This window comes from Amycolatopsis sp. NPDC043889, assembly GCF_056435645.1.
Genome location: NZ_JBWKEC010000019.1, coordinates 1 through 113,598, shown reverse-complemented (window position 1 = coordinate 113,598; position 113,598 = coordinate 1). Strand labels below are relative to the sequence as shown.

The window sequence follows — 113,598 nt, the reverse complement described above, 5'->3', positions numbered from 1 at the left end:
GCCGCCGCCCCAGTCGCCGGAGATCTTGCCCAGCGCGGGAAACCGGTGCTCACGTCCGTCGGCGCTGACGCCGGCGCCGTTGATCCCGGCGCCGCACACCACCGCCACCCCTGTCCCGTCGGAACTCCCCGCGCGCAGCAGCGCGAGCGTGTCGTTGCCGACGATCAGCGTGTCGCTCCAGCCGCGCGCCGCCAGCGCGGCGTGCAGGATCGCTTCCTCCTGCGGGAAATCCAGCCCCGCGAGATAGGCGGACGTATGTGTCGCGAAAGGACGTTCGCCGGGAAGCCCTGCCCCGCGAAGGGCTTCCAGGACCAGCTTCTCCAGCGCCTGGACGCTGCCGTCGACCCCGATGTTCTGCGGGGACGCGCCAGGCCCTCGCGACTGTCCGAGCACCCGTCCGTCCCGGGAGACGATCAGGACGTCGGTCTTGCTGTTGCCGCCGTCGATCGCGACGACGACGTCCTGTGAGCCGGCCGTCATGCCCCCGCCCACGGCAGGAACTCACGGTTGGTCCGCACCAGCGTGTCGGCGAGCTGATCCGCCTTGGTGTACTGGCCGACCAGCGGATGCGCGAGCAGCGCGTCGGCCACCCGATCGCGGCCGCCCTTGATCGCCGCCTCCAGCGCGAGGTGCTCGTACGCGGTCACCCCGGCGATGAGCCCGGCGAACCGCTGCTCGACCGGCGGCTGCGGGATCGGACGCGGCCCATTACCGTCCACAAGGGACGGTACCTCGATGACGGCGTCGTCCGGCAGGAAGTCGAAAGTGCCTTCGTTGCGGACGTTGACGACGTGCTCCTCCGCCGGGCCACCCGAGGTGAGCGCGTGCACGAGCTGCACCGCGGCCTCGGAATAGTAGGCACCGCCCCGCTTTTCCAGCTGCTCCGGTTTGGTCACCACCTCCGGGTCGAGGTAGACCTTCAGCAGTTCCTCCTCGACATCGCTGACGACGTCCGCGCGCGGCCGCTCGGTGCGCTGCTTCGTGACCTGCTCGTCGTGCCCGTAGTAGTACTTCAGGTAGTACGACGGCACGACGTTCATCCGCCGCATCCACTCGACCGGCGCGGTCACGTGCTCGCCGAGGAATTCCGCGTGTTCCGCGAGCAATTCGGGCAGCCGGTCCTCGCCGTTGACGAGCACCTTCCGTTCCCAGCTCAGGTGGTTCAGTCCGGTGTGGACGAGTTTGACGTCGTCGACGCCGGCACCGAGCAGATGCGCGAACGTGCGCTGGAGGTGGATCGCGACGTTGCACAGCCCGACGGCACGGTGGCCCTCGTTCAGCAGCGCCCGGGTGACGATGCCGACCGGGTTGGTGAAGTTGACGATCCAGGTGTCGTCCCCGGCGATCTTCCTTACCCTGTCGGCGATGTCGAGCACCACCGGAACGGTGCGCAGCGCCTTCGCGAGGCCGCCCGCGCCCGTGGTCTCCTGTCCGACACAGCCACAGGCGTGCGGGAACGTCTCGTCCCCGCGCCGCGCGCGCTGCCCACCGACCCGCAGCTGGATCAGCACCGCCGACGCCCCGTCGACGCCCTCTTCGAGACTCGACGTGGTGCGCACCCGCGCCGGATGCCCGGCGTGGCTCAGCAAGCGGTTGCTGAAGTCCCCGACCGCCTCCACCCGGTACGCGTCCGGATCGATCAGCACGATCTCGTCGACGTCCAAAGTGGACCGCCGTCCGGCGATCCCGTCGATCAGCTCGGGCGTGTACGTGGACCCACCACCGACGACTGCCAGTTTCATCCCTTGACCCCTGTGAATGTGATGCCCTTGACGAAGGACTTCTGCGCGAACACGAACAACACGATCACCGGCAGCATGATCAGCGCGGTGGCCGCCATGGTGAGGTTCCATTCCACGTGGTGCATGCCGCGGAACGACGCGATCGCCAGCGAAAGCGGCCAGCTGTCCCGGGTCTCACCCGTGTAGAGCAGCGGACCGAAATAGTCGTTCCAGGTGAACAGGAAGCAGAACATCGCGGTGGCCGCGATCCCCGGCTTCGCCATCGGGATCAGCACCTTGACCATCGCCTTGAATTCGTTGCAGCCGTCGATCTTCGCCGCTTCGAGGTAGTCCTTCGGAATGGTGAGGAAGAACTGCCTCAGCAGGAAGATCGAGAACGCGTCGAAGAAGAAGTACGGCGCGATCAACGGGATCAGTGTCCCGGTGAACCCGAGCCGCACCCACAGGTCGTACAACGGCACGACGGTGACCTGCGGGGGCAGCATCATCGCGGCGACGGTCAGCATGAAGAACAGGTTCTGCCCGCGGAACTTCAGCTTCGAAAGCGCGTACGCGGCCGGGATCGCCGAGACGAGCGCACCGACGGTGGCCAGCGTCGAATACAGCATGCTGTTGCCGAAGTACCGCAGCAGCGGCGCCTTTTCGAAGACCTCGACGAAGTTCTCGAAATGCCATTCCGTCGGCCAGAAGTTCGACGAAAGCGCCTGGTCGCTGGACATCACCGCGGTGAGGAACACGAACAGGATGGGCAGCATGAAGATCACGCCCATCGCGATGCCCACGCTGTGCGTCGCGATCCAGTAGAGCTTCTTGTCCCATTGGCGCCGCATCCGCACCTTCGGCGGTTCGGAAGCCGGGGCGGTGGGCCGCCGTTCGGCGAGTGTCGTCATGCCCCCTCCTCCTGATGCTGGGACTTACGAAGCTGCCGCACGAGAATCCAGGTGAACCCGGCCGAGACGATGAACAGCAGGACCGCCATCGCCGCCGCGTAACCCATGTTGAAGTACCGGAACCCCTGGACGTACAGCCAAACCGGATAGGTCAGCGTCGAGTTCTGTGGTGCGCCGATGAACTTCGTGTTGCCCGCGACGTCGGCCGCGCCCGCCGCGGCCGATCCCGCGACGATCGCCTGCGTGAAGAACTGCAACGCGAAGATGATCGAGTTGACGATGCCGAACAGCAGCACCGGCGAGATCGACGGCAGCGTGACATGCCAGAACCGGCGGATCGGCCCGGCGCCGTCGAGTTCGGCGGCCTCGTACTGCTCCTGCGGCACATCGAGCAACGCCGCCAGGATGATGATCATCAGCTCGCCCGAACCCCACATCACCAGCAGGGTCAGCGCCGGCTTCGACATCGCCGGGTCGTTGAACCACAGCCCGCCGTCGATGCCGACGAAGTCCAGGAACGCGTTGACCGGGCCGTATTCCGGGTTGAACAGGAACACGAAGGCCAAGGTCGCCGCGGCGGGCGGGGCCAGCGAAGGCAGGTAGCACAGCGTCCGGACCAGGCCGACACCCGACTTCAGGCGGGAGATGACCGAGGCCACGCCGAGCGCGAACACCACGCGGCAGACGGTCAGGACGATCACCAGCCACAACGTGTTGTACGCGGCGGTGCCGACCAGCGGCTCGCTGGTGAACATCCGGACGTAGTTGTCGAAGCCGATGAACTCCGGCGCGTTGATCAGGTCGTACCGGGTGAACGAGTAGTACACCGTGGCGATCAGCGGGTAGCCGAAGAAGATCAGGAAACCGAGCATCGCCGGGGCGATGAAGTAGAAGACGGTGCGACGGCGGCGCGCCGTGTTCCCCTTCCGCGTCCGGGTGGACGCGGAAGGGGAGGCGACCGCCCTGGAATCCAGGGTCGAAGTCATGCGATCAGCCGCCGGCGCGCTTCTGGGCCAGCTCGTCGTTGATCTGAGCGTCGACCTGCTTCAGACCCGCGACCATGTCCGGGACGTTGCCCGCCTGCCACTTCTCGGCGAAGTCGTTGACCGCCTTGAGGTGCGCGTCGCCGATCGGGGTCGACGGGTTCGGCGTCAGCTTGCCGCCGTTGTACAGGTCGAGGAACGTCTTGAACTCCGGCGTGACCTCGAGCTTCGGGTCGGTCAGCGCGGCCTTGGTGCTCGGGACGTTCTTCAGGCCGTTCGACAGCTCGACCAGCGTCGACGTGTCGAGGGTGACCTGCTTGATCAGTTCCCAGGCCGCACCGGGGTTCTTGGCGCCCTTGGGGATCGCGATGATCGTGCCCGTGGTGAACGCGCCGCCGTAGCGGTCGGGCTTGCTGTCGAGCACCGGCGGGGCCGCCGTGCCGAACTTGAGCTGCGGCGCCTGGTCCTTGATGAACGCGGTGCGGTACTCGCCGTCGATCATCATCGCGAGCTTGCCGCGCTGGAAACCGTGGTCCGCCGAGTACTCCTCACCGAGACCGGCCTTGAACTGCTCGACCTTGGCGTGGCCGCCGTAGAAGTCCACCAGTTGCTTCTGGAAGTCGAACATCGCCTTCCACTCGGGGCTGTCGGCGAGGTGCGACTGGCCGTCGGGGCCGAGGTAGGTGGCGCCGAAGTTCGGGGCCCAGTACTGCGCCATGTTGGCGTAGAACGGCATCGACGGCAGGAAGCCGGCGACCTTGATGGAGCCGTCCGCGTTGAACTCGGTCAGCTTCTTGGTGGCCTCGAACAGTTCCGAGGTCGTCTTCGGCGGCGACGTGACGCCCTTCGCCGCGAACATGTCCTTGTTGTAGTAGAAGCCGTAGACGTCGGCGAGCAACGGCATGGCGCAGCGCTTGCCCTGGTATTCGGTGTAGCTGCGGACCGCGTCCGGGATCTGGGTCAGGTCGATCTTGTCGCGGTCGATGTAGGGCTTGAGATCCTGGAAGCTGCCCGTCGAGCACCACGCGCCGAGATTGTCGGTGAAGAACGAGATCGCCACGTCCGGCGGGTTGCCACCGCGGATGGACTGGGTGATCTTGTCGTCGTCCTGCTGGCCCTCGTGCTTGATCTCGATGTTCGGGAACTTCGCCTTGAGCTTGTTGAGCCCGGCGGTGACCACGTTGTATTCGCGGTCGGTGAACTTGCTGTAGACGGTCAGCGTGAGCTTCGCGTCCGCGGCGGGGGCGGCCGCCGCGTCGCCCGCCCCACCGCTCGGGCCGCTTGCGGCGCCCGAACAAGCGGACACCAGTGCGGCGACGGTGACCGCGCCGAGCACTATCGAGCCGCGCCGACGGCGGCCACTTCTCCGAACCTGGGTCGTGGAACTCATGACCCTCCTCCTAGTTGGTTGGGGCGGGAGACGGTGGTTCTGTTCGTGAATCCGGGATCGCCACGATCGGATTTGGCTCTCCCGCCCCGGACCGCCCGGGCCCGAGGAGCGAAGGGGTGTTGACGCCGAAGACGTCCCGTCGGACGGTGGCGAGCGCCGATTGGAGCGCGCCCGCGCGGACCGCGTTGCCCTGCACCGAAGCGACCCCGACGGGGGTGCGGGGCAGGACCAGTTCGTGCAGCCTTCGCGCGACCAGTGCGGCGAATTCGTCGCCACCGGCCCGGCTGGTGTCGCCGGAAAGCAGCACGAGTTCGGGGTCGACGACCGCGATCAGGCCTGCCGCTCCGCCCGCGACACGGCGGGCGAGGTCGTCGAGGAAGGCTTCGTTGTGGCTTTCCCGAGCCTTGGCGACGGCGTCCGCGCCGGTTTCGGCCACGATGCCGTGTGCGGTGGCCAGCTCGACGACGGCCGGAGAGGCGACGAGATCACCGAAACGATCTCCCGCACGAGGCTTCTCCCTCGGCGTGGCAACGGAAACCGGATCGGGAACGCGCATCCAGTCGATCTCGCCGCCACCGCCGGTCGCGCCGCGCAACAGTCTGCGGCCGACCACCACCGCGCCGCCGACGCCGTCGCTGAGCCAGATCATCACGAAGTCGTCGAGCCCGACGGCCTGGCCGACGGTCATCTCGACGATCGCGACGAGGTTGACGTCGTTCTCGATGGTGACCTCGACGCCGAGCTCGCGGCTGAGCCTGCGCGGCACGTCGAAACCGAGCCAGCCGGGGATGTGGGGCGCCGAGGAGAGCAAGCCGGTGCGGGGATCGAAGGCACCTTGGGCGCCGATGACGACGTGGCGGAGATCGGTGGCGGCGAGACCGGCGCTGTTCGCGACGTGGGTGAGCGCCGCGCCGAACGTGCCGACGACGTCCGCGCCCTCGTGGACCGGCAGCGGGACCTGGTACTCGGCGAGCACCGCGCCTGAGACGTCGGCGACCACGAAGTCGGCCTGCCGCGGAGTCAGGTCCACCGCCGCGACGTAGGCGACACCACCGTTGACCTGCCAAAGCTGCGCCCTCGGGCCGCGGCCCCCGCCGCGGACGCCCGCCTTGGTGACGACGTCGTCCTGTTCGAGCCGAGTGAGCAGCTGCGCCGTCGCGGGCTTCGACAGGCCGATGGCGACCTCGAGCTCGGAGCGCGTCAGAGGACCGTCCCTGAGGAGGACCTCGATGGCCGCGCGATCGTTGATCTCGCGCAGCATTCGCGGACTGCCGGCTCGCACTTGGCTCGCTCCCGACTTCGTTAGGAAACTTTACAGACGGTTTCCGGGGACTGTAGTGAGCCGAGCCACAGCCGTCAACGGCGCGGGGAAACGGGGAGGTAACGCTTGGCGTGTTCCGCACAGTGGGTACGCGTACCGACGCGGAGGGTGTTCGCGCGGCGGACTTGCCTGGTAAGTAACGACAAAGGGCCGCTCAGGAGGTTCAAAGCCTCCCGAGCGGCCCTTCGGCGACGCGGTGGTGGATCAGAAGTTGGGCTGCACGTACAGATCCCACTCCCAGGGAAGCGAGGTGGGGTAGCACATCCACCCGTCCCAGTCCCCGGCGATCTGGCCATGGTGGCCGGTGATCCCGCAGTCCTCTTTGCTGTACGTACCGAAATACTCGTAGTCCGAGGCCTGCGCCGCTCCCGCGGTCACGGCGCTGATCGAGGCGAAGGCCGCGACAGCGGCTCCGGCGACGGCAAGCCGCCGCAAGGTGTTCTTCATGTTTTCCCCAGTGTCCTAACTCGATGGTCCTGAAACGGACAGCAAGAGAATAGCGGACACGTCACCGCCTTGAGGGCGAATCACCAACCTTCGCCGGGGCTCGACGTCTGCCCCTGCGGCCTGCGAACCGGCGGCGGTCGCCTTGCGGCCTCATGAGGTGTTGCGAAAGCGGCTTTCGCAACACCGCGCCCACGGCGAAGGTGACTTCGGTCCTCCCGAAATCGTCAGGAGGTAACGCTTGCCGTGTTTCGCACAGTGAGTGTACGTACCGGCACGGAGGGTGGCCGATACGAAGTTCTTGACCAGTCATTCTTGAATGACTATTCTCAAACCCATGGCCCGACCACGCCAGTTCGATGAGACGACAGCGATCGAAGCCGCGGCGGCGGTCTTCCGGCAGCGGGGATACAACGCGACTTCGGTCGATCACCTCGTCGAGGCGACGGGTGTCCACCGGGGAAGCCTCTACGGCGCGTTCGGCAGCAAGCACGGCTTGTTCGCCCGTGTGCTGGAACACGTCGCCGCGGACCGCGACGAGCAGCTCGACATCCTGCTGGTCGCGCTGCTCGAACTGGCACCCACCGACCAGCGGCTGCGCGTCCGGGCGCGGGCCGTCATCCAGAACCTCGGGGCGACCCCCGACCAGCTGGGACGACGGCTGCTGGCCCGCGCCCGCGTCCAGGACTTCGACGACGAAGGAAAAAAGGCATGAGCAACAACCGTGTCACCATCAGCGGAGACCGGCTCGTGGTCGAACCCGTGGGGATCGACAAGGTCTGGTCATTCACCCGGCGGCTCGAATTCCCGCTCGCCCACGTACGCGGCGCGACACACGACCCAGGGATGCGCGACGAGCCGAAGGGCTGGCGCGGACCGGGTCTCCGGATCCCCGGCAAGCTCGCCGGCACCTTTCACGCCGACGGCGACCGGCAGTTCTGGAACGTCTCCGGGTTCGACCGCACGGTCGTCATCACCCTCGACGAGGCCGAGGACTTCAACCGCCTCGTGCTCACGGTCGACGATCCCGCCGAGACCGTCACCGCGGTCAACAACGCGATCGCGGTCGCCTGACCGACCTGCCTGAGTACAGCAAGGTGTGAAGGTCGAGTTTCCTCGGCTGAGCCGAGGGAAGGGGGCCTTCACGCGCAGCCGTTGTGACTGCTGGTGCGAGTGGGGCGAACGCGGCGACCCACCGCGCGACCAGATCTGCGGTTCATACCTACATAGGCAGTTCCGCATGGAGGCAGGAGCGATAGGGCTCAGTGTCCCCAATGTGACATTGGGGACAGTCCGTGGGATCAACCGCAACCGGATTCCAAGGAGCTACCTACACACGCTGGCTCACCGCGGCCCGGCACCCAGCGGTAGCAAGGTCCCTTGCTACCCGCCAGACGTCAGACCCCGGCCCAGGCCGCCAGCATCACGCGCGCGATCGACGAGTTCCCCGGCAGCACCAGCTGCCGCGTACCGCCGGCGATCGGCGTCGGCACGGCGCCCGCGTTCCGCAGCTGACTGTTCGCGAAAGCGGCCCGCACCTCCTCGCGCGAAACCCAGAACGCCTCTTCGATCTCGCCCTCCGCGGGCACGATCGTCGAAGAGATGTCGGCCCTGGCGGTGAAACCGAGCATGATCGACCGCGGGAACGGCCACGGCTGGCTGCCGAGATAGCGCACATCGCGCACCTCGACGCCGACCTCTTCGCGGATCTCCCGCTCGACACACCCTTCGAGCGACTCCCCCGCCTCGACGAAACCGGCGAGGATCGAGTACCGGTCCGGCGGCCAGATCGGCTGCCGCGCCAGCAGGACGTGCTCGCCGTTGACGCCGGCGTCGTCGTGCACGAGGCAGATCACCGCCGGGTCGGTGCGCGGGTACTCCTCACTGCCGCAGCCGGTGCACTTGCTCGCCCAGCCCAGCTGGATCAGCTCGGTCGGGCTGCCGCAGCGCGTGCAGAACTTCGCCTGCCGCCGCCACGCCTGCAGCGCCTGCGCGGTGGTGAACAGCCCGGCCGACGTGTCGTCGAGCAGGTCACCGTAGCCGCGCAGGTCGACCCAGATCTCGCCGTCGCGGCGCTGGACTTGTTCCACGACGCCCCAGCTGCCCGCCATTTCGACGGTCTCGGTCTCCCCGGCGGGGCGGCCGGGCATCGACCAGTAGTCGGTGCCCTGCCACTCCCCCAGGAAGACCGCGTCCGCGGGCGGCTCGGTGCCGAAGTCCTGCGACTTGCGGGTCGCGAGCACGCCGGAACCCTCCACCACCGGGGTGCGCGCGTGCTCGTCGAGCAACACGATCCTGGCGTTCGACCAGCGCTCGGCGAGCCTGTCCGGGTTGGTGCGCAAGGATTCCTGACGGTCCGCCGTGGAGCGCGAAAGCGTCGGGAGCGCCCCCAACCCGAACGGTGTCTCCATCAGGCGGGCTCCCCGATGGCCACGTCGCCCAGCGCCGTCAGCTTCGGCGCGAGGACATCGGCGTCGCCGACGACGACACCGGTGAACCGCTTGGGCGCGAAGAACTTCAGCGCCGCGTTCGCCACTTCTTCGGCGGTGACCGCGGCGAGGCGCTCCGGATGCCCGGCGAGCCATTCGACGCCCAGCCCCGTCGCGGCGAGCGCGGACAGCTGCGCGGCCAGGCCTCCTTGCGACGACGCCGCCGTGACCAGCGAGCCGATCGCGTACTGCCGCACCGACTCGACCTCGTCGGCGGTCGGCGGCACGAGACCGAGCCTGGCCAGCTCGTACCGCGTCTCCATGAGCGCGGCCGCGGTCGCGTCGGTCGCGGTGTCCGCGTCGACGTTCACCACGGCGGTCTGGTCGGTGAACTCGAATCCGGAGTGCGCGCTGTAGGTGTAACCCTTGTCCTCACGGATGTTCTCGACCAGCCGCGACGAGAAGTACCCGCCGTACACGAGGTTCGCCAGCTGCAGCGCCGGGTACCGCGGGTCCGTGCGCGACACGCTCTGCGCGGACAGCCGGATCTGCGACTGCACGGCACCGGCGCGCGGCACCAGCAGGACGTTGCCGCCGGCGAGTTCGGGCAGCGCGGGCAGGCGGACGGCGGAGCGGTCCGAAGCCCAGCCGCCGAACGCCTTCTCCAGGTCGCCGATGACGGTCTCCGGGTCGATGTCGCCGACGATCACCAGCACGGATCCCCGCGGCAGCACCGAAGCCCGGTGCAGCGCGCGAACCTGTTCCGGCGTCACGACGGCCACGTCTTCGGCCTGCGGGACCTCGCGCACCGCGGGGTGGTCACCGTAACGGTGCTTCTGCAGCGCCTCGCGGGCGATCGTCCTCGGCTGGGTGCGGGAGACGGCGATCCGCTCGATGAGCCGCTCGCGTTCCCGCTCGACCTCGGCGTCCGCGTACGAGGCGCCGGTGAGCGCGTCGGCGAGGACGTCGAGCATCGTCGGCAGGCCGTCGGCCAGCGAGGTACCGGTGATGACCAGGCGCTCCGGGTCGACGCCGGACGCGAGGTCACCGCCGATCAGCGCCAGATCCGCGTCGATCTCGATGCGGTCGCGGCGGGCGGTGCCGGTCAGCAGGGTTTCGGCCAGCACCTCGGCGGTGGCCGGGTGCAACTTGTCGTCACCGGCGAACGGGATCCAGACGCGCAGCTCGACCAGCGGCACGGTGGGCTTGCGGACGGCGAGCACCCGCAACCCGTTGCTCAGCGTGGCGTCCACATGGGACAGATCGGCGACGGCGCGCTGTGTCCCCAGCGGCGGGACCGGACGAGGCCCGGTGGCCGTGCGGCCGATCTCCTCGGCGGTGCGGTGCGGTGCGCTCACTGCTCGGTACCTTCCTGGTCTGAAGATCCACTGCCGGGGCGGATGACGAGGACGGCGCGCGAGTCCGGCCGCAGTGCCTTCGCCGCCGCCGAAACGGCTTCCGCGGTGACCGCCGACATCTTCTCGGCGAGCCGGTACACCAGCGACGCGTCGCCGTACAGGAGCTCGAACGAGCCGAGGGCCAGCGTGCGGGACACCAGCTTGTCGTGCTCGGAGTGCAGGCTCGCGGCCCAGCGCGCGGTGACCTTCTTCAGTTCGTGGTCCTCCGGCGGCGTGGCCGCCAGCTTCTCCAGCTCCTCGTCCAGCGCGGCGAGGACCTGATCGGTGTTCACCTCGTGCGGGTGGATCGCGGTGATGGTGAACGTGTCCGGGTCGCGGGCCTCGAACGGCCCGAACAGCCCGGCACCCGCGCCGATGTCGACGACCAGCGGCTCGCGGTGCACCAGGCGCTGCTGCAGGCGGGAGCCGTCGCCGTCGGTCAGCACGCCGGCGAGCACGAGGTTCGCCAGGTAGCCGTCGAGGTCGTTGATCGGATCCGGCATGCGGTAGCCGACGCCGACCGCGGGCAGCGGGGCGTGCGGGTCCACGTGCTCGCCGCGCAGCTCGCCCTCGGGGGCGGGCTCGGCGAACGACGGACGCTCCGGCGCGGGCCGGTGCGGCACGTCGCCGAAGTGCTTCTCGATCAGCTCGCGGGCCTCCTCGACGGCGAAGTCACCGGCGACGGTCAGCACCGCGTTGGCGGGCGAGTAGTAGGTGTCGAAGAAGGCCGCGCAGTCGTCGAGGGTGGCCTGTTCGAGATCCTCGAAACCGCCGTAACCGTTGTGCGCGTTGGGGAACGTGGAGTACAGCACCGGCGGGAGCAGGATCCACGGGAACCCGCCGTACGGCCGGTTCAGCACGTTGAGGCGGATCTCCTCCTTGACCACGTCGATCTGGTTGGCCAGGTTCTCCCGCGTCAGCTTCGGCGCCCGCATCCTGTCCGCTTCGAGGAACAGGGCGCGCTCGAGAGCCGCGGCGGGGAGGACCTCGAAGTAGTCCGTGTAGTCCGGATGGGTGGAGCCGTTGAAGCTGCCACCACTCGACTGGACGTACCGGAAGTGCGCGAGCTTCTCCAGGCTCTCGCTCCCCTGGAACATCAAATGCTCGAAGAGGTGCGCGAAACCGGTGCGCCCTTCGGGCTCGGAACGGAAGCCCACGTCGTAGTGGACGCTGACACCCACCACCGGAGCGGTCGCGTCGGGCGCGAGCACCACGCGCAGACCGTTGTCGAGGGTGAATCGGACAAGCTCGGGATCGGCCATGCGCACCACCCTACGGGCTACTCAGGCCTCCAGGCGACGACCCTGGCGGGTCGCGGCGAAGGTTCCCACTAGCGCGGCCGTGAAGTCGCTCACCCGCTCGATCGGGACTTCATCGCCGTCTTCCTTGCCGTACCAGTAGATCTTGGGCGGCCCCTTGAGCGCGGCGAATCCGGAGACCCACTGTGCTTGTTCGCCGAGAGCGAGCGCGTACGGCAGCGCCCGGGAAAGCAGCACCTCGCGTTCGAGCTTCGGAACGGCCGTCGCCTCGGTCGCCAGCAGCGCGTCACGGACGCCGAGCAGCCGCCGGTGCAGCGCGACACCGGCGCCGGTGCGCACCGGCAGCCACCGGGCGGCGACGGCGAGTACCGCGCCCGCGGCGATGACGATCACCCCGAGCTGGGCGTAGCCGACGGTCAAGGCCAGCAGGACGGTGAGGAACAGACCGTAGAAGCAGATCCGCAGGCCGGCGCGGGTCAGCCTGCCGGGCAGCCGCGTGTACCAGCGGCGTTCGACGACGCTGTCGTCCAGCGCGTCCCGCACCGTTTCGATCCCGATCCGCGCCGACTGGATCTCCGACAGCAGCACGGACTCGCGTTCGCCGGGCAGCAGCGCGTCGAAGACGGCGCGTTCGTAGGCGGTCAGCTGGTCGTCCGGCGGGTTGCGGCGGACGAGCCGCCAGCCGGTCAGTTCACCGGGCTCCTCGCTCACCCAGAGGTAGTTCCGGACGGCGAGGTCGACGACCGTCGCGGCCAGGTCGACGGCGTCCGCGCGACCCGTGAGCACGGTCCCGACCTGTCCGGGCAGCACGCCGTCGGGTGAGGCGAACGCGGCCTGGTCGTCCTTCCCGGTGAGCAGCCGGACCGGGAGCGCGTCGCCAGGGTGCTCGTCCCGCCTCCTCAGCAGGGTCAACGCCACCGCGGCCGCGATCAGCGCGAGCACGAAGCCGAACCAAGCCCAGCCGACCGGAGCGGTGAGCACGAACGCGCCGGCGAAGGTCTTCGACGGCTCCAGGCGCGCGTTCGCCGGGACGGTCCCGCCGGGCAGTTCGACCGAGATCTCCATCCGCTGCCCGGCCGCGAGGTTCTGCTGGCTGAACCTGGTCAGCCCGGAATGCGCGATCTGGGCGGTGCCGCAGCGCGCGCGAGACCCCTCGGGCCCGGCGTGACAGGTGACCGCGTTCGGGACAGACGGCGCGGCGAAGCTCGCTCGCACGAGTTCGAGCCGGGAGTCCCAGCCGCCCGCGAGCTGCCAGCTCACCCGGGTCAGGCCGTCGGCTTCGGAGACCGCACCGTCCACTGTGTACCGGACGACCGAGGTTCCGCCCTTGAGCTTGACGGTGAACTCGTCGTCGGCCAGCTCGGCGTTGCCCGCGCCCTCGATGACGACGTCACGGATGCCGATGATCCGGTCACGGTCGTGCGGTGCCGCCGTGCGGAGCGGGATCCGGCGGGTCATCGTCGCCTCGCTCGGCACGGACACCGCCTCGACGACCGAGAGAGCGCCGTCGCGTTCCACCTTGAGCGAGATCTCCGCGCTGTTCGGCAGCGAGGGCAGCTGCGGTTCGCCTTGTGCTCCCGCCGGTGCCGCGCCCAGCACGACCAGAAGCACCGCCAACCCCACGCATTTCGTCCTCTGAATGCGGTAGTTGCGCGTGCAAGGACCGCATTCAGAGGACGAAATGCGAGTCTTCACGTCAGGCGGGGACCGGTTCGGGGCGGAGCGAGCGCAGGTGCCCGGATTCGGCGAGCAGACCGTCCAAAGCGGACAGGAACGACGGAAGGTGCGCGGCGAACCGGCGCAGATCCCGATCGCCTTCGAGGCCGCCGAACCAGTACAGCCCGGCCGAACCGTCCGCCGACGGGTCCAGCCCCTCGAACGTCCGGAGCCAGCGCTCGACGTCACCGAGCACGATGGCGTACGGCAACGACCGGGAGAACACCATTTCCCGGTCCCCCACCGGAATGTCGGCGACCTTGACGGTGTGCAGGTATTCGAGCAGCCCGCGCACCTGGCCGATCAGGCGCCTGCCGCGCGAGGTCCGCGGCGGCACCCACGAAGCGCCCAGCAGCGCGGCGACCCCGGCGAGCACGGCCGCGACGCCGAGCAGCGCGTGCCCGATGGTGAAGGTCAGGACGGCGGTGCCCACGAGGCCGAGGGCGATCAGGCCGATGCCCGCCCACGTGAGTTTGCTCTTGCCCTTGTCCGGGCGGCGCGAGAACCAGCCCCTGCGCACCACGTCGGCGTACATCGCCTCGCCCGCGACACGGAGATCGACGGTGCCGCGGCCGCGGAGTTCCGACAGCAGCACGGAATCGGTGCCCTCGGGCAGGATCGCGGTGTAGATCTCGCGTTCGAAGGCGGCGAGGTGCTCGTCCGGCGCGTTGCGGCGCGCGATCCGCCAGTCGACCGTGCCCGCGCCGCGGACCTCGGCGATCCACAGGTAGTTGCGGACCGCGAGGTCGACCACCGTGCCGCTGACGTCCACGACGTCGACCGTCTCGTCGACGACCGTGCCGACCTGTCCCGGCAGGACACCGTCCGGCGAGACGAACGAGACCCGATCGCCTTCTCGCATGAGGACGTCGACCGGACCGGTGCCCGCGGTGAGCGCGCCCTTGTCGCGGCGGCGCAGCAGCCAGATGGCGAGCGCGCCGAGCACCAGGATCAGTGCCAGCGCCCCGAAACCGAGGCCGGCGAGGGCGGTGAGGGCGAACGCGCCGCCGACCGTGGCGATCTGCTCGAACCGCGCGTTCGCGGGCACCGTGCCCGCCGGGAGCTGGACGGCGAGGTCGACCCGTTCACCCGCCGGGAGTTTGTCCTGTTCGATGCGGACGACGCCGCTGTGGTCGGTCTCCGCGAGCGAACACTGCCTGTCCGAACCGAGCGGACCGGCGAAACAGTCCACTGTGGGCATTTCACGCGTCGGCGCGCTGAACGATGCGGACACCCGGGACAGCTCGCCGTCCCAGCCGCTCGCGACCTGCCAGCGGACCTGCTGCGCGCCGTTGACGTCCGCGACCGCCCCGTCCACTTTGTACTTGAAGGTGGCCACGCCGCCGTCGAAGGTGGCGACCAGCTGTTCGCCGTTCGGCTCCGCCTTGCCCGCGCCCTCGACCGAGACGTCACGGACGACGTACACGCGGTCTTGCTCTTCACCGGCGGGAACCTTCAAGGGAATCCGGCGTACGAGGTGCTGTCCACCCGGGACGGTCACCTGCTCGGTGATCGACAACGAACCGTCGCGTTCCACCTTCACCGCGACGTTCGCGGCCGCGCCGCTCGGCGGCTGGAGCAGCCCGAGCTGACCGCGCGCGCCGATCGGCGGCGGCTTCGGCAATTGTGGCGCGTTCGTCAGCGAAGGGCCCGCCGCGGGCGCCTCCGGAACGTTCGTATCCGACGGCGGGGCCATCAAGGCCGAGCTCGCCGCGACGGCCACGACCGCCGTCCCCCATTTCGTCAACACAGCCACACACTCTAGGGCAGCCGATCTATGCTGACCGCCGAAACGCCGAATCCGCCACCTGGGCGAACGGCGTTGCCGAATCGCATGGGGGATCCACTCGATGAACCAGCAGCCGCCCGGCCCGCCTGATCCGCGACGCCGGCCGACTCCGCCACCGTCACCACCCGGGCAGCCGCCGCGGGGTGGCCGTCCGCTCCCGCCGCCGGGAGCGCGTCCGCTGCCGCCGCGCGGTGGCCCGCCGATGCCTCCGCCGAACCGGCCGGGTCCCGTCCCGCCCGGTCACCCTCGGCCGCCGATTTCGCAGCCGACGCCGATCCGGCCTGGGCCGCAGAGTGGCGGCATGCCGCTGCCCCCGCCGGGCGCGGCCCCGCTGCCGCCGCCGCGGATCGGCGCGCCGGTCCCGTTCCGGCCCGGCGCCGTCGGCCCGCCGCAGCTTCCGTACGGTCCGCGTTTCGCGCAGCCCGGGTTCGCGCCCTACGGGGGATACCAAGCCAAGAAGTCGAACGGCGGGGTCATCGCGGCGGTCGCGATCGTGGCGTTGATGGCGTTGATGGGCGGGCTGCTCATGGTGGTCACCATCGCCAACGGCGGCTCGAAGCACGTCGCTGACGTCGGATACTCGAGCTATCCGACGACCTCCTCTTCGGACTACACGACGACCACCACGTCCAGCGACACGTCGACGACGAGCACCCGTTCGCGCGATTCGACCGCTTCACGCGAGACGTCGGCGGGCTCGACCCGCGAGACGTCGGCCAGCCGCGCGCCGTCCGGTCCGCGGCCGCACCACAAGCTGGCGGACAACCCGCTGTGGCTCGATTCCCAAGTCGGCCTGCCGAACCAGCCGTGCAACCTCGCGCGCTGGGCGAACAACCCGGACGCGGCATCGGCCTTCTTCGACAGCGCGCGGCCCTGTCTGGACAACGTTTGGCAGCAGGTCATGAACTACACGAAACTGCCGTTCCGGGTCCCGACCGTGAAGTACCCGTCCGGCAAGAACTGGTCGAGCCCGTGCGGCGACGCCAGCGGCGGCTCGGTGGCGGCGTTCTACTGCTCGCAGAACGAGACTCTGTACATGCCGTACGAAGGCCTTCAGGTGCCTCAGTACGGCAACCGGCCCGGGGTCTACCTGGCGGTCTTCGCCCACGAGTACGCGCATCACATTCAGGCGCTTTCGGGGATCTCGGAGGCCTATTGGACCGCACGCTACGAAGCGGGCACCGACTCGGCGGCCGGCCTGGAGATGTCGCGGCGGAACGAGCTTTCGGCGCAGTGTCTGTCCGGGACGTTCCTGGGTTCGACGGTGGGGCGCGGTGGCTCGGTCGATCAGGCGATGTACCGCGACGCCTGGCAGACCCAGGACCGCGGCGACCACAACGGCGGCCCGCGCGACCACGGCTCCGACGCGCACGCGGCCTCGTGGTGGCAGCACGGCGCGCAGAAGAACCGGATGTTCCAGTGCAACACCTGGGCGGCGAAGTCGGCCGACGTTTCCTGACCGCGCCGGGGTTTCCGTCAAGTCCGTGAAGGCCTCCTTCCCTACCTTGAGGGTAGGCAAGGAGGCCTTCACGGACTCTGGGTCCCGGCGAAGTCGTGTTCACGCGGCTCAGAGGCGCTTGGCGCGAGCCTCCCGGTTCGTTCGGTGTCCCCAATGTGGCATTGGAGACGCTGAGCGTCTCCAATGCCACATTGGGGACACCAGGACCGAGTGCCGGACTACGCCCCATTCCGCGTTCGCCGTACCCCTCAAGCAAGTACTGCGAGCTGCACCAATCGACTTTGCCGGGCCCCTGACCTGAAGGCAGTGAAGGCCTCCTTCCCTACCTTGAGGGTAGGCAAGGAGGCCTTCACGGACTTGGGGGCGCCAGGTCAGCCCGGCGGCGCGAAGGGGTTCTCCGGAACCGGCGCTGAGGGAGGTTCCGGCTGGACGACCGGCGCGGTCGCCTGAGGATAGGCCTGCTGCCCAGGCGCGGCGGGATATCCCGGCGCGGCAGGCGCCGGCTGCCCGTACTGAACCGCCGGTCGCAGCTTCGCCTGGTCCCGCCGCCGCCGCTCGGCCAGCACGGCCGACAGATACGCCCAGGACGGCACCCCTGGCGGCACCGGCGCCCCGATCGCCTCCGCGACCTGCTGCGCGAGCCCGTACCCGAGCGCTTCGACCGCTTCGGGGCGAAGCTCGCTCGTCCGGCTCAGGTACTGCCGGACGGCCAGTGCGAGGTCGTTCGAAAGCCGGGTCAAGTCCAGCTGCGAGGCCCAGTACGCCAGCTGCGGCGGCATCCCGACGTACGGCGTCCTGGCGGCGGGCATGCGTTCCCGGACCACCAGCGTGCCGGCGAGATAGTCGCCGACGCGGCGGCCGTTGGGCGACAGCAGCGACGTGACCACCGCCACGACGCCGAGCATCCCCAGCGCCCAGAAGTCGATGAAGAACCCGGCGAGCCCGCGGACCAGCGCGTGCCGGAACCGCACCGGACCGCCGTCGGTGCGGACCACCCGCAGGCCGAGCGCCATCTTTCCGAGGGTGCGGCCGCGGGTCAGCGTCTCGAAGATCACCGGGTAGCCGACCATGATCAGCACGACGGTCACCAGGAACAGGGTCAGCGCCAGCGCTTCGTCACCGAACGCGGCGACCTGGCTCAGCACCAGCATCGCGACGAACAGGGCGATGAGCTGGAGGACGACGTCGAGCATCATGGCGAGCCCGCGGCTGGCCAGTTTCGCCGCGCGGACGTCCAGGACGACAGCCTCGCCGGTGACGAGTTCGGACTCTTGTTCCACCGGACAAGCGTAGTGACGAATAGGCTGGGCGACCAAGGACGATCGCCGGGAGGGCTCCGAGTTGGACGTGGACGTGTTCGTCGCCGCGCATCAGGCCGAATGGAACCGGCTGCGTGACCTCGTGGGCCGCGCCGGGAAACTCAGCGGCCCGGACGCCGACGAGCTGGTGACGCTGTACCAGCGCGTCGCGACGCATCTGTCGATCATCCGCTCGGTCGCGCCCGATCCCGTGCTCGTCGCGCAGTTGTCCGGCCTGGTCGCGAAGGCCCGCTCGGCCGTCACTGGTTCGCACAGCCCCGCCTGGCGCGAGATCGGCCTCTTCTTCACCCAGCGGTTCCCGGCGGCGCTGTACCTGAGCCGGCGCTGGTGGCTGGCGTCGGCGACGGCGTCGATCGCGGTGATGGCGATCGCGGCGGTGTGGATCGCCGGTGACCCGCAGGTGCTCGCGTCGCTGGCCTCGCCCGAGGAGTTCAAGGACCTGACCGCGCCGGGCGGGAAGTACGAGACGTACTACTCGTCCGATCCCGCGGGCTCCTTCGCCGCACGCGTCTGGACCAACAACGCGTGGGTGGCCGCGACCTGCCTGTTCCTCGGCGTGGTGCTGGGTGTCCCGGTGATCTACGCGCTCTGGGCGAACTCGCTGAACCTCGCGGTCGGCGCCGCCCTGATGTCTTCGGCCGGGCGGCTCGACGTGTTCTTCGGCCTGATCCTGCCGCACGGTCTGCTGGAGCTGACCGCGGTGTTCGTCGCCGCCGGGACGGGGCTGAAGCTCGGCTGGACGGTCATCGACCCGGGACGCCGTTCCCGGACGGCGGCACTCGGCGAACAGGGTCGCTCGGTCGTGGTGATGGCGCTGGGGCTGACCGTGGTGCTGCTGATCTCCGGCGTGATCGAGGGTTTCGTGACCCCGTCGGGCCTGCCGACCTGGGCGCGCATCGGAATCGGTGTGGTCGCGGAGGTCGCGTTCCTGCTTTACGTGTTCGTCGTCGGGCGCAGGGCCGCGAAAGCGGGCGAAGTGGGCGATGTCGACTGGCGATACGCTGGAGACGCCCGGCCGGAAGCGGGCTGACCTGGGGAAAGGGAGCAAGGGACCTTTGCTACCACTTGCTTAGCAGCTGCAACTACCTTCGAAGGTGATGCTGTTCCCGTCCTCCAGGCTCGCGCTGCCCGTGAACCGGATCTCGAACTCGCCGGGTTCGGTCAGGACGATCTTCGGGCTCGCCGCCGAGCCGTCGGCCCCGGTCTTCGCGGTCGCCGTCTCCGCACCGCCTTCGAAGACCAGCACGTTCTTCGGCCGTGCCGCGCGGACGAAGAAGTTCACCGGCACGTCGGCCGCGGGCTGGCCGTTCTCCCCGACCACGCGTACCACGAACGGCTGACCGGGCGTCTTCGTCGACAGCCGCTGCCCGTTCCCCGACAGGATCGCGAGCGTCCGCACGCCGGCCGCCCAGGTGTTGGAGAGTCCGGACAGCGAACAGACCTCCTGGTACAGCCGAGCCCCGACGACCGGTGCCTCCGCGGTCAGGCACCGAGCCGTCGCCACGTTCGCCAGCAGCACCAGCCCGGGCAGCCCGGCGTTGCGACGCCATTGCTGGTGACGGTCCTTGCCGTCGCACGCGACGAGTTTGACGCCGACCCCGTCGACGGGGCTCATCGCCGCCAGGCACTGTCCACTCGCGACATGCTTGTAGGAAAGCGCGGCCTTGTCGTACACCCAGTGCGCGTTGGCGTCCTTGGCGTCGGCGAGGGCGAGCTTGCCGTCGGCCGCGGCCAAGGAGATGGTGCCGCCCCCGTCGGCGAGGTAGACCGGTGTCCCGGCGGGCTGCGCGGAAGCGGGCGCCCCGGACAGCGTCACCGAAACCACCGCGAAGAACAGCACGAACCTGCGCAAGCCTGGGCCCCAATCGTGTCGGTCCGGATCTCCCTCCGAGCTAACCGCCCGCGACCGCCTTCGCCAACCGGCGCCACTCCATCGGGTTCAGCCGAACCGCACGTGGGTCTGCCACAAGTTGAACAGCTCAAGATCGCCGACGACGTCCCTGGCTTCCCTGCGCTGGTAAAGCGTCAGCATCAGATCCGTCAGCGAGCCGCGCACGGTCACCGCGGCACCTCGCCGTCCCCGCTCCCAGGTGACCGCCGAGCCGTCGAGGTCGAGGAACCAAGCGTGCTCCCCCGACTCGAAACCCACCGACCGGCCCGCCCCCAGGATTTCCCGCTTCTCCGGCCTGAACTCGAAGTGCGGTGGCAGCGCTTCGAGTTCCATCCACTCGTCGATCGCGTCGAACACGACGTCGGGCGCGGCGCGGAACTCCAGCCCCACGGCCAAGGTCGCGTCAGCGCGGTGGACGAGCGTCTCATGCGTGAAGCGGCGCGCGTAGAACGACGCGTTCCGGTAGTGGAACGGCACCCAGACCTCGGCGTCCGGTCCCGCTTCCCGCAGTGCCGACGCCAGCCGGGAAGCACCGTCCACCAGCCAAGACCCGGGCAGCCGTCCGGAATCGTCGCCGTCCACCCGGCGCACCTGGTCGTCGGGCACCGGCGCGGTCGCCCGGCTCCGGACGATCTCGTCCGCCCATCGGTGCCCGGCGCCGAGATGGCGCACCAGCGCGCCCAGCGTCCAGCCTGGACAGGACGGCACGGGCGTCGTCAGGTCGGCGTCGGCCAGTTCGGTCGCGAGCAGTTCGGCCTGGGTGACGATCTCCGCGCAGTGCCGGTCGAAATCCATCGGTTCCTCCTGGTGATCGGTTCACCAGGGGGTCGGAGCCGGTCCACGGCTCTCGACATCACAGTCGTCCGGCCGCCTTCAACGCGAGATACCGGTCCGCCAGCCGCGGCGGCAGCTCCTCGGGCACGGCGTCGACGACCTCGACTCCGTGCCGCGCCAGCCGCGCGGTGACCTGGCGCCGTTCGGCCAGCACCCGCTCGGCCGCGGCCGCGTCGTAGACGGCTTCCGCGTCGCCACGGCCCGCCGCCATCTCGGCGACCCGCGGGTCCGCCACCGAAGCGATCATCAGCTGGTGCCGCGAGGTCAGCTTCGACAACACCGGGAACAGGCCTTCTTCCAGCGGTGCCGCGTCCAGCCCGGTCAGCAGGACGACCAGCGCGCGCCGCCGGGTCCGCCGCAGCACCTCCGCGACCATCCCCCGCGCGTCGGTCTCGACCAGCGACGATTCGAGCGGTGCCATCGCGTTCACCAAGGCGGGCAACAACTCCGTCGATCCCTGGACCGCGGCGTGGACCTGCCGGTCGTAGGCGAGGAGGTCGACGCGGTCACCCGCCCGAGCGGCGAGCACGGCCAGCAGCAGGGCCGCGTCCATCGCCGCGTCGAGCCGGGGCGCGTCCCCGACCCGGCCCGCCGAAACGCGGCCAGTGTCGAGCACCAGCACCACATGCCGATCGCGTTCGGGGCGCCAGGTCCGCACCATGACGTCGGACGCGCGCGCCGAAGCCCGCCAGTCGATCGACCGGACGTCGTCACCGATCACATACTCGCGCAGGGAGTCGAATTCCGTGCCCTGGCCCCGGATCAGCACCGCGTTGCGGCCGTCGAGCTGCTGCAGCCGCGCGAGCCGCGAAGGCAGATGCTTGCGGCTGTGGAACGGCGGCAGCACCCGCACGGTCCACGGCACGTCATGCGAACCCTGTCGCGCGGCGAGCCCCAGCGGCCCGATCGACCGGACGGTCACCCTGGCGGCGATCCGGTCACCGCGCCGGGTCGGCAGGAGCCGCGTGGTCACGACGCGGCGTTCGCCAGGGGGCAACGTCAGCCGGTGCCGGTCTTCCGCGCCGGCGCTGGGCGGCCAGGCGTCCCGGAGCCACGCGCGCACCGGACGGCCGCCGGGGTTGGCCACCGTGAGCGTGACCTCGCACGCCTCCCCCAGCCGCACCGACGTCGCGCCGGAGCGCGCGAATTCCAACCGCCGCACACTCCCGGCGAGCAGGAGATCCAGCACCACCAACAAAAGCAGCACCGCCGCGGCCAGCCCGATCCCGGCCGACGAGGGCAGCAGGAAACCGACCACCGGCGCCGCGAGGAGCGCCAGCAGCCCGAGCCGCCCGGTGACGGCCATCAGCGCGGAACGGGCACGGACGCGAGGACCCGGTCCAGCACGCCGTCGGCGGTCGCGCCTTCGAGCTCGGCCTCGGGCCGCAGGTCGAGACGGTGCCGCAAAGCCGGGCGGGCCAAGGCTTTGACATCGTCCGGGGTGGCGTAGTCACGGCCCGCGAGCCACGCCCACGCCCGGGTGGCGGCAAGCAGCGCCGTCGCGCCACGCGGGGAGACGCCGAGCCGCACGGACGGCAGCGACCGCGTCGCCCGGCAGACGTCGACGATGTAGGCGAGCACTTCGGGGCGCACGGTGACCCCGGCGACCGCGCGCCGCGCGGCGTCGAGCTGGGCGATCCCGGCGACCGGGGTGACCCCCGCCGCGGACAGGTCCCGCGGGTCGAAACCCTGCGCGTGCCGGGAAAGAATGCCGAATTCGTCCTCACGGGACGGCATCGGCATGGTCAGCTTCAGCAGGAACCGGTCCAGCTGCGCCTCGGGCAGCGGGTACGTGCCCTCGTATTCGACCGGGTTCTGCGTCGCGATGACGATGAACGGGTCGGGCAGCGGCCGCGTCTTACCGTCGCTGGAGACCTGACGCTCCTCCATCGCCTCCAGCAGCGAAGACTGCGTTTTCGGCGGGGTGCGGTTGATCTCGTCGGCCAGCAACAGGTTCGTGAACACCGGGCCCTCGCGGAACGAGAACTCGCCGCTGTGCGCGTCGTACACGATCGAACCGGTGATGTCGCCCGGCATGAGGTCCGGCGTGAACTGCACCCGGGTCGTCTCCAGGTCCAGCGCGGCCGCCAACGCCCGCACCAGCAGGGTCTTCGCAACGCCGGGGACGCCTTCGAGCAGCACATGTCCCCGGCACAGCAACGCGATGATGAGCCCGGTGACGGCCGCGTCGTTGCCCACCACGGCTTTTCCGACCTCGGTACGCAGCGCGATCAGCGCCGCGCGCGCGTCGGCCGCGGCGTCCATATTGGACTGTCCGGTCTGTTCGGTACTCAAGACCGCTCCACCTCTCGTTCCACGACATCGAGTCCGTCCGCCAGCCGCACGAGCGCGGCGTCATCGGCGGGCGGATCCCCGTACAACAGCGCGCCGACCTCGGCGGGCGCCCGGCCGGTCCGCGCGGCGACGGACTCCACGAGCGCGGCCGGTTCGGCGTCGCGGGTGAGCCCCAGCAACGGCCGGAGCCGCGCGCGAGCCGCCTCCCGCAGGGTTTCCCCGGCGTGCGCGGCGGCCTTCGCCTTGCGATACAACCTCGCCCGCCCTTCGGTGGCCTCCGCCGCGCGGACCACGACCGGGATCGGTTCGGTCACCACCGGCCCCAGTCGCCGGGACCGCCACAACGCCAGCAGCACCACCGCGACCCCGGCCTGCAACGCCGCGTACGACCAGCCCGCCGGGATCAGCTCGGACAGCGGCTTCTTCTCGGTCTCCAGCGACGGATCGGCGGCCGTCGGCAGGTACCAGACCAGCCGCTCGTGCTTCCCGAGCAGCCGCATCGCCAGCGCCGCGTTGCCCTCGTCGGCCAGCCAGTCGTTGGTCAGCGGGGCGGGCGTGCCGAGCACGGTCACCGTCCCTTGTGGACCCGGGACTTCGAGATACGAGCCGCCGTAGCATTCCTGCGCCCTCGGCTGCGTGGCCGAATACTTCAGGCCGCCCATCGTCGCGTTCCCCGCCGCGACGGGATCCTTGGCCTCGCAGTCGGGCGCGCGGGTCTCGGTCTCGGCCTGGCCGTTCACCCGCACCCCGGGAAGGATTTCTTCGACCGTGCCAGGGCTCGGCTGCACCAGCACGACGTGCTCGGCGTTCTGCCTGATCTCCGTGAAGGCGCTCTTGGGCACGTACTCGGGCCGGGTGATCAAGACCGTCGCTCCCCTCGCGACCCCTTTGGCCGCGGCGGCGGTGCGCACGATCGGGATCTTGACGCCTTCCCGTTCCATCAAGGTCGCCAGCGCGCGGCTGCCGGTGGGCTCGTAGGAACCCGGTTCGAGCGCGCCGGTGGTCTGCTCACCCCGGAAGAGCACGAGCAGCGTCCCGGTCAGCACGATCAGGAGCACGACCGCGAGCGGGAGCCGCACCCCGCGCCAGATCCGGCGGGCGTCGGGCGAAACCGAGGTCATCCGGCCGCCAAGGCGACGGGCCTGGCACGACGGCAGCTTTCGTCCAATTCGGACAGTGACCGGTAGCCTGCCTCCGTGGCGGGGATCCCGCCGTAGTGGACGTCGTCGAACAACCGGGCGCCCGCGCGCAAGGGAACGGCGACGTCGGGAAGCAGCCGTCCGGCCTCGACGGCGGCCTCGTCGGCGGTCCGCCCGGACTTCTCGTCCAGCAGCGCCCGCTCCTCCAAGGACCGCACCACGGCACGGAACCGCTCACGGACGGCGTCGTCGAAGTCGCCCCGCGACGCGGCCTCCTCGGCCGCCTCGCGATGTTCGCCGGACGCCTTGCGCTGCCCGGCGAACACGGCTCGCCCGCCTTTCGCCGACGTCGCCAGCGGACCGGACTTCAGCCGGATCACCACGACCACCACGATCAGCACGACGACCAGCAGCAGTACGGCGAAGATCCCGCCGGGTACCGCGCTGTCGACCGTTTCGAGGAAGCCCAGCAGCTTTTCGACCACCCAGTTGAACGCTTCGGACAGCCAGCTCGGTCTCGCGGCCAGATAGGCCTCGCCCGAGAGCTCCTCGGCGGCACGCAGCCGGGCGGTGTCCCGGTCGATGTCGACCGGGACCTCGGTGAGGAAGCGCGTCACCATGCCTGCGGCGGGGGCGGCGTCGCGATCCCGGCCGCGCGGGCCAGCTCGATGTCCATGCCCTCGCGGCGCATCCGCTGGTCGATGTAGAGGATCACGGTGACCAGCGCGGTGAACGGGCCGACGATCGTCTGCGCGATCACCGTGCCCACCGACTGCAGGATCAGGTCACCGGTCGACGGCACGTACATCTGGTCCAGATCGCCGAAAATGGACAGGAAGGCACTGAAGCTGAACGGGATCGTGATGATGGACGCCAGGAAGGACGAGATCACGGTGGCCAGCAGCAAGATGCCGAAGACCCGCCAGAACATCCCCGACACCAGCTTCACCGACCGGCGGAACGCCTCCATCACCGTGCCGCGTTCGAGGATGAACGCCGGGCTGGCCAGCGCCCAGAAGGTGTAGGGGATGATCGCGGGCAGCAGGCAGAAGATCGCGGCGACCATGATCGCCAGCGTGTAGAGCACGGTCAGGCCGAGCAGCGGCAGCAGCCGCGGCGTCGCCTCACGCAGCGCCTCCTTGAAGGTGACCGGCTTGCCCAGCACGGCCTTGCCCATCAGCACGGTGAGGAAACCGGTGAGGATCGTAGTCCCGAGCAGGGTGGCGACCAGGCTGATGGACGACGACGCCAGCGTCCCGCCGAGGACGCCGAGCATCTGGTTCATCAGTTCCTGATCGGTGGCCGCCGGGCCGAGATCGCGCATCCGTTCGAGATCGGCGGTGGTGTCGACCAGCAGCAGCCCGACCAGGTTGATGGCCGCGGTGAGCACGGCGGTGACCGCGGCGGCACCGAACACCATGCGCCAGTACTTGCGCATGGCGGTGACCGCGCCGTCGAGGATGTCGGTCAGGTTCAGCGGGCGCAGCGGGATGACGCCGGGCCTGCCGAGGCCGACCTTCCAGTTCGGGTACTGCTGCTGCGGCGGCTGGTACGACGGCAGCGGGGGAGGCGGTGGCGTCGCCCCGGACGGGGACTGCCACTGCTGCTCCGGCGCCGGTGAAGGCGGCACTTCCCCCTGCGGCGGTGTCGGTGTCTCCGCCCGCGGCTGTGTTGGTTCCCCCGCCTGCGGCTTCGGCGTCTCGGTGCCTTCAGGCCCGGACGGTCCGCCGGTCTCCGTCATGCGACAGCCCCTTACCCGTTCACGTTGCTTGCGCCCACTCTTCCAGAGGGTCCGACACCCAGCCAGAGCTGGGGGGACGACACTGATGGGTGACCGCTCGCCTCACGCTGGATACCCTCTGCAGCCGAGCTGTGGGTGGGGACACCGTTAGCTCGTTATGCTGAACATCGGGCCGGGTACCCCCGGTTCGCCCCCTAGAACCACCGGGACCGACTTGATGACGCAACCGCCCCACGGCCAGTGGCCGCCACGCGGCGCCGTCCAGCCACCGCCGGTGCACGGCCAGCACCCTGCCCAGTGGCACGGAGCGCCGCACCACTTCCCGCCTCCGCCGCCACGCCGGTCCGTGGGCGCGATCATCGGTATCTGCCTCGGCGCGGTCGCCGTACTGGTCCTCGGCCTGGTCGCGATCGTTTCACTCAATCGTGACGACTCCGATCACGTAGCGAACGCGGGCTACAGCACTCTCCCGGCCACGTCGTCGCGGGCGGAACTGCCGCCGAGCGGGTCTTCGTCGCCGTCTTCCTCGACGAACCCGTTCCCGACGTCGCCGTCCAGGGCGCCGTCCTCGTCGAGCGGGCCGCAGAAGATCCTCAAGCTCGGCGACCACCCGATCCTCCAGGACCCCAACGCCGGCCTGCGGAACCGCGTCTGCACGCTGCCGCAGTGGCAGAGCAGCCAGCAGGCCGCCGAGGCGTTCTTCACGGCGGCGGGCAAATGCCTCGACAGCGCCTGGGGCCCGTTCCTCGACGCCTACGACCTGCCGTTCACCCCGCCCGCGCTGCACTTCCCGACCGGGGCCAGCTTCGAGACCGAATGCGGCACGATCCAGGTGGGCATCGCGACGGCGGCGTACTACTGCGAGAACAACCTCTACGTACCGTTCCGTGGTCTTCAGACCGACCAGTACGGCAACAACCCCGGCGTCTACCTTGCCCTTTTCGCGCACGAGTACGGGCACCACGTGCAGGAGGTCGCCGGGCTGATGGACGCGGCCTGGCAGAAGATCTACGACGCCGGGCAGAACAGCCCGGCCGGGCTGGAGATGTCGCGGCGCAAGGAACTCCAGGCACAGTGCTTCTCCGGGATGTTCCTCGGCGCGCATGTCGACCAGGGCGGCACGATCAGCCGGGACATGTACAACAAGGCCTGGAACGACCAGGAGACCCGCGGCGACAACACCTCGCGCAGCCAGGACCACGGGACGAACGCGCACTACGCGTCCTGGTGGCGGGCGGGCGCGAGCAACAACCGGATCGCCGACTGCAACACCTTCTCGGCGCCGGCGAGCGCCGTTTCCTGACGTTTGCGCGTGAAGGCCCCCTTCCCTCGGTTGAGCCCGAGGGGAAGGGGGCCTTCACGCGCTTCGGGTGGTGGGTGCCGTTCGCCGACGGATGCGGTGCCGTCGTCGATTCCGGCTTGCCCGGTCCGGCTGGTCACCTGGCTCGTGAGTGGTAAAGACGGTTAGAACCGTCCTTACCACTCACGAGACCAGGTCAGGCCGTCACCGGGACCCGCGGGCCGCGCACCACCAGGAAGACGTACATCCCGCCGGCGAAGCAGCTGAACACCAGCAGCGCCAGCCCGAGAGGCCGCCGCGCGTCGCTCGCTCCCGCCGTCGCGTCGGCCGCGTGCACCGCGACGGCGTCCCCCGCGGCCCCGTCCGGGACGACGACCTCGATGCGCTCGCCTTTGCCGTGTCCGCAGCCGTTGAGTGAACCTTCCATGGGCGCGCCGCCGAATTCGAACTTGACCGTCTCGGTGGCCCCACCGCCCGTACAGGGCGCGGGCTGAACGACCTCCGCCTGCACGGTCGTCCCCTTGGTCTCGTTCGAGATACCGAACAGCCCTGGCCCGGCGAACCACGCCAGGAAGATCACCAGCAGGCCGGCCCCGGCCGCCACGGCCAGGGAGTTCCACCCCGGGCTGAGCCCTCTGGCGGGGTCCGATCGCTTGCGCACGAACGCCATGTTCCCAGAACCTCGCGGCAAAACACAGAAGCCCTGGGAGGTGATACCGGCGGCGGAACAGAGGAGCCCCCTGTCCAGCGCAGCGTGATACCAAAGGTCCCCCGCTACCGCTCGATCGTCTCCGCGGAGGTCACCTTCCGGATGTACAGCAGCTTGTCCCCCGGCTCGATCGCGTCGGCCTGAGGGGCGTCCACGCGGTACAGGACGCCGTCGCGGACGACGCCCAGCACGATGTCCGGCAGATGCCGCGGCGAACCGCCCTCTTCGGACGGCTCCACCGGGCGTTCGGCGATCGCGAGACCGGACTCGGGGGTGAGCAGGTCCTCGACCATGTCGACCACCAGCGGCGTCGACGTCGCCATGCCGAGCAGGCGTCCGGCGGTCTCGCTCGACACCACGACCTGGTTCGCGCCCGACTGCTTGAGCAGGTGGACGTTCTCCGCTTCCCGTACCGACGCCACGATGTGCGACTTCGGCGCCAGCTCACGGGCGGTCAGGGTGACCAGCACGGCGGTGTCGTCCCGGTTCGGGGCGACGACGACGGCCTTGGCCCGCTGCACGCCGGCGACCCGCAGCACGTCGGCGCGGGTGGCCGAGCCGTGCACGGTCACCAGGCCGAGTGACGTGGCCGCTTCGAGGGCCTGCTGGTCGGTGTCCACGACGACGATGTGATCGGGTTCGACGTTCTCGTCCCCGAGCAGCGCGTTGACCGCCGATCGGCCCTTCGTGCCGAATCCGACGACGACCGTGTGGTCACGCACTTTCGTCCTCCACTTTTGGATCTTGAAAGCCTGGCGGGAGCGCTCGGTGAGCACTTCGAGCGTGGTACCGACCAGGACGATGAGGAAGAGCACCCGCAGCGGGGTGATCACCAGGACGTTCACCAGCCGCGCGGACGGCGTCGCCGGTGCGATGTCACCGTACCCCGTGGTCGACAGCGACACGGTCGCGTAATAGAGGCTGTCGAGAAAGGAGAGCCCGTCGCCGTTGGCGTCGCGGTAGCCGTCCCGGTCGAGGTACACGATCAGGACGGTCGCGAGCAGGGCGAGGACCGCGCCGATGATCCGCTTGAGGATCGACCGCAGCGGGCTGACCGTCAGTTCCGGCATCCGGATCACGCCGACGAGCTCGTGGTCCGGGCGGTCGCTCAGCCTGACCGGGAAACGCTTGAGAACCCTCATGCACAGGCTCCGGCCTGGTCCGCGTCACTCACGGTCGGGAGGATAGCCGAAGATCCTCGCGTTGAGCGCGGTATGCGAAGCTCGGGGCATGTCTTCGGATTCCAAGCCGTCTCAGCGGCCCGCGTATTTCCTCGCCGGCCTGCTCGGCGCGGCCGGTGTACTGCATTTCGTCCAGCCGAAGCCGTTCGACGCCATCATCCCGAAGCAGCTTCCCGGCTCCCCGCGAGCGTGGACCTACGGCTCCGGAGTGGCCGAGCTGGGCGTCGCCGCGGCGGTCGCCAACCCGAAGACGCGACGTCTCGGCGGGCTCGCGGCCGCGCTGCTGTTCGTCGTGATCCTGCCGGGGAACGTGAAGATGGCCGTCGACGCCGATCGCCGCAAGGCCCCGAAGCACTGGCGGGTGGCCTTCTGGGCCCGCGTCCCGCTCCAGATCCCGCTGGTGACCTGGGCTCTCAAGGTCCGCGACCGCGCCTAGCGCCCTCTGCGTTTAGTCCTCTGGATGCGGTAGTTGCACACGCAAGGACCGCATCCAGAGGACTAAACGCTAGATCGTCGGGACGCTCCGCAGGAGTTGCCGCAGGCCTTCGGCGTCCAACAGATCCGCAGGGCGGACGGTCTTGTCGTGTTTCACGTAGTGGAACGCCGCCCGGACCTTCTCCACCGGCACCTTCTTGAGCGCCGCCCACGCCAGCCGGTACGCCGCCAGCTGCACGGCCAGCGACTCGAGCCGATCGGCTTCCGGAACGGCGCCGGTCTTCCAGTCGACGACGGTCCAGCCGCCGTCCGCGTCGGCGAACACCGCGTCCATCCGCCCACGCACCGTGACGCCCACGACGTCCGCGGAGAACGGGACCTCGACGGCGTGCGGCACCCGATGCGCCCACTCGCTCTTCTCGAACGCGGTCTGCAGCGCCTCCAGCTCGGTATCGGGCGCCTCGTCGACGTCCGCCGCCCCAGGCAGGTCGTGGATCTCCAGCAACTGCTCGCCGCCGAACCGCTGCTCCAGCCAGCCGTGGAACGCCGTTCCCCGGCGCGCGTAGGTGTTGGGGCGCACGGGGAGCGGCCGCCGCAGCCGTTTGGCCAGCGCGGCGGGATCGGCCGACAGCTCGACCAGCTGGCTCACCGAAAGATGCGGTGGCAGGACGACCTGCTGCACCCGGTCCCGCGCCCGTGCCCGCTCCTCCAGCAGCACCTTGGTGTCGGAGATCCAGCCGTCCGGATCGTCCTCTTCGTCTTCCTCGGCATGCTCCGCGTCTTCCATCGCACCGAGCACCATGTCGACGCCGTTGGTGACGCCCTCGCGCCGCGGCCACAGCGGATCGACCGGCCAGCGCGCCCGGCGGGAGTCGGCGACCAGCGGATTCTCGCCGTCGGTTTCCGGTTCCTCGGCCCAGTGCTCGATCCGGCCGACCGAGTTCGCCCGCATCACCTCGCCGATTTCGAGCAGGAACTCCGACGGCCCCTTCGGCCGCGCGCTGCTCTCGTTCCACCAATGACCGGAGATCAGCATCGTGTGCTCGGAACGAGTCAGCGCGACGTAACAGAGCCGCCGCTCCTCGTCCGCTTCACGCGCGACGAAGCCTTCTTCGTGCAGCTCCAGCGCTTCCTGCACTTCCTTGCGGTCGGCGCCTTCGGGAATCCGCAACTCCGGCAGGTCCTCCGAGTCGCCACGCAGCGCGGCGGGCAGCGAGGTCGACGTCCGCAGCCACGACGACGAACGCCGCCGCCCCGGGAAGACCTCCTTGACCAGGTGCGGGATCGCGACGATGCGCCATTCCAGCCCCTTGGCCGAATGCACCGTCAGCACCTGGACCCGGTCCGGGACGACCTCCACTTCGCCCGGGGTGAGCCCGTCCTCCGCGTGCGCGGCCGTGTTCAGATAGTCCACAAAGGACAACAGGGTCGCCGTCGGCGACGTCTCGGCGAAATCCGTGACGACGTCGGCGAAAGCGTCCAGATGCGCGCGTCCGGCCGGTCCCGGGCGGGCCAGCGACTCGACGTCGAGCAGCATGGTGCGCTCCACGTCGGCGACCAGCTCGGGCAGCGACTGGTCCAGCCGCCGCCGCAACGCCGAAAGCTCGGCGCCGATCTTCCGGATCCGCCGGTAGCCCTCGGGCGAATACCGTTCCGGTGTCCCGGGATCGTCGATGGCGTCGGCGAGCCCCGCCTGCTCGACCCGTTCGGTCACCAGCACCGGCTCGTCCACATCGGACTTGCCGGAAGGTGGCACCGGCGAGGACAGTTCGCCCGCTCGGCGCCACAACGCCGCGAGGTCGGCCGCCGCGATCCGCCAGCGAGCCCCGGTCAGCAACCGTGCCGCCGCGCTGCCCGCGAGCGGGTCCGCGAGTACGCGCAACGTGCTGACCAGGTCCGCGACCTCGGGTTCGTCGAGGAGGCCGCCGAGACCGACGACCTCCACCGGCAGCCCGCGTGCCCGCATTTCCGCCGCGATCGGCGCCATGTCGGCGCGGCGGCGCACCAGTACCGCGGCCGTCGGCGGTTTTCCGCTCTCCTCCACGGTTTCGAACCAGCGCTTCGCCACCGCGTCGGCCACCCACTCGCGTTCGGCGCGAACGTCCGGCAGCAGCGCGGCCGCGATATCGGCCGAACCCGCGCCTTCCAGCGCGCGCAGCCGGGCGACGCCGAGACCGCGTTCCCGCAAGGGTTCCGAGATCGCGTTCGCGAGTTCGAGCACCTCGGGCGGGTTGCGGAAACTGGTCAGCAGGCCGAAATCCCAGGCCGGGACGAGCCGTTCGCCGTTGTCGCGGGGGAAGTCCGTGGTGAACCGGGGCAGGTTCGCCGCGCTCGCCCCGCGCCAGCCGTAGATGGCCTGCGCCGGGTCACCCACCGCCGTCACCGGCATCGGCGGATGCTCGACGCCGCCGAACAGCGACCGCAGCAGGATCCGCTGGGCGTGTCCGGTGTCCTGGTACTCGTCGAGCAGGACGGCGCCGTAGCGCTCGCGCTCCCCCGCGACCACCGCCGGATAGCTGCTGGCGAGCTGCGCCGCGAGCGACATCTGGTCGGCGAAGTCGAGCGCGCCTTCTGCCCGTTTCCGCGCGTGGTACGCCTCGACCAGCGGCAGGAGCGCGAGCCGGAACCGTTGCGCCGTCATGACTTCGGCAAGTTTCTGCGGCAACGACGCACGCTGCCCCTTCGCGCGTGGCGCGTTCTCGATGACCTCGCACAGCCAGGACGTGTACTCCGCGAGCCGTTCGGTCTCGACCAGATGCTCGCCGAGTTCGCCGGCCAGCGCCAGCAACTGCGCCGTCACCGTGGACGGCACACGATCGGTGTCCAGGTCATTGTCCCAAGTGGACACGACGCGATGCGAGAACTGCCACGAAGACGTCTCCGAAAGCAGCCGGACCCCGGGCTGGACGGGCAACCGCAGGCCGTGCTCGGACAGCAGCCGACCGGCGTACGCGTGATACGTCAGCACCGTCGGCTCGCCCGCGGTCACCGTCGTCCGCAGGTCGCCGGTCGGGTCGATCTTGTCGAGCAGCCCCGATCCGACCAGGCGGCGCAGCCTGGTGCGGACCCGCTCACCGAGCTGACGGGCGGCCTTGCGGGTGAAGGTCAGGCCGAGCACGCGTTCCGGCGGGACGACACTGTTGGCCACCAGCCACACCACCCGCGCGGCCATCGTCTCGGTCTTGCCCGCGCCCGCGCCCGCGACGACCAGCGACGGCTCGATCGGCGCGGCGATGACCTCGGCTTGTTCGTCGGTGGGACTGTGCAGGCCGAGCGCACGGGCGATCTCGCCCGGCTCGACCTGGCGGCGCTGGAGTTCGGAGATCAAGGGCCGGTCACCTGCCTGCCCTCGGGGCGCAGCGGACAGCAACCCCTTGCGGGGCAACGATCACAGTCCGGGTTCTCGGTGACGCCGTATTCCGGGCCCGCGGCGGATCCGGCCGCCGAGCGCACCAGCTCCAGCCATTGCTTGCCGCCGTCCTCGTCCAGCGGCGCCTGCTCGCGCTGGGTGGATCCGGTCTTGTTGTTGGACTTCGCGACGTAGACCAGCCGCGCACCACCGGGTTTCGAACCGCCCTCGACCGCGCCGAGCAGCACGGCGAGCTGGTACGCGGCGAGCTGCGGATGCTGTTCGGCGTCGGCGGCGGAGATCGGGACCTTGCCGGTCTTGATGTCGATGACGACCGGACGGCCGTCCTTGTCCATCTCCACCCGGTCGACACGGCCGCGCAGGAGCACGCGGACATCGTCATCGCCGACCGGAAGCTCGACCTCGATGTCCTGCTCGACCCCGGCTTCGATCAGCTCCTTGCGGCTGGATTCCAGCCAGGTGATGAAGTTCCGCAGCATCTGCTCGACCCGCGACCGCTCGCGGCGCGAGAACCACGGAGCCCCCGCGTCGACCCGGACCCACGCCTCGTCGAGGGCTGCGCGGATCTGCTCGTCGCTGCTGCCGCCCGCGACCGCCTGCGCGAGACCGTGCACCAGGGTGCCCGTGACCGCCGCGAGTTGTGCCGGGTCACTGCCGCCGTGGCGTTCGATCAGCCAGCGCAGCGGGCATTTGACCAGAACCTCCACAGTGGACGGTGAGATGCGGATGAGGTCGCCCGGCCCGTGCACCGGTTCGCCGGTGGAGGGTTCCAGCAGGCCGTACCAGGTGCCCGGATGCGCGCCCGGCACCCCGGCGGCGGCCAGTTTGGCGAGCTGACGCGCCGCCCGTCGCCGCCTTTCCGAGTCGCTCGGTTCGTCCCCGCTTGTATCAGCACAGACGACCTCGCGCAGTTCACCGACGAGTTCGGCGAGCACCAGCGAGCGTCCCGCCGGCTTCATCCGCGAATCGAGGCCACCGTCGTCCGCGCCGTTCTCCTCCAGGTCGTCGATGAACCGCGAGGGCTGCTCGTCCTCCCCCGCGACCGCGCTGACCAGCAATGTCTTCCGCGCGCGGCTCGCGGCGAGGTAGAACAGCCGCCGCTCTTCGGCGAGGATCGGCGCGGTGGCGGACACCTTTTCGTCGTCGACGCCGGACATGAGGTCGACAAGCCGCTCGACGCCGAGCACGGAACCGCGCAGCCGCAGATCCGGCCAGCTGCCCTCCTGGACACCGGCGATCGCCACGACCGTCCACTCGCGACCGGCGGACGCGTGCGCTGTGAGCAGCGAGACGCCGTCGCTCTTCATCGCGGCGGGCGCCAGCGTGTCACCGGCGATGTTCTGCGAGGACAGGTAATCCGCGAACGAGGCGACACTCGCCTTCGGCAATCTGTCGACATAGCGACCGGCCGCGTCGAAGAGCGCGACGATGGCGTCGAGGTCACGATCCGCCTGGGAGCCGAGCGAACCACCACGGTCGACCAAACGCAGCAGGCGCTCCTCCAGACCACTCGCCTGCCAGAGATCCCACAGCACCTGCTCGACGCCGTCCCCGCGCACGACGGCCTGGTGCGCGGCGTGCAGCAGGCCGCCGATCCGGCGCATCGGCAGCGCCTCGGCCTCGGCGAGTCCGGTGAGGACGTCGTTGGTACGTAGGGCTTCCACCAGCAGTTCGTCGCTCGACCGCTGTCCGCCGCCCGCGAGCTCCAGCCTGCGCAAGCCGCGGCGCAGCCTTCGCAGGGCGAGCGGATCCGCGCCGCCCAAGGGCGAGGACAGCAGCATCTCGGCGAGGTCGACGTCGAGCAGCTCCGGATCCGCGGCGAGCCGTAACATCGCCAGCAGAGGACGAACTGCGGGCTGCTTCGCGAGCGGCAATTCTTCGGTGGCCGAACCGATGGGCACCCCGGCTGCCCGCAGAGCACGTTGCAGGACAAGGAAAGTTCGGGCGGGCGAGCGGACGAGCACCGCCATCTCCGACCACGGCACGCCGTCGACGAGATGCGCGCGGCGGAGCTGATCGGCGATCCAGCTCGCCTCGGCGGCCGGGGTCGGCATCAGGCGGACCCGGACGGCGCCGCCCTCGGCGTCCGGCGCGTCGACGAGTTTGCGCTGCGGCGACGAACCGGGCAGCACGGAGCCGAGTTTCGTGACGGCCGCGCGGATCACCGGGGCGAGCCGGTGAGCCGTGGTCAGCAGGACCGTGCGCTCGCCGTCCTCGTCCGCGGCGGCGAACAGGCTGGGATCCGCGCCACGGAAGGAGAACACGGACTGATCGGGGTCGCCCGCGACGACGAACTCGTCCGCCGCGTGCCCGATGAGCCGGATGAGCTGCGTCTGCAACGGGTCGAGATGCTGCGCGTCGTCGACGAAAAGGTGCCGGACGCGGCGCTGCTCCCGTTCGCGCAGTTCGGGATCGTCCTCCAGCGCGAGCAGCGCGGAAGTGACCAGCTCGGCGGCGTCCAGTGCGGGCGCGCTCGCGACGCCGAGCGCGTTGCCGCCCGCGCCCTGCAGCAGCGTGACCTCTTCGTACTGGCTCCAGAAACGCCCGGCCGCGATCCATTCCTCGCGGCCGCGGCGCCTGCCGAGTTCGACCAGATCCTCCGGGCCGAGCCCGCGTTCGGCGGCGCGGAGCAGGAGGTCTCGCAGTTCCTCGGCGAACCCGGGCACGCCCAACGCGGGCCGCAGCTGCTCCGGCCAGTCGAGCGCGCCCTCTTCGAGGTCGCCCGCGAGCAGGTCCCGGACGACGACGTCCTGTTCCGCTCCGGCCAGCAGGCGGGGCGGCGGGAGATCGTCGGCCTGCGCCTCCATCCGCAACAGCGCGTACGCGTACGAGTGCACCGTGCGCACGAGCGGCTCACGGATCGTGCGCGGCAGCGGATCCTCTTCCGGATCGGTGGTGAGCCGGTGGGTGATGTCCGCGCGCAGGACCTCGGCCGCCTTGCGGGAGGTGGTCAGGATGAGCACGCTCTCCGGATTCGCGCCCTCCGCGATGCGCCGCGACGCCGCCGACGCCAGCAAGGCCGTCTTGCCCGTGCCCGGCCCGCCGAGGACCCGGCGGAACCCGTCCGGGGCGGCCAGCAGGCGGCGGGCGCCGGAATCCCACTGGAAGGACGGCGTGCCGGTGACCGGCGTGCGGACCAGCCGCGCGTCGGTTCGTGCCGCTGTTCGCCGCCCGTTCACGCCCACGATGGAACCACGCCCCGCCGACACAACCTCGCAGCGGCACGGCAAAGTGGTCCCATGGATGACGAACTGCACGAGCGGGTGCGCGAGGTCATCGCGAGCGTGCCCGCCGGCTCGGTCGCGACTTATGGGGATATAGCGTCGGTTTCGGGAGCCCCGTCGCCGCGGCTGGTCGGCCGGATCCTCGGCGAGGACGGCCACGATCTGCCCTGGCACCGCATTCTGCGGGCCGACGGGACGCCGGCTCCGCATCTGGTCGACGAGCAGCTGCAACGGCTGCGCGCGGAAGGCGTCATGGCCGATGGCCAGCGCGTCGACCTGCGCAAATACCGGTGGCAACGTGATCCCGACGACGACGCCGGCCCAGGCGCTCTCTTTTAGGTTAGCCTCCCCTAATGAGCTACATCGAGGCGAAGGTGACCTGTGTCCGGCGGCTCACGCCGCATATGAGCAGGGTGACCTTCTCGGGGGCGTCGCTGGTGGACCAGGCGCCCGACCAGTACCTGAAGGTGTTCTTCCCGCAGCCCGGTCAGTCGGAGCCCGTGCTGCCCGCTCCGCTGAGCGGCGACGAAGTGCTGTCCTGGTACCGGACCTACCTCGCGATGCCCGACGAGATCCGGCCGCCGATGCGCACCTACACCGTGCGCGCGCTGCGACCGTCGGTGCAGGAGGTGGACATCGACTTCGTGCTGCACGGCGACGAAGGCCCGGCCTCGGCTTGGGCCTCGCGCGCCTCGGAGGGCGATCGGGTCGCCTTCCTGGGTCCGCACGGGCTCTACGACGTGCCCTCGGACACGAACTGGCAGCTGCTGGTCGGCGACGAGACCGCGATCCCGGCGATCGGCGCGATCGTCGAAGCACTGCCCGCCGGAACGCGAGCGGTGGTCTATGTCGAGATCAGTGATCGCGAAGACAGGCAGGTCTTCGATACGCAGGGGACCGTGGACCTGCACTGGGTGGTTCGGGACTCTGGTCCTGCCGGCGACGCGGTGCTCGAAGCCGTGCGGAAGGCGGATCTGCCGGGCGGGACGCCCTACGCGTGGATCTCCGGCGAAGCGAACATGGTGAAGCTGGTGCGGCGGCACCTCGTTCGGGAGCGCGGCGTCGACAAGCGGGCGATCTGCTTCACGGGGTACTGGCGGCAAGGGGTGAGCGAAGAGGCCGCCGGCCGTGAAGCGATGAGGCAGGCGGAGGCCGGCGAAGCTCCCGCGGCCGAGGAGGACTGAGACTCCCTGGTGACGTGCGATTTGGTGCGCCCAATGTGGCATTGGGGTCGTTGAGCGTCCCCTATGTCACATTGGGCGCGCTCCGCCCAGCCGCATGTCCTGAAAGCCACCTTTGGGACGTTGGACGTCCCGAAGGGCCCCTTTGAGACATCAGCACCTGCGCCAGCAGGGCCCTGACCTGCAGAAAGAGAGCAAGGGACCTTTGCTACCACTTACGTAGCCATGCTAACCAATCGATAGCAAAGGTCCCTTGCTCCCTTCACGGACCGGAACCTCAGTGCGGCACCCACAGCGTCACCCGCGTCCCCCGCCCCGGCTGCGAATCGATCGTCCCCCGCCCGCCGACCTCCGCCAGCCGCGCCATGATCGACTGGCTGATCCCGAAGCCCGGCGGCCGGTCCAGCATGCTGAAGCCGGTCCCCTGGTCCCGCGCGATGACCGCGACGCCGCCTTCACACTCCTCGACGCGAAGCACGACCTGGTTCGTCCCGGCGTGCTTCACGGTGTTTCGAAGCGCTTCGCGGACGGCGTCACGGATGGCGGTCCGGCGCGCGTGTGAGAGGCGGTAGTCCTCTTCGGTCTCGGCGGCGACAAGCTGGGTGCGAAGGCCGTCGCGCGCCATTTCGGTGGCGACCTCGGCGAGATCCGCCGCGAGGCCGCGAGCCGACGGCGCGTCGGGGCCGATCAGTTCGCGGCGCAGTTCGGCGGCTTGCGCCCGTGCGGTGGCGCGCATTTCCGCGAGCCGTTCCGCGGCCGCGGAATCGTCGTCCGGCGCCTCGAGCCCCATCGCTTCCAAGGTCTGCAGCACGGAATCGTGCATGACCCGCTGGGTCCGCAGGCGTTCGGCGCGCTGCCCCCGGCGCATCCCGATGCCCAGCGCGAACCGGGTCCCGACACCGAGCAGGATCAGGATCCCGGCCGTGGTCACCATCGCCACGACGAGCGCGACCATGCACCCCACCGACCGGCTCATCGCGAGCGGATGGTCGAGCGGGAGCCCGCCGACCCACGTCAGGAAGGCCCGGAACGGCACGGCCGCGATCACCAGCACGAGCGCCGCGGGCAGGCCGAACGACAGCGTCCACAACGCCACCGTCCCGACCATCCACGTCCACGCGACGTCGACGGCGAACGGCTGGATCTCGGCGGGCGCCGCGACGGCCACGATCGTCGTGAGCACCACGCCCACGGCGAGATCCGCGTACATCAGCCGTCCGGACGTCTTCGCCCGGATCCCGCGGCCGCGCACCACCCACCAGACCGCGAAGACGTTGAGCAGCATCCCGAGAATCGTCGTGCTCAGCACCGGAACGATCCCCGCCGAGCCGTTGGCGACCAGGAAACCGATGTACACCTTCGGAAACGCGGCCACCCGGTAGAAGATCGGGCCGAGCGCGGAGTAGCGGATCGCGCGCATCAGCAGGGTGTCCGCGGAATCTTCCCGATAGCGCCAATCGGGAACGGAATCGGGGTCGGGTGCTTCGTCGGCGGGGCTCGCGCCCAAGACCGAAGAGCCCTTTCGCAACATCGCGCGCACGAACGTGACCGATTGAGACTCGGACATCCGCCGCCCTCCCCGCGTCCGATGTGTCGAGCCTGGCAAAGCGGACTTCCCGCGTCAAGACGGCCGAATGCGCAGCTGGGCGACCAGAAGTTTGACCAACGCGCCGAGCCGCTGACGTTCGGGCTGGACGGTCGGTACCCCGGCGGCTTCCAGCGGCGCCGCGGTCACCGGTCCCACGCACGCGCACAGCACCGGACCTCGCAGTGCGGCAAGGAGTTCCTCGCGACGCGACCCCGCCAGCGTCAGCAGGTTCGCGGCCGCCGGTGCGGAGGTGAAGGCCAAAGCGTGCACGCGTCCGGAGAGCACGCTTTCGACGAGTTCGTGCACAGGTGCGACGTCCGCGGGCGAAAGCCAGCGATACGGCTGTGCCTGGACGACCTCCGCGCCCGCGTCCCGCAGCGACCCGGTGAGTTCGGGCAGCAGGGTTCCGTGCAACTGGACGGCCACCCGTGCTCCGCGCACCCCGGCGTCACGCAACCCTTCGAACAGCTCCGCGTTGCTCTCCTCGGGCGCGGAAAACTCCTCTCGGAGGCCGAAACCACGCACTGCGCCCACCGCCTTCGGCCCGCGCGCGAAGATCCGTGACGCCGCCAGCCGCTCCAGCAACGGTTCGCGCAGCCCCCAGCCTTCGGCGGCCGAAAGCCAGCCACGGAACCCTGCGCCGGTGGTGACCGCGGTGAACCCGACCGGTCCGGCCAGCACGGCGTCCGTCGCCGCACGCAGTTCGGTGTCGTCGGGCAGCGGGACGATCCGGATGGTGGGCGCGTGCAGCACCGTCGCGCCCTGCCGGGTCAGCGCGCCGATGAAGTCGTCGGCCCGCCGCTCCGCGGTGATCCCGATCGTGATTCCGTCCAGGTCAGCCATAAACCGCGCCCATCTTCCTGATCTCCTCCGCCAGCCGCTCACGCAGCTCCGGCGGTTCGAGCACTTCGAGGTTCCCGCCGAACCGCAGTAGTTCGCCGACGGCCGATTCTCCCGGTTCCACGGGCAGTTCCATCGTCAGCCAGCCGCTTTCGTCGGGCTCCGCGGTTGTTTCCCGCAACGCCCGAGCCCCGACCGCCCCGAGGTAGAACGGCAGCAGTATGCGGGCGAACTCGTTCAGCCGGACCACCGCCACTCGCGAGTACATCCGCTTTTCGAACTGCTCCGACCACTCCCGCCAATAGCGCGCGAGGTCGAAGTCGGACGGCCGCTCGAAGGTCTCACCGAGGTCTTCGAGCTCTTCGATCCGGGAGACCCGATAGGTCCGGTCGGTCCCGTCGCATCGCGCCGCGAGATACCAGTTCCCGGCCTTGAGGATCAGGCCCAGCGGGTCGAGCACGCGATCGACCTTCCGCTGCCCCCAGCGTTCGTACCGGACCTTGATCCGCCGCCCGTGCCAGACCGCGTCGGCCAGTTCGGACAGTCGCGGCAGGCTTTCGATCCCGCGATGCCAGCCAGGCACGTCGAGATAGAACCGTTCGGAGATCTTGCTCGCCCCGGCACGCAGCTCCGCCGGCATGGCGGCGTGCAGTTTGAGCTGTGCGGCGGCGAGGACGGTGCCCAGCCCCAGTTCACTGGCCGCGCCCGGCAGGCCCGCCAGCGAAAGCGATTGCGCCTCCTCCTCGGTCAGCCCGGTCAGCCGCGTGCGATAGCCGTCGACCAGCTGATATCCGCCCATGCGCCCGCGATCGGCGTACACCGGCACACCGGCCGCGGACAGCGCCTCGACGTCGCGGTAGACCGTCCGGACCGACACCTCCAGCTCGGTCGCCAGCTCCTCGGCCGTCATCCGGCCCCGGTTCTGCAGCAGGAGGAGGACCGACAGGAGTCTGCTCGCGCGCATGGATCCAGTATCGCCGAAAACCTGACACAACCTGACAGGTTTGACTGACAGGGTGCACCCATGAACACGTTCGCCATGAAGAACTGGGAAGAAGCCCTCGTCAGCGGCACGGAGGGCGGGCCGCGCGTGGCCCACGCGCACGCCACCTTCGCCTACAGCGGGCTGATCGAAGGCGAAGCGGTCATCGACTACCTGCTGTACTACGCGGGTGAAGGCTTCGACGGCGGCGGGACCACATCGCCTGGCCTCGAACGCATCGAGGGCAGCGTGGACGGACGTAAGGGAAGCTTTGTGATCAAGCACGACACCGGGTTCGACGCGCAGGGGATCACGTCGGCGTTCACCGTGGTCGAGGGCTCCGGAACGGGTGAACTCGCCGGGATCACCGGCAGCGGCACCACGACGGGGACCCTCGGCGAGCCGACGATGTCGTACACGCTCGAATACGCGCTCTAGGGGGAAAAGGTGCTCGAGGTCGATCGCGAACAGGTGCTGGCGTACCGGATCGCCGCGCACGGCCTGCACCGCGAGGAGACGGATCCGGCCGCGGCGGCCGTGTTCGACCTCGGGCTGCAGGATTCCGTACGGGACACCGCCCTGCTGGGCCTCGCCGCCCGGATCGACGGCGACATCACGCCCGGCGTCTGGGACGACGAACGTTTCGTGCTCGCGTGGACGCATCGCGGCGCGCCGCATTTCCACCGGCGCGCGGAACTGGACGCGATCCGGGCCGCGCTCGTGCCGCTCGACGAGAAGGACGCGATGGCCCGGATCCTCTGGCAGCGCAAGCAGGTCGAGGACGCGGGCGGGTCCGCCACGGACGCGCTGTTCACCGCCGCGAAAGCGATCCGCAAGGTCGTCACCGGCCCGCAGACCAAGGGCACGGTGAGCGGCGCGGTCACGAAACTGATCCCCGAAGGTCTGTCGTACGCCTGCCGCGGCTGCGGTGTCGTCCACATCTACGAGCAGTTGATGCGGGTCGCGTCGATCCACGCCGGGGTCCGGCTGGAAGCGGGCGCGACGCCGGCGACGTTGGCGCCACTGGAAGGGCGCGGCAGGCTCAAGACGTCGCCGGACGCCAAGGCGGCCACCCGCGTGGTCGAGGGTTACCTGCGGATCAACGGTCCCGCCGCTCCCGGCGACGCCGCCGCCTATGTCGGGACGACCCGCACCGGGGTCGACGCGATGTGGCCGGACGGCTTGGCCGAGGTCCGCGTCGGCGGCCAGAAGGCCTTCCTGCCGGAAGACCGGGTAGCGCTGCTGGAGAATCCGCCGGAGCCGGACGTGGTGCGCCTGCTGCCGCCGCTCGATCCGTTCGTCCAGGCACGCGACCGCGCCGTGCTGGTGCCGGACAAGGCCCGGCAGAAGGAGGTCTGGAAGATCCTCGGCAGTCCCGGCGCGCTGCTGGCCGACGGCGAGATCTCCGGTGTGTGGCGGGCCAAGGCGAACGGCAGGAAACGGCTCGACTTCACCGTCACCCCGTTCGACGCCCTCCGCCCGGCCGTCCGGAAAGCGGCCGAGGAGGAGGCGGCCCGCGTCGCCGCCGCCCGGGAATTCCCCGATTTCCGCGTCGCCTGGTCCTGAAGGCGGTCCGATCGGTCGCATTCCGGGTGCCCAAGAGGTAGGCCATCGCGCAACCGCTTGCCGCCGGAGAGCACGGCGGCGACCGTCGAAGACATGAGCACACAGACCGAACCCCGGACGATCACGAGCGGCTGGGCGCCCACCGGTGACCTGCCCTGGGCACGCCAATGGGACGGCATGAACGAAGGTCCGGTCCTGCTGCCGGACGGACGTGTCCTCGCCGCGGGCGGTGGTAACAACAGAGGTGCGGTGACGTACTCCGACGCCGCGCTCTACGACCCGGGCAGTGGCCAATGGACGGTCACCGGATCGCTCGCGACCAGTCGCCGCCTGCACTCGCTGACCGTCCTGCCGGACGGCAAGGTGCTGGCGGCGGGCGGTTTCCACGGCCATCCGTCGGCCTCGCCCAACATCCTCGCCTCCGCGGAGGTCTTCGACCCGGCGACCGGGACCTGGAGCCCGACCGGCTCGATGCACACCAGCCGCTGCAACCACCACGCGATCGCGCTGGCCGACGGCCGGGTGCTCGTGATGGGCGGCGGGAGCGAACGGCCGCCGATCGATTCCCTGGTGATCGCTTCGGCGGAGATCTACGACCCGGCGACGGGAACCTGGACCGAAACCGCGCCGATGATCCACGCCAGGGCGTCGTTCCCCGCGGTGCTGCTGCCGGACGGCAAGGTGCTCGTCGCTTCGGGCCTCATCGAAACCGGCGGCGATCTTGTCGGGCTGACCTTCTGCGAGCTCTACGACCCGGTCGCGCGCACCTGGACCCCCACCACGCCGATCGGCACCACTGTCCCGCTCGAAGCCGGACGGCCGCGTGTCGGCGCGCAGATGGTCGCGCTGGCCGACGGGACCGTGCTGCTCACCGGCGGCCACACCGGCGGGCCGCAGAACTGGAACTACGCGCCGTTCAGCCTCTCCGAATCCGAACGGTACGACCCGGCCACCGGCAAATGGACCGACGCGGCGCCGATGCGGATCCCGCGCGACGAATTCCGCCTGATCCGCTTGGACTCCGGCAAGGTACTGGCCATCGGCGGCCTCGAATACGGCGGGTACGACGCCGGATACCAGAACTCCGAGATCTTCGACCCCGCGACCGGGAACTGGGGGCCGCTGCTCGGGCTCACCATCGGCCGGGCGAAGTTCGGCGCGGTCAAACTCGCCGACGGCCGGGTCCTCATCGCGGGTGGCGCCGCCGTGCTGGCCAACGCCGGCCCGGACGCCAACCACGTCCTCATCACCAAGACCGACCTCTTCACCCCCTGACCCACCTCCCGCATTTCGTCCTCTGAATGCGGTAGTTGCGCACGCAAGGACCGCATTCAGAGGACGAAACGCGGGGGTCACGGGTCGACGGCCAGGCGGTAACCGCGTTTCACGACCGTCTGGACGAGTTTCGGCGCCCCCAAAGAGTTCCGCAGGCGCCCGATGGCGGTCTCGACGGCGTGTTCCTCGCCGCCATCGGGCAAGGCGGCGACCAGTTCCCGCCGGGAGAACACCCGCCCCGGCGATTCCGCCAGCGCTCGCAGCAACGCCATCGGCGCGGGCGCGATGTCACACCACTGTCCGTCGACCAGCGCCGCCTGCCCCCGCAGTTCGATGCTCCGGCCGCCCGCGGTCAGCCGCGGCGAACGGACTTCGAGCGCGTCGGACACCGTCCGCGCCAACGCCCCGATCCGCGACCGCGACGGCTGGACCGTCGGGATCCCGAGCGCGGCCAGCGGCGCCGCCGTGATCGGCCCGACACAGGCCGCCACGACCCGTTTCTCCAGTGCCCGCACGATTCCCGGCAGCCGTCCGGTCCGTTTCGCGACCGCCAGCATGGACGCGACGGCGGGCGCGCTGGTGAACGGCAACGCGTCCACCGAACCGTCGAGAACGCCGTCGAGCAGCCGGTCCAGCGGGCCGGGGTCGGCCGGGCCGACCCAGCGGTACACCGGCACCTCGATCACCTCGGCGCCCGCGACGCGCAGACTGTCCACGAAGTACGGAAGCGGTTCGCCGTGCAGCTGCACCGCGATCCGCTGACCGTCCACACCGGAATCGAGAAGATGTCTCAGCACCTCGGCGTTGCTCTCCGAGGCGGGCGAGTAGTCCTCCGAAAGCCCGGCCGCGCGGATCGCGCCCTTGGCCTTCGGGCCACGCGCCAGAAGCGACGACTTGCCGAGCCGGTCGAGCAGCTCCTCCCCCAGTCCCCAGCCCTCGGCCGCCTCGACCCAGCCGCGGAAGCCGATCCCGGTCGTCGCGACGACGACGTCGACCCGGTCTTCCAGCAGGCGCATGGTCGCCGACCGCAGTTCGGTGTCGTCGGCGAGCGGCACGATCCGGATGGCCGGGCCGTAGCGCACGGTCGCACCCTTGCGCACGAACAGCGCGCCGAGCTCGTCAGCCCGTCGCGCCGCCGTGATCCCGATGACGAATCCCGCCAGGGGAAGGACTTCTGTCACGGTGAGAATTCCACCTCCACGACGCCATCGGTGACCCGCACCCGATAGGCCGCGACCGAGACACCTTCGGCGTCGAGGCAGTCTCCGGTCCGCAGATCGAAACGTTCCTTGTACACCGGCGACGCCACCACGGGGACGCCGCCCGCGTCGCCGACGATCCCCCGCGAAAGCACCGCCGCGCCGCTGATCGGGTCTATATTGGACAGTGCGTACCATCGGTCGCCGGGCAGCCGGAAGATCGCCACCTGCACGCCGCCGTCGAGCAGGGCGGCGACACCGGACCATTCGGGGACGGCTCCCGCCGCGCAGACGGCGGTCCAGGTTCGCTGGATCGAGGTCGTCACTGTTTCACCTCCGGGATGCCCAGCAGCACGGGCACCTTCTGGTCGCGTTCGGTACGGAACGAGATCGTCGGGTCCGGCGTGCCCGGCGCGTTGACGAACGAGCTGAACTTCGCCAGCTTCTCCGGGTCCTCCAGCACGCCGCGCCATTCGTCGGCGTAGTCGCCGACGTGTTTGGCCATCGCCGCGTCGAGGTCCTCGCAGATGCCGAGCTTGTCGTCGACGATCACCGCGCGCAGGTGATCGAGGCCGCCCTCCATCTCCTCGACCCACGGCGCGGTGCGCTGCAGGCGGTCTGCCGTGCGGACGTAGAACATCAGGAACCGGTCGATCGTGCGGATCAGCGTCTCCGTGTCCACTTCGGACACCAGCAGATCGGCGTGCCGCGGGGTCGCGCCGCCGTTCCCGCCGACGTAGAGGTTCCAGCCCTTGTCGGTGGCGATGACGCCGAAGTCCTTGCTCCGCGCCTCGGCGCATTCCCGGGCACAGCCCGAAACGGCGGACTTCAGCTTGTGCGGCGAGCGCAGGCCGCGGTAGCGCAGCTCCAGCTCGATCGCCAGGCCGACGCTGTCCTGCACGCCGTAGCGGCACCACGTCGAACCGACGCACGACTTCACCGTGCGCAACGACTTCCCGTACGCGTGCCCCGACTCGAACCCGGCGTCGACGAGCCGCCGCCAGATCAGCGGGAGCTGGTCGACGGTGGCGCCGAACAGGTCGATCCGCTGTCCGCCGGTGATCTTGGTGTACAGCCCGAAGTCCATCGCCACCTGCGCGATCACCATGAGCTTCTCCGGCGTGATCTCGCCGCCGGGGATCCGCGGGACCACCGAGTACGTCCCGTTGCGCTGCAGGTTCGCGAGGAACTTGTCGTTGGTGTCCTGCAGGGTCGCCTGCTCGCCGGCGAGGATATGCCCGTTGCCCAGCGTGGCCAGGATGGACGCGATCGCCGGTTTGCAGATGGCGCAGCCGGTTCCGGTGCCGTAGCGGTCGATCATCTCGCTGAACGTGGTGATCCGCGTGGCCTGGAGGATCTGGAACAGCTCCGCGCGGGACTGCGTGAAATGCTCACACAACGCCTTCGACTGCTCGACACCGCACGCCGTCAGCAGCTTGCCCAGCAGCGGGACACAGGATCCGCAGGCCGTGCCCGCCCGGGTGCGGCCCTTGATCTTGGCGACCGAATCGCAGCCCTCTTCGGTGATCGCGTGCGTGATCGCACCCTTGGAAACCGCGTTGCAGGAACAGATCTGCGCCGCATCGGGCAGCGCGTCGACGCCGACCGCCGCCCCGCCACCGGCCGGGGCGAGGATCGCGCCGGGTTCGGCGGGCAGCGGCCTGCCGACCATCGCGCGCAGCGTGTTGAACTCGCTCGCGTCACCGACGAGCACACCGCCGAGCAACGTCTTCGAGTCGTCCGAAACGACGAGCTTCTTGTACGTCCCGGCGACTGCGTCGTTGAACGCGACCTCAAGTGCGCCCTCGGTCGCCGCGTGCGCGTCGCCGAAGCTGGCGACGTCGACACCCATCAGTTTGAGTTTCGTCGACATGTCCGGCTCGGGAAAGCTGCCCTCGCCGCCGGTCAGCCGCGCCGCGACGATCTCCGCCATCGCGTATCCGGGCGCCACGATGCCGTACACCTTGCCGTCCACGGCCGCGCATTCCCCGATCGCGTACACCGCCGGATCGGACGTCCGGCAGGTGTCGTCGACCAGGATCCCTCCCCGCGCGCCGACCTCCAGCCCGGACGAGCGCGCCAGATCGTCACGCGGCCGGATACCGGCGGAGAACACGACCAGGTCGACGTCGAGTTCGGTGCCGTTGCCGAGCTTCGCGATGTAGCGTTCGCCGTCCGGCTCGATGGCGTCGGTCGACGTTCCCGTGTGGACGGTCACGTCGAGGTCGGTGATCAGCCGCCGGAGCAGGCCGCCGCCGCCCTCGTCGACCTGCAGCGGCATCAGGCGCGGCGCCATCTCGACCACGTGCGGCGAAAGGCCCATGTCCCGCAACGCCTTCGCGGCTTCGAGACCGAGCAGCCCGCCACCGATGACGACCGCCGAACGACGTCCGCGCCCGGGCCGCTGAGCGGCTTCCCGGATGGCGTCGAGGTCCTCGATCGTCCGGTAGACGAAGCAGCCAGGAAGATCATGGCCCGGCACCGGCGGGACGAACGGTCGCGAACCGGTCGCGAGGACGAGCGCGTCGTACGGCTGCTCGTACCCGGCCTCGGTGACGACGACCTTGCGATCCCGGTCAACCGAAACCACCGCGTCGCCGAGCCGCAGTTCGACCAGCGGGTCGTCCGCGTAGTCCGCTCCTTCCAGGGCAAGGGACGCGGGGTCCCAGGTGTCCACATAGGACGTCAGCGCGACCCGGTCGTACGCGGGGCGCGCCTCCTCGGCGAGCACCACGACCTGCCACTGGCCGGCCTTGTCCTCCGCACGCACCGCTTCCACGAGCCGGTGCGCGACCATGCCATGTCCCGCGACGACGAGTTTCCGCATCAGACCTCCGCTCCGGCGAGCGCCAGACCCCGGACGCTCGTCACCTCCGCCTGCTGCTTGCGCAGGTACACCGCCCACGTGACGGCGAAGCACAGCCCGTAGAAGACGAGGAAGGCGATGAACGCCGGCACCCCGCTCTTCGTGTCCGCGAACGACTGGCGGAAGGCCAGGTTGATGAAGAGGCCGCCGAGTGCGCCGATGGCTCCGGCCAGTCCGATCAACGCGCCGGAAAGCTTGCGGGCCTTGAGCATCTCCAGCGTCTCGTCCGCGCCCTCGCTGATCGCGACCTTCGCCTTGGCGCGGAAGATCGCCGGGATCATCTTGTACGTCGAGCCGTTGCCGATACCGGTGAGCACGAACAGCACGATGAACGCGACGGTGAACAGCGCCAGCGAATTCGACGAAGACGCGAGGATCAGCACCACGGTCGCCGCGGCCATGCCGACGAAGGTCACGAAGGTGATCTTGCCGCCGCCGATCCGGTCGGCCAGCCAGCCGCCGGTAGGCCGCGAGAACGAACCGAGCAGCGGGCCGAGGAACGTCACCGCGGCCGCCTGCAGCGGCGTCCTCCCGAACTGATTCTGCAGCACCAGGCCGAAGGCGAAGCTGTACCCGATGAACGAACCGAAAGTGCCAACGTAGAGGAAAGACATCACCCAGGTGTGCGGATCCTTGACGACCTCGCGCATCGCCTTGGTGTCGCCCTTCATCGAGGCGAGGTTGTCCATGTAGAAGTACGCGCAGACCGCCGCGACCACGATGAGCGGGATGTAGATCGCCAGCACCACCCGGGGCGCGGTCGCGCCGACGGTGCCGATGACCAGCAGCCCGATGAGCTGGATCGCCGCCACGCCGAGGTTCCCGCCGCCCGCGTTGAGCCCGAGCGCCCAGCCTTTGTGCTTCTCGGGGTAGAACGCGTTGATGTTGGTCATCGACGACGCGAAGTTCCCGCCGCCGACCCCGCCGAGCGCGGCGATCAGCAGGAACGTGCCGAGCGAAGTGCCCGGCTCCATCGCGATCGCCGCCAGGATCGTGGGCACCAGCAACAGCATCGCGCTGACGATCGTCCAGTTCCGGCCGCCGAACCGCGCCACCGCGAAGGTGTAGAGCGGCCGCATCAGCGCGCCGATCAGCGTCGGGGTCGAGACCAGCAGGAACTTGTCGGCGGCGGAGAAGCCGTACTGCGGCCCCATGAACAGGACCATGACCGACCACAGTGTCCAGACGGAGAAGCCGATGTGCTCGGCCAGGATGGAGAACCAGAGGTTCCGCCGGGCGACCTTCTTCCCGGTCTCCTCCCAGAACTGCTCGTTCTCCGGATCCCAGTGCTCGATCCAGCGCTTTCCACGAGCGTGCATGAGGTCCTCCTTGGTGGATGCGTTCGGGTTCACTGGGCGGCCAGCCATTTCGCGACCCCGCCGACGGCGTCCTTGCAGCCGCCGCAGCCGGTCGTCGCGCGGGTCGCCCCGGCGAGGGCGGCGACGTCGGTGGCGCCGCCGCGCCACGCTTCGACGAGCCGTCCCTTGGTCACCGCGTTGCAGCGGCAGATGACCGCCGACGCGGGCAGATCGGCCGGGCTCGCCGCCGACGGCGACCCGGGCGGCAACGAGCGTCCTAAAAGGACCGCCAGCCGGTCTTCGGGCACCGGGGTGCCCCGGTCGTAGAGTTGCGTGATCATCGCGGCCGCGTCGGGCAGGCCGAGCAGGATCGCGCCGGCCACCCGGTTCTCACGGATGACGAGCTTCCCGTAGCGGCAGCCCGCCGGGTCGCTGAAGGTGAGCACTTCGGCGGTCGGGTCGTCCGCGCCGGTCATCGTCTCGCCGAGCGCGGTGAGGTCGATGCCGCGGGCCTTGAGCCGCGTCACCGCCTGGGTGCCGCGATAGCGTGACGCGGATTTCGTGCCGGTGACCAGATCCGCGACGACGGCGGCCTGCTCCCACGCGGGCTGCACGAGACCGCCGAACGCGCCCGGATGCTTCGCGCAGTCGCCGATCGCGTGGATCCGGCCGTCGCTGGTGCGCAGCAGATCGTCGACGACGATGCCGCCCTGGACGGTCAGCCCGGCCTCCACGGCCAGTTTCGTCTCGGGCCGGACACCGGTGGAGACGACGATGAGATCGGCGGGCACGTGCGTGCCGTCGTCGAGTTTGAGCCCGTCGCCGCTGACGTAACGCGCGGCCCCGACACCGAGCCGGAAGGCGACGCCGAGTTCTTCGAGCTTCCTGGTCAGCACCCGCGCGGATTCCGCGTCCAGCTGGCGTTCCATGATGTGCGGCATCGGATGCACGACGGTGACGAGGTTCCCCCGTCCGGCAAGACCTCGCGCGGCTTCCAGACCGAGCAGCCCGCCGCCGAGCACCGCGACCGGCGCGCCCAGCTTGGCGGCGTCGAGGATGCGCGCGCAGTCGTCGAGGGTGCGGAACGCGACGACGTCCGGGCCGGGTTCGAGCCCTTCGACCGGCGGCATCCACGGGTTCGCGCCCGTGGCGAGCACGAGCACGTCGTAGTCCACAGTGGACCCGTCGTCGAGATGGACCCGCCGCGCGTCCCGGTCGATCGACGTCGCGGAGACACCCCGGCGCAGGTCGGCGCGGGTACGGGACGGCCATTCGTCGTCGTGCAGCCGGACGGCCTCGGGCCGCATGGTGCCGGCGACCACCGACGAGAGCAGCACCCGGTTGTAGGCGGTGTGCTTTTCCGCGCCGACGACGGTGAGCCGCACGCGCTCGCCCTCGGGATCGCGGCGCTGGATCTCGTCCGCGAGCCGCGCGCCCGCCATCCCGTATCCGGCGATGACCACCGACCGGGGGCTCACGCGACGGCCTCGGCCGGGGCGAGCGCGACCGCGCACACCTTGAACTCGGGCATCCGGCTCGTCGGGTCGAGCGCCGGGTTGGTCACCAGGTTCGCCCTTCCCTCACCGGGGAAGTGGAACGGCAGGAACACGAGGTCGGGGCGCAGCGACGCCACGCAGCGGACCCGCGCGACGGTCTCGCCGCGCCGGGAGCGCACGACCGCGAGGTCGCCCTCGGCCAGCCCCGCCCTCGCGGCGGTGTCGGGATGAACTTCCACGAAGGCCTCCGCCACGACGTCGTTGAGTTCTTTGACCAGCCGGGTCTGCGCCCCGGACTGGTAGTGCTGCAGGACCCGTCCGGTGGTGGCCTGCAAGGGGAATTCGGCGTCGGGCAGCTCTGCCGGGCCGACGTGGTCCACCGGGACGAACCGCGCGCGGCCGTCCGGATGGGCGAAGCGGTCGAGGAACATCCGCGGCGTGCCGGGATGCGATTCCGCCGGCACGGGCCAGTAGAGGGCCTCGCCGTCCCGGAGCCGGTCGTAGGTGATGCCCGAGTAGTCGGCGACACCGCCCTTGGACGCCTGGCGGAGCTCGGTGAAGACGGTCTCGGCGTCCGTCGGGAACCGCCCATCGGGCTGGCCGAACCGGCGGGCGAGTTCGGAAAGCACATAGAGATCGGTCTTCGCACCGGACGGCGGATCGAACGCTTTGCGCCGCAGGAGGATCCGGCCTTCGAGGTTGGTCATCGTGCCGTCCTCCTCCGCCCACTGGGTGACCGGCAGGACGACGTCGGCCATCGCCGCCGTCTCCGACAGGACGAGGTCCGAGACCACCAGGAAGTCCAAAGAGGACACCTTGTCCTGGATGTTCCCGGCGCCGGGCGCGGAAACGACGAGGTTGCTGCCGAACACCATCAGCGCGCTCGGCCCGTCTTCGGTGCCGAGCGCCTCCAGCAGTTCGACGGCCGAACGGCCCGGCCCCGGCAGGGATTCCGGCGGCACACCCCACACCCCGGCGACGTACTCGCGGGCCGCGGGGTCGTCGATCTTGCGGTAGCCGGGCAGCTGGTCGGCCTTCTGCCCGTGCTCGCGCCCGCCCTGTCCGTTGCCCTGCCCGGTCAGGCAGCCGAAGCCGGAACCCTGGCGCCCCGGCAGTCCGAGAGCGAGCGAGAGGTTGATCCAGGCGTTGACCATCGCGGTGCCGTTGGCGTGCTGCTCGGTGCCGCGCGCGGTGAGGATGTAGGCGTTCCGGGCCGCGGCGAGCTTGGCGGCGACGCGACGCTGGTCCGCGGCGGAGACCCCCGTGACCTGCTCGACGCGCTCCGGCCACCACGCCGCGACCGACCGCCACAGCTCTTCGAAGCCGTTCGTCCTCGAGACCACATAGGACTTGTCGAGCAGGCCGTCGGCGACGACGGCGTGCAGGATGCCCTGCGCCAGCACGAGATCGGTTCCCGGCGCGGGCTGCAAGTGCAGTCCGGCCAGCTCGGCGGTCGGCGTGCGGCGCGGGTCGACGACGATCAGGTCCGCGCCCCGCAGATGCTGGGTGAACGGCGGCATCGTCTCGGCGGGATTCGCGCCGATCAGCAGGACCGCGTCGGCGTCGGCGAGATCCGTGACCGGGAACGGCATCCCGCGGTCGGCGCCGAACGCCTTGATCCCGGCGGCCGCCGCCGACGACATGCAGAACCGGCCGTTGTAGTCGATCTGCGAGGTGCCCAGCGCGATCCGCGCGAACTTCCCCAGCAGGTACGCCTTCTCGTTGGTCAGCCCGCCGCCGCCGAAGACGGCGACCGAGTCGGCACCCTTGGCCGCGCGGATCTCGGTGAGCCGCTTCGCGACGAGGTCGAGGGCTTGGGTCCAGGTCGCGGGCCGGAGTTCACCGTCGACCCTGATCAGTGGTGTCGTCAGGCGGGAAGGCGAGGTGAGGAGCTCCCCCGACGTCCAGCCCTTCTGGCACAGGCCGCCGGCGTTGACCGGAAAGTCACGCGGGGCGACCCGGGCGCCGTCGAGGCTCATCCCGCACTGCAGGGCGCAGTACGGGCAGTGCGTGTCCACCGCGGTCGCGGTGGGGGCGGCGAGCGGCACGGGCACCTCCTCCAGGCGTCGATAGCGCTTGAAGGTAGGTAGGCCGTGTTACCTGAAAACTCCTGAATGTTTCAGGCGTTTGACATTGCCCGCCGCCGAGGGACGTCACACAGTGAGGTCGCGAGGGGCCGAACTGCCGCGTTCGCCTGCCGGAAGTACATGAAGGTCGAGTTTCTCCGGCTGAGCCGAGGGAAGGGGTCCTTCACGGCGCGTCCCGGCGATTGGTGGCTCCCTGAGCACGCGCTCGAGATCGACCTCGAATGGGGTCAGCCCGGCTCATCTAACTATGCACAGCATGTATAGACCGTGCGTATACACACTGTGTATAGTCGCCGGTATGTCCATCGGGAACACGTTGCTCGGCCTGCTCGAAGCAGGTCCGAAGCACGGCTACGACCTCAAACAGCTTTACGACAAGCAGTTCCGCCAAGACCGTCCGCTGCACTACGGGCAGGTCTACTCGACGCTGAACCGGCTCCTGAAGAACGGCCTGGTCGAGGAGAACGGCGTCGAGGCGGGCGGCGGCCCGGACCGGAAGCGGTACGCGATCACCGAGGCGGGCGTCACCAACGTCGAGGAATGGCTGAAAAGCCCGGAAAGTCCTTCGGTCTACCTGCAGAACACCCTCTACACCAAGGTCGTGCTCGCGCTGCTGTCCGGCCGCGGCGCGCAGGACCTGCTCGACGCCCAGCGGAGCTCCCACCTGCGCGCCATGCGCGAGCTCACCGCCCGCAAGACCGACGGCGACCTCGCCGACCAGCTGATCTGCGACCACGCGCTCTTCCACCTGGAAGCGGATCTGCGGTGGCTGGAACTCACCGCCGCCCGCCTCGACGACCTCGCGCGCCAGCTGGCGCGCTGATCTGGGGACCACACAGTGGAAACACCGTTGTTACATGGGCTCGGCCTGCACAAGGCCTTCGGCCCGAATCAGGCGCTCGCCGGGGCGGGGCTGACGCTCGAAGCCGGCGAGATCGTCGCGATCATGGGTCCCTCCGGCTCCGGGAAGTCGACGCTGCTGCACTGCCTGTCCGGAATCGTGCGGCCGGACGCGGGTCAGGTGCTGTTCCGCGGGCGAGACCTCGCGAGCATGTCCGACACCGAACGCAGCGCCTTGCGGCGCACCGAATTCGGCTTCGTCTTCCAGTTCGGCCAGCTCGTCCCGGAGCTGACCTGCCTGGAGAACGTCGCGCTGCCGCTGCGCCTGGGCGGGATGAAGCGCCGCCCCGCCGAGCGGATCGCGCGGACCTGGCTCGACCGGCTGGCGGTCGGCGACGCCGGCGACAGCACACCCGGCCAGGTTTCGGGCGGGCAGAGCCAGCGGGTCGCCATGGCCAGGGCGCTGATCACCGAACCGTCGGTGGTCTTCGCCGACGAACCGACCGGTGCGCTGGACACGCTCAGCGGCGAGCTGGTCATGCGCCTGCTGTCCGAGACGGCGAAGCAGACCGACGCCGCCGTCGTCCTGGTCACCCACGAACCGCGGGTGGCCGCCTACTCCGACCGGGAGGTCATCGTGCGAGACGGCCGGACACGCGAACCGGTGGTCACCCGATGACCGGGCGCGAAGACCTGATGCTGGGGTTCCGGCTGGCCGTCGGGGGCGGCCGGGGCTCGATCGTCAGGCTCGTCCTGAGCACCGTCGGCATCGGGCTCGCGGTGGCGGTCCTCCTGATCGGCGCCTCCGCGGGCACCGTCAAGGAGAACCGCGACCAGCGGGCGTACGCCGCTTCCCCGCGGCACGAACCGATCCCGGGTGTCGCACCGCTGAACCACCACGCGACGACGACCGATTTCCGCGGTCAGGCGATCTCGCTCGTCCACCTTCAGGCCACCGGGCCGAACTCGCCGATCCCGCCGGGGGTGAACCGGCTGCCCGCGCCGGGCGAGGTCTTCCTCTCACCGAAGCTCGACGAACTCGTCGCGGCCGACACCAGTGGCCTGTTGCGGCCCCGTCTGCCCGGCAAGCCGGTCGGGATCATCGACGCGGAAGCCGTGCTCAATCCGAATGATCTGGTCGTCTACGCCGGCACGGACAATCCGCGGAACGGAGTCGCGACCTATGCCTTCGGTTCCCGTTCCGGTTACGAAACGCCGTTCGAACGGGGGATCCTCTCGCTGCTGCTGATCGGCCTCTTCGTCCTGCTCACGCCGGTGTTCATCTTCGTCGGGACCGTCTCCCGGCTCGGCGGTGCGGCCCGTGACCGGCGGCTCGCCGCGCTGCGGCTGGCGGGCTCGTCCCTCAAGCAGCTGCACCGGATCACCGCCGCGGAATCCCTCGTGGGCGCCGTGACGGGCTTGATCGCCGGGACCGCGACGTTCCTGCTCTTCCGCGGCGCGGTGGCGGACTTCCAGGTGTTCCGGTTCGGGGTGTACCCGGAGGACCTGACGCCGCCGTGGCCACTGGTGGCGCTGATCGTGCTCGTGGTCCCCGCCCTGACCGTGGCGGCGGCTTGGGCGGCCCAACGGCACACGGTCGTCGAACCGCTCGGAGTCGTCCGCGAAACCGTGCCGCCGAAGCGGCGGTTGTGGTGGCGGCTGCTGCCGATCGTCGTCGGAATCGCCCTTATAGCCCCGGATTTCGGCGTCGCCAGCGAACTTGGCCGCACGGCGCTGATCGCCGGTGCCGTGCTGCTGATGCTCGGGATACCCGCGGTGCTGCCGTGGCTGCTGGAGCGCGTCGTCGCCCGGATCAAGGGCGGGCCGCCGTCGTTCCAGCTCGCGATCCGCCGTCTGCGGAACGACAGCGGGACACCGGCCCGGGTGGTCGCGGGTCTCTGCGTGGTGCTCGCCGGGGCGATCGCGCTGCAGAGCCTGTTGGCGGGCCAGGTGGCGCTGACGGCCGTTTACCAGGAGAAGACCGACGACCGCATCACCGTCCATGCCGACGGCTCGGTGGCCGATCAGGCGATCGGCGCGGTCCGCGCGGTGGCCGGCGCGGCCGACTTCCAGACCATGCGTTCGATGCTCGTCCAAGCGAACCGCGTGGACAGCGTGCTCTTCTCGCTCGCCGTCGCCGACTGCGCCACGATCGAAGCGACCACCACCGCGACCGGATGCCGCGACGGTGACGTGTTCGCCGACCCGGCCTCTCTCCACAAAGGACAGTCGGTGAAGCTCACCGACAACGACAAGCAAGAGCGGGCCTGGACCGTTCCGGCCACGCCCCGCCCGCTCGGTGTGAAGCCGTCGGGGCTCACCGAGCAGCTCCAGCCGCACGTGCTCGCGACGCCCGCCGCGATGGCGGGCGTCGACCTGGCCGCCGCACCGGTCACGGTGAGCCTGCGTGGGACGACCGGGAATCCGGACTTCGTCGAACTGGTGCGGAACTCGGTGGCGCCGTACAGCGGACAGGTCGCCGTGGCGTCCGCCAACGAAAAGCGGGCCTCTGACGAGGCCCGGATGTTCGACGACGTGCGGAACATCCTGTTCGGCGGCGCGTTGTCGATCCTGCTGCTGGCCGGGGTGAGCCTGCTGGTGCTCGCCCAGGAACAGGTCAGGGAACGGCGCCGGGCGCTCGGTGCACTGTCCGCCACCGGCGTGCCGGTGCGGGTGATCGTCCGGTCCCTGTTGTGGCAGAACGGGATTCCGCTGCTGCTGGGCATCGTGGTCGCGACGGCGACCGGGATCGCCGTCGCCGCGCTGGGCAGGCGGCTGTACTGGGACGGGCTGTACGTCGACTGGTCCGCGGTCGGGCTGCTCGCCACGGCGGCGATCGCGATGGTGCTGCTGGTGACGGCGTCGACGGTGCCATCTGTGCGGGCGGCGGCGAAGACGGAGAACCTGCGCACCGAGTGACCTACAGCACGGCGCTCACGTCCCGGGCGGCGGCACGGAGTCCGTCGTGCGCCGCCCGGGTCGACCGCGGGTCGAGGGCGTTGGCGGCGAGCCGGAAGAGGACCGCCCGCAGGAGAAGCTGGGGCCATTGGGGCAGATGCGCCCAGCGTTCGAGGAGATCGATGGTGGCGCCGCCCCAGGCCAGCGCGTCGACCGCGACGATCGCGGCGCCCCATTCACCCGGCCGGTAGTACGGCACGAAATCGACGATGCCGGGGGCCGCGTCACCGTCGAACAGCACGCCGGCGAGGAGCTCCCCGTGGACGACCTGGTCCGGCAGTTTGACCGGTCTTCGCGAACCGGCCAGCACCTCGAACCAGCGGCCGCCCTTGTTCTCGTCGAGGGGCATTTCGGCCTCGCCCCAGGCGAGTTTGTCGGCCAGCGCCTCGATATCGGTGCGCCGTCCCAGGAAATCCGGCCGCGGCAACCCGGCCGTCGCGCGGTGCAGTTTGACCGCCGCGTGCACGACCTCGTCGTACCGGTGCTCGGCCGTGCCGGAGACGAACCGGTTCGCCGACCAGCCGCCGACGATCCATCGGCCGTCGCTGGACCGGACGGGCTTCGCGACCCGCAGCCCCGGCTCGTCGACGGCTTCCAGCGCCCTGGCCGTCCACAGGGTCCGCGACTTGTCGACGACGGGTTTGAGCACGAGATCGTTGTAGCGCCAGGCGGTGGTGCCGGGCAGCGGTTCCGCGTCACCGGTACGTCCGCCGAACGCCGAACAGACGTGTTCCGGAGGGCTTTCAAGGGTGGCACGCACGGCTCGGCACGTTACCTCGTCTTCCGCGCCACGAACGAGAAGACGCGCTGGTCTTGAGTAGCGATACTCAAGACAGGATCGCTTCTGACCTGCCATTCTTTCGACCGTGGTCCCCCGAACGGCGCAGCGCCGACTCACCGACGGGCAACTCGCCGCGCTCGCGCTCGGCTCACTGTGGCTGCTCGGCACCCTGGGAGCGCTCACCGTGGGCCTGTTGCTCCCGCTCGCCGCGTTCCTGCACGTTCCCTGGATCGCGTTGCCGGTGCCACTCGTTTCGATCGGTGTGGTCTACCTCATCGGTTTCGCGGCACCGGAGGCGTTTCCGTCCGTCGCGAAACCTTGGCCGCGGCTGGCGTGGGCCTTCGCGACCGGGATTTCCGCTGTTTTCGGCGCGATCTTCGTCCTGGAGGTGGCGGAGGCGTTCGATCCCTGGTTCGCCGTGCCGTTCCTCGGAGTGCCTGTGCTGCTCGTCGCGGGACTGTTCACCCGTGATCTCCGGGTGCGGATAGGCGCGGGTGTCCTCCTGGTCGCCCTGATCGCGGGCGGGATCGCCGTCCCCGCGTCCCTGCCTCTGGACACCCCCGCACGGCGCCTCGCCTCGACCGGCGTCCCGCACGACCGCACCCTCGCGGCGGATCTCGGCCCGCAGCGGCTCCCGACCAAGACGACCGAAGACTCCGGGTCGCTGATCGTCGAGTACGCGCCTCAGCTGTGGATCTCGCCCGTCTGGACCTTCGCGACCGACGCCGTCGAGAGCTGCGAGACGTCGGTGAAGACCACTTGGCGCCTCGAGAACGCGACGTGCGCCCAAGTCGGCGAAGGCGAGTTCATCCGGCGGAACGCGGACCGGATCGAGTTCATCCAGCGGCGCGGTGCTCTGTCGGTGCACCTCGCGGGGAACCACAACTGGAAGCCCGAGGAACTCCGCGAGCTGGCCGGGAAGACCCATTCGCTGACCGACGCCGAGATCATCGCCGCCGTGCCGAAGTCACCCCTCGGGAACCGGACGGACGTCGTCGCGGGGTTCGCGACGTTCGTGCGGGCGATCTTCGTGGGCCGGTCCGTCGGCTACTGAGGGGAGCAAGGGACCTTTGCTACCGCCTCGGTGCCTGCGGATCCGCGAGGGGCCACTTCAGGGAGCCAGAGTCCGTGAAGGCCTCCTTCACTACCTTCAGAGTAGGCAAGGAGGCCTTCACGGCACTGCCACGCTTCCGCGACAGCTCAGTAAGTCGGCAAGCTCTGGTCGATCTGCCGCGCCCAGGCCAGCACGCCGCCCCCGAGGTGGGTCGCGTCCTTGAACCCGGCCTTGTGCAGCGCCGCGAGCGCCTCCGCCGAACGCGCACCCGACTTGCAGTGCAGCACGATCGGCTTGTCCTGCGGCAGTTCCGCCAGCGCTTCGCCCGAGAGGATCTTGTCCTTCGGGATCAGCGTCGCGCCCTTGATGTTCACGATCTCGTACTCGTGCGGCTCGCGGACGTCGATGAGGGCGAAGTTGTCGCCGTTGTCGAACTTGGCCTTGAGCTCCGCCGGAGTGATCGTGTGCCCCGAAGCGACCGAAGCGGCTTCGTCGGACACAACACCACAGAACGCTTCGTAGTCGATGAGTTCGGTGATCTTCGGGGTCTCCGGATCCTTGCGGATCTTGACCTCGCGGTACTTCATCTCCAGCGCGTCGTAGCTGACGAGCCTGCCCAGCAGCGGCTCACCGATACCGGTGATCAGCTTGATCGCCTCGTTCACCATGATCGAGCCGATCGACGCGCACAGCACGCCCAGCACACCGCCCTCGGCGCACGACGGCACCATGCCGGGCGGCGGCGGCTCGGGGTAGAGGTCGCGGTAGTTGAGGCCCTTGCCGTTCGGCGCGTCCTCCCAGAACACGCTCGCCTGCCCCTCGAACCGGTAGATCGAGCCCCACACGTAGGGCTTGCCGGTGAGCACGGCGGCGTCGTTGACCAGGTAGCGCGTCGCGAAGTTGTCGGTGCCGTCGAGGATGAGGTCGTACTGCTCGAACAGCTCCAGCGCGTTGGACGACTCGAGCCGGTCGGTGTGCAGGTGCACCTTGACGAACGGGTTGATCTCGGCGAGCGACTCCTGCGCGGACGCCGCCTTCAGCTTGCCGATGTCGGACTGGCCGTGGATGACCTGGCGGTGCAGGTTCGATTCGTCGACCTCGTCGAAGTCGACGATGCCGAGCGTGCCGACCCCGGCCGCGGCGAGGTACAGCAGCGCCGGGCTGCCGAGGCCGCCGGCACCGATGACCAGCACCTTGGCGTTCTTCAGCCGCTTCTGCCCGGTCATCCCGACGTCCGGGATGATCAGGTGACGGCTGTACCGGGCCACCTCTTCCTTGGTGAGCTCGGCGGCCGGCTCGACGAGCGGCGGCAGCGTGCCTGACATCGGGTCCTCCATCTCGCGTGGATCGCGGGTCGCATCCCAGTATCTACAACACGGAAAGGCCCGAACGCCTTCCCCTGTTCCAGACCCTGGGATATTCCAGTTGATGAGACGGCGCGGACTAAGGTGTCTGATTCGGCCAGGAGCCCGGCTTGCAGACCTTGCCGTCCGCGGGCACCTTGCCGCGGTCACCGCCGGGGAGATTGTTCAGCTGCGCCACGAAGTCGTTGGAGACGCCGAACGTCTGCTGCATCATCACCGGCGCGATCCCGCCGTTCTCCTTGCAGCCCACATGCTTTCCGCCGAGGGCATGCCCGACCTCGTGATTGATGGCGTACTGGCGATACCCGGTCATGTCGCTCTCGAAGGCCATCGCCCCCCGCACCCAGCGGGCGAGGTTGATCACCACGCGCTTGTCGAAGCTCGCGCGGTAACACGAGGTCTCGTAAGTGATCTGGAACATGCAGACGTCCGCGCGATGCGTCGTGTTCGGCGTGGTGAGGCTCACCCGGAAGCTGGGGTTCGGGTAGCTCGCATCGACGCGCTGGAGCGCCTTTTTGCCGTCCCACGTCCAGCTCTTGGGATTGGACAGGGTGCCCTCCACCATCGCGGCGAAGCTGTCGTCACCGCTGTAGCTGGCCGAATCGATACCGTCCTCGACTTCGACGGTGTACGTGTACAGCTGGCCCGTCCCGACCTTTTCGCCCTTGCCCGGCACCACGTGATAGGTGCCCTTGCCGGACTCGGTGAAGGGGCCGCCCTTGGGCAGGTCCGCGGTCGGGATCTTGAGGTCGACCGGTTTGGCCGGGTTCTCCGGGAGGACGTCGCCGCCCCCGTCCACACCGGCGCCCGGCTCGCCGCCGTTGCCGGCGGAACCGTCGGACCCATCGCCCGACGCGAGACTCGCCCCGTCCGTGGCGATCGGCTCGGGCGGGCCGGTGGCGGTGTTGAACACGACCAGCGCGGTGATCACCACGAGGATCGGCAGTGCGTACACGCGCCAGCCGTAGGTCTTGGCGAACTGACCGATGCCGCCTTTGCCCTTGCGTTTGGCGGTCTTCGCGACGCCGGGCTCGTGCGGCTTCCAGGAGGCGCTGAGCGGCTGGGCGCTGGTCCGGCGGCCACCGGGACGGTAGCGGTCCTCGTCGAGCCGCTGCGACGGCGGCGCCGTCGGCCGATACTGCCCGGTGCGCGGCGCGTCGGTGGTCCGGGGCTGGGCGCGCGGCGGACGACGGGCGGAGGCGGAGTACTGAGACCGCCGACCTTCGCCCTGCGCGCCTTGCTTTACCCGATCCACGCGCACCAGGGTGCCATAACCGAACTGTGATGTTGTGAGCGACCGGCGCTTCGCGAAGCGTGTCCCGCCCACCCGAATGGGCTACCAGGTGCCCGATTCGACCGATTCCCACATCCCCAAAACGGCCTTTGCTACGACATTCGGGCGTTCCATCTGCGCCACGTGGCCGGTTCGGGGAAGGACCAGCAACCGGGCGTGCGGAAGTAGCCGAGCGGTGCGCTCGGCGCGCCGGACGGAGATCACCCGGTCGTGCTGCCCCCACACGACGAGCGTCGGCGCGTCGACGGCCGGCGCGACCGCCCACAGCGACGCGGGCCCGCGGGCGGACCACGTCCGGAAGATGCCGAAGGTGCTGCGTGCCAGAGCGGGGGCGGCCCACTCGAAGGCGGCGCGAGCGCTGTGCTCCTCTTCGAGCTCGTCCAGCCTGCTTTCGGCGAAGCGGCTGGGATCGGCGAAGCACAGCTTGATGACCTGCATGGCACGTTCACGCGGACCGAGCGCGGCCAGCCGCCGTCGCACCCGCGGACCGATCAGTGGCAGGTACGCGAACGCCATCCGCGGGTCGGACAGCCGTTTCATGCTGGGCCGGAGATCCGGCATCGCGGGTGAGATCAGCGTCAGCGTCTTCACCAGCTCCGGGCGGCGGGCCGCGACGAGCAGCGCGACCGCGCCGCCCATCGAGTTGCCGAACAAGTGCACCGGCCCCGTTTCGAGGCTCTCGATGTGGCTCGCGACGATCTCGGCGTGCGAGTCGAGGCTGAAGTCGAACCTGTCGGGCGGCTCCGAGTAGCCGAAACCCGGCAAATCGACCGAGGTGCCTCCCGCTTGGGGCGCCAGCAACGCGGCGAGGTCGGTCCAGTTCGTGGACGAACCGCCGAGCCCGTGGACGTAGACGGCCGTCTCCGGGCCGCCCGGTGTCCGGCGGATGTGCAATTTCACCCCGGCGACACCTATTGTTTCCCCGGGCCAAGGGGGCGGCGCGGGGTCCAGTGACGGCAACGACCTGCGCGAAAGCGGCACGTGGGTCAGCGGCGGACGGCCCCCGGCGGCACGGGAAACTGGAGAAGACACAGCATCAAGGATGCCTGACCCTTGGCGGTCCGGCTGTACCGGCGAGTAATCTCGACCTCACTTCACGCGGTGGTGACCCCGCCCTGTGAAGCCCGCTCGACTGCGCTGATGAGTTCTCGGCGGTAAGGATTGCCTCGAACAAGGCTGATGCGTTCTCGGCGGAGACGAGTGCCTCGAACTGGAGGAACGATGACAGACATGGCGCGACTGCAGGCCCGAGGTGTCCGCCTGCCCAGAACGGAACGCCGCGCCCAGCTGCTGGCCGCCGCGCAGCGGGTGTTCGCCGCGAACGGATACCACGCCGCCGCGATGGACGAGATCGCCGAAGAGGCCGGAGTCAGCAAGCCGGTCCTCTACCAGCATTTCCCCGGCAAGCTCGACCTCTACATCGCGCTGCTGGAGAGCCACGTCGACGAACTGGTGCGGCGGGTCAAGGACGCGCTCGACTCCACGACGGACAACAAGCAGCGCGTGCCGGCGACCGTCGGCGCGTTCTTCGACTTCGTCAACAACGACGCCGGCGCGTTCCGCATGGTCTTCGAGTCCGACCTGCGCGGCGAGCCCGCCGTGCAGGAGGCGGTGGACCGGGCGACGTCGGCCAGCGTCGACGCGATCACCGAGACCATCACCGCCGACGCGGGCCTCGACGAGGACAAGGCCCGGCTGCTCGCCGTCGGCCTCGTGGGCCTCTCGCAGGTCAGCGCGCGGTTCTGGCTGGCGCACCACAAGTCGATGAGCCGCGAAGAGGCCGTCGCCCTCACCGCCAACCTCGCCTGGCGGGGCATCGGCGGTGGCTTCCCGCTGCAGCACTGACCCGCGTTTCGTCCTCTGAATGCGGTCCTTGCGCGTGCAACTACCGCATTCAGAGGACGAAATGCGTGAGGTTACTGGGGTAGGAGCTTCTTCAGGCGGTCGGCGGCAAGCTGGGCGTCGGCGACGACCTTCGCGGTGTCGATGCCGACGACGCGTCCTTCGCGCTTGAGGGCGCGGCCGTCGACGAACACCCACGAGACGTTCGCGGGCTGGGTGTTGAAGACCAGCTGATTCACCCAGTCCACCTTCGGCGCGAAGTTGACCGCCTGGGCGTCGACCAACTGGAGATCCGCCCGCTTGCCCGGCGTCAGCGACCCGATCTCCTTGTCCATCCCCAGCGCTTCCGCGCCACCGAGGGTCGCCATACGCAGGACGTCCGCCGTGGTCGGGTAGACCGCCGGATCCGTCGTGGTCGCCCGCTGGAGACCGACGGCCGCGCGCATCACGTTGAACATGTCGCTCGTGTCGTTCGTGCCGCCGTCGAGGCCGAGCCCGACCTTCATGTTCCGCTTCTTCATCTCCGGCAGCCGGATCACCCCCGACGCGAGGCGCATGTTCGACAGCGGGTTGTGCGCCACGCTGACCCCGGCGGCCGCGAGCTCGTCGAGGTCTGCGTCGGTGGTCTGGATGACGTGGTTCGCCACCAGCCCGGGGTGCAGCGCGTTCGCCCGCCGGAGCGCGTCCATCTGCCCCGCGGTCAGATCGGCCTTCGATTCGAGCAGGTGCACGTTCAGCGAGACGCCGAGTTCGCGCGCGAGCTTCTCCGACGCCTCGACGCTCGGGAAGTTCCCCGTGGACGGATGAGTGCCGATCTGCAGGCGTGCCAACGGGTTCGGGTCGATGACCTCGCGCTTCACGCGGCGGATCTCGTTCTGCAGCGCGGGATCGGTGGTGCCGTTGTAGGAGTAGAGGAACCGCAGCTTCGACTCGCCGAGCGCGCGGAGACCGCCCTTGGCGAAGTCGGTGTTGAACGCGTGCGACCAGTCGGTGACCGTGGTGATGCCGGTCGAGACGACGTCGGCCGCGGCGAGTTTCGTTCCCGCGTACGCGTCCGTGTCGGTCACGGGCGCGCGGTACAACGGGATGACGCATTTGCCGAGCCAGCCGATGAGTTCCTTGTCGGCCGCGCAGCCGCGGATGAGCGACTGCCACAGGTGGTTGTGCAGGTCGACGAATCCGGGCAGCACGATCTTGCCGCGGCCGTCGACGACCTTCGCGGAGCCCGCGTCGAGGTCCTTGCCGACCTGCTTGATCTTGGTGCCTTCCAGCACGACGTCGGCGTCGGCGAGGGCGCCGAGCGGTCCTTCGCCGAGGCTGGGATCCATGGTGAGCACCATCGAGGCGTCACGGATGACGACACGGCCGGCCCCGGCGAACTCGGCGTCGCTCCCGGCTTCGGTGGTCTCACCGCCGAGGTTCGTGAGCAGGGCCGCGCCGAGGACCACGGCGAGGGTGAGGGTGAAGACGGACAGAATCGATCCACGCTGTTTCATCGTTTCAACTCCCCAGTCGATTCGATCACGTTAGCTCACCCGACGCGGACGCCCCGCAAAACGACCGCGACGGGATGCTCCAGCTGTCCGAGGTCTTCGCGCGGATCCTCCGCGTAGACGACGGCGTCGGCGGGCGCGCCCGGCACCAGCCCGGGCAACCCCAGGTACTCGCGCGCGGCCCACGAGCCCGCGGCGAGGGCGTGATGCGGTCGCAGCCCTGCTTCCGCCAGTGCGCGGATTTCGTCGCCGACACGACCATGCGGCCGGGAATCCGTACCGGCGAGGATCTTCACGCCTGCCTCGGCCGCCGCCACGACCAGCGCGGGATGCGCCTCCGCCCCGCCGACGAACCAGCGTTTCCGCGGGGTGTCCTCGCGGTCCCGCGCCCTCCCCAGCGCCGCCTGGAACACCGAAAGCGTCGGTGTGAGCGCGGTGCCGCGGGCCGCCATGTCCGGCAGATAGCCGGGGTCGAGCCACATTCCGTGTTCGACGGAATCGACTCCGGCGGCCACCGCGGCTTCGCCTCCGGCGGCGTGCTGCGAGTGCACCGCGAGACGCCCGCCCGCCGCGTGCACCGCCTCGACGACCGCGGTCAGGACGTCGGACGGCACGGCGTCGTCCCCGGTCTGCCAGTCGGCGATGACCTTGGCCCAGCCAGTGCGTTTCGCCTGCTCCGCGGCGAGCGCGGGAAGCTCCGCGTGCGTGGCGCGGCGACCCCAGCCGTCGAAGAACTCGCCGTGCTGGGCGATCCACGGTCCGGCGTGCACCGCGCGGGGCAGCCCGGGTTCGGCACCGAACCACTCGGGCGGCTCACCGGGCAGCCCCGGCGAACGGATCATCGTGACCCCGGCGTCGACGTGCCGGTGCAGATCGGCACGCAGGATTTCGTCGTCCATCGGATCGCCGGGCTCTTCGGCTCCGGGATGGGTGTGGGCGTCGACGAGCCCCGGCAGGAGCCAGCCTTCGGCCACCAGCTCCGCGCCCGGAACCGGATCGGACGTCCAGCGGTCGCCGTCGGCGTACGAATCGACGTACTCGCCATCGGGAAGCGCGCGCCCACGGACTCTGGCGATCACGGTGTCCCCCTCGTGAGTGTTCGTCCCGACTCAACCACGGACGGCGCCCTCGCGAGAAGAGCAGGGGACCTTTGCTACCGCTTTTGATCCATCCAGCGGCACCGGTCCTGGCCGGATCTCGGCTATGAATCGAGCGATCACGTCACCGATCCGCGAGGAGTCACCCATGCCCCACATCGCGCTCGACGAGAACCTGCCCGGCATCACGGCTCTGTTCGCCTACCGGCCGGAGACGGCCGCGCCGCTCGGGCAACTCGCCGAGGTCCTGCTTCGCGGTCCGAGCAGCCTCAGCGTGGGCGAGCGCGAACTGATCGGCGCGGTCGTCTCGCGCGGCAACGACTGCACGTTCTGCTCACGCAGTCACGCCGCCGTCGCCGCCGAAGCGCTCGAAGGTGGCATGCCGGTCGTCGAAGCGGCTTGGAAGGACGTCGACGGCGCACCTGTGTCGGCGAAGGTGAAGGCGCTTCTGCACGTCGCGCTCGCGGTCCGGGAAAGCGGGAAATCCGTGGGCGAAGACCTGATCGAGATGGCCCGCGCGGAGGGCGCTACGGACGTCGAAATCCACGACACGGTCCTGATCGCGGCTGCCTTCTGTATGTTCAACCGCTACGTCGACGGGCTGGCCACCCTCGCCGTCGACGACCAGGACGCCTACCGGGAGACCGGTGTCCGTCTCCTTGAGCACGGGTACACGAACCTCTGAGTGGAGCAAGGGACCTTTGCTACCGCCGGGCTCGCATCCCCACGTCGCGAAAGCCACTTTCGCGACGCCTGATGTCCCGAAAGTGGCTTTCGCGTCATCCTCAAGCGCCCTACCCGAGCCCCTGACCTGCGAGAAGAGAGCAAGGGACCTTTGCTCCCACTTGTCTCAATGTCGAGAGAAGCGGTAGCAAAGGTCCCTTGCTCCCCTTATTTCAGACCCTCGCGGCGCGGCGGACGAGGGCGGCGATGCGGTCCGAAACCTCTTGCGCCCGTTCCTGCGGGAGCATGTGCCCGGCGCCCGGATAGCGCACGAACTCCGCCTCCGGCAGCTCGTCGGCGATGACCTTGGCGTGCGGCGGCGGGCAGAGCCGGTCCCGCTCCCCCGCGAGCACGACCACCGGTTTGCCCTGCAGCGCCGCCAGCGTGACCCGGCAGTCGTGCCGCGAGATCGCGTCCTGGAAACCCGCGACGCTCGCCGGATGCGCGCACAGCAGCTGTTCGGCGACCGAGTCCACGTCGGCCCGAGCGGGCCGCCGCCCGAAGACGAGCAGCCGAGCACCCGGCCGCACCACCGACAGCGGCAGCGGCAAGGCGTCACGGCGGTTCTTCGCGAGCAGCTTCGCGAGCCTCCGTTCGAACCTCGCCGCGCCGCTGCCCGCGATCCCCGGCAAGCCGAGGGTGATCCGGTCCATCTCACCGGACGATGTGGCGACGAACGCGACCCCTGCGACGCGCCGGGCCACGAGATCGGGATGTCTGCGGGAAAGCTCCATGATCGTCATACCGCCCATGGAGTGCCCGGCGAGCACGAGCGGTCCGTTCGGGACGCGGTCTTCGATCAGCTCGGCGAGGTCGTCCGCGAGGGTCGCGATCGTGGCCGTCCCCGGTTTCGCCGGCGCGGAGCCGCCGTGGCCGCGCAGGTCGTAGCGCAGGGTCCGGACGGAGTCCCCGAGCCGCGACGCCACGCCGTCCCAGGTCCGGTGGTCCTGTGTCCAGCCGTGCACGAGCACCAGCGTGAGTTCGGAGTCGGCGGGGCCGCTCGTCTCGACGTGCAGGGCGGTGCCGTCGCCCGTCACGAACCGGTGTTCCCGCGACGGGTCCCACGAGACGGCGTCGCGCTGCTTGACGCTCCTCATCGCTTCCCCGGCAACAGGAAGGACTTGCGCCAGAAGTACATGCCCGGCTTGCCGACCAGACCGGATTCCTGCAGGAACGGCATGATCTTCTCGCCCGCCCACTGGATGCTTTCGCGCCAGTTGGGGTTGTTCAGCGCGGCTTCGACGCCGTCTCGCGGACGGATGCCGACGGCCTTGTAGACGTTCGGGTTGATGAAGGCCCGCGTCACGAAGTACGAAATGAGCGCGATGATGAACTGCTGGTAGAGGATTTCCTTTTTCGACAGTTTCGCCATCCCGCGAGTCACCTCTTCGCGGGCGAAAGTGACGTGCCGGGCCTCTTCGAGCACGTGGATCCGGTTCACCATGCGCACCAGCGGCTGGATCTCCGGGTCGTTCATCTGCTCGCGCTGAAGCCGGTCGAGTACCTCTTCGGCGACGAGGATCGCGCCGTAGCGCGCGGGGCCGTAGCTGATCGTCGGCATCAGTTTCGCCAGCCGCCGCAACCACGGCACCGGCCCGTAGGACGGGCAGCCGATCCGCGAAGCCATCCGCGCGAACATCGTCGAGTGACGGCATTCGTCCGCGATCTCGGTCAACGCGTACTGGGCGTGCGAGCTGGTCGGGTCCTCTTCGTAGACCTCCTTGAGCAGCATCTGCATCAGGAGGATTTCGAACCACAGCCCCGTCGTGGCGACGCTCGCGACTTCGTGCTTTCCGAGTTCGATGCGCTGCTCTTCGGACAGTGAGTCCCACAACTCGGTGCCGTAGAGCGAAGAACGGTGAGCCGGGATGAAGCGCTTCCCGTCGACGAGCGGGGCGTTCCAGTCGATGTCGACGTCGGGATCGTAGAACTTGTTCGCGGAGGACTTGAGCAGCCGCTCGGCCGTCTTCTCCCGGTCTGTTTCCTTCAGCGCCCGCGTCATTGCCGACACACCCCTATCTGTAACTCGTGGTAACAGTTACCTCTGGTAGCATGACCGGGGTGATCGAACGTGTCAAGCGCAACAGCAAGCAGTCGAGCAAGCACCCCGCAGCGGGTGAGGCCGACACGGGTGATGCCCGTCGTGACCGCTGGCGCAAGCACCGGATCGCGCGCCGCGCGGAGTTCGTCGAGGCCGCCCTGCGCGCGCTCGACACCCACGGGCCGGACCTCGGCATGGAAGACGTCGCCGCCGAAGCGGGTGTCACGAAACCCGTGCTGTACCGGCACTTCGACGACAAGGCGGATCTGTACGTCGCGCTCGGGCAGCGCGGCACGGAGATCCTCTTCCAGCGGCTGATCCCGGCCATCAACTCCGAACTCGCCCCGGTCCCCCGGATCCGGATGGCGCTCGACGCGTTCTTCAGCGTCATCGAGGAGCACCCCAACCTGTACCGACTGCTCGCGCGCGGCGGCCTTCAGGAGAAGGTGGTCGTCAAGGCCGACGTCGTCGCCGAAGACAAGGAACTGATCGCCACCGCGCTGACCGCGCTGCTCGGCGACTACATGCGGATGTTCAACATGGACTCCGGCGCCGCCGAACCGTGGGCGCACGGCATCGTCGGCATGGTGCAGAGCACCGGCGAATGGTGGCTGGACCGGCGCTCGATGGGCCGCGACAGCGTCGTCGAGTACCTGACGCAGATCATCTGGGCCGCGATCGACGGCCTCTCCCGGCAGCAGGGCATCGTCATCGACCCGAACCTGCCGCTCGAAGAGAACAAGGTCGTCCAGATGCGGAAGGAATCGGAGGCACAATGAGCGAGCACGACGAAGACGGTTACTCCGGCGAAGCGGTCCTCGTGATCGACGGGACCGAGATCGCGACCACGGTCGACCTGAGGGGCTACTTCCAGCCCATCGACGGGTACTACCGCTGGTACGGCCGCGTCGCCACCAACGAGCAGGTGTCCGCGGCCGCCGGCGGCAAGAAGACCGCCGTCGAGATCCGCGCGGGCGAGTACAGCGCGAAGGGCGAACTCTCCGACCCGGACCCGTGGGACCGCTACCGCATCATGGGCACCAGCACGCCGCCCTTCCACGTGCCGACCTCGCTGGAAGAACTGAACGAACTCAACGCCTGACTCGTGAGTGGTAAGGACGGTTAGAACCGTCCTTACCACTCACGAGCCGCAGAACTCAGCCCTGCCGTTGAGCGGGCACCCGAGTACGCGGCACCACGTACTTCGGCCAGCTCGACAGCTTGTTCATCGCCCATTCCAGCGGCCCGCGCCCGACGAACTTCCGCCACAGCACCGCCGCGGTCAGGGCGACCACCGAGAACTCGACGAAGTGCAGCACGCTGAAGATCGAGTCGCCGTCGCTCTCGTCCCACAGCAGCGCGATCGCCACGAAATGCAGCACGTACGCGCTGAGCACCCGCCCGCCCAGATCCGAAAGCGGCCGCAGCACGCGTTCGAACTTCGGCATCAGCAGCTGGCAGCCGCCGATCACCGCCGCCGCGATCCCGATCGAGATCAGCAGGTCGAACGGCGTGTACGAGGTCCCCGTCGGCAGTAGTTCCCAGGCCCAGCTGGTGGTCGGCGGCGTGCCGTGGATCCAGGTCTGGTGGAGCCGGAGGAATTCCGGCGGCGTCATCCCCATCTGCGCGGCGGCCGGTTCCAGCGAGCGGTAGACGGCCTGCATGCCGCCGAGCGGCCCGGTCGCGATCCAGGACACGACGTACCCGCCCACCGCGAGCGCCGATCCGCCGAAGAACAGCCGCCGGCACACGCTGCGCGAGGTCAAGTCCATCCGCCCGATCGCCATCCCGGCGAACACGTACGCCATCAGCGTCAACGCGGGGAACGTCCCGGTCAGGACGAGGACGGTCGCGGCCTTCAGCAGTCCGGTCGACGTGACCTCGTCCGCGGTCAGGTCCGGCGCGAAGAAGAGCAGGTCGCGGGGCAGCAGTTGCGCCCTGATCAGATGCGAGAGCAGCGGGCCCGCCACGGCGACGACGACCGCCGCGATCGCCAGCGCCTTCGCGCCCGCGCGCAGCCACGGGATCGCGAAGAGGAAACAGGCCCCGTAGTAGGCCAGGATCACCATGTAGCCGGTCTCGAGGCTGGTCAGCCACAGCCCCAGCGCCACCAAGAGCGGGGCGCGGGTCGCCAGTTTGAGTGCGACGCGGGTCCGGTCGCGGCCCTGTTTGGGACGGCGTCCGCCGGACATCAGCGCGATCGAGACCCCGGCCAGCACCGCGAACAACGCCGCGGAATGGCCTTCGAACGGTTTGAACAGCACCCCGAAGCCGCCTTTGGCGGGATCAGGGCCGACATGCACCGCGTACATGCCGAGTACGGCCAGGCCACGGGCGACGTCTATACCGGTCAGCCGCCCCGCGACCCGTTTGCCTTGCTCGGGAACAGTGCGCACGCCGTCGACCAACGCGGGGTCCATCACAGTGACGCCGTCCACCTCATTTCTCGGCTAGCCCCCTGCCGTCCCCGCCTTAGCGTGACGATCAAATCTGAGAGCTGGCTGAGACGCGGCGGTGACGCCACTGTGACATCCGACTACAACCCGATCGGGTTAGCCACCCACAGCGAAGCCGACCTTGCGAACATCCGACGGCGCGATCTCGACGTAGGCGATCCGGTCGGTGGGCACGATGTACTTACGGCCCTTTTCGTCGTCGAGGCGGAAGATCCCGTCGCCGGCCCTCAAGGCGTTCGCGACCAGTTCCTCGACCTCGTCGGGCGACTGGCTGCTGGACACCACGAGCTCCCGCGGCGTGTCCTTGATGCCGATCTTGACCTCCACGTGGGACCTCCGCTTGAAAGTTCGGAAATTACTGGTGCGCCAAGGCTAGCCGAAGAGACGTCAGCCGAGCCCCAGCACCTGCATGCGTTTGGTGTGCCCCTGCTGCAACCGGCGGAACAGCGCGGCGATTCCCGAAAGGTCGCCGGAGCCCTCGACGATCAGCTCGGCGAGCCCATCCCGCTCGGCGACGACGTACTGGGCCTGCGTCAACGCCTCGCCCAGCAGGCGGCGGCCCCACAGCGCGAGCTTGTCCCGCGCCTTCGGGTCGGCCTCGATACCGGCCGCGACTTCGCGCTCGGCGAACGCGGAATGCCCCGTGTCGGCGAGCACGGTGAGCACCAGATCCTTGGTCTCGGGATCGAGCCAGCTGGCCATCTCGCGGTAGAGATCCGCCGCGAGCCCGTCGCCGACGTAGGCCTTCACCAGGGACTCGAGCCACGAACGCGGCGCCGTGGAGGCGTGCCAGGCGTCGATGTGCCCGACGAACGGCCGCATCGCGTCCTCGATCGCGACGCCGTGCCCCGCGAGATGCTTGGTGAGCAGGTCGTAGTGCCCGATCTCGGCGGCCGCCATGGACGCCAGCGCGGCCCGGCCCGACAGCGTCGGCGCGGTGCGCGCGTCCTCGGCCATGCGATCGAATGCGGACAATTCCCCATAGGCGAGTACGCCGAGCAAATCGACTACGCCCTCACTGATCTGCTTTGCCTCCGTCACGGCGGAAAGGGTATCGCCGAACACACCTCCGGGGCGGTGAAGAGACCGATCCCACCCCGCCCGGCGCGCCGGGGGGTATCGAAAAACCGCAGATCAGGTAAACTGGCCGCCGGATACGACGGATCTTCCGTCCCGGATCGGGGCGCCGCTGCGGCTGAAGGACAGCCGGTGTGGCCCCGGTCAGCACAAGAACGATGTGCGTGCACGCCATCCTGCGGCATTCCCACGAAGGGCCGCTCCAGCGCCAGTAGCGCGGAGCCCGAGCGAATTTTCGTGGTCGAGTGTCGATCGGTGACCAGGGCAGTGCGCGCTGGTCACGAGAGAGGCGAGCACCCTGACCACGAACGAAACCACAACCGAAGAGCACACCACCACCGGCGTCCCGGAGGCCGTCGCGCTGGAGCACAGCGAGACAGGCCCGGCGACGTTGGACACGTCGCACCCGCTGCAGGCGGGCGCGCCGGTGGAGGCCGAATCCCCCACCTTCGCCTCCTTCGGCGTCAAGCCGGAGATCGTGAAGGCCCTCAGCGAGGCCGGGATCGAGCGCACCTTCGCCATCCAGGCCCTGACGCTGCCGCTGGCCATGGCGGGCGACGACCTCATCGGCCAGGCCCGTACGGGCATGGGCAAGACGCTGGGCTTCGGTGTCCCGCTGCTGCACCGCGTCGAGGTCCCCGGCGACGGCACCCCGCAGGTGCTGGTCGTCGTGCCGACCCGTGAGCTGTGCATCCAGGTCGCGAACGACCTCAAGGGCGCGGGCAAGCACCTCGGCATCCGCACGCTGGCCATCTACGGCGGCCGCCCCTACGAGCCGCAGATCGAGGCCCTCCGCAAGGGCGTCGACGTCGTCATCGGCACGCCCGGCCGCCTGCTGGACCTGGCCGAGCAGCAGCACCTGGTGCTCGGCAAGATCCGCGGCCTGGTGCTGGACGAGGCCGACGAAATGCTCGACCTGGGCTTCCTGCCCGACATCGAGCGCATCCTGCGGATGGTCCCCGAAAAGCGCCAGACGATGCTGTTCTCGGCGACCATGCCGGGCCCGATCATCACGCTGGCCCGCACGTTCCTCACGCAGCCGACGCATATCCGCGCCGAGGAGAACGACGCAGGCGCCATCCACGAGCGCACCACCCAGTTCGTCTACCGGGCGCACTCGATGGACAAGCCCGAGCTGATCGCCCGCGCGCTGCAGGCCGGAGGCCGTGGCCTGACGATGATCTTCACCCGCACCAAGCGCACCGCGCAGAAGGTCGCCGACGAGCTCGTCGAGCGCGGCTTCGCGGCCGCCGCCGTGCACGGTGACCTCGGCCAGGGCGCCCGCGAGCAGGCGCTGCGCGCGTTCCGCTCCGGCAAGGTCGACGTGCTGGTCGCCACCGATGTCGCCGCCCGCGGTATCGACATCGACGACGTCACGCACGTGATCAACTACCAGACGCCGGAGGACGAGAAGACCTACGTCCACCGCATCGGCCGCACCGGCCGCGCCGGGCGCACCGGTGTCGCGATCACCCTCGTCGACTGGGACGAGGAGCCGCGCTGGAAGCTGATCTCCGACACCCTGGGCCTCGACATGCCCGAGCCGGTCGAGACGTACTCGTCGTCGAAGCACCTGTTCAGCGACCTCGGCATCCCGGAGGGCACCACCGGGCGCCTGCCGCTGTCGAAGCGCACCCGCGCCGGCCTTTCGGCCGAGGTCGAAGAGGACCTGGGCGGCAAGCGCCGCGGCCGTGGCCAGGGTCCGGCGAAGGACGAAGAAGCGCCTCGCAAACGCAACCGCACGCCGCGCAAGCGGACCCGTGGCGGGGCGAACGCGGCCGCCAAGATCGAGGCCGCCGACGCCGCCGCGAGTGCTTCCGCGGACAGCGCCGAAGGCCAGAGCGAAGCCGCTTCGGAGGGCCGCACGCGGACCCGTCGCCGTAGCCGCGGTGCCGCGAAGCCGAGCCCGGAGGTCAGCGGTCCGGCGGTCGAGAAGGAGGCAGGCGACAGCGCCGAGCGTCCGGCTCGCCGACGCCGCCGTCGCCGTCCCTCGGCGACTTCTGATACACCTGCGTCGGCAGACTGAGAGCTTCAGCCCGGCTGGCGGAGCTGAAGCCTTACTGTGGCACCAGCCACAAGTGTGAACCCGCCCCGGCCGAACGGCCCCGCGCGGGTTCACGGTAAGAACGCAGACCGCGACGTGGGGAGCTAGGGGCACGTGAGCGAACGCTGGGACGCCGCGCCGGACGACGAACCGGTGCGGCCCGTGTCCGCCGATCACGGCAGGCCGGACGGCGGTGAGCCGGAGACGGCCGAAAACGCGATCGGCACGGAAGACGTGCTGGACGCCGATCCCGCCCACCCGGTGGCCGACGAGCCGCCGCTGGGCGGGAAACGCGCCCGGCGCTCGCCGTGGAACCGCACGCGGGATCGCGTGATCGCCGCGGCGATCGTCGTGGTCGTCGCGATCACCGGCGTGGTCGTCGGCGTGACCAGCGACAACGCGGCGACGGTCGCGCAGGTCGCCGCCACCCTGCCGCCGGGGCTCCCGCCCGCGCCGGCGCAGGTTCCCGGCTCCCTCAGCGAACTGTGGCAGGCACCGAGTTCCTCGACACCCGTCCCGATCGGCGAAGCCAACAGCGTCGTCACAGCGGACAAGGGCGAGGTACTCGGCCGGGACCCGTATACCGGCGATGTCCGGTGGCGCTACTCGCGCGACCTCGAACTGTGCACCGTCGCGCTCGCCGGGATCAAGGTGGACGCGGTGTACCGCAAGGACACCGGCTGCAGCGAGGTCACCCAGCTCGACGCGGGCACCGGGCGCCGCACGGCGCAGCGCAACGGGGACGCCGAACTCGGGACCAGGCTGGTCGTCGACGGATCGCACGTCACCACGACCGGCAAGAGATTGCTGAACACCTGGCGCGACGACCTGGTCAAGAGCATGGAGTACGGCCAGGTCCCCGCCATCGTGAACCCGGACAAGCAGCCGAGGACCGGCTGCACCTACGGCACGGTGGCCGCCGCGGCGGGCAAGATCGGTGTGATCGAGCGCTGCCCCGGCGACCCGGCCGACCGCTTCACCGTCTACCGCGCGACCAACGACGAAGCCGACGACCCGAAGGTCGACTACAGCACCGTGCTCGCGGGCAGGAACGCGAAGGTCATAGCGATGTCCGGCGATCTCGCGCTGATCGTGCTGCCCGAGCAGAAACTGCTCGTCATCTACGGCGGCGACGGCCTGCAGAAGTCGGCGTACCCACTCGACGTGCCCGACGCGGACATCGCACAGGATCCGGTGGGTGGCGTCATGACGACCTCGTGGACCGCGGAAGGCGTCTACTGGTTCACCGGCTCGAAGACCATGGCGTTCTCACGGGACGACCTCACGCCGCGCTGGACGCTGAACAACTCCACCGGCCCCGGGGTGACCTTCGGGGAGCAGCTGGTCGTGCCGATCCAGGGCGGGCTCGCCGTGCTCGACGAGACGACCGGCGCCACGATCCGCACCGTCGGCGTCGACAGGCGCGGCTACACCGGCCCGGTGCTGCTTTCCTCGGTCGGGCCGGTGCTGCTGGAGCAACGCGGCCCCACCCTCGTCGCCCTCAAGTGACCGGCAGGCGGTAGCAAAGGTCCCCTGCTCCCGCCGGCCGTCATCGCGTCGTCGAAGTCCTGGAAGTACGCAGCCTGCTGACTTCCTTCCAGCACCACTTGCCGCCTTCGCTGGCGAGCGTGCCGGTGGCGGTGCCCGGCCGCCCCGCGACGCTCAGCGTGACGGCGACCGTGTACTTGGTCTCGGAGACCTTCGTGACCGCGCCGAGCGAAGCGTCCGACGCTTCGCTGACCCGATCGATGATCTGGTCGATGTCCTTTTCGGCGTTCCCGCACTTGAGCGCCGTCAACGCCGCCCTGTCGTGGGCGTTGATGCCGTCGATGATCGCCTGCGCGGTCCCTTCCGGGCCTGCCGCCTTTTCGGCCTTGTCGTCGCTGAGGAAGAACCCGGGAGCGACGAACCCGGTGATACCCAGCGTGACCACCACCACGGCAGCGGCGGCGATGCCCACGATCAGGCCGGTCTTGTTGTTCTTCGGGGGCGCGGGCGGCCCGCCGAAGCCCTGGGGGTACTGCTGGTTCTGGCCGTACTGCTGCTGGCCGTAGCCGGGGTACTGCTGCTGCGGGTACGCGCCGCTCTGGTCGTAACCGCCCTGCGGGTACTGCTGCTGTCCCGGGTATTGCTGTTGCCCTGGGTATTGCTGTTGCCCTGGGTATTGCTGCTGTCCTGGGTACTGCTGCCCGCCCTGGTCGGGCTGCCCCGGGTACTGCTGCCCGCCCTGGCCGTGGTCGGGCTGTCCTGGCTGGGGTGGGTAGGTCATCAACAGTGCCCTTCGTCCTCGCTGCGGGACAGCGTGTTCATCTACGACATGCCCAGTGAGCCATAGTTTCGCAGGGACGGGACGCTTTTTCGGGCAATGGCACTTTCCTGCCGTGTCAGCTCCACCAGAACAGGCTGAGCGCGGCCGTCACGCTCACCACGACCACGAGACCGGCGCAGCCCGCGGCGCGGCCATTACGCGAGTCCGCGACCCGTTGTGCCAGCAAGGAGACGACCGTCGCGACCGGGTGGCCGATCAGCATCAGGAGCCCCGGCCCCGGCGCGCCGGTGAACAGGCAGAGCGAGGCGATCGCGACGACGCACACCGCCAGCACGGCCATCCCGGCCGCGAGCGCTCCGGTCAGCCCGCGCCAGAACCGGCCGCCTCCGGGCGTCGTGGGCTCGTCCGCGGGCGGCGGGGTGGTCGCGAGCTCTTCGGTGTCCGGTGACGACACGTCCTCGCCTGTCCAATCGTCGGGTTCGAGAATCTAGGGCGCCAGCAACTCCCACGGCTGAGCCGCGGGCCCGGCCTCCTGGCCTGCCGCGCAACTGGGCCGGAAGTCGCACCATGAGCAACGACGGCCAGGGCGCGCCGGGAACAACACGTCCTCGTCGCCGCCGGCGTCCAGGGTATCCGCTGCCAGCCGCAGGTCCCCGGCGGTCTCGTCGGCGCGTTGGAGATGCCGTTTCAGGCTCTCTTCGGTGTGCTCGGCGGCCGCGATGGTCCCGGTGGGCACGTGGTGCAGCTCGACCTGGTAGCACGGCGTCCGCAGCGTCCTGGCGGCCGCGACCGCGTACAGCGCCAAGGCCTGCGACGAACGCGCCTCGTACTCGTCCGGCTCGCGGCGGCCGGTCTTGTAGTCGATGATCACCAATTCGCGGCCGCGCTGGTCGATCCGGTCGGCGCGGCCCTCGATGATGAGGCTGGGCCCGCTGCCCGGCTCCAGCGTGACCGGCGCCGAAACCCAGCGCTCCAGCCCGACGGGATCGACGCTGACGTCGTTGTGCTCGACGTACTCCGCGACCCAGGCCTTGGCCCTGGCGCGGTACCGGGCGGCCTGGTCGGCGTCTTCGAACCCGGCGTCCTTCCAGTGTTCGGCGACGAGCGCCATCGCCCGCTGCGGCACGCGCTTGATCACCGGCAGGTCGAACAACGCCCGCAAAGCGTTGTGCACCACCGCACCCAGCGTGCTGTGCGCCCACGCGCCGGTGCGTGCCGGGGACGGACGGTCGAGATACGCCATGCGGTAGCGGCGCGGGCAATCTTCGAACGTCGCGAGGCGCGCGGGCGAGACCTTCGTCAGCTTGCGCGGCGCCTCGACGCCGAAGTCGAAACCAATCTGCTCCATCGGATCACCCCGCGCGCAACGCTACGCACCCCCACCGACACTTTTCGAGGGGATCCCCAGGAAGGGAGCAAGGGACCTTTGCTATCACCGGCGGCCGCGGTCCGTGAAGGGGGCCTTCACTACCTTCAGGGTAGGCAAGGAGGCCTTCACGACTCCGAGCGCGGGAGCAAGGGACCTTTGCTACCGCCCGCGGAACGTCACGTACCCGAGATGAAGCCCTTCACGGAGTTCGCCACCAGCTCGACCGCGATCGCCGCCAGCAGGAGACCGGCGATCTTCGCCAGCAGCGTGATCCCGCTTTCCTTGATCAGCCGGATGACCACACCCGAGTACCGCATGCACAGGTACAGCACGAAGTGCACCGTCACGATCGAAAGCGCGAGAGCCACGTACGCGCCGACGTGCCCATCGGCCTGCCGGACGAAGACGATGGTCGCGGCGATCGCGCCCGGGCCGGCGAGCAGCGGTGTCCCGAGCGGCACGAGGGCGACGTTGACGTCGTCGCCCGCCGCCTCGGCCTCGCCGCCGGTCTTGCCGGTCAGCAGCTGCAGCGCGATGAGCAGCAGCAACAGCCCGCCCGCGCCCTGCAGCGCCGGGATCCCGATGCCGAGGTACGACAGGATCGCTTGTCCCGCGACGGCGAACAGCGAGATCACCAGCAAGGAGACCAGTACCGCCTGCCGCGCGGCCTTGGCGCGGAACGCCACCGATTTGCGGCCGGTCAGGCTCAGGAACACCGGCACCGTGCCGGGCGGGTCCATGATGACGATCAGCGTGATCGTCGCGCTCATGAACAGGCGCGCGTCGAAGAAGTCCGTGATCGTCACCGCGTCACGACCTGGTAGCCGGTCGACCGCGCGACGAGTTCTTCGAGCGCGAGCGGGTCGGTGGTCTCGTCGCCGAGATCGATGGTCTTGTTCGTGCCGTGGTAGTCGCTCGAACCGGTGCGCACGAGCCCCAGCTCCCCCGCCAGCCCGTGCAGCTGGACGCGGGTCTCCTCGTCGTGGTTCGGGTGATCGACCTCGACACCGGTGAGCCCGTGCCCGGCCAGCCCGGCGAGCACGTCGACGGTGATGGTCGCGCCGCGCGTGTAGGCGAAGGGGTGCGCGATGACGGTGACGCCGCCCGCCTCCGCGATCATGTCGATCGCGTCCTCCACGAGCGTGTCCTGCCGCGCCACGAAGTACCCGCTGCCGTTGCCGAGATAGCTCCCGAAGGCCTCGTTCACCGACGAGACGACGCCTGCCCGCACCAGGGCCTGCGCGAGATGCGGCCGCCCGGCCGAACCGTCCTCCGGCAGCAGCGACATGACCTCGTCGGGATCGACGGGGAGACCGTCGGCGGCCATCCGCTCCGCCATCACGCGCAGCCGCCACCGCCGCTCCGACCGGAGCCGGGTCTGTTCGGCGACGATCGACGGCGACGCCGGGTCGAAGAGGTACGCGAGCAGGTGGACGCTGATGTGCCGCCCGGTCACCGGATCGACGGAGATCGTGGACAGCTCGGCGCCGGGGACCAGGGTGAGTCCCGGCGGAAGTGCCTCGGCGGCCGGGGCCCAGCCGGCCGTGGTGTCGTGATCAGTGATCGCGACTACGTCGAGGCCCGCCTTCGCGGCGGCGGCGACCAGCCCGGCAGGGCTGTCGGTGCCGTCGGAGGCGGTGGAGTGGGCGTGCAGGTCGATGCGCATCGCCGCTCAGTATCGACGATGCTCCAGGTCACAGCGACTCCGGGACCTGCGCTAACCGACCTTCTTCTTGCCGCGCGCCGCACGCTGCGCCTTGATCATCGAAAAGCGCTCGGCCTGCTTTTGCTTGTCGCCGAAGACGAGCTCGGAAATCGTGTCGTAGAACTCTTCCGGCTTCGGCAGGTAGTCGATGCGGTTCAGCGCCTGGATCTGACCGGCGGACTCGACCACCATGGTCCCGTACCCCATCATCCGGCCCCACGCCGAACGCTCGTAGGTGAGGTCGGTGACCTTGGTGATCGGCATCATCAGCACTTTCGTGGTGAAGACACCCGTGGTCATCACGAACCGCTTGTCCGTGACCACCAGGCGCTCGACCCACCACTCCATCACCACGTACGCGAAGCGCAGGATGATGAGCAACGCGGCATACCAGAGGATGTTCTGGATGACCCACGCGGCGGGCGGCAACAGGTAGGAGACCAGGACGCAGACGGCCAGCAACGCGGCCGTCTCGAAGGTTTCCCACAACAGCACAGCCCAGTGCCGGCGGATCCTGATGACCCGCCGCTCGGTGTCGAGGAGATACTCGTCTGGATCGCGTGGGGCGAACATACCGCTAGAGTATCCGCTCCCTCGCTAGCTGAAGACGTTGCTGACGAAGGTGATCACCGATTCGGCCGAGTCACGCAGGAAGCCGATGATGTTTCCCACGAGGCCCGCGGCCTGACCTGGCTGCGCGATCACGAAGAACAGCACCAACGCGATTCCTGCGAAAGTGAGGAGCTTTTTCGCGTTCACAGCGATCAATCCTGTCTCTTACGGTGACTGACTGCGGATACTGACCATTCATTTTGTACCGCACCTTCCACCGGCGCGGGAGGGAAGTCCCGCGCTTGGGTCAGCCGGCGAGGGGAAGTGTACCGTATGGCTACTCTCCGTGTACAGGACAGCCATTGTCAGGAAGCCCGCGTCTACCATTCGGGAATGAACACCGTTTCGGACAGCACCGTCCGCTGCGTAGGCGGCATCGTCCACGACGAGCTGGGGCGGATTCTGCTGATCCGGCGCGCGAATGAACCCGGACGTGGACTCTGGTCGGTCCCCGGCGGGCGGGTCGAACCAGGCGAAACGGACGAAGCGGCCGTCGTCCGGGAGATGCGCGAAGAGACCGGGCTCGACGTGATGCCGGGCACACTCGTCGGCATTGTCCGCCGCGGCCCGTATGACATCCACGATTACGCCTGCGCGGTCACCGGCGGCACTCTCCGTGCCGGGGACGACGCCACCGACGCCCGGTGGATCGACGCCGGAACCTTGATCGAACTCGACGAAGGCGGCCACTTGGCCGAACTCCTGTTCGTCACTCTCCGCGATTGGGGAGTGCTGCCGACCACCGTCTTGACACCCGTTTTGCCCAATTCGGCAAAAGACGCGGGGACAAAGCAGCGCAAGAAGTGAAAATTAGCCGTCCCGACACATTGCCGACACCGTGGTCGTGAGTGGCGATTCGGGTTAGAACCCGAATCGCCACTCACGACCACCCGGACCCACCACGCCACCGCAGCCGCCAGAGAACAGCCGGCTAGACCGGCAACCAGGTCATCCGCTGTCCGTGCGGCGCCGTCCGGGCCAGCGCCCGTACGTCCGGGACACCGGCGTCCCAGCGGACGAGCCCGAGCACGGCCTGGTCCACGGGTTCGGCGAGATCGGCCCGGCCGGGCACCAAAGGCTCCAGCGCGGCGGCGTAGAACTCCTCGCTGACCCACCACAACGGCCGGTCCGCGGCGAGTTTCCGGAGCGCCTCGAGGAAGTCCGCCCGCCGCTCCCCCAGGTACGCCAGCACGTGACTGGTCAACACGACGAGCGGAGCGTCGGCTGGCAGGGTGGCGGCCGCCGAGGCGAGGTCGTCGACGGCGTCGCCCGCGATCAGCTCCGGCCGTTGCTTGCCCTGCGCCGCCGCGGCCGTGCGCAGGAGCCGGATCCGGTCCGGCTGGTCGGCCCAGACGCAGGCTTCGAGCCAGGCCAGTTCGTCCTCGTCGGCCAGGTCCACCGGCGCGCGGTCGAGGCCGGCGCGGGCGGTGATCGTCAGCTTCTTCGGCACCTTCGGCGTGACGGCGCCGGGCGCGAGGTCCAGCGCGCAGTGCAGGCCGACCGCGGTCTTCGCGGGCCCGGCGGTGAGCTGTTCGCCGCCGTCGCACTGGTAGCGGTAGGCGTATTTGTCCAGGCCGAGCAGCAGGCCCGCGCTGCAGCCGACTTCGAGCAGCGCGATCTTGCCGCCCGCCTCCTTCGCGGCCGTCGTCATCGCGGGGTAGAGCAGCGCGGCACGGCGGACCTCGTTGGTCTGCGTGTACCGCGAGGAGATGATCGCCCGGGCCTTGTCCGCTCGTTCCAGCAGGAACGAGCGGAACAGCGGCCACGTCTCCGAGTCCACGCCGTCGAAACCGCCGACGGACGGGTAGTACCGCGAGAGCGGGTGGATGGGGTCGGCCTGGATGAGCCGGTGCGCCGTCGCCATGAGGAGCGTTCCGCGCGCTTCACCGCCGCGGGCGTCGGTCAGGAGACCGGCGACGTCGTCGTCCTCGGACGCCTTCGCCGCCAGGTGCTCGTACAGCGGCGAAACACCGGCCGCCTCGACCGTCGCGAACTTCCGCAGACGGCTCTTGATCTCATCCAGCCCGATGGGCATCGACGCGCTCCCTCTTCCCGTTCGTGACACCCATTATTCGTGCGGGACAGGACGGCCGGGCTGTTCACCGCCCCTGGTGTCTCCGTAAGACCGCTTCGGCACCATCACCTTGCGACGGAAGACACACACGATCGTGCCGTCCTGCTTGTAGCCGCGGGTCTCGACGTAGACGACACCGCGGTCGTCCTTCGACTTCGACGGCGTCTTGTCCAGCACCTCGGTCTCGCCGTAGATGGTGTCACCGTGGAAGGTCGGCTTCACGTGCTTCAGCGATTCGACCTCGAGGTTCGCGATCGCCTTGCCGGACACGTCCGGCACCGACATCCCCAGCAGCAGCGAGTAGATGTAGTTGCCGACCACGACGTTCTTGCCGAAGTCGGTGGTCTCCTCGGCGTAATGCGAGTCGAGGTGCAGCGGATGGTGGTTCATGGTGATGAGGCAGAACAGGTGGTCGTCGTACTCGGTGACCGTTTTGCCCGGCCAGTGCTTGTAGACCGCACCGACCTCGAACTCTTCGTAATAGCGACCGAACTGCACCCATTCCTCCTGCACGAGTAACGCGGCGTGAGCCTGGAACGACAGGCCTTCGTGTTGAGGAGTACCCTCGACCATTGGTGTCGGGTCGTCAACGCGACCCACACCACTGCGTAACCGTCCGCCGAGCCAAGGAGGTGAGGAACCCGATGTCCAGTGGCGATAGTCCGCTTCCTAGTAGTCGCAGCGTTTCCGCCTTCACGTCTCGCCGGATCCCCACCTGGCAGGGCTGACGAAACCGGGAACGCTGGCCTAGCCGAGCGGCCCCCCGACCGCTTGGCCCGTCGTCTTCGCGCATCAACGCACGACGTCTGCCCAGGAGATCCCATGCCTGCCATTCCCTCGCTCGGCGGCCTTCGCGGCCGGAGCAACGGCCGCGCCAAGAGCGTCCCCGAACGCCCGCTGCCCGTCCCCCTTTCGGCGTACGTCGTCGATTGCGCGGTGTACGTGGAGGGCAAGCGGCTGCCCGGCCGCTGGACGCACGCCGAGGCCATCAAAGAGGTGCGCAAGCGGCACGCCGGGTTCGTCTGGATCGGCCTGCACGAGCCCGACGCGGTCCAGATCCAGGGCATCGCGGACACCTTCGGCCTGCACGAGCTGGCCGTCGAGGACGCGCTGGAAGCACACCAGCGGCCCAAGCTGGAGCGCTACGACGACACGCTGTTCATGGTGCTGAAGACCGTCCGGTACGTCGAGCACGAGTCGCCCGCGACGGCGAACGAGATCGTCGAGACCGGCGAGCTGATGGCCTTCCTCGGCCGCGACTTCGTGATCACCGTGCGGCACGGGAATCACTCGGGGCTCGCCAGGCTGCGCCGCGAACTCGACCAGGACCCGGAGCGGCTCGACCTCGGGCCGTCCGCGGTGCTGCACGCGATCGCGGACCACGTCGTCGACCACTACCTCGATGTCACCACCGCCATCGAGGCGGACATCGACGAGATGGAGACGCACGTCTTCGCGCCGCGGTCCAAGGTGAGCGCCGAGCAGATCTACTTCATGAAGCGCGAAGTGCTGGAGCTGCGCCGCGCGGTCATGCCGCTGGGCACCCCGCTGCAGCGCCTCGCCGAGGGCTACACGCGGCTGATCCCGGACGAGGTCCGCTCGTACTTCCGTGACGTCTCCGACCACTTGACGACCGTGGCGGAGCGGGTCGCGAACTTCGACGAACTGCTGACCACCCTGGTCGACGCGACACTGGCGAAGATCACGCTCCAGCAGAACACCGACATGCGCAAGATCACCGCGTGGGCGGCGATCATCGCGGTCCCCACGGCGCTGGCCGGCATCTACGGGATGAACTTCGACTACATGCCGGAACTGCATTGGCGTTTCGGCTACCCGGTGGCGATGACGGTCATCTTCGGCGTCTGCATCCTGCTCTACCGAATATTCAGGAAGAACCGCTGGCTCTGACCCCTTCCCGCTTTCGGTAGTACCTGGAGTTCCCCATGCCAAGGATCCTGACCAACCTCAAGTTCTGGGCGCTGGCGTTCTGCGTCGTCTGGCTCGGCATCGTGATCGCGATCATCGCGAAGGACCCCGCGTTCGCGCACGGCCCGAAGTAGCGCGTCCGGCATTACGCTGAAGCGCGTGAAAGCGCTGGTCGTCGCGGACGAGGTCGAAGAGCGGTTGTGGACGTCCGCCGTCCGCAACCACCCGGCCGACCTCGTGATCGGCGCCGGCGACCTGCCGTACGACTACCTCGAGTTCCTGGCGAGCGCGCTCGACGTGCCGTGCGTGTTCGTCCCCGGCAACCACGACCCCGACCTGTCCGGCTACACGCGCTACGGCGGACTGTCCATGAAGGACGGTTTCCCCACCGTGTGGCCAGGGCCGGCGGGCGGAGTGAACGCGGACGGCCGCATCGTCGACGTCGGCGGGCTCCGGTTCGCCGGGCTCGGCGGCTCGGTGCGCTACAACGACGGCCCGAACCAGTGGACACAACGCCAGCAGGCGCGGCGTGCCCGGCGGCTGGTGCGCCGGGCCCGGTTCCGCCGCCGGCGGGACGGAAGGGACGTCGACGTCCTGCTCACGCACGCGCCGCCGCGGCATTGCGGCGACCGCGAGGACCCGCCGCACCGCGGGTTCGACTGTCTCCATCGCACGATCGAGTTGCTGCGCCCGAAGTGGTTGCTGCACGGGCATATCCACCCGCACGGTGAACCCGTGCCGGACCGGGTGGTCGGCGGGACCACGGTCCGCAACGTCGTCGGGCACCGGATCATGGAGTTCTCATGAAGGACACGGGCTTTCCCCGCGCGGACGCGGAGCACGACTTCCTTCGCGCGCGACGGCGTCAGGTGTTGTCACGGCTGGCGAACTGGCTGCGCCGCGAGCCCGACGACGTCAACATCATGCTGCCGTTCCACGAGGTGGTCGACGCGCTCGGCTATCTCGGCGAACGGAAGATCGGCGCGCGAGTGATCCGGCTCGATTCGATCGTCGGCAGCGTCGACCGCGGCCGCGACTTCGACCGCCGCTTCCGCCCGACGTCCGGGCGGGTCCGCGAACGCTGGGAACGGCTGGCGCTCGCCACCCGGCGCGGCGAGCCGATCCCGCCGATCGAGGTGTACCGCGTCGGCGAACTGCATTTCATCATCGACGGGCACCACCGCGTTTCGGTGGCGCACGCGATGCGACTGTCCACAATAGAGGCGATGGTCACCGAGGTGCGGACCAAACTGGACCCGAGCGGGATCCGGTACCGCGGCGACCTGATCGTGAAGGACTACCGGCGGCTGTTCCTGGAACGCGTCCCGCTTTCGGGGCACGCGCGGGCTTCTGTGGTGTTCACGGATCCGTGGGACTACGCGCGGCTCGGTGAGCACGTCGAGGCGTGGGGTTTCCGGCTGATGCAGGACGAAGGGGCGTACTCGGACCGTGCGACGCTGGCGCAGCGGTGGTTCGACGAGGAGTTCGTGCCGGTGGTGGCGATGCTGCGGCAGGCGGATCTGATCGGCTCGCGGACGGACGCCGAGGCGTACCTGTGGGTGGCTTGCGAACGGTACCGGCTGATCCGGACGCACCGGTGGGACGACGAGGTCTTCGAGGCCGTGCGATCACAGTCCCGCTGACGCGCTCCGCGCGTGCTATGAAAGGCCCCTTCATTGCAAAATTTGCAATGAAGGGGCCTTTCATAGCGTTCGAGAGCTACATGTGAACGGCGACCGGCGCACCCTCCGAAGCACCTTCGGGAGCCTTCGCCGGAGCACCCGACCGCAGCAGCAGCCCGCAGATCACCGCACCGATGACGAAGATCCACCCGCCCCACACGAAAGCGGTCGTGTAGCTGTGCACTGCCGCTTCGGCCGCCAGTTGCGCCGAAGGCACCTTCCCGGCCGTGAACGACGTCGCCGCGTTACCGGCCAGCGTGCTCAGCAGCGCGGTCCCGATCGAGCCGCCGACCTGCTGCGCGGTGTTGACCGCCGCCGACGCGACACCGGCGTCGTGCGTGTCGACGCCGAAGGTCGCGACGCTCATCGCGGGCGCCATCGCGAGGCCGATGCCGACACCCATGACCATCAGCGGGAACAGCACCCCGCCGGCGTACGTGCTGGTGACGTCGATGGCCGAGAGCCAGAACAGCCCCGCCCCCGCGATCAGCATTCCCAGTGACACCAACGGTTTCGCACCGAACTTCGGCAGCAGCACGGCCGTCGCCGATGTCGCGCTCGCCATCAGGGTGGCCACCATCGGCAGGAACGCGACCCCGCTCTGCACCGGCGTGAACCCGAGGTTCAGCTGGATGTAGAAGGTGAGGAACAGGAAGATCGAGAACATCCCGATGGCGAGCAGGAACATCGCGAGATACGAGCCGCCTCGGTCGCGGTCGAGCAGCACGCGCAGCGGCAGGAGCGGGTGTTCGGCACGCTGCTGGATCACGACGAACGCGGTCAGCAGCACGACACCGGCGGCGAGGAAACCCCATACCGACATCGAGGACCACGAGTCGCGTTCGGCGTTCGCGAAGCCGTAGACGAGCGCGAAGAGACCGGCCGACGCGGTGATCGTGCCCGGGATGTCGAGCTTCGGGCGCGGGCCGTCGGTTTCGGAGTTCTTCAGCAGCACGGCCGAACCGGCGAACGCGATCACCGCGAAGATGATGTTGACGTACATCGACCAGCGCCAGTCGAGGTACTCGGTCAGCACGCCGCCGAGCAGCAGGCCGATCGCCGCGCCGCCACCGCCGATCGCGCCGAAGACCCCGAACGCCTTGCCGCGTTCCTTCGGGTCGGTGAAGGTCGTGGTCAGCAGCGAAAGGGCGGCCGGGGCGAGAAGCGCGCCGAAGACACCTTGCGCGGCACGGGCGACGAGCAGCATTTCGATACTGGTGGCGGCGCCGCCGATCGCGGACACGATGGCGAAACCGGCGAGCCCGACGAGGAACGCGCGTTTGCGGCCGAAGAGATCCGCGAGCCGCCCGCCCAGCAGGAGCAGGCTGCCGAACGCGAGCGCATAGGCGGTGACGACCCATTGGCGGGCGTCGTTCGAGAACTCGAGGTCCTGCTGCGCCGACGGCAGCGCGATGTTCACGACGGTGGCGTCGAGGACGACCATCAGCTGAGCGAGGCCGATCATCACCAGGATCAGCCATCTCCTGGCGTGGTGCGGGTTGGCGTGCCGCGCGGCCGCGTCCCCCGGCGGCGTGGCGACAGCGGTGGATGAGTCAGACATACGGGCGGTTTCCTCACCGATAGTGACGAAGAAGCTATGTGGAGTAGGTATCTCCCCTTTCCGCGCCCAAGGTACACAAGAAGTGGAGAAGTGTCCTCTACTTCGTTTGTTAAGCTGGACGAATGGCTCGGGAACTCGCTTCTGCCGCACCGGCGCGGCCGCTGCGGCGCGACGCTGAACTCAATCGGCAGCGCATCATCGCGGCGGCACACACCGTCTTCGGCGAGCGCGGGCTCGAAGCGACTCTCGACGACGTCGCGCATCACGCGGGCGTCGGCGTGGGCACCGTCTATCGTCGCTTTCCGAGCAAAGAACACCTGGTCGAAGCCATGTTCGTCGACCAGTTCGAGACGATCCGCGAGTTCGCCGAAGAAGCGCTTCGCGCCGAAGATCCCTGGGAGGGATTCGCAGGCTTCACGTGGCGCGCGGCCGAACTGCACGCCGGTGACCGCGGGTTACGTGAAGTCATGTTGTCGAACGTCTTCGGCCAGGAGCGCGTCGCCGAGGCGAAATCCCGCATGGTGCCGTTGATCACACAGCTCGTCGAACGGGCTCAGGCGGCCGGTGCCCTCCGCGCCGATTTCGTGCCGACGGACATACCGCTCCTGCACCAGATGCTCGGCTCGGTCATCGAGTTCACGCACGGTATCCAGCCGGACCTGTGGCGCCGGTGCCTCGCGATGCTGCTGGACGGCCTGCGTGCCGAACCTGGATGCGCCACCGCGTTGCCGCATCCGCCGCTGGACGTCGAGGCGCTGGACGAGGCGATGTGCTCGTTCCGGCTGCCCAAGCTGCGCTAGCCCCCGCATTTGGTCCTCTGAATGCGGTCCTTGCGCGTGCAACTACCGCATTTAGTCCTCTGAATGCGTCAAGGGAGCTTCGGGAACACCGCGACGGCGACCTCTCGCGCCGCCGCGCAGGTGGCGTCCTCCGGCGCCCCGTCGACGCCCACCACCGAGAGCATCGCCTGCTCGACCCGGTCCGGGGTGCCGGGGATCGGCCGGTGCGTGGTCACCTGGCAGAACGCGCCGGACGTCGTGACCTGGACCTGCCGGCCGCCCAGCGCCTCCGTCGCGCCCGGCGTGGTGTCCGCGCCCACCGACAGCGAGAAGCTGACCTTGCCGCGGATGCAGCTGTGCCCGGACAACGCCGGGGCCGGTTTGGTCTCCGGACCGGCGGCGGCGTCGAGCTCATGCTGGTCGAGCGGCGCGCACGGGGCGACCCGGCCCCACGAACGCTGGTCGAGGTTCAGCCGCCCGACCTTGCGCGCGCCGATCACGCCGGCCGCGCCGTCGACCGTCGCGTCGGCGATCCGGCAGCGGCCGGCCTGATCGGCGGGCGCCGTGTCGTCGGAGGTCACCGTGATGGACAGCCTGATCCCGTCGGCGAAGGTGAGCAGCCGGGTGCATGCGGTGTCTTCGTTGAACGTCGACCGCTGGACGCTGACGCCTTCCGGCAGCGGGCCGGCGTATTCGTACGGCTGATTGTTCGGATCCTGCCCGGAAGTGATCGGGCCGGTGGTCACGGTGTAGCGATTGGCGCCCTCGACGAATTCGAGGCGGCAGAACTCGAAAGACGTCAACGGCGGTTTGACCGCGTTTCCGCCGCCGATCACTTTCCGCTGGTCGACAAGGCTGCAGTAATCGAGCGACGAGTATTCCCCGAGCGCCTCGGAAGCGGTCAGGGCCTCCCCACCCGCCGTGGTCGACGGCACCACCGCCGGTTCCGGGGTGGAACAGGCCGCGGCGAGGAACAGGCCGCAGAGTACTGCGCTGAGTCTCTTCGAGGGCACCGGAGCAGTATCGTCAAAAGATCGCGGAACACCAGCCCCTACGGGCGAAGAACACAGGAGCCGCCACGTTTTCCCAGGTGACCGCCTTACCGCGATTTCACGCCCTTAAGGGTGCGTTTCGTTCCGCGGTGGGATGCGGCAGGGCCGTCACGAGACGAGAATGGGTTTCACACACCGTGACGACCGAGAGGGAAGTACCGTGACGAACCCCGTAGCCGCCCGCCTGACCCGACCGCGCCAGGGCCGCATGATCGGCGGCGTCTGCGCCGGTCTCGCCAAACGCTTCGGCACCACGCCGGGCAAGGTCCGTCTGCTCGCCGTGCTGTCCTGCCTGCTGCCCGGCCCGCAGTTCATCGTCTATCTCGTGCTGTGGCTCGCCCTGCCCGAGAGCGAGTACTGAGCCGGCCTCAGCCGTTGGGATCGAAGGGGATGCCCGCCGGTTTGGCCTTCCCCAAATTGTGTTCGAAGGCGCCGTCCTTGATCGCCAGGCTCGCGCTGCCGAAATCGGCGCGGACGAGCGTGTCCCGGATACCGGGCGGGAACCCGTCCCAGCTGACGAGGTCCGGGTACTGCCAGGCGTTGTAGTGGTTCTCCGGCGGTTCGGTCGCGCTCGCGATGCGGAAGCAGTGGGTGCTCGCGCCGTCCTTGTGATAGACGATCTTCGGGTGGGTCCCCTCCCAGGAGACCTTGGAGCGGTCGTGAGTGGAGTAGTTGCCGTGCGCTGACGTCGAGACGTACCGGGCCTGACCCTCGTTGACCCAGACGACGACGTGTTCGATGTCGTGCCGGTGCCCGCAGCAGTCGATGCCCGGGACGGCCTGGTCCTTTTCGAAGTAGAGGTCGTAGAGGTGGGCGCACCAGCCGTTGTTGCACTTCGACCGCGCGTAGGAGTTGGTGTTGTCGAGGTCCGACCGGTCGCGGCACTGACCGTTGAGGGCTCCGGAATTCTTGAGACCGGTGGCGATCGCGCCGGTCGGTGAGATCGCGGGCGTCGGGTAGCAGCCGTCGGTGTCGTAGTCGAACGCGGGCTGCCACTTGCGGTCGGCTTCGGTCGCGTTCGCCGGCAAGGCCTGTGGTGGTTCGGCCCAGGCGACGGCGGGGGCGAGCGCGGTGATGAGGACCGCGCCGGCCAGGCCCTGCAGGAGACGGCGTGTCAGCTTCTTCGGCAAGGCAGGCGCCCTTCTCTAGGTACCGTTGCGGGGCTGAGGATCCCCGATCGCCCTGTGAGGCGTACACCGCCGAAGGTGGGGAATTCACGATGTCCGAAGTGGACAACGCACACACGTGACTGAAGGCGTAACTCGCGTGAAGGCCCCCTTCCCTCGGCTGAGCCGAGGGAAGGGGGCCTTCACGCGCCACAGGAGGGAGCTAGTCGGCGTAGGTCAGGTTCTTGCCGCTGGCCCCGTCGAACAGCTTGATCTTGTCCGCGTCGAACCACAGCTCGACGTTCTGGTTCTCCGCCGCCGACGAGGCCGCCGAAAGGCGGGCCACGATCTGCGACTCGGAGCCGGGTACGTCCGAAGAACCGCTGTCGGCGGCGAGATCCGCGAGGTCGGACGACGACGCGGCCTCACCCTCGACCGAGAAGTGCGCGAACTTCTCGGAACCCATCGACTCGAGGACGTCGACGTGGGCGGTGAACGTCGCGCCCTGGCGGGCGGCGGCGTCCACCAGCGCGGCGTCCTCGAAGTGCTCCGGCCGGATGCCGACGATGACCTCACGCGGCGCGTTGGCCGCTTCGACCAGCTGCCGCACCCGGTCGGTGAGCGGGATGTCGCCCAGCGCGCTGCGGGCCGTCCCGTTCTCCAGCGTCGCGGGCACGAAGTTCATCGACGGGCTGCCGATGAACCCGGCCACGAACAGGTTCGCCGGGTTGTCGTAGAGGAACTGCGGCGACCCGATCTGCTGCACGTAGCCGGCCCGGAGCACGACGACCCGGTCGCCGAGGGTCATGGCCTCGGTCTGGTCGTGCGTGACGTAGAGCGTCGTCGTGCCCAGCTGTTTCTGGATCTTCGACACCGACGTCCGCATCTGGCCGCGGAGCTTCGCGTCCAGATTGGACAGTGGCTCGTCCATCAGGAACGCCTTGGGATTGCGGACGATCGCCCGCCCCATCGCGACGCGCTGGCGCTGACCACCGGAGAGGTTCGCCGGTTTGCGGTCCAGGTGCCCGGTCAGATCGAGGATCTGCGCCGCCTCCTCGACCTTGGCCCGTACCGTCCGGTCGTCGACCTTGGCCAGCCGCAACGGGAACGCCATGTTCTCCCGCACGCTCATGTGCGGGTACAGCGCGTAGGACTGGAACACCATCGCGATGTCGCGGTCCTTGGGCGCCTTCTCGTTGACGCGCCGGCCGTCGATGCGCAGTTCGCCGGAGGAGATGTCCTCCAGCCCCGCGACCATGTTCAGCGTCGTGGACTTCCCGCAGCCGGACGGGCCGACCAGGATGATGAACTCACCGTCGGCGATCGTGATGTCCACTTCGGACACCGCGAGGGCGCCGTCGGGGTACTTCTTGGACACTTTTTCGAGAACGATTTCAGCCATGGGTCAGCCCTTCACCGCACCGGACGTCAGCCCCGCCACGATGCGACGCTGGAAGAACAACACGAACAGGATGATCGGGACGGTGATCACCACGGCGGCCGCGGAGATCGTCCCGGTGGGGTCTTCGAACTGCGAGGACCCCGTGAAGAACGACAGCGCCGCCGGGACCGTGCGCGAGGCCTCGGTCGAGGTCAGCGAGATCGCGAACAGGAAGTCGTTCCAGCAGAAGATGAACACCAGGATCGCGGTGGTGAACACCCCCGGTGCCGCCAGTGGCGCGATCACCTTCCGGAACGCCTGCGCCGGGGTCGCGCCGTCCATCTTCGCCGCCTTTTCCAGCTCCCACGGGATTTCCCGGAAGAACGCGGACAGCGTGTAGATCGACAGCGGCAGCGCGAACGTGATGTAGGGCAGGATCAGCCCCGGCCAGGTGTCGAACAGGCCCAGCTCACGTTCGATGTTGAACAGCGGCGTCACCAGCGACACCTGTGGGAACATCGCGATCAGCAGCGACATCCCGACCAGCACCTGCTTGCCGGGGAAGTCCAGCCGCGCGATCGCGTACGCCGCCATCGTGCCGAGGACGACCGCGATCACCGTCGCGATGATCGCGATCCCGATCGAGTTCACCAGTGCCCTGATGAACTCCGTGGTCTCGAAGATGTCCGCGTAGTTCTGCCACGTCCATTCCGACGGGATGAAATTCCCGTCGTCCAAGGTCTCCTTGGTCTTGAACGAAAGCGAGACCACCCACAGCACCGGGAACAGCGCGAACACCAGGACCAGGATGTCGACGAGGCCCCACTTGAACTTGCGGCCGGGAGTGACCGCTCCACCGATCGCCATCAGCGCTTACCCCCATTGTCACTGCCGGGTGCGGCCGTGCCGAACACCTTGATGAAGATGAACGCGATGATCGCCACCGTGAGGAAGATCAGCACCGCCATCGTCGACCCGATCCCCAGGTTCAGGCCCTTGACCAGGTTGTTGTAGGTCTGCATCGACACCGAAGACGTGTCCTGCGCGCCGTTGGTGAGCACGAAGATGTTGTCGAAGATGCGGAACGCGTCCAGGGTGCGGAACAGCAGCGCCACCAGGATCGCGGGCTTCATCACCGGCAGCATCACCTTCGTGAACCGCTGCCACGCCGTCGCGCCGTCCATCGCCGCGGCCTTCAGCAGATCGTCCGGCACCAGCGCCAGGCCCGCCATCAGCAGCAGCGCCATGAACGGCGTCGTCTTCCACACCTCGGCCAGCACGATGATCGCCAGCGATGGCCAGTACTCGGTCAGCGGCGCGCTGTCCGGGAAGAACAGGTTGGCCAGGTAGCCCGTGTCCGGTGTCCAGGCGTAGTACCAGGAGAACGCCGCGACCACCGTCACGATGCCGTACGGGATCAGGGCGACCGTCCGCACGAGGCCCCGTCCGACGAGCGTCCGGTGCATGATCAGCGCCAAGCCCATGCCGAGGACGAACTCGATCACCACCGAAACGATGGTCAACCCCATCGTCGTCCCGAACGCCGTCCACCAGTAGCCGTTGGACAGCACCGCGATGTAGTTGTCGAGGCCGACGAACTCCTGCTGCGCCGGGAACCTTAGGTCGTAGCGCTGCAGGGAGAGCCAGATCGAGTAGATGATCGGGTACCCGGTGACCGCGATCATCACGATCGCCGCCGGGGCGCACAGCCACAGCCCGAGCCTGCGTTCGGCCTTCTTTCCTTCACTGAGAACGGGTTTGGCCTTCTTGCCCGGCTTGCTCCCGGTCGCCGTACCGGCGGTTTCCTGCACGGTCACGGGATCACTCCCTTCGACTGGAGCGCGTCGGCGAGTTCTTCCTTGAGTTTCTCCGCCGTCTTCCGCGGATCGATCTCGGACGGCGGGGAAAGCACCTTCGACAACACCGTCGAGGCGTTCTGGTAGGCCGGGGTCAGCGGCCGCACCGCGGCGTCCTTGAGGGCCTCCAGGATCGTTTCCCGCATCGGGTACTTCGTGTCCATACTCGGGTTGTCGTCACTCTGCGGCGCCGTCGCGTCGAGTGGCAGCGTGTCCGTGTAGAGCGATTCGATCGTCGGCGGGACACCGTCCTTGAGCGCGGAGAACTTCTGGTTCTTCGCGCTGCGCAGGCACAACGCGACCTCGTAGGCCTCGGCCTTGTGCTTCGAGGTCGAGCTGACCGCCAGGTTGTAGCCACCGATCGTGGTCTTGGCGGGCTTGCCCGCTTCGAACTCCGGATAGGTGGTCCACTTGAAGTGCTTCAGCTCGTCCTTCTTCTCCTTGGCGTAGGAGGCGTAGACGAACGGCCAGTTCAACTCGAAGGCGGCGTTCCCGCGCTGGAAGGCCTGGCGGACCTCGTCCTCCTTGGAGTTGGTCAGCGACGGGTCGGTGATCCCGGCCGTGGTGACCTTCTTGAGCATCTCCAGCGCCTTGATCGCGCCCTCGTCCATCACGACCGACTTGCCGTCGTCGGAGAGGATCTTGCCGCCCGCCGACTCGACGAGCGTGTTGTAGATGACGACCAGGCCTTCGTACTGCGCGCCGGTGAACACGACGTTCGCCGGCTTGCCCTGCGCCTTGAGCGCCTGGGCCTGCTGGATCATCTCGTCCCAGGTCTTCGGCGGCGTCGGGGTCAGCCGGTCGTCGTACCAGAGCAACTGGACGTTGGTGTTCTTGGTCGCCGCGTAGAGCTTTCCGTTCCACGTGGCGGTTTCGAGGGGACCCGGCAGGACACCCGCGGTCGCCTCGGCCTTGGCTTCACCGGTCCATTCGTCGATCCAGCCCGCCTCGGCGAACTCCGAGACCCAGGTGACGTCCAGCCCCAGTACGTCGAGCGAATCGTCCCCGGCGGCCAGCCGTCGCACCATCTGTTCCCGCTGGCCGTCGGCCGGGCGCGGGAGCTTGTTGTACACGACCTCGTACCGCCCGCCCGAGGCCTTCGTGCAATCGTCCACAACGGACTGGAAATTGTCTTCGGGCGCGTAGTAGACGTTGATCTTCAGCCCGGCATCCGAACCGCAACCCGCCAGCAAGCCGGCCGTCAGCGCCGCCGCGCCGAGTAGCGAGCCGGTGCGGCCTGGTGAGCGGCCCCTCCGGCTCGCGCTCATCCTCTTCCCCATGAGGCCTCCTCACCCGCGCACGCCTGGGGAGCGGCGGCACTAGGACGCGTTGAAGAAGCCCGCGCGCCAGCACCCCGACGTGCTAGTGCTCGGGCGGACACGCTGGAGTACGCGACCGCCCGACTGGTGTTGTGCAACCTATTCCGGGCGATCACCGCCCGCAAGCAGTATCGGTAACGATTCAGCGGACCGCACGACGAACAGGTGAACAAGTACCGCCGAATGTCAGTGGTCTGGACTCGGAGTCATCAAGTTGGACGGCCGCCCAACGCCAGCTGGGCGAGGAGCTCGCGCCCCTGTTCGGCCGAACGCGGCTGGCAGAGCACGTCGTAGCGGCCGGCGACCAGCTGGCTCGCGGAGGAGAAGTCGCGACGGGACATGCCGTAGCTGATCGCCGCGAAGACCGTCCACGCCAGGATGCCGAGCACGAGCCCGCCGATCATGGGCTGCCAGGCGAAACCCTGGTTGTTGAACATGCCCAGCAGCAACCCGATGATCAGGCCGAACCACGCGCCGGACACCGCGCCCGTGCCGAGCACCCGGCCCCAGCTCAGCCGTCCGACGACGCGCTCGACGAGCATCAGGTCGACGCCGACGATGGTCACGTCGGAGACCCCGAACTCCTTCTCCGCGAGGAAACCGACGGCTTGCTGGGCTTCGCCGTACGTCGCGTAGGAACCGATCGGCCAGCCGGTAGGCGGTGTCGGCAGCCTGGGCAGCCCACCCGCGGCCCGGCCGCTTCCGCCAAAGGGAGCACTCACGTAATCACCTCTCGCCCATCCTGGTCCATCTTCTCAAGGACGGGCGAAAGGTGCGAACGTTCAGGAGCGGGACTTGTATTCGCGGAGCAGGCCACGGCTGATGATGGTCTTCTGGATCTCGCTGGTGCCTTCGCCGATGAGCAGGAACGGCGCCTCGCGCATGAGGCGTTCGATCTCGTATTCCTTGGAGTAGCCGTAGCCGCCGTGGATGCGGAAGGAGTCCTGGGTGACCTCGGCGCAGTACTCGCTCGCGATCAGCTTCGCCATGCCGGCCTCGACGTCGTTGCGCTCACCGGAGTCCTTGAGGCGGGCGGCGTTGACCATCATCAGGTGCGCGGCCTCGACCTTGGTGGCCATCTCGGCGAGTTTGAACGCGACCGCCTGGTGCTCGGCGATGGCCTTGCCGAAGGTCTTGCGCTGCTGGGCGTACTCGACGGCGAGCTCGAACGCGCGGATCGCGATCCCGCAGGCGCGGGCGGCGACGTTGACGCGGCCGACCTCGACACCGTCCATCATGTACGCGAAGCCCTTGCCCGGCGCTTCGCCGAGGACCTTGTCGGCACCGATCTTGTAGCCGTCGAACACGGCTTCGGTGGTGTCGACGCCCTTGTAGCCCATCTTGTCGATCTTGCCGGGGATGGTGAGGCCGGGCGCGACCTCGCCGAAGCCCTCGGGCTTCTCGACCAGGAAAGTGGTCAGGTTCTGGTGGGCCTTCTCGGCACCTTCGTCGGTCTTGACGAGCAGCGCGATCAGGTTGGAGCTGCCGCCGTTGGTCAGCCACATCTTCGAACCGTCGATGACGTAGCCGTCGTCGGTCCGGCGGGCGCGGGTCTTGATCGCGGCGACGTCGGAGCCGAGGTCCGGCTCGGACATCGAGAACGAGCCGCGGACCTCGCCGGTCGCCATCCGCGGCAGGAAGTGCTGCTTCTGCTCCGGCGTCCCGTGTTGCTTGATCATGTGCGCGACGATGAAGTGCGTGTTGATGACACCGGAGACGCTCATCCAGCCACGCGCGATCTCCTCGACCACGAGGGCGTAGGTCAGCAGCGATTCGCCGAGGCCGCCGTACTCCTCCGGGATGGTGAGCCCGAACAGGCCCATCTCCTTCATCCCCTCGACGATGTCGGCGGGATAGGTGTCGGAATGCTCGAGCTCCTGCGCGCGCGGGATGACCTCCTTGTCCACGAACTGGCGGACCGTGGCCAGGATTTCGGACTGCACGTCGGTCAAGCCGGCGGTCTGGGCGAGGCGAGCCATCGCTGCTCCCTAAATTCGCGCGCGCCGGGCTCCCGGCGCTGGGTTACCGGTGAGTATGACGCCTGCGGAGAGACCCCGCTATGAGCGCAGTCACGCCTACGCCATCCGTGACCATGGCAGACCTTTGGCGGATTCCCGCCGCACCAGCAGTACGCCTTTCCAACCCAGCCTCCAGCGCGGGGCAAGACTCCGGCCTGGCGACCGCCGCCCTGATATCTTTCACTCTTCGGGCTGATCGGACTGGTGTCCGTGATCCCAGGGGTCGTCTTGGGTCACGTCGCCTTAGCGAAGGCCCGGCGTGGTGAGGTCGGCGGCCAGGGCATGGCGCTCGCCGCGTTCGTCGTCGCGCTGAACATCGCCGCGAAACACGGGGCTTTCCGGTAGCGATACGGTCCTCGTCTACGAGGGGACCGGCATGACGAATCCGCATGACCCGTACGGCCGGCAGCCCTACGGTCTCCAGCCGTATCAACCGCCGCCGCAGCAGTACTACGTCCAGCAGACCTACGTGCGGCCGCCGGACCAGGGCATGGCGGTGGCGTCGCTGGTGTGCTCGCTGATCGGGCTGGTCATGTGTTTCCCGGCGATCTTGGGGATCATCTTCGGGCACATCGCGCTCTCGAAGGCCAAACGCGGCGAAGCGGGCGGCCAGGGCATGGCCCAGGCGGGCATGATCATCGGGTACGTCGTCACCGCGCTGTGGTTGATCCCGGTCATCCTGTGGTTCGTTTTCGTCGTGCTCGCGATCGGAGCCGCGAGCGTCTCGTGACCCGTCCCCGGATACGGTGGTGTCCCGCACGAACCAGGGGGCCAACCGGATGAGCAGTTCCGACTCGCAGGACACACCGTCGACGTCGTCCTACACCGACTCGAACACCTTCTCGGACCCGACTTCGGCGCCCGAAACCGTGTCGGGCCCGGCGGAACCGCAGCAGTTCCAGCCGCCGGCGCCCTTCACGCCGCCTCCGCCGTTCGAGCCACCCACTCCGTTCGAGCCGCCTTCGGCCTCAGCGCCGGACCCTGTACCCCCTCCCGACCCGGCTTCCGTTCCGGTTCCGGTCGAGACGTACGGGCAGGCCATCGACCCGCTGACCGCCGAGCCCGTGCCGCCGCCCTACGCGACTCCGGAGCCGCCGGTGTACACGCCCGTGCCGTTGCCCGCCGCGTACCCGCCGCCCCAGCCGTACAACCCGTACGCGGCGGTGGCTCCCCCGCGATCGCAGGACAACGGGATGGCGATCGCCGGGCTGGTGTGCTCGCTCATCGGGATCTGCTCCTGTGTGACGGTGATCGTCGGGCTGATCCTGGGGCACATCGGATTGGCGAAGGCGAACCGCGGTGAAGCGGGCGGGCGTGGCATGGCGCTCGCGGCGGTGATCATCGCCTACGTCGTGATCGCCCTGTACGTCGGTTTCGGCGGCACGATGATCATCCTGGGCGTGAACGGCCAACTCGATTAGCAGCGGGAATGTGGCGGCAGTTGGTCGCAGGTCCGTGAAGGCCTCCTTCCCTACCTTGAAGGTAGGGAAGGAGGCCTTCACGGACTACGCGATCGCCATCCGCAGCCTCAGCAACACCACCAGCCCAGCAGTCTCAGTGGCGGCGCGTGAAGGCGGCGGTGGCCTGGTGGGGCACGTCTCGTGAGTGGTAAGGACGGTTAGAACCGTCCTTACCACTCACGAGGCTTGACCGACATCACCCGGTTCCCTGGGCGCCGGCGCCACCTGACCGTTGGCCTCCGGTTCTTCCGGCGCTCCCCGCTGCGGCGTGTTCGCGTCGAGGAAACGCAGCAGCTCCACCGGGAACGGCAAGACCAGCGTCGAGTTCTTCTCCGCCGAGACCTGCACGACGGTCTCGAGCAGCCGCAGCTGCAACGCCGCCGGAGTGTCGGCCATGGTCGCGGCCGCCTGCGAAAGCTTGTGCGATGCCTGCAACTCCCCGTCTGCCGAGATGACCCGCGCCCGCCTTTCGCGTTCGGCTTCGGCCTGACGCGACATCGAGCGTTTCATCGACTCCGGCAGCGCGACATCCTTGATCTCGACCCGGTCGATGTGGATGCCCCAGTCCAAGGCCGGGCTGTCGATCATCAGCTCCAGGCCCTCGTTCAGCCGTTCTCGGTTCGACAGCAGGTCGTCCAGGTCGCTCTTGCCGATGATCGACCGCAGCGAGGTCTGCGCGACCTGCCCGACGGCCGAGCGGTAGTCCTGCACGTTGACCGCGGCCAGCACCGGGTCGATCACCTTGAAGTACACGACCGCGTCGACCCGCACGGTGACGTTGTCGCGGGTGATGCCGTCCTGTGCGGGGATCGGCATCGTGACGATCTGCATGTTGACCTTCTGCAGCCTGTCCGCGATCGGCACCAGCAGCGCGAGCCCCGGCTGCCGGATGGCCGGGCGCACCCGCCCGAACCGGAACACGAGACCGCGTTCGTACTGTTTCACCACGCGAAGGCTGGCCGCGAGCCACGCACCGCCCGCGACGGCGACCGCACTGAGAATCTCCACCACCATGGCTGCTCCCGGGGTTGTTCTCGCTGTTCACGGTACGCCCGGCGGGTCACGGGGGAAACACGGTGGACAAGCCTGCCAAGGTGGGTTCGTGACCGGTTTCAAGATCCCGCCCAAGTTCCTCGACCGCGCCGCCGAACTCGGCCCCGGAGCCGCCGAGTGGCTCGACTCCCTCCCGTTCCTCGCCGAGAAGTACACCGCCAAGTGGCAGCTCGAATACGACGGCGAGGCCATGCACGGCTTCGTCGACGTCGCGCAGCCGGTGCGCCGAGCGGACGGCTCCCCCGCGATCCTCAAACTCGGCTGGCCGCACGAGGAATCCGATGACGAACCGCTCGCACTGTCCACTTGGGCCGGTCAGGGCGCGGTTTTGATGTACGACAACGTGCCTGAGGACGGCGTACTGCTGCTGGAGCGGCTCGACGCCACCAGGTCGCTCGAAACGGAGCCGATCCGGGAGGCCGTCGAGACCGTCGGCGCCCTGGCACGACGGTTGGCCGTCCCCGCTCCCGAAACGCTGCAGCGATCCCTTCGCGAGGAAGCCGCGGAACTGGTCACCGAACTCCCGGAGACCTGGAGCGAGCTGGGCGAACCGTTCGATCGCAAGTACCTCGACGCCGCCGTGGAAATCTGCGTGAACCTCGGACCGGAGGCCGGTGAGCTGATGGTGAACGAGGACCTTCATTTCGAGAACGTCCTCGCCGGGGAACGCGAACCGTGGCTGGTGATCGACCCGAAGCCGCTTTCGGGTGATCTCGAGTTCGGCGCGATCTCGATCCTCTGGAACCGGGCGAACGAGTCCACAATGGACGAAAAGCTCGCGTGGTTCGCCGCGGCCGCTGGGGTGGACGCCGAACGCGCGCGGGCGTGGACGCTGGTCCGCGCGGTGCAGAACTGGATCTGGCTGTACGAAGACCTCGCGGAGGGCGCCTCGCCCGAGACCCTCGCCGAAGACCCGGCCTACGCCGCCGTTCCCGGAATCGCCGCCTGGGCATTGCGGTGATCACACGAATCGTCTCGGGCCCCGGGAGCGGATAACCTTCGGGCATGGCAGCCGTGAACAGGGTATTCGCAGCTCAGCTGGCCGGTTTGCCGGTTTTCGGCCCCGATGGTGAATCGATCGGCAAGGTGCGGGACCTGGTGGCGGGCCTGCGCTTGGACCAGCAACCCCCGCGGATCCTGGGCATCGTGGTCGAGCTGACGACGAGGCGCCGCGTGTTCGTGCCGATGTTGCGCGTGACCTCGATCGAGCCCAGCGCGGTCACGCTCGCCACCGGATCGGTGAACATGCGGCGGTTCCACCAACGGCCCAACGAGGTGCTGGTGGTCGGGCAGCTGTTCGACGCGCACGCCACCCTCGCCGGCTCGGAAACGCGGGTCACCGTCGTCGACGCCGGCATGGAACCGACCCGGACGCGGGACTGGGTGCTCGCGAAACTCGCGATCCGGGAACGGTCGAGCAGGCTCGGCCTCGGCAGACGGCGCTCGGCGATGCAGGTGCTGCCGTGGGCGGAGGTGTCCGGGCTCGGGCTCACCGACCTGACCGGCCAGACCCAGGGCGCAGCGCAGCTGCTTATGCTGTTCGACACCATGCGCGCGGCCGACGTCGCCGCCACGGTCCGCGATCTGCCGCTCAAACGACGGCACGAGGTCGCCGACGCGATGGACGACGAGCACCTGGCTGACGTCATCGAGGAGCTTCCCGAAGACGACCAGAAGGAACTGCTGTCCTACCTCGCCGAGGAACGCGCAGCCGACATCCTCGAAGCGATGGACCCCGACGACGCCGCCGACCTGCTGGCCGAGCTGGCGCCCGCCGAACAGAACCGGTTCCTGGAGCTGATGGAACCCGAGGAGTCGGCGCCGGTGAAGCGGCTGCTGGAGTATTCCTCCGACACCGCGGGCGGGTTGATGACGCCCGAACCGGTGGTGCTGACGCCGGACGCCACGGTCGCCGAGGCGCTCGCGCATATCCGCAACGCGGACCTCCCGGTGGCGCTGGCGAGCATGGTGTTCGTCTGCCGTCCGCCGACGGAGACGCCGACCGGGCGCTTCGTCGGCGTCGTGCACTTCCAGCGTCTGCTGCGCGAACCACCCGCGGAGATGGTGGCGAGCGCCGTCGACTCGCAGCTGCCCGCGCTGCGGCCGAACGCCACCTTGTCCGAGGTCACCCGCTACTTCGCCGCCTACAACCTCACCTGCGGGCCGGTGGTGGACGCCGAGGACCACCTGCTCGGCGCGGTCACCGTCGACGACGTGCTCGACCATCTACTCCCCGAGGACTGGCGCGAGACCGGCCTGCACGACATCACCGGCGAGACCACCGAGGAGGCCGAACGTGCCTGAACTGATGTCCGGGCGGCGGCTCGACCAGCCCCGCGGCCAGAGCCGGTTCAGGCTGAACATCGATCCGGACACCTTCGGCAGGCTCACCGAACGGGTCGCGCGGTTCCTCGGCACCGGCAAGTACCTGTTCTGGCAGACGCTGATCGTCATCGTCTGGATCGTGCTGAACCTGGTCGCGGTCTCGCTGCGGTGGGACCCGTACCCGTTCATCCTGCTGAACCTGGCGTTCTCGACGCAGGCCGCGTACGCCGCGCCGCTGATCCTGCTGGCGCAGAACCGGCAGGACGACCGCGACCGCGTCTCGCTGGAGGAAGACCGCAATCGCGCCGCGCAGACGAAGGCGGACACCGAATACCTCGCGCGGGAGCTGGCTTCGCTGCGGATCGCGCTCGGCGAGGTCGCCACCCGGGACTTCCTGCGGGGCGAACTCGACCGGCTCCGCGAGGATCTTGACGCCAAGCCGCGCAAGGCCAAACCCGACCGCGCCCCTACCGGTACTTGATTTTTGCGGATGAGCCCTCGACCGCAATCCCATCCCAGGGCGCACGCTGGCCGAACAGGTCACTCTTTGCTCCCCAGGGCGCCCTGCCGCTGTGATCCCGGGGCCTTCGGCCAGGCGGGTCCGTCCAGCTCCGCCTACCGGTACGTAACATGGTGGGGTGACCAGTACGCAGCAACTCCCCAGCGTCGACGATGTCCGCACCGCGCTGAAGGCCGTGTACGACCCGGAGATCAAGAAACCGATCACCGAACTCGGCATGGTCAAGGACGTGGAGGTCGGCTCGGACGGTGTGGTCACCGTCGGGATCTACCTGACGGTCGCCGGTTGCCCGCTGAAGGCGACGTTGACCAACGACACCACCGAAGCCGTCAAGAAGCTCCCCGGCGTCAGCGACGTCCGGGTCGAGCTCGACGTGATGAGCGACGAGCAACGCACGGAGCTGCGAAAATCGCTGCGCGGCGACGCCGCGGAGCCGGTGATCCCGTTCGCGCAGCCCGGTTCGCTGACGCGGGTCTACTGCGTCGCGTCCGGCAAGGGCGGTGTCGGCAAGTCCTCGGTGACGGTGAACCTCGCGGCCGCGATGGCCGAACGCGGGCTTTCCGTCGGCGTGGTGGACGCGGACATCTACGGGCACTCGGTGCCGCGGATGCTCGGAGCGCGAGAGAAGCCGACCAAGGTCGACACCATGATCATGCCGCCCCAGGCGCACGGCGTGAAGGTCATCTCGATCGGCATGTTCACCCCGGGCAACACCCCCGTGGTGTGGCGCGGGCCGATGCTGCACCGCGCGTTGCAGCAGTTCCTCGCCGACGTGTTCTGGGGCGACCTCGACATCCTGCTGCTGGATCTGCCGCCGGGCACCGGTGACATCGCGATCTCGGTGGCGCAGCTGATCCCGAACGCGGAGATCCTGGTCGTCACCACTCCGCAGCAGGCGGCCGCCGAGGTGGCCGAGCGCGCGGGCGCGATCGCGCTCCAGACGCGGCAGCGCGTGGCCGGGGTCATCGAGAACATGTCGTGGCTGGAGACACCCGACGGGCAGAAGATGGAGATCTTCGGATCCGGCGGCGGGCAGTCCGTGGCCGACTCGCTGTCGAAGTCGGTCGGGTCGACCGTGCCGCTGCTCGGGCAGGTCCCGATGGACCCGCGCGTGGTCTCCAACGGCGACGCCGGAACGCCGATCGTGCTGGCCGAGCCGGACGCCCCGGCGTCGCTCGTGCTCAAGGAGGCGGCGAAGAAGCTGACCGTCCGGGCACGCGGGCTGGCCGGGATGATGCTGAACGTCACTCCCGCCGGCCGCTGACTCCCCCTCTTACGCATTTAGTCCTCTGAATGCGGTACTTGCACACGCAAGGACCGCATTCAGAGGACTAAATGCGTGGGGTCAGGTGGCGTCCGGGTCGACCGGAGGGCGCTCCCCCGGCTTCAGCGGCTCGGGCTGCGAAGCCGTCGCCGGGTAGCCGTTGGGCTTCGAAGCCCCGTTGGCACCGTTCGTCCCGTTGGCACCATTGGTGCCGTTGATGTTGTTGAGCCCCAGCGGATCCGAGTCACCGTCGAACAGGTGCTGGGTGACGACCCGCTTCGGGTCGAAGTTCCGCAGGCCCCTCAGGTCCTCCAGCGGCTTGCGCAGCTGATCGAACTCCGGGCCCATCTCCTCGCGCAGCTGCGTCTTGGCCCCGGTCGCGAAGTCGCGGACCTTGCGGACGCTCTTCGCCACCCAGGACGCCGCTTCGGGCAGCCGTTCCGGACCGAGGATGAAAAGACCCGCGACGACGATGATGAGGATCTCTCCCCAGCCGACACTCTCGAACACCCGTGTGAACCTCCGCCTCGGCGTCTTCCCCGTTCAGGGTACCCGGCCGAACTCGCTAGTCCGAGGCCAGTTTCACGTCCACGACAAGAGAAGACCCATCCCGGACAAGGCGGACAGGGACCACTTCGCCGACTTCGCGGGCGCGGACCGCGACGAGCAGTTCCGCCGAGTCGCGCACGAGCCGTCCGCCGACTTCCGTGATGACGTCGCCTTCTTTGATCCCGGCGGAGGCCGCGGGGCCGCCAGGGGCGACGTTGCGAACCTGTGCGCCCATGGTGCTGGAGCCCGCGACGGTCGATGAAGCGTTGATGCCGATGTCGGGATGGACGACCTTGCCGTCCTTGATCAGTGTTTTCGCGATTTTCACCGCGTAGTCACTGGGGATGGCGAACCCGATGCCGATGCTGCCGCCTTCGGCGCTGGAAGAGCGGATCGCGGAGTTGATGCCGACCAGCGCACCGGTCGCGTCGACGAGCGCGCCGCCCGAGTTTCCGTGGTTGATCGCGGCGTCGGTCTGGATGGCCTCGTAGATCACCGGCGCGCTGCCGCCGTCGCCACCGGCGGTCACCGGGCGGTTGAGCGCGCTCACGATGCCCGCGGTGACCGAGTTCTGCAGCGCCAGCGGCGAACCGACGGCGATCACCGAGTCGCCGACGGCGAGGTCGGAAGACTTCCCGACCTGCAGCGCGGTCAGGTTCTTGACGTCGACCTTGACCACGGCGAGGTCGGTTTTGGGGTCGGCGCCGACGACCTTCGCCTCGACGCGCCTGCCGTCGAAGAACACGGCGGTGACCTTGGTGGCCGCGTCGGCCGTCGCGGCGGAGATCACGTGTTCGTTCGTGAGCACGTAGCCCTGGGTGTCGATGACGACGCCGGAGCCCTGCTGGCCCGCGTCGGCGCCGGGTTTGAACACTTCGAGCGAGACCACGGCGGGCGCCACCCGGTGGGCGATGTCCGCGATCGAACCCGCCGGACGCTCCTTGGCCGCGTCGGCTTCGGAGATGCTGGCCTGCCCGGTCAGTTCGGTGCCGGTGTCGGCGAACCACCAGCCGATCAGCCCGCCGGCGGCGCCGATGACCAACGCGACGGCGGCGAGCATCGCCAGCGCCTTCGTCTGCACACGCCGCCCGAAAAGGACCTCCGGAAGGCTCAGCAGCGCACCCTGCGGGCGCTTCGCGTCCTTCTCCTCTTCCGAGTCCTGGTGCACGGCGGGCCCGGCGAGCACCGCGCCGGACGACGGGTCACGCCAGGGATCCGAGGTCGTGGTCCAGAGCGGGCCTTCGGCGCCGTTCGCGGACGGTGCGGAGCCGTTGGTCCCGTGCGGCCGCTCCAGCACGACACCTTCGGCGCCCGGCGGGCGGCGGAAGGCCTCGGCCAGCGATTCCGGCGTGGGGGGCGCGAGGTTCAGCCCCGGCGCGGACTGCCCGTTGGCGCCCGGCTGGTACAGCTTGTCGAAGGCACCGTCGACACCGTGCGGCCTGCCGAACGTGGCCGCCTGCGCCGGATCGACGGCGGGCCTGGCCAGCGGGCGCGGCGCCAGCCGATCCCCCGCCGGGTCACCAGGCTGCTGCGGATTCGCGTTCGGCTGCTCGGTCATCATTCCCCGGGGCTGAGATCAGGTTGGCCGGACGCGAGAGTACGCCAGGCCTTACCCGGGATTCTGCCGTGACCACGGTGAAGTGCGCGTTGATTCCCCGAACCGGCAAGAAATGTGACACTTGAGGCAACTATGTCTCACGCCTGTCCCTCGCCAGCAATGGTCTCAGCAGCCGCCCAAGAAGGAGGGCTTCTCCTTTCAAAGTCCAAATGGTCCTGTTCGCCGCCTCGCTCGTCGTGGCCATCACGCTGAGGAGGCTGACGCGGTCCCGACGCCGTGCGATTCACCGCAAGCGCCGTACGCGGTGAGCTCACCGGGGTCGACAAGGGCGACTGGAACTGCAAGGACGGTTTCTACGAGTACGCCGTCCCGACGCCGCTGCGCGGGGAGGGCGTCGCCCTGCGCCTGGCGATCAACGCCAAGGTCGGACTGTGTTTCGACGACATCGGGATTACGACACCACCGCCGCTGAAGATCAGCAAGGGACTTCGAAGTTCAAGAGCGCGACCATCTGCTTCGTCACGCCCTGACGAAGCAGATCAGCGGGCGGACACCGGCATGGGCACGCTGGACGTGCTCGGGGTCGGCGTGGTGCTGCGCGGCGGTTCCGGCTGGGCGCCGCCGCCCAGCTGCGCGGGCAGCAGCCCGGCGTTGACGCCTTGCGGCGGGGTGAAACCGGTGGTCGGCTGGTCTTCGGTGCCGTCACCCGAGGTCGCGACGAGGGCCAGGGCGCTCAGGACCAGGCCCGAAACGACGACTCCGGCGCCCTGCGCGTACTTCCGCCGGGCGAGACCGAACCGCCCGCCGCCGAGGACGTTCGGCGACTGGCCCAGTGGCGCCGTTGATCCCAACGGCGCTGTACCGCCCAAAACCCCGGTGTCGCGCAGGCCGGCGACCCGGTCGGGCCGCTGGATGGCCACCAGCTGACCGTCGGCGGTCATCGCCAGGTTGTCCGGTGTTCCGGGAAGTTCGGTGTTCTGCGGGATGGAGCACAGGCTGGCCAGGAAACCCGCCGACATCGACGGGGCTCCCGCCTGCTTCACGGCGGCGACGGCCTGGCGCTGCGCGGTCACCTCGGCCGCGCACGCCTGGCAGCGGGCGATATGCGCCGAGGCCCTGTCCTGGGCGCCGAGGGACAGCTCCCCGTCGACGAAGGCGACGATGGCGTCCGGAAGCAGATGCGACTCGGGGAGTCCCCAACCTCGCGGTGCGGTCATACCCCCACCTTCGCAGACTCCTGCGCCGCGGCGCGACGGCGCTCCAAAGAAGCGCGAAGCGCCTGGCGGCCGCGGTGGATCCGGCTGCGCACGGTGCCGAGCTTGACACCGAGGGTGGCGCCGATCTCCTCGTACGAGAGGCCTTCGACGTCGCACAGCACGACCGCGGCACGGAACTCGGGCGGCAACTCGTCGAGCGCGGCCTGCAGGTCCGGGTCGAGATGCGTGTCCGAGTAGACCTGCTCGGGGCTCGGGTCGTCGCCGACGATGCGGTCGGTGTCCTCGGGGAGGCCTTCCATCCGCACGCGCGAGCGGCGGCGGGCCATGTCGAGGAAGAGGTTCGTGGTGATGCGGTGCAGCCAGCCTTCGAACGTGCCGGGCTTGTAGGACGCGAGGGAGCGGAAGACCCGGATGAAGGTCTCCTGCGTCAGGTCCTCGGCGTCATGGGCGTTACCGGTCAGGCGGTACGCCAGCCGGTACACGCGGTCGGCGTGTTCACGCACGACCTCGTCCCACGAGGGCGGCGTCCATGCGGCCTCGTCCACCGTCACCGGCGTGACCTGGTCCGCGTGCTGGTCCTGCATCGTGTCCTGCATCGGGGAAGTAGGCACCTCCATCAGCGTCTTCTCCCAACTACTCCACCCAACGCGGGCGATGAGCACGGTGTTCCCGTTGTCGAGGACCAGTCTGTCCGGCCTGCTTATGTTTCTAGTGAGACTGGACTGAGAGGCGGCTGAGAAGTCGGTACCAGGGAGTCTTCGCTCTTTTGACGATAGGCAGCGCTAACCTCCGCGTGTGAATTCCGGGACGCATGCGGGCTCGCCTGCCGAGGCCGCCGACGCCGACCTCGTCGACGGATACGTCCCCGACGACGAGGTACTGGCCGCCGCGCGGGCGCGGTCGGCCGATCTGGGATGCGGTCCGCTGAGCGCGGGCGCGGGTGCGACTCTGCGTTTTCTCGCCACGACGCTGCGGGCGAAGGCTGTCGTCGAGGTCGGGACCGGGGCCGGGGTGAGCGGGTTGTGCCTGCTCGGCGGCATGGTCGACGACGGGATCCTCACCTCGATCGACATCGAGCCGGAGTACCACCGGGCGGCGCGGACGGCGTTCCGCGAGGCCGGCTACGCGCCGGGGCGGACCCGCCTGATCATGGGGCGCGCGCTCGACGTCCTCCCCCGGCTCACCCCCGGCGGCTACGACCTGGTGTTCGTCGATTCGGCGCCGGTCGAGTACCCGAGCTGCTACGAGAAGGCCGTCTCGCTGCTCCGGCCCGGCGGGATACTGGCATTCCACAACGTCTCGGGGTCCAGGGTGACCGATCCCTCACGACGTGATCCGGACACCCTCGCGCTGCGGGAGGTCGCGCGGGCCTTCCGTGAGGACGAGCGGCTGGTCCCGGCACTGTTGCCGGTGGGCGGCGGGCTGCTGGTCGCCGCGATTGCGTAGCAAGGGACCTTTGCTACCACTTTTCAGACCCGTTCCGTGAAGGCCTCCTTGCCTACCCTCAAAGTAGGGAAGGAGGCCTTCACGGACTTGGGGATCACCGCGACCACGGCCACCGCGGCGAGGGCCAGCCAGGCGGCGGTGAGCACGATCAGCCAGGTCCAGCCCGCGCGCCCGAAGACGGTCGCGCCGACGGCGCCGCCGATACTGCTGCCGAGGTAGTATGAAAGCGTGTAGAGCCCGCCTACCTGGCCTCGGGCGTTCTCGGGCGCCTCCGCGGCGGCCCAGCCGTTGGCGACGGCGTGCGCGGCGAAGAACGCGCCGGTCAGCACCACGAACCCGGCGACGACCATGGGCAGCGAGTCGGACAGCGTCAGCGCGGCGCCCGCGATCGTGAGCAGCAGGGCACCCGCGAGCGACCGGCGGCGGCCGAATCGGCCGACGAGCTTGCCCGCCGTCGCGGACGAGACCGAGCCCATCGCGTACGCGAGGAAGACGAGCGACGCGATCGCGGGCGAGAGGTTCAGCGGCTCACCGGTCAGGCGGAATCCGGCTGCGTTGTACAGCGCGACGAAGGAGCCCATCGCCAGCAGCGCGACCGCGTACTGGACCAGCAGGACCGGCTTCCGCACCGCCGCGCCGAGCCCGGCCAATACCGCCCTGCCCTGCTCACCTAACCGCTCTGACCTGCGACGATCCGCGAAAGTGGTAGCAAAGGTCCCTTGCTCCCCCGGCGGCAGGGCCAGCACCGTGACCACCGTGCAGACCAGCCCGATCCCCGCGACCACGAGCAGCGCGCCGTGGTAGCCGAACGGTCCGGCGGTGAACCCGGCCGCGAGCCGTCCGATCATGCCGCCGATGGTGTTCCCGGCGATCATCGCGCCCACCGCCGCCGCGAGCCCGGCCTTGCCGAGCCGTTCCGCGAGGTAGGCGGCGGCCACTCCGGGGAACCCCGCGATCGCGACCCCCTGCAGCGCCCGAAGCACGAGCAGCGCCGGGTAGCTGGGCGCCAGCGGCAGCAGGAAACCGAACACGACCGACGCGACCACCGAAGCGATGATCACCGGACGCCGACCCACGACCTCGGAGAGCGCCGCGATGGGCAGGACGGCGATCGCGAGCGCACCGGTCGCGACACTCACCGCGAGCGAAGCGCCACCGGGATTGAGGTGATACTGATCGGCCAGCTGCGGCAGCACCGGCTGCGGCGCGTAGAGCAGCGCGAACGAGGAGATCCCGGCCGCGGCGACGGCGATCGTCACGCGGCGGGTGGTTCCGGTGGCAGGCACGGTCCCGAAGCTAAGCCTGGCTAAACGATACGTCTAATACGCTCATCTGCCACAATCGATACCGTGCTGAATGAAAGGATGACCGCCCAGCTAGCCCCGCAGCTCGCGCTGCTCACCGCACTCCGCCGCACGACGAACGTCACACGCGCGGCCGAGCTGCTCGGTGTCCCCCAGCCCACGGTAAGCCGCCGGATCTCGGCGCTCGGCGAGGCCCTCGGCGCCCCTCTCACGGTCCCCGACGGCCGCGGCATCCGGCTCACCCGGGCCGCCGAGCTGCTGGCCGATGCCGCCGAACGTGCCCTCGCCGCCGTCGACGCCGGAGTCCGCCAAGCCCGCGAAGAGGTCGATCCCGAATCCGGGCACGTCGTCCTCGGCTTCCTGCACCTGCTCGGCAGGTCGCTGGTCCCCACGTTGCTCCGCGGCTATCGCGCGGACCATCCGGGCGTCCGGTTCACCCTGGTCCAGGGGTCACGTCAGGACATGGTCGACAGGCTGACCAGCGGAGAACTCGACCTCGCGCTGCTCGCGCCCGCACCCGTCGACGACCCGCTGCTCGACGCCGCCGTGCTCACCGAGCAGGAGATCTTCCTGTCCGTTCCGACGTCGCACCGCCTCGCCGACCGGCCCAGCGCCGCCATCGAGGACCTCAAGGACGAGGAATTCGTGCTCCTCGAAACCGGGTACGGACTCCGCACCATCACCGACGACCTGTGCGCCGCGGCCGGCTTCGAGCCGAAGATCGCCTTCGAAGGACAGGAATCCGACACAGTCCGCGGGCTGGTCGCGGCCGGGCTCGGCGTCGCGCTGCTCCCCCGTTTCGAGCCGGGCAGCCCCGCGGGGGTCGTCGAAGTCCCGCTGGTGCCGCCGGTCGGGCGGACCATCGGGCTGGCCTGGCGGCGCGACGTGGTCCTGCCGCCCGCCGTGCTGCGGTTCCGTGAGCGAGTCCGCGCGCAGCCTTGGTGACGATCGTCAGGGTCGATCACTGCCGTTCGTCCACCCCGGCAGGGAAGCATTTTCGCTAACTTCGGGTGAATGTACGACGACATCGTGGAGTTGGCGGGTGAGAGCCCGAGCTGGCTTCAGGCGACGGGAATCCTGTTCACCGAGGCAGGACTACTCGCCTTCGCGGCGCTCTTCGCCTGGCTGTTGTGGCGGGCCCGCACCTCACCCGTCCGGCTGGCCGTGGCGCTGCTGCCGCCCGCCGCGACCGCGATCGCGTACTTGATCAGCGAAGGGGTGAAGAGCGTGATCCAGGAGGACCGGCCGTGCCGTCACCTGGTCACACTCGTCGAATGCCCGCCGACGGGCGACTGGTCCTTGCCGAGCAATCACTCCACGATCGCCGCGGCGGCCGCCGTCGGCTTGGCACTCGCTTGGCGCCGGCTCGCGCCGTGGGTGCTCCCGGGCGCCCTGCTGATGGGCTTCTCACGGGTGTTCGTCGGCGCGCATTACCCGCACGACGTGCTCGCCGGGCTCGTCCTCGGGTCGGTCACGGCGTGGCTCGTGTTCCGGTACCTGAAGGGCCCGGCGACCGGGATCGCCCGACGGCTCACCGCCCATGCCGGAGACGCGCCGACCCAGCCCATGCCCAAGGTCGACCTGCGGGGCGGTAGCAAAGGTCCCTTGCTCCCGCCCCGCAGGTAACCGCGGGTCAGGCGTAGGAAGCGACCAGTTCGACCAGCGTCCGCGCCGCGAAACCGGTGGCCCCGGGCACGACGTCGGCGTAGGTCTTGTCGGCCCGCGCGGGGCCGGCGATGTCGAGATGCGCCCACGGCACGTCGCCGACGAACTCCCGCAGGAACAGCGCCGCGACGATGCCGCCGGGACCGCCCGGCGCCTGCCGGACGTCACCGAGCGAGCCCTGCACGGATTCGGCCAGATCCTCCAGCAGCGGCATCCGCCACCACGCCTCGCCGACCCGCTCGCCCGCCTTCGTGACCCGCTCCGCGAGCGCGTCTTCGGTGGCGAAGACGCCGCCGGTGCGGACGCCGAGCGAGACCTTCATGGCGCCGGTCAGGGTCGCCGCGTCGATCACCGCGTCCGGCTTGTGCTTCTTGATGCCGTAGACGAGCGCGTCGGCCAGGACCATGCGGCCCTCGGCGTCGGTGTTGCCCACCTCGGTGGTCTTGCCGCCGTAGTGCCGGACGATGTCGCCGGGCCGGTACGACGAACCGGACACGTGGTTTTCGGCGGCGGGCACCAGCCCGGTCACCTTGACCGGCAGGCGCAGCGCCGCGATGGCACGGACCGCGGCGATGATCGCCGCGCCGCCCGCCATGTCGGTGCGCATGAGGTGCATGCCATCGGCCGGTTTGATCGAAAGACCGCCGGTGTCGAAGGTGATGCCCTTGCCGACCAGCAGCAGATGCGTCGTCGCTCCGCGCGGCCGGTACTCCAGCTCGATCAGCCGCGGCGGCGCGGCCGACCCGCCGCCGACGGCGAGGACGCCGCCGAAGCCCTGCTCGGCCAGCCACTTCTCGTCCCGCGCCGTCACGGTCAGGTTCGGGATGCCACCGGCGGCCCGGGCGGCCGTGTCAGCGAGCCAAGCGGGGGTTTTGACGTTCGACGGCGTGTTCGCCAGGTCGCGCGCGAACGCGGCGGCCGCGGCGAGTTCGCGGACCCGCTCCAAGGCGTCCACGGCGTGCTCGTGACGTGTGATCAAGCGCACGGTCCGCAGGCTCGGCTTGGGGTCCTCGGCCGTCACCGTGAACCGGTAACCGCCGAGCAGCAGCCCGAACGCGAGTTCCTCGACGTGCTCGGCGCCCGCGTCCTCGGGCAGCTCGACGGCGAAGGCGCGGAACGCCTTCTGCCCAGCCTTGACGTCTTCTTCCAGCGCCGACGAGACGGCGCGGACCAGCGCGGCGCCGGCCTTGCGGTACTGCTTCGGCTCACCGTCGCCGACACCCGCCAGCCAGCGGACACCGCCGGTCGGCACGGTCTGCACGTCACCGGCCTTGCCGGTGGGCCGCACGCCGCCGATCTCCGCGAGTCCGGCGTCACCGTCCTCTTCGGACGGCGCGGCGACCAGCGTGGCCAGCGGCGTACCGCGCCTTAGGTCGTCCGAGACCTCGAGTTCGAGCAGCTTCCCCGGAACGGGGGGTAGCGGGTTACGCACAGTGAGCGACCTCCGGGCGCAGATGAACCGCGACCCCGGCCTCCGAGGGGAGACCGGGGTGCGGGTGGTTGAACGTTGGTGCGGTCCGGCTCAGCCGGTGACCTCCTGCAAGGCCGCGCCGAGATCCTTCGCTTCTTCCGCGGAGAGTTCGACGACGAGGCGCCCACCACCTTCGAGTGGTACGCGCATCACGAGGCCCCGCCCCTCCTTAGTCACTTCGAGGGGACCATCTCCGGTCCGGGGCTTCATGGCCGCCATAGCGTGCTCCCTCCGTCTCAACCGGCGCGCCCGGGTCGCGCTCGTCAAAGCCAGCCGGGTCTACTGTCCATTGTCCCTCATCAGCGGCCGAGCGCGAACGCGGACCGATCTTTTGCCGCCGTATCGGTGCTGGTATGCGACTCGCGAGGCTGAAAGACTCGTCTCCGACCGCAGTTTCGCCGACTAGGAGATCCCGTGACCACATCCGACGTTCTGCTGACCGCCGACGCCGATGGCGTGCGCACCTTCACGCTGAACCGGCCGCAGGCGTACAACTCGCTGACCGTCGAACTCAAGGAACTGCTGCTGGCGGGCCTGACCGAGGCCGCGGCCGACGACAGCGTCCGCGCGGTCGTACTGACCGGCTCGGGCAAGGCGTTCTGCGCCGGGCAGGACCTGAAGGAGCACGTCGGCCTGCTGCAGGCGGGTGACCCCGCGCCGCTACACACGGTCAAGGAGCACTACAACCCGATCGTCAAGACCATCGTCGGGATGCCGAAGCCGGTCATCGCGGCGGTGAACGGCCCCGCGGCCGGCGCGGGCGCGGCCTTCGCGTACGCGAGCGACCTCCGGATCGCCGCGACGTCGGCGAACTTCCTGATGGCGTTCGCGAACGTCGGCCTCGGCCCGGACTCGGGCGCGTCGTGGACGCTGCAGCGGCTGATCGGTCTCGGCCGCGCGGCCGAGCTGATGCTGCTGGCGCGCACGGTCGACTCCGCTGAAGCGCTGACACTCGGCCTGGTCAGCGAGGTCGTTCCGGACGAGGAACTGGCCGCCCGCGCGCAGAAGGTCGCCGCGAAGCTCGCGGCCGGCCCGACGGTCGCGTACGCGAAAATCAAGAACGTCCTGTCGGTCGCCGCCGAGTCGTCCCTCGAAACCGCGCTGGCGGCCGAGGACGAGGCCCAGACCGCGCTCGGCGCGACCGCCGACCACACCGAGGCCGTCGAGGCCTTCGTGGGCAAGCGCAAGCCGAACTTCCAGGGCAAGTAGCCGCTGGGTCGTGAGTGGCGATTCGGGTTTTCACCCGAATCGCCACTCACGACCGGGCCCGGAAACAGTCCTTCACGTGGGATTCCAACCCCCCCGTCACCCGCACCACAGCCGAAACGGCTGTCAGCCCAAGGAAAAAAAAACTA

Annotated in this window: 108 protein-coding genes (1 of these 108 only partly in view); 38 read left to right on the top strand and 70 right to left on the bottom strand. The window is 69.3% G+C overall.

The features are described from left to right. The 7 genes from AC0685_RS29235 to AC0685_RS29205 form a co-directional block, all read right to left on the bottom strand. A protein-coding gene (locus AC0685_RS29235) for an N-acetylglucosamine kinase (RefSeq protein ID WP_478228443.1) crosses the window boundary here: on the bottom strand, nt 1–492 show its 5' end (the start). The gene continues 513 nt to the left of window position 1, outside the view; the window shows 492 of its 1,005 coding nt (coding positions 1–492); its start codon is at nt 490–492; its stop codon lies off the left edge, out of view. Next, complete coding sequence (locus tag AC0685_RS29230) at nt 477–1,742, bottom strand: 6-phospho-beta-glucosidase (protein WP_340684376.1); 1,266 nt, start codon at nt 1,740–1,742, stop codon at nt 477–479. The genes AC0685_RS29235 and AC0685_RS29230 overlap by 16 nt, the downstream gene beginning before the upstream one ends. Further along, nucleotides 1,739–2,632: a carbohydrate ABC transporter permease gene (locus AC0685_RS29225; protein WP_478228442.1), complete on the bottom strand. Its 894-nt coding sequence runs from the start codon at nt 2,630–2,632 to the stop codon at nt 1,739–1,741. The genes AC0685_RS29230 and AC0685_RS29225 overlap by 4 nt, the downstream gene beginning before the upstream one ends. Next, nucleotides 2,629–3,618: a carbohydrate ABC transporter permease gene (locus AC0685_RS29220; RefSeq protein WP_478228441.1), complete on the bottom strand. Its 990-nt coding sequence runs from the start codon at nt 3,616–3,618 to the stop codon at nt 2,629–2,631. The genes AC0685_RS29225 and AC0685_RS29220 overlap by 4 nt, the downstream gene beginning before the upstream one ends. 4 nt (nt 3,619–3,622) lie before the next feature. Beyond that, entirely contained in the window at nt 3,623–5,005 is a 1,383-nt protein-coding gene (locus AC0685_RS29215) for an extracellular solute-binding protein (protein WP_478228440.1), read from the bottom strand. A 10-nt stretch (nt 5,006–5,015) separates the two neighbouring features. Further along, nucleotides 5,016–6,266 carry an ROK family transcriptional regulator gene (locus AC0685_RS29210; RefSeq protein WP_478228470.1) on the bottom strand — a complete coding sequence of 417 codons (1,251 nt, stop codon included), beginning with the start codon at nt 6,264–6,266 and terminating at the stop codon, nt 5,016–5,018. A gap of 264 nt (nt 6,267–6,530) precedes the next feature. Then, nucleotides 6,531–6,773: a hypothetical protein gene (locus AC0685_RS29205; protein WP_478228439.1), complete on the bottom strand. Its 243-nt coding sequence runs from the start codon at nt 6,771–6,773 to the stop codon at nt 6,531–6,533. A 334-nt stretch (nt 6,774–7,107) separates the two neighbouring features. On the opposite strand from AC0685_RS29205, the gene AC0685_RS29200 reads away from it, so the two are divergent. Together AC0685_RS29200 and AC0685_RS29195 are read left to right on the top strand one after the other, a co-directional pair. Continuing rightward, nucleotides 7,108–7,485, top strand: coding sequence for a TetR/AcrR family transcriptional regulator (locus AC0685_RS29200; RefSeq protein WP_478228438.1), 378 nt, complete (start codon nt 7,108–7,110; stop codon nt 7,483–7,485). Beyond that, on the top strand, nt 7,482–7,844 hold the full coding sequence (locus AC0685_RS29195; RefSeq protein WP_395882795.1) for a hypothetical protein: 363 nt from the start codon (nt 7,482–7,484) through the stop codon (nt 7,842–7,844). Before AC0685_RS29200 ends, AC0685_RS29195 begins: the two co-directional genes overlap by 4 nt. Nucleotides 7,845–8,167: 323 nt before the next feature. Here the strand turns inward: AC0685_RS29195 and nudC are convergent, their stop codons facing one another. The 5 genes from nudC to AC0685_RS29170 all read right to left on the bottom strand — a co-directional run bounded on the left by nudC (nt 8,168) and on the right by AC0685_RS29170 (nt 15,321). After that, a complete protein-coding gene (nudC, locus tag AC0685_RS29190; RefSeq protein ID WP_478228437.1) occupies nt 8,168–9,181 on the bottom strand; it encodes an NAD(+) diphosphatase in 1,014 nt (337 codons plus the stop codon). Beyond that, a complete protein-coding gene (locus tag AC0685_RS29185) occupies nt 9,181–10,557 on the bottom strand; it encodes a M16 family metallopeptidase (RefSeq protein WP_478228436.1) in 1,377 nt (458 codons plus the stop codon). The genes nudC and AC0685_RS29185 overlap by 1 nt, the downstream gene beginning before the upstream one ends. Next, nucleotides 10,554–11,858, bottom strand: a complete 1,305-nt coding sequence (locus AC0685_RS29180) for a M16 family metallopeptidase (RefSeq protein ID WP_478228435.1) — start codon at nt 11,856–11,858, stop codon at nt 10,554–10,556. Before AC0685_RS29180 ends, AC0685_RS29185 begins: the two co-directional genes overlap by 4 nt. Before the next feature lie 21 nt (nt 11,859–11,879). Next, on the bottom strand, nt 11,880–13,478 hold the full coding sequence (locus tag AC0685_RS29175) for a DUF2207 family protein (protein WP_478228434.1): 1,599 nt from the start codon (nt 13,476–13,478) through the stop codon (nt 11,880–11,882). 73 nt (nt 13,479–13,551) lie between these two features. Further along, on the bottom strand, nt 13,552–15,321 hold the full coding sequence (locus AC0685_RS29170) for a DUF2207 family protein (RefSeq protein WP_478228469.1): 1,770 nt from the start codon (nt 15,319–15,321) through the stop codon (nt 13,552–13,554). A 241-nt stretch (nt 15,322–15,562) separates the two neighbouring features. Between AC0685_RS29170 and AC0685_RS29165 the strand changes: the two genes are divergently transcribed. Next, a complete protein-coding gene (locus AC0685_RS29165) occupies nt 15,563–16,819 on the top strand; it encodes a neutral zinc metallopeptidase (RefSeq protein WP_478228433.1) in 1,257 nt (418 codons plus the stop codon). Nucleotides 16,820–17,190: 371 nt separating this feature from the next. Here AC0685_RS29165 and AC0685_RS29160 read toward each other — a convergent pair whose 3' ends face one another. Continuing rightward, complete coding sequence (locus tag AC0685_RS29160) at nt 17,191–18,099, bottom strand: RDD family protein (protein ID WP_478228432.1); 909 nt, start codon at nt 18,097–18,099, stop codon at nt 17,191–17,193. A gap of 61 nt (nt 18,100–18,160) precedes the next feature. Between AC0685_RS29160 and AC0685_RS29155 the strand changes: the two genes are divergently transcribed. After that, nucleotides 18,161–19,168, top strand: a complete 1,008-nt coding sequence (locus AC0685_RS29155) for a stage II sporulation protein M (protein ID WP_478228431.1) — start codon at nt 18,161–18,163, stop codon at nt 19,166–19,168. 39 nt (nt 19,169–19,207) lie between these two features. Here AC0685_RS29155 and AC0685_RS29150 read toward each other — a convergent pair whose 3' ends face one another. From AC0685_RS29150 to AC0685_RS29120, 7 genes are all read right to left on the bottom strand, one after another. Further along, the gene (locus AC0685_RS29150; RefSeq protein ID WP_478228430.1) at nt 19,208–19,990 is read right to left on the bottom strand and encodes a hypothetical protein; all 783 of its coding nucleotides are present in this window, start codon (nt 19,988–19,990) and stop codon (nt 19,208–19,210) included. Nucleotides 19,991–20,077: 87 nt separating this feature from the next. Further along, on the bottom strand, nt 20,078–20,824 hold the full coding sequence (locus tag AC0685_RS29145) for a maleylpyruvate isomerase family mycothiol-dependent enzyme (RefSeq protein WP_478228429.1): 747 nt from the start codon (nt 20,822–20,824) through the stop codon (nt 20,078–20,080). A gap of 58 nt (nt 20,825–20,882) precedes the next feature. After that, entirely contained in the window at nt 20,883–22,169 is a 1,287-nt protein-coding gene (locus AC0685_RS29140; protein WP_478228428.1) for a DUF58 domain-containing protein, read from the bottom strand. Beyond that, nucleotides 22,169–23,128, bottom strand: a complete 960-nt coding sequence (locus AC0685_RS29135; protein WP_340688791.1) for an AAA family ATPase — start codon at nt 23,126–23,128, stop codon at nt 22,169–22,171. Before AC0685_RS29135 ends, AC0685_RS29140 begins: the two co-directional genes overlap by 1 nt. 26 nt (nt 23,129–23,154) lie before the next feature. Then, on the bottom strand, nt 23,155–24,279 hold the full coding sequence (locus AC0685_RS29130; RefSeq protein ID WP_478228427.1) for a DUF4350 domain-containing protein: 1,125 nt from the start codon (nt 24,277–24,279) through the stop codon (nt 23,155–23,157). Then, nucleotides 24,276–24,917: a DUF4129 domain-containing protein gene (locus tag AC0685_RS29125; RefSeq protein WP_478228426.1), complete on the bottom strand. Its 642-nt coding sequence runs from the start codon at nt 24,915–24,917 to the stop codon at nt 24,276–24,278. The genes AC0685_RS29130 and AC0685_RS29125 overlap by 4 nt, the downstream gene beginning before the upstream one ends. Beyond that, nucleotides 24,911–26,038, bottom strand: a complete 1,128-nt coding sequence (locus AC0685_RS29120) for a DUF7847 domain-containing protein (RefSeq protein WP_478228425.1) — start codon at nt 26,036–26,038, stop codon at nt 24,911–24,913. Before AC0685_RS29120 ends, AC0685_RS29125 begins: the two co-directional genes overlap by 7 nt. Before the next feature lie 217 nt (nt 26,039–26,255). Between AC0685_RS29120 and AC0685_RS29115 the strand changes: the two genes are divergently transcribed. Then, nucleotides 26,256–27,341, top strand: a complete 1,086-nt coding sequence (locus AC0685_RS29115; protein WP_478228424.1) for a neutral zinc metallopeptidase — start codon at nt 26,256–26,258, stop codon at nt 27,339–27,341. Between the two features lie 193 nt (nt 27,342–27,534). Here AC0685_RS29115 and AC0685_RS29110 read toward each other — a convergent pair whose 3' ends face one another. Continuing rightward, nucleotides 27,535–27,942 carry a hypothetical protein gene (locus AC0685_RS29110; RefSeq protein ID WP_478228468.1) on the bottom strand — a complete coding sequence of 136 codons (408 nt, stop codon included), beginning with the start codon at nt 27,940–27,942 and terminating at the stop codon, nt 27,535–27,537. A 170-nt stretch (nt 27,943–28,112) separates the two neighbouring features. Next, nucleotides 28,113–29,189 (bottom strand): potassium channel family protein, encoded by a 1,077-nt coding sequence (locus AC0685_RS29105; RefSeq protein ID WP_478228423.1) that lies wholly within the window; start codon nt 29,187–29,189, stop codon nt 28,113–28,115. 88 nt (nt 29,190–29,277) lie between these two features. Between AC0685_RS29105 and AC0685_RS29100 the strand changes: the two genes are divergently transcribed. After that, entirely contained in the window at nt 29,278–29,664 is a 387-nt protein-coding gene (locus AC0685_RS29100) for a DoxX family protein (protein WP_478228422.1), read from the top strand. Nucleotides 29,665–29,733: 69 nt separating this feature from the next. On the opposite strand, the gene AC0685_RS29095 is transcribed toward AC0685_RS29100, so the two are convergent. Then, nucleotides 29,734–32,991 (bottom strand): ATP-dependent helicase, encoded by a 3,258-nt coding sequence (locus AC0685_RS29095; protein ID WP_478228421.1) that lies wholly within the window; start codon nt 32,989–32,991, stop codon nt 29,734–29,736. After that, a complete protein-coding gene (locus tag AC0685_RS29090) occupies nt 32,988–36,218 on the bottom strand; it encodes an ATP-dependent helicase (RefSeq protein ID WP_478228420.1) in 3,231 nt (1,076 codons plus the stop codon). The genes AC0685_RS29095 and AC0685_RS29090 overlap by 4 nt, the downstream gene beginning before the upstream one ends. A gap of 54 nt (nt 36,219–36,272) precedes the next feature. Between AC0685_RS29090 and AC0685_RS29085 the strand changes: the two genes are divergently transcribed. Both AC0685_RS29085 and AC0685_RS29080 read left to right on the top strand, forming a co-directional pair. Next, nucleotides 36,273–36,596, top strand: coding sequence for an MGMT family protein (locus AC0685_RS29085; protein ID WP_240595477.1), 324 nt, complete (start codon nt 36,273–36,275; stop codon nt 36,594–36,596). Nucleotides 36,597–36,610: 14 nt separating this feature from the next. Beyond that, complete coding sequence (locus AC0685_RS29080) at nt 36,611–37,441, top strand: siderophore-interacting protein (protein ID WP_478228419.1); 831 nt, start codon at nt 36,611–36,613, stop codon at nt 37,439–37,441. A 274-nt stretch (nt 37,442–37,715) separates the two neighbouring features. Here the strand turns inward: AC0685_RS29080 and AC0685_RS29075 are convergent, their stop codons facing one another. The 3 genes from AC0685_RS29075 to AC0685_RS29065 are packed head-to-tail and all read right to left on the bottom strand — an operon-like array spanning nt 37,716 to nt 40,830. Next, nucleotides 37,716–39,005 carry a sensor histidine kinase gene (locus AC0685_RS29075; RefSeq protein WP_478228418.1) on the bottom strand — a complete coding sequence of 430 codons (1,290 nt, stop codon included), beginning with the start codon at nt 39,003–39,005 and terminating at the stop codon, nt 37,716–37,718. Nucleotides 39,006–39,059: 54 nt separating this feature from the next. Beyond that, nucleotides 39,060–39,869 carry a uroporphyrinogen-III synthase gene (locus AC0685_RS29070; RefSeq protein WP_478228417.1) on the bottom strand — a complete coding sequence of 270 codons (810 nt, stop codon included), beginning with the start codon at nt 39,867–39,869 and terminating at the stop codon, nt 39,060–39,062. Beyond that, complete coding sequence (locus AC0685_RS29065; RefSeq protein ID WP_478228416.1) at nt 39,862–40,830, bottom strand: helix-turn-helix transcriptional regulator; 969 nt, start codon at nt 40,828–40,830, stop codon at nt 39,862–39,864. The genes AC0685_RS29070 and AC0685_RS29065 overlap by 8 nt, the downstream gene beginning before the upstream one ends. A gap of 60 nt (nt 40,831–40,890) precedes the next feature. Here AC0685_RS29065 and AC0685_RS29060 point away from each other — a divergent pair, with 60 nt between their 5' ends. The 3 genes from AC0685_RS29060 to AC0685_RS29050 all read left to right on the top strand — a co-directional run bounded on the left by AC0685_RS29060 (nt 40,891) and on the right by AC0685_RS29050 (nt 43,689). Next, nucleotides 40,891–41,286: a DUF3224 domain-containing protein gene (locus AC0685_RS29060; RefSeq protein WP_478228415.1), complete on the top strand. Its 396-nt coding sequence runs from the start codon at nt 40,891–40,893 to the stop codon at nt 41,284–41,286. Nucleotides 41,287–41,295: 9 nt separating this feature from the next. After that, nucleotides 41,296–42,414 (top strand): DNA glycosylase AlkZ-like family protein, encoded by a 1,119-nt coding sequence (locus tag AC0685_RS29055; protein ID WP_478228414.1) that lies wholly within the window; start codon nt 41,296–41,298, stop codon nt 42,412–42,414. Between the two features lie 93 nt (nt 42,415–42,507). Further along, nucleotides 42,508–43,689: a Kelch repeat-containing protein gene (locus AC0685_RS29050; RefSeq protein WP_478228413.1), complete on the top strand. Its 1,182-nt coding sequence runs from the start codon at nt 42,508–42,510 to the stop codon at nt 43,687–43,689. 77 nt (nt 43,690–43,766) lie between these two features. Here the strand turns inward: AC0685_RS29050 and AC0685_RS29045 are convergent, their stop codons facing one another. The 6 genes from AC0685_RS29045 to AC0685_RS29020 are packed head-to-tail and all read right to left on the bottom strand — an operon-like array spanning nt 43,767 to nt 52,596. Continuing rightward, complete coding sequence (locus tag AC0685_RS29045) at nt 43,767–44,870, bottom strand: uroporphyrinogen-III synthase (protein WP_478228412.1); 1,104 nt, start codon at nt 44,868–44,870, stop codon at nt 43,767–43,769. After that, nucleotides 44,867–45,214, bottom strand: coding sequence for a nitrite reductase small subunit NirD (nirD, locus tag AC0685_RS29040; RefSeq protein ID WP_478228411.1), 348 nt, complete (start codon nt 45,212–45,214; stop codon nt 44,867–44,869). Before nirD ends, AC0685_RS29045 begins: the two co-directional genes overlap by 4 nt. After that, nucleotides 45,211–47,715, bottom strand: coding sequence for a nitrite reductase large subunit NirB (gene nirB / locus AC0685_RS29035; RefSeq protein ID WP_478228410.1), 2,505 nt, complete (start codon nt 47,713–47,715; stop codon nt 45,211–45,213). The genes nirD and nirB overlap by 4 nt, the downstream gene beginning before the upstream one ends. After that, on the bottom strand, nt 47,715–49,073 hold the full coding sequence (locus AC0685_RS29030; RefSeq protein WP_478228409.1) for a nitrate/nitrite transporter: 1,359 nt from the start codon (nt 49,071–49,073) through the stop codon (nt 47,715–47,717). The genes nirB and AC0685_RS29030 overlap by 1 nt, the downstream gene beginning before the upstream one ends. Nucleotides 49,074–49,102: 29 nt before the next feature. Then, nucleotides 49,103–50,530 (bottom strand): FAD-dependent oxidoreductase, encoded by a 1,428-nt coding sequence (locus tag AC0685_RS29025; protein WP_478228408.1) that lies wholly within the window; start codon nt 50,528–50,530, stop codon nt 49,103–49,105. Then, nucleotides 50,527–52,596, bottom strand: coding sequence for a molybdopterin oxidoreductase family protein (locus AC0685_RS29020; RefSeq protein ID WP_478228407.1), 2,070 nt, complete (start codon nt 52,594–52,596; stop codon nt 50,527–50,529). The genes AC0685_RS29025 and AC0685_RS29020 overlap by 4 nt, the downstream gene beginning before the upstream one ends. Before the next feature lie 337 nt (nt 52,597–52,933). Here AC0685_RS29020 and AC0685_RS29015 point away from each other — a divergent pair, with 337 nt between their 5' ends. From AC0685_RS29015 to AC0685_RS29005, 3 genes are read left to right on the top strand one after another with little or no spacing between them, the layout of a single operon-like run. Beyond that, a complete protein-coding gene (locus tag AC0685_RS29015; RefSeq protein ID WP_125680292.1) occupies nt 52,934–53,458 on the top strand; it encodes a PadR family transcriptional regulator in 525 nt (174 codons plus the stop codon). 15 nt (nt 53,459–53,473) lie between these two features. Then, nucleotides 53,474–54,154: an ABC transporter ATP-binding protein gene (locus AC0685_RS29010; protein WP_465457566.1), complete on the top strand. Its 681-nt coding sequence runs from the start codon at nt 53,474–53,476 to the stop codon at nt 54,152–54,154. After that, complete coding sequence (locus AC0685_RS29005; RefSeq protein ID WP_478228405.1) at nt 54,151–56,394, top strand: FtsX-like permease family protein; 2,244 nt, start codon at nt 54,151–54,153, stop codon at nt 56,392–56,394. The genes AC0685_RS29010 and AC0685_RS29005 overlap by 4 nt, the downstream gene beginning before the upstream one ends. Nucleotide 56,395: 1 nt before the next feature. Here the strand turns inward: AC0685_RS29005 and AC0685_RS29000 are convergent, their stop codons facing one another. Then, nucleotides 56,396–57,193 (bottom strand): TIGR02569 family protein, encoded by a 798-nt coding sequence (locus AC0685_RS29000; RefSeq protein WP_125680289.1) that lies wholly within the window; start codon nt 57,191–57,193, stop codon nt 56,396–56,398. A gap of 106 nt (nt 57,194–57,299) precedes the next feature. Between AC0685_RS29000 and AC0685_RS28995 the strand changes: the two genes are divergently transcribed. Beyond that, entirely contained in the window at nt 57,300–58,268 is a 969-nt protein-coding gene (locus AC0685_RS28995) for a hypothetical protein (RefSeq protein WP_478228404.1), read from the top strand. 146 nt (nt 58,269–58,414) lie between these two features. Here AC0685_RS28995 and moeZ read toward each other — a convergent pair whose 3' ends face one another. The 3 genes from moeZ to AC0685_RS28980 all read right to left on the bottom strand — a co-directional run bounded on the left by moeZ (nt 58,415) and on the right by AC0685_RS28980 (nt 61,826). Then, complete coding sequence (gene moeZ, locus AC0685_RS28990; RefSeq protein ID WP_478228403.1) at nt 58,415–59,593, bottom strand: adenylyltransferase/sulfurtransferase MoeZ; 1,179 nt, start codon at nt 59,591–59,593, stop codon at nt 58,415–58,417. Between the two features lie 118 nt (nt 59,594–59,711). Beyond that, on the bottom strand, nt 59,712–60,887 hold the full coding sequence (locus tag AC0685_RS28985; protein ID WP_478228402.1) for a DUF3152 domain-containing protein: 1,176 nt from the start codon (nt 60,885–60,887) through the stop codon (nt 59,712–59,714). 81 nt (nt 60,888–60,968) lie between these two features. After that, nucleotides 60,969–61,826, bottom strand: coding sequence for an alpha/beta fold hydrolase (locus AC0685_RS28980; protein WP_478228401.1), 858 nt, complete (start codon nt 61,824–61,826; stop codon nt 60,969–60,971). Nucleotides 61,827–62,147: 321 nt separating this feature from the next. On the opposite strand from AC0685_RS28980, the gene AC0685_RS28975 reads away from it, so the two are divergent. Further along, the gene (locus AC0685_RS28975; RefSeq protein WP_125680286.1) at nt 62,148–62,771 is read left to right on the top strand and encodes a TetR/AcrR family transcriptional regulator; all 624 of its coding nucleotides are present in this window, start codon (nt 62,148–62,150) and stop codon (nt 62,769–62,771) included. Nucleotides 62,772–62,842: 71 nt separating this feature from the next. Here the strand turns inward: AC0685_RS28975 and AC0685_RS28970 are convergent, their stop codons facing one another. Further along, nucleotides 62,843–64,264, bottom strand: coding sequence for an amidohydrolase family protein (locus AC0685_RS28970; protein WP_478228400.1), 1,422 nt, complete (start codon nt 64,262–64,264; stop codon nt 62,843–62,845). A 35-nt stretch (nt 64,265–64,299) separates the two neighbouring features. Beyond that, complete coding sequence (locus tag AC0685_RS28965; protein WP_478228399.1) at nt 64,300–65,340, bottom strand: amidohydrolase family protein; 1,041 nt, start codon at nt 65,338–65,340, stop codon at nt 64,300–64,302. A gap of 166 nt (nt 65,341–65,506) precedes the next feature. On the opposite strand from AC0685_RS28965, the gene AC0685_RS28960 reads away from it, so the two are divergent. Beyond that, the gene (locus AC0685_RS28960) at nt 65,507–66,043 is read left to right on the top strand and encodes a carboxymuconolactone decarboxylase family protein (RefSeq protein ID WP_478228398.1); all 537 of its coding nucleotides are present in this window, start codon (nt 65,507–65,509) and stop codon (nt 66,041–66,043) included. Nucleotides 66,044–66,254: 211 nt separating this feature from the next. On the opposite strand, the gene AC0685_RS28955 is transcribed toward AC0685_RS28960, so the two are convergent. Together AC0685_RS28955 and AC0685_RS28950 are read right to left on the bottom strand one after the other, a co-directional pair. Continuing rightward, nucleotides 66,255–67,178 carry an alpha/beta fold hydrolase gene (locus AC0685_RS28955; protein WP_340684424.1) on the bottom strand — a complete coding sequence of 308 codons (924 nt, stop codon included), beginning with the start codon at nt 67,176–67,178 and terminating at the stop codon, nt 66,255–66,257. Beyond that, nucleotides 67,175–68,083 carry an AurF N-oxygenase family protein gene (locus AC0685_RS28950; RefSeq protein ID WP_478228397.1) on the bottom strand — a complete coding sequence of 303 codons (909 nt, stop codon included), beginning with the start codon at nt 68,081–68,083 and terminating at the stop codon, nt 67,175–67,177. Before AC0685_RS28950 ends, AC0685_RS28955 begins: the two co-directional genes overlap by 4 nt. Before the next feature lie 50 nt (nt 68,084–68,133). Between AC0685_RS28950 and AC0685_RS28945 the strand changes: the two genes are divergently transcribed. Both AC0685_RS28945 and AC0685_RS28940 read left to right on the top strand, forming a co-directional pair. Further along, complete coding sequence (locus AC0685_RS28945) at nt 68,134–68,901, top strand: TetR/AcrR family transcriptional regulator (protein WP_478228396.1); 768 nt, start codon at nt 68,134–68,136, stop codon at nt 68,899–68,901. Further along, the gene (locus tag AC0685_RS28940) at nt 68,898–69,224 is read left to right on the top strand and encodes a DUF4873 domain-containing protein (RefSeq protein ID WP_034313275.1); all 327 of its coding nucleotides are present in this window, start codon (nt 68,898–68,900) and stop codon (nt 69,222–69,224) included. Before AC0685_RS28945 ends, AC0685_RS28940 begins: the two co-directional genes overlap by 4 nt. A gap of 55 nt (nt 69,225–69,279) precedes the next feature. Here the strand turns inward: AC0685_RS28940 and AC0685_RS28935 are convergent, their stop codons facing one another. The 3 genes from AC0685_RS28935 to AC0685_RS28925 all read right to left on the bottom strand — a co-directional run bounded on the left by AC0685_RS28935 (nt 69,280) and on the right by AC0685_RS28925 (nt 71,619). Next, on the bottom strand, nt 69,280–70,542 hold the full coding sequence (locus AC0685_RS28935; protein ID WP_478228395.1) for a heparan-alpha-glucosaminide N-acetyltransferase domain-containing protein: 1,263 nt from the start codon (nt 70,540–70,542) through the stop codon (nt 69,280–69,282). A gap of 132 nt (nt 70,543–70,674) precedes the next feature. Then, complete coding sequence (locus AC0685_RS28930) at nt 70,675–70,905, bottom strand: DUF3107 domain-containing protein (RefSeq protein ID WP_005167610.1); 231 nt, start codon at nt 70,903–70,905, stop codon at nt 70,675–70,677. A 60-nt stretch (nt 70,906–70,965) separates the two neighbouring features. Beyond that, nucleotides 70,966–71,619 carry a ferritin-like fold-containing protein gene (locus tag AC0685_RS28925; RefSeq protein WP_034313407.1) on the bottom strand — a complete coding sequence of 218 codons (654 nt, stop codon included), beginning with the start codon at nt 71,617–71,619 and terminating at the stop codon, nt 70,966–70,968. A 463-nt stretch (nt 71,620–72,082) separates the two neighbouring features. Between AC0685_RS28925 and AC0685_RS28920 the strand changes: the two genes are divergently transcribed. Both AC0685_RS28920 and AC0685_RS28915 read left to right on the top strand, forming a co-directional pair. Next, nucleotides 72,083–73,681, top strand: a complete 1,599-nt coding sequence (locus AC0685_RS28920) for a DEAD/DEAH box helicase (RefSeq protein WP_478228467.1) — start codon at nt 72,083–72,085, stop codon at nt 73,679–73,681. A 132-nt stretch (nt 73,682–73,813) separates the two neighbouring features. Next, on the top strand, nt 73,814–75,208 hold the full coding sequence (locus AC0685_RS28915) for an Rv3212 family protein (protein ID WP_478228394.1): 1,395 nt from the start codon (nt 73,814–73,816) through the stop codon (nt 75,206–75,208). 40 nt (nt 75,209–75,248) lie between these two features. Here AC0685_RS28915 and AC0685_RS28910 read toward each other — a convergent pair whose 3' ends face one another. The 7 genes from AC0685_RS28910 to AC0685_RS28880 all read right to left on the bottom strand — a co-directional run bounded on the left by AC0685_RS28910 (nt 75,249) and on the right by AC0685_RS28880 (nt 79,801). Next, nucleotides 75,249–75,968, bottom strand: a complete 720-nt coding sequence (locus tag AC0685_RS28910; RefSeq protein WP_478228393.1) for a hypothetical protein — start codon at nt 75,966–75,968, stop codon at nt 75,249–75,251. A gap of 115 nt (nt 75,969–76,083) precedes the next feature. Continuing rightward, complete coding sequence (locus AC0685_RS28905) at nt 76,084–76,422, bottom strand: hypothetical protein (RefSeq protein WP_478228392.1); 339 nt, start codon at nt 76,420–76,422, stop codon at nt 76,084–76,086. 33 nt (nt 76,423–76,455) lie between these two features. Further along, a complete protein-coding gene (locus AC0685_RS28900) occupies nt 76,456–77,316 on the bottom strand; it encodes a RecB family exonuclease (RefSeq protein ID WP_478228391.1) in 861 nt (286 codons plus the stop codon). A 197-nt stretch (nt 77,317–77,513) separates the two neighbouring features. Next, on the bottom strand, nt 77,514–78,143 hold the full coding sequence (locus tag AC0685_RS28895; RefSeq protein ID WP_016331481.1) for a MarC family protein: 630 nt from the start codon (nt 78,141–78,143) through the stop codon (nt 77,514–77,516). Beyond that, the gene (locus tag AC0685_RS28890) at nt 78,140–79,003 is read right to left on the bottom strand and encodes a PHP domain-containing protein (RefSeq protein WP_219145857.1); all 864 of its coding nucleotides are present in this window, start codon (nt 79,001–79,003) and stop codon (nt 78,140–78,142) included. The genes AC0685_RS28895 and AC0685_RS28890 overlap by 4 nt, the downstream gene beginning before the upstream one ends. Before the next feature lie 51 nt (nt 79,004–79,054). After that, nucleotides 79,055–79,615, bottom strand: coding sequence for a PH domain-containing protein (locus tag AC0685_RS28885; protein ID WP_034313292.1), 561 nt, complete (start codon nt 79,613–79,615; stop codon nt 79,055–79,057). A gap of 24 nt (nt 79,616–79,639) precedes the next feature. Further along, nucleotides 79,640–79,801 carry a hypothetical protein gene (locus tag AC0685_RS28880; protein ID WP_005167589.1) on the bottom strand — a complete coding sequence of 54 codons (162 nt, stop codon included), beginning with the start codon at nt 79,799–79,801 and terminating at the stop codon, nt 79,640–79,642. A gap of 186 nt (nt 79,802–79,987) precedes the next feature. Between AC0685_RS28880 and AC0685_RS28875 the strand changes: the two genes are divergently transcribed. Further along, on the top strand, nt 79,988–80,461 hold the full coding sequence (locus AC0685_RS28875; RefSeq protein WP_478228390.1) for an NUDIX hydrolase: 474 nt from the start codon (nt 79,988–79,990) through the stop codon (nt 80,459–80,461). Between the two features lie 124 nt (nt 80,462–80,585). Here AC0685_RS28875 and AC0685_RS28870 read toward each other — a convergent pair whose 3' ends face one another. Together AC0685_RS28870 and AC0685_RS28865 are read right to left on the bottom strand one after the other, a co-directional pair. Beyond that, nucleotides 80,586–81,689, bottom strand: coding sequence for a DUF2332 domain-containing protein (locus tag AC0685_RS28870; protein WP_478228389.1), 1,104 nt, complete (start codon nt 81,687–81,689; stop codon nt 80,586–80,588). Nucleotides 81,690–81,722: 33 nt separating this feature from the next. Then, entirely contained in the window at nt 81,723–82,301 is a 579-nt protein-coding gene (locus AC0685_RS28865; protein ID WP_395882848.1) for a MaoC family dehydratase, read from the bottom strand. A gap of 249 nt (nt 82,302–82,550) precedes the next feature. Here AC0685_RS28865 and corA point away from each other — a divergent pair, with 249 nt between their 5' ends. The 3 genes from corA to AC0685_RS28850 all read left to right on the top strand — a co-directional run bounded on the left by corA (nt 82,551) and on the right by AC0685_RS28850 (nt 85,300). Continuing rightward, nucleotides 82,551–83,639: a magnesium/cobalt transporter CorA gene (corA, locus tag AC0685_RS28860; protein ID WP_340684437.1), complete on the top strand. Its 1,089-nt coding sequence runs from the start codon at nt 82,551–82,553 to the stop codon at nt 83,637–83,639. A gap of 177 nt (nt 83,640–83,816) precedes the next feature. After that, nucleotides 83,817–84,464 (top strand): metallophosphoesterase family protein, encoded by a 648-nt coding sequence (locus AC0685_RS28855; protein ID WP_478228388.1) that lies wholly within the window; start codon nt 83,817–83,819, stop codon nt 84,462–84,464. After that, on the top strand, nt 84,461–85,300 hold the full coding sequence (locus AC0685_RS28850; protein WP_478228387.1) for a chromosome partitioning protein ParB: 840 nt from the start codon (nt 84,461–84,463) through the stop codon (nt 85,298–85,300). Before AC0685_RS28855 ends, AC0685_RS28850 begins: the two co-directional genes overlap by 4 nt. A 76-nt stretch (nt 85,301–85,376) precedes the next feature. Here AC0685_RS28850 and AC0685_RS28845 read toward each other — a convergent pair whose 3' ends face one another. Beyond that, nucleotides 85,377–86,900 (bottom strand): MFS transporter, encoded by a 1,524-nt coding sequence (locus tag AC0685_RS28845; protein WP_478228386.1) that lies wholly within the window; start codon nt 86,898–86,900, stop codon nt 85,377–85,379. Nucleotides 86,901–87,022: 122 nt separating this feature from the next. Between AC0685_RS28845 and AC0685_RS28840 the strand changes: the two genes are divergently transcribed. Continuing rightward, complete coding sequence (locus AC0685_RS28840) at nt 87,023–87,700, top strand: TetR/AcrR family transcriptional regulator (protein ID WP_478228385.1); 678 nt, start codon at nt 87,023–87,025, stop codon at nt 87,698–87,700. Between the two features lie 68 nt (nt 87,701–87,768). Here AC0685_RS28840 and AC0685_RS28835 read toward each other — a convergent pair whose 3' ends face one another. Next, complete coding sequence (locus AC0685_RS28835) at nt 87,769–88,692, bottom strand: hypothetical protein (RefSeq protein WP_478228384.1); 924 nt, start codon at nt 88,690–88,692, stop codon at nt 87,769–87,771. 199 nt (nt 88,693–88,891) lie between these two features. On the opposite strand from AC0685_RS28835, the gene AC0685_RS28830 reads away from it, so the two are divergent. Further along, on the top strand, nt 88,892–89,092 hold the full coding sequence (locus AC0685_RS28830; protein ID WP_034313416.1) for a PspC domain-containing protein: 201 nt from the start codon (nt 88,892–88,894) through the stop codon (nt 89,090–89,092). A 7-nt stretch (nt 89,093–89,099) separates the two neighbouring features. Here the strand turns inward: AC0685_RS28830 and AC0685_RS28825 are convergent, their stop codons facing one another. The 7 genes from AC0685_RS28825 to AC0685_RS28795 all read right to left on the bottom strand — a co-directional run bounded on the left by AC0685_RS28825 (nt 89,100) and on the right by AC0685_RS28795 (nt 96,372). Beyond that, nucleotides 89,100–89,861, bottom strand: a complete 762-nt coding sequence (locus tag AC0685_RS28825; protein WP_478228383.1) for an NPP1 family protein — start codon at nt 89,859–89,861, stop codon at nt 89,100–89,102. 199 nt (nt 89,862–90,060) lie between these two features. Further along, the gene (locus tag AC0685_RS28820) at nt 90,061–91,239 is read right to left on the bottom strand and encodes an ABC transporter ATP-binding protein (protein WP_478228382.1); all 1,179 of its coding nucleotides are present in this window, start codon (nt 91,237–91,239) and stop codon (nt 90,061–90,063) included. 3 nt (nt 91,240–91,242) lie between these two features. After that, on the bottom strand, nt 91,243–92,085 hold the full coding sequence (locus AC0685_RS28815) for a carbohydrate ABC transporter permease (protein ID WP_034313318.1): 843 nt from the start codon (nt 92,083–92,085) through the stop codon (nt 91,243–91,245). Beyond that, entirely contained in the window at nt 92,085–93,035 is a 951-nt protein-coding gene (locus tag AC0685_RS28810) for a carbohydrate ABC transporter permease (protein ID WP_340684444.1), read from the bottom strand. The genes AC0685_RS28815 and AC0685_RS28810 overlap by 1 nt, the downstream gene beginning before the upstream one ends. After that, entirely contained in the window at nt 93,032–94,354 is a 1,323-nt protein-coding gene (locus AC0685_RS28805) for an ABC transporter substrate-binding protein (RefSeq protein ID WP_340684445.1), read from the bottom strand. The genes AC0685_RS28810 and AC0685_RS28805 overlap by 4 nt, the downstream gene beginning before the upstream one ends. Before the next feature lie 248 nt (nt 94,355–94,602). Next, nucleotides 94,603–95,115 (bottom strand): YflT domain-containing protein, encoded by a 513-nt coding sequence (locus AC0685_RS28800; RefSeq protein ID WP_340684446.1) that lies wholly within the window; start codon nt 95,113–95,115, stop codon nt 94,603–94,605. A gap of 60 nt (nt 95,116–95,175) precedes the next feature. Further along, the gene (locus AC0685_RS28795; protein WP_478228381.1) at nt 95,176–96,372 is read right to left on the bottom strand and encodes an acyl-CoA dehydrogenase family protein; all 1,197 of its coding nucleotides are present in this window, start codon (nt 96,370–96,372) and stop codon (nt 95,176–95,178) included. 243 nt (nt 96,373–96,615) lie between these two features. On the opposite strand from AC0685_RS28795, the gene AC0685_RS28790 reads away from it, so the two are divergent. The 3 genes from AC0685_RS28790 to AC0685_RS28780 are packed head-to-tail and all read left to right on the top strand — an operon-like array spanning nt 96,616 to nt 97,832. After that, complete coding sequence (locus tag AC0685_RS28790; RefSeq protein WP_478228380.1) at nt 96,616–96,756, top strand: hypothetical protein; 141 nt, start codon at nt 96,616–96,618, stop codon at nt 96,754–96,756. 31 nt (nt 96,757–96,787) lie between these two features. Then, nucleotides 96,788–97,141: a DUF4190 domain-containing protein gene (locus tag AC0685_RS28785; RefSeq protein WP_478228379.1), complete on the top strand. Its 354-nt coding sequence runs from the start codon at nt 96,788–96,790 to the stop codon at nt 97,139–97,141. A gap of 49 nt (nt 97,142–97,190) precedes the next feature. Next, the gene (locus tag AC0685_RS28780) at nt 97,191–97,832 is read left to right on the top strand and encodes a DUF4190 domain-containing protein (protein WP_478228378.1); all 642 of its coding nucleotides are present in this window, start codon (nt 97,191–97,193) and stop codon (nt 97,830–97,832) included. Nucleotides 97,833–98,048: 216 nt separating this feature from the next. Here the strand turns inward: AC0685_RS28780 and AC0685_RS28775 are convergent, their stop codons facing one another. Beyond that, nucleotides 98,049–98,885, bottom strand: coding sequence for a slipin family protein (locus tag AC0685_RS28775; protein ID WP_478228377.1), 837 nt, complete (start codon nt 98,883–98,885; stop codon nt 98,049–98,051). Between the two features lie 88 nt (nt 98,886–98,973). On the opposite strand from AC0685_RS28775, the gene AC0685_RS28770 reads away from it, so the two are divergent. From AC0685_RS28770 to AC0685_RS28755, 4 genes are all read left to right on the top strand, one after another. Further along, complete coding sequence (locus AC0685_RS28770) at nt 98,974–99,885, top strand: aminoglycoside phosphotransferase family protein (protein WP_478228376.1); 912 nt, start codon at nt 98,974–98,976, stop codon at nt 99,883–99,885. A gap of 44 nt (nt 99,886–99,929) precedes the next feature. Continuing rightward, complete coding sequence (locus AC0685_RS28765; RefSeq protein ID WP_478228375.1) at nt 99,930–101,228, top strand: magnesium transporter MgtE N-terminal domain-containing protein; 1,299 nt, start codon at nt 99,930–99,932, stop codon at nt 101,226–101,228. Beyond that, nucleotides 101,221–101,730: a DUF1003 domain-containing protein gene (locus tag AC0685_RS28760; RefSeq protein ID WP_340684452.1), complete on the top strand. Its 510-nt coding sequence runs from the start codon at nt 101,221–101,223 to the stop codon at nt 101,728–101,730. The genes AC0685_RS28765 and AC0685_RS28760 overlap by 8 nt, the downstream gene beginning before the upstream one ends. 157 nt (nt 101,731–101,887) lie before the next feature. Continuing rightward, nucleotides 101,888–103,033, top strand: a complete 1,146-nt coding sequence (locus AC0685_RS28755) for an Mrp/NBP35 family ATP-binding protein (protein ID WP_340684453.1) — start codon at nt 101,888–101,890, stop codon at nt 103,031–103,033. An 81-nt stretch (nt 103,034–103,114) separates the two neighbouring features. On the opposite strand, the gene tatB is transcribed toward AC0685_RS28755, so the two are convergent. The 4 genes from tatB to sigE all read right to left on the bottom strand — a co-directional run bounded on the left by tatB (nt 103,115) and on the right by sigE (nt 106,974). Beyond that, complete coding sequence (tatB, locus tag AC0685_RS28750) at nt 103,115–103,543, bottom strand: Sec-independent protein translocase protein TatB (RefSeq protein ID WP_478228374.1); 429 nt, start codon at nt 103,541–103,543, stop codon at nt 103,115–103,117. 55 nt (nt 103,544–103,598) lie between these two features. Then, nucleotides 103,599–105,140, bottom strand: a complete 1,542-nt coding sequence (locus AC0685_RS28745) for a S1C family serine protease (protein ID WP_340684455.1) — start codon at nt 105,138–105,140, stop codon at nt 103,599–103,601. A gap of 539 nt (nt 105,141–105,679) precedes the next feature. Beyond that, nucleotides 105,680–106,357, bottom strand: a complete 678-nt coding sequence (locus AC0685_RS28740) for an anti-sigma factor family protein (RefSeq protein WP_478228373.1) — start codon at nt 106,355–106,357, stop codon at nt 105,680–105,682. Continuing rightward, nucleotides 106,354–106,974, bottom strand: a complete 621-nt coding sequence (gene sigE, locus AC0685_RS28735) for an RNA polymerase sigma factor SigE (RefSeq protein WP_037332153.1) — start codon at nt 106,972–106,974, stop codon at nt 106,354–106,356. The genes AC0685_RS28740 and sigE overlap by 4 nt, the downstream gene beginning before the upstream one ends. Nucleotides 106,975–107,152: 178 nt before the next feature. Between sigE and AC0685_RS28730 the strand changes: the two genes are divergently transcribed. Further along, nucleotides 107,153–107,803: an O-methyltransferase gene (locus AC0685_RS28730; protein ID WP_478228372.1), complete on the top strand. Its 651-nt coding sequence runs from the start codon at nt 107,153–107,155 to the stop codon at nt 107,801–107,803. Between the two features lie 23 nt (nt 107,804–107,826). Here the strand turns inward: AC0685_RS28730 and AC0685_RS28725 are convergent, their stop codons facing one another. Then, the gene (locus AC0685_RS28725) at nt 107,827–109,062 is read right to left on the bottom strand and encodes an MFS transporter (RefSeq protein ID WP_478228466.1); all 1,236 of its coding nucleotides are present in this window, start codon (nt 109,060–109,062) and stop codon (nt 107,827–107,829) included. 105 nt (nt 109,063–109,167) lie between these two features. On the opposite strand from AC0685_RS28725, the gene AC0685_RS28720 reads away from it, so the two are divergent. Continuing rightward, a complete protein-coding gene (locus AC0685_RS28720) occupies nt 109,168–110,052 on the top strand; it encodes a LysR family transcriptional regulator (RefSeq protein WP_478228465.1) in 885 nt (294 codons plus the stop codon). 69 nt (nt 110,053–110,121) lie between these two features. Then, complete coding sequence (locus AC0685_RS28715; protein ID WP_478228371.1) at nt 110,122–110,733, top strand: phosphatase PAP2 family protein; 612 nt, start codon at nt 110,122–110,124, stop codon at nt 110,731–110,733. A gap of 7 nt (nt 110,734–110,740) precedes the next feature. Here AC0685_RS28715 and AC0685_RS28710 read toward each other — a convergent pair whose 3' ends face one another. Beyond that, complete coding sequence (locus AC0685_RS28710; RefSeq protein ID WP_340684460.1) at nt 110,741–112,204, bottom strand: leucyl aminopeptidase family protein; 1,464 nt, start codon at nt 112,202–112,204, stop codon at nt 110,741–110,743. Between the two features lie 90 nt (nt 112,205–112,294). Next, complete coding sequence (locus AC0685_RS28705; RefSeq protein WP_005155393.1) at nt 112,295–112,462, bottom strand: DUF3117 domain-containing protein; 168 nt, start codon at nt 112,460–112,462, stop codon at nt 112,295–112,297. A 195-nt stretch (nt 112,463–112,657) separates the two neighbouring features. Here AC0685_RS28705 and AC0685_RS28700 point away from each other — a divergent pair, with 195 nt between their 5' ends. After that, the gene (locus AC0685_RS28700; RefSeq protein ID WP_126736366.1) at nt 112,658–113,452 is read left to right on the top strand and encodes an enoyl-CoA hydratase/isomerase family protein; all 795 of its coding nucleotides are present in this window, start codon (nt 112,658–112,660) and stop codon (nt 113,450–113,452) included. The last annotated feature ends 146 nt before the right edge of the window (nt 113,453–113,598 follow it).

What these genes read in the sequence shown, in the direction of transcription:
- AC0685_RS28805 (WP_340684445.1), bottom strand. Translation starts at nt 94,354, where the DNA reads ATGGGGAAGAGGATGAGCGCGAGCCGGAGGGGCCGCTCACCAGGCCGC.
- AC0685_RS29140 (WP_478228428.1), bottom strand. Translation starts at nt 22,169, where the DNA reads ATGGCCGTCACCGGGCGGCTCGGGCTGCTGGCGCTCCTCGCGGCGCCG.
- AC0685_RS28780 (WP_478228378.1), top strand. Translation starts at nt 97,191, where the DNA reads ATGAGCAGTTCCGACTCGCAGGACACACCGTCGACGTCGTCCTACACC.
- AC0685_RS28900 (WP_478228391.1), bottom strand. Translation starts at nt 77,316, where the DNA reads ATGGAGCAGATTGGTTTCGACTTCGGCGTCGAGGCGCCGCGCAAGCTG.
- AC0685_RS28945 (WP_478228396.1), top strand. Translation starts at nt 68,134, where the DNA reads ATGACCGGGGTGATCGAACGTGTCAAGCGCAACAGCAAGCAGTCGAGC.
- AC0685_RS28785 (WP_478228379.1), top strand. Translation starts at nt 96,788, where the DNA reads ATGACGAATCCGCATGACCCGTACGGCCGGCAGCCCTACGGTCTCCAG.
- AC0685_RS28795 (WP_478228381.1), bottom strand. Translation starts at nt 96,372, where the DNA reads ATGGCTCGCCTCGCCCAGACCGCCGGCTTGACCGACGTGCAGTCCGAA.
- AC0685_RS28935 (WP_478228395.1), bottom strand. Translation starts at nt 70,542, where the DNA reads ATGGACCCCGCGTTGGTCGACGGCGTGCGCACTGTTCCCGAGCAAGGC.
- moeZ (WP_478228403.1), bottom strand. Translation starts at nt 59,593, where the DNA reads ATGTCAGGCACGCTGCCGCCGCTCGTCGAGCCGGCCGCCGAGCTCACC.
- AC0685_RS28715 (WP_478228371.1), top strand. Translation starts at nt 110,122, where the DNA reads ATGTACGACGACATCGTGGAGTTGGCGGGTGAGAGCCCGAGCTGGCTT.
- AC0685_RS29220 (WP_478228441.1), bottom strand. Translation starts at nt 3,618, where the DNA reads ATGACTTCGACCCTGGATTCCAGGGCGGTCGCCTCCCCTTCCGCGTCC.
- AC0685_RS29105 (WP_478228423.1), bottom strand. Translation starts at nt 29,189, where the DNA reads ATGAGGGTTCTCAAGCGTTTCCCGGTCAGGCTGAGCGACCGCCCGGAC.
- AC0685_RS28840 (WP_478228385.1), top strand. Translation starts at nt 87,023, where the DNA reads ATGGCTCGGGAACTCGCTTCTGCCGCACCGGCGCGGCCGCTGCGGCGC.
- AC0685_RS28890 (WP_219145857.1), bottom strand. Translation starts at nt 79,003, where the DNA reads ATGCGCATCGACCTGCACGCCCACTCCACCGCCTCCGACGGCACCGAC.
- AC0685_RS28940 (WP_034313275.1), top strand. Translation starts at nt 68,898, where the DNA reads ATGAGCGAGCACGACGAAGACGGTTACTCCGGCGAAGCGGTCCTCGTG.
- AC0685_RS28910 (WP_478228393.1), bottom strand. Translation starts at nt 75,968, where the DNA reads ATGACCTACCCACCCCAGCCAGGACAGCCCGACCACGGCCAGGGCGGG.
- AC0685_RS29125 (WP_478228426.1), bottom strand. Translation starts at nt 24,917, where the DNA reads ATGGTGACGCGCTTCCTCACCGAGGTCCCGGTCGACATCGACCGGGAC.
- corA (WP_340684437.1), top strand. Translation starts at nt 82,551, where the DNA reads ATGCCTGCCATTCCCTCGCTCGGCGGCCTTCGCGGCCGGAGCAACGGC.
- AC0685_RS29230 (WP_340684376.1), bottom strand. Translation starts at nt 1,742, where the DNA reads ATGAAACTGGCAGTCGTCGGTGGTGGGTCCACGTACACGCCCGAGCTG.
- AC0685_RS28775 (WP_478228377.1), bottom strand. Translation starts at nt 98,885, where the DNA reads ATGGTGGTGGAGATTCTCAGTGCGGTCGCCGTCGCGGGCGGTGCGTGG.
- AC0685_RS29120 (WP_478228425.1), bottom strand. Translation starts at nt 26,038, where the DNA reads ATGACGGAGACCGGCGGACCGTCCGGGCCTGAAGGCACCGAGACGCCG.
- nudC (WP_478228437.1), bottom strand. Translation starts at nt 9,181, where the DNA reads ATGGAGACACCGTTCGGGTTGGGGGCGCTCCCGACGCTTTCGCGCTCC.
- AC0685_RS29165 (WP_478228433.1), top strand. Translation starts at nt 15,563, where the DNA reads ATGCCTCCGCCGAACCGGCCGGGTCCCGTCCCGCCCGGTCACCCTCGG.
- AC0685_RS29200 (WP_478228438.1), top strand. Translation starts at nt 7,108, where the DNA reads ATGGCCCGACCACGCCAGTTCGATGAGACGACAGCGATCGAAGCCGCG.
- AC0685_RS28745 (WP_340684455.1), bottom strand. Translation starts at nt 105,140, where the DNA reads ATGACCGAGCAGCCGAACGCGAATCCGCAGCAGCCTGGTGACCCGGCG.
- AC0685_RS29135 (WP_340688791.1), bottom strand. Translation starts at nt 23,128, where the DNA reads ATGGACGCCGCGGCCGACGCGCGCGCGGCGCTGATCGCGCTGCGTACC.
- AC0685_RS29180 (WP_478228435.1), bottom strand. Translation starts at nt 11,858, where the DNA reads ATGGCCGATCCCGAGCTTGTCCGATTCACCCTCGACAACGGTCTGCGC.
- nirB (WP_478228410.1), bottom strand. Translation starts at nt 47,715, where the DNA reads ATGCGGAAACTCGTCGTCGCGGGACATGGCATGGTCGCGCACCGGCTC.
- AC0685_RS29070 (WP_478228417.1), bottom strand. Translation starts at nt 39,869, where the DNA reads ATGGCTGACCTGGACGGAATCACGATCGGGATCACCGCGGAGCGGCGG.
- AC0685_RS29085 (WP_240595477.1), top strand. Translation starts at nt 36,273, where the DNA reads ATGGATGACGAACTGCACGAGCGGGTGCGCGAGGTCATCGCGAGCGTG.
- AC0685_RS28765 (WP_478228375.1), top strand. Translation starts at nt 99,930, where the DNA reads ATGGCAGCCGTGAACAGGGTATTCGCAGCTCAGCTGGCCGGTTTGCCG.
- AC0685_RS29065 (WP_478228416.1), bottom strand. Translation starts at nt 40,830, where the DNA reads ATGCGCGCGAGCAGACTCCTGTCGGTCCTCCTCCTGCTGCAGAACCGG.
- AC0685_RS29050 (WP_478228413.1), top strand. Translation starts at nt 42,508, where the DNA reads ATGAGCACACAGACCGAACCCCGGACGATCACGAGCGGCTGGGCGCCC.
- AC0685_RS29005 (WP_478228405.1), top strand. Translation starts at nt 54,151, where the DNA reads ATGACCGGGCGCGAAGACCTGATGCTGGGGTTCCGGCTGGCCGTCGGG.
- AC0685_RS28975 (WP_125680286.1), top strand. Translation starts at nt 62,148, where the DNA reads ATGACAGACATGGCGCGACTGCAGGCCCGAGGTGTCCGCCTGCCCAGA.
- AC0685_RS28850 (WP_478228387.1), top strand. Translation starts at nt 84,461, where the DNA reads ATGAAGGACACGGGCTTTCCCCGCGCGGACGCGGAGCACGACTTCCTT.
- AC0685_RS28870 (WP_478228389.1), bottom strand. Translation starts at nt 81,689, where the DNA reads ATGCCCATCGGGCTGGATGAGATCAAGAGCCGTCTGCGGAAGTTCGCG.
- AC0685_RS28865 (WP_395882848.1), bottom strand. Translation starts at nt 82,301, where the DNA reads ATGGTCGAGGGTACTCCTCAACACGAAGGCCTGTCGTTCCAGGCTCAC.
- AC0685_RS29195 (WP_395882795.1), top strand. Translation starts at nt 7,482, where the DNA reads ATGAGCAACAACCGTGTCACCATCAGCGGAGACCGGCTCGTGGTCGAA.
- AC0685_RS29210 (WP_478228470.1), bottom strand. Translation starts at nt 6,266, where the DNA reads ATGCTGCGCGAGATCAACGATCGCGCGGCCATCGAGGTCCTCCTCAGG.
- AC0685_RS29115 (WP_478228424.1), top strand. Translation starts at nt 26,256, where the DNA reads ATGACGCAACCGCCCCACGGCCAGTGGCCGCCACGCGGCGCCGTCCAG.
- AC0685_RS29145 (WP_478228429.1), bottom strand. Translation starts at nt 20,824, where the DNA reads ATGGATTTCGACCGGCACTGCGCGGAGATCGTCACCCAGGCCGAACTG.
- AC0685_RS28720 (WP_478228465.1), top strand. Translation starts at nt 109,168, where the DNA reads ATGACCGCCCAGCTAGCCCCGCAGCTCGCGCTGCTCACCGCACTCCGC.
- AC0685_RS29015 (WP_125680292.1), top strand. Translation starts at nt 52,934, where the DNA reads ATGTCCATCGGGAACACGTTGCTCGGCCTGCTCGAAGCAGGTCCGAAG.
- AC0685_RS28950 (WP_478228397.1), bottom strand. Translation starts at nt 68,083, where the DNA reads ATGACGCGGGCGCTGAAGGAAACAGACCGGGAGAAGACGGCCGAGCGG.
- AC0685_RS29215 (WP_478228440.1), bottom strand. Translation starts at nt 5,005, where the DNA reads ATGAGTTCCACGACCCAGGTTCGGAGAAGTGGCCGCCGTCGGCGCGGC.
- AC0685_RS28875 (WP_478228390.1), top strand. Translation starts at nt 79,988, where the DNA reads ATGAACACCGTTTCGGACAGCACCGTCCGCTGCGTAGGCGGCATCGTC.
- AC0685_RS28815 (WP_034313318.1), bottom strand. Translation starts at nt 92,085, where the DNA reads ATGGCGATCGGTGGAGCGGTCACTCCCGGCCGCAAGTTCAAGTGGGGC.
- AC0685_RS28845 (WP_478228386.1), bottom strand. Translation starts at nt 86,900, where the DNA reads ATGTCTGACTCATCCACCGCTGTCGCCACGCCGCCGGGGGACGCGGCC.
- AC0685_RS29060 (WP_478228415.1), top strand. Translation starts at nt 40,891, where the DNA reads ATGAACACGTTCGCCATGAAGAACTGGGAAGAAGCCCTCGTCAGCGGC.
- AC0685_RS28970 (WP_478228400.1), bottom strand. Translation starts at nt 64,264, where the DNA reads ATGAAACAGCGTGGATCGATTCTGTCCGTCTTCACCCTCACCCTCGCC.
- sigE (WP_037332153.1), bottom strand. Translation starts at nt 106,974, where the DNA reads ATGGAGGTGCCTACTTCCCCGATGCAGGACACGATGCAGGACCAGCAC.
- AC0685_RS28960 (WP_478228398.1), top strand. Translation starts at nt 65,507, where the DNA reads ATGCCCCACATCGCGCTCGACGAGAACCTGCCCGGCATCACGGCTCTG.
- AC0685_RS28955 (WP_340684424.1), bottom strand. Translation starts at nt 67,178, where the DNA reads ATGAGGAGCGTCAAGCAGCGCGACGCCGTCTCGTGGGACCCGTCGCGG.
- AC0685_RS29080 (WP_478228419.1), top strand. Translation starts at nt 36,611, where the DNA reads ATGAGCTACATCGAGGCGAAGGTGACCTGTGTCCGGCGGCTCACGCCG.
- AC0685_RS29130 (WP_478228427.1), bottom strand. Translation starts at nt 24,279, where the DNA reads ATGACCTCGGTTTCGCCCGACGCCCGCCGGATCTGGCGCGGGGTGCGG.
- AC0685_RS29205 (WP_478228439.1), bottom strand. Translation starts at nt 6,773, where the DNA reads ATGAAGAACACCTTGCGGCGGCTTGCCGTCGCCGGAGCCGCTGTCGCG.
- AC0685_RS29100 (WP_478228422.1), top strand. Translation starts at nt 29,278, where the DNA reads ATGTCTTCGGATTCCAAGCCGTCTCAGCGGCCCGCGTATTTCCTCGCC.
- AC0685_RS28705 (WP_005155393.1), bottom strand. Translation starts at nt 112,462, where the DNA reads ATGGCGGCCATGAAGCCCCGGACCGGAGATGGTCCCCTCGAAGTGACT.
- AC0685_RS28885 (WP_034313292.1), bottom strand. Translation starts at nt 79,615, where the DNA reads ATGTTCGCCCCACGCGATCCAGACGAGTATCTCCTCGACACCGAGCGG.
- AC0685_RS29075 (WP_478228418.1), bottom strand. Translation starts at nt 39,005, where the DNA reads ATGTCCGAGTCTCAATCGGTCACGTTCGTGCGCGCGATGTTGCGAAAG.
- AC0685_RS28740 (WP_478228373.1), bottom strand. Translation starts at nt 106,357, where the DNA reads ATGACCGCACCGCGAGGTTGGGGACTCCCCGAGTCGCATCTGCTTCCG.
- AC0685_RS28820 (WP_478228382.1), bottom strand. Translation starts at nt 91,239, where the DNA reads ATGGCTGAAATCGTTCTCGAAAAAGTGTCCAAGAAGTACCCCGACGGC.
- AC0685_RS29030 (WP_478228409.1), bottom strand. Translation starts at nt 49,073, where the DNA reads ATGCACGCTCGTGGAAAGCGCTGGATCGAGCACTGGGATCCGGAGAAC.
- AC0685_RS29225 (WP_478228442.1), bottom strand. Translation starts at nt 2,632, where the DNA reads ATGACGACACTCGCCGAACGGCGGCCCACCGCCCCGGCTTCCGAACCG.